The organism is Pseudoalteromonas sp. 19-MNA-CIBAN-0066, from assembly GCF_040308705.1.
Lineage (GTDB): Bacteria > Pseudomonadota > Gammaproteobacteria > Enterobacterales > Alteromonadaceae > Pseudoalteromonas > Pseudoalteromonas nigrifaciens.
In genome coordinates this window covers 1-115,343 of the sequence record NZ_JBEONZ010000007.1, presented here as the reverse complement: position 1 = coordinate 115,343, position 115,343 = coordinate 1, and the positions used below count along the sequence as shown (strand labels likewise).

The 115,343-nt window shown below is 40.7% G+C and carries 104 protein-coding genes, 4 tRNA genes and 2 pseudogenes (1 of these 110 running past the window's edge); 62 read left to right on the top strand and 48 right to left on the bottom strand.

The genetic code is table 11. The features are described 5' to 3' along the window. Window positions 1-113, top strand: partial view of a hypothetical protein gene (locus AAEZ18_RS06745; protein WP_011329578.1) — the 3' portion only. Its footprint begins 97 nt before the window's first position; only the last 113 of its 210 coding nucleotides appear in the window; its start codon lies off the left edge, out of view; it ends in the stop codon at window positions 111-113. Here the strand turns inward: AAEZ18_RS06745 and AAEZ18_RS06740 are convergent. Further along, window positions 110-715, bottom strand: coding sequence for a PGAP1-like alpha/beta domain-containing protein (locus AAEZ18_RS06740; RefSeq protein ID WP_086993140.1), 606 nt, complete (start codon window positions 713-715; stop codon window positions 110-112). The genes AAEZ18_RS06745 and AAEZ18_RS06740 overlap by 4 nt on opposite strands. A 21-nt stretch (window positions 716-736) precedes the next feature. Continuing rightward, entirely contained in the window at window positions 737-1,273 is a 537-nt protein-coding gene (locus AAEZ18_RS06735; RefSeq protein ID WP_058374423.1) for a YaeQ family protein, read from the bottom strand. Window positions 1,274-1,764: 491 nt separating this feature from the next. Here AAEZ18_RS06735 and ylqF point away from each other — a divergent pair, with 491 nt between their 5' ends. After that, window positions 1,765-2,718: a ribosome biogenesis GTPase YlqF gene (gene ylqF, locus AAEZ18_RS06730; protein ID WP_011329575.1), complete on the top strand. Its 954-nt coding sequence runs from the start codon at window positions 1,765-1,767 to the stop codon at window positions 2,716-2,718. A gap of 451 nt (window positions 2,719-3,169) precedes the next feature. Then, entirely contained in the window at window positions 3,170-6,625 is a 3,456-nt protein-coding gene (locus AAEZ18_RS06725) for a PAS domain-containing hybrid sensor histidine kinase/response regulator (protein ID WP_011329574.1), read from the top strand. Window positions 6,626-6,647: 22 nt separating this feature from the next. On the opposite strand, the gene AAEZ18_RS06720 is transcribed toward AAEZ18_RS06725, so the two are convergent. Further along, window positions 6,648-7,310 (bottom strand): response regulator transcription factor, encoded by a 663-nt coding sequence (locus AAEZ18_RS06720; protein ID WP_011329573.1) that lies wholly within the window; start codon window positions 7,308-7,310, stop codon window positions 6,648-6,650. Between the two features lie 101 nt (window positions 7,311-7,411). Further along, a complete protein-coding gene (locus AAEZ18_RS06715; protein ID WP_182678408.1) occupies window positions 7,412-9,703 on the bottom strand; it encodes a TonB-dependent receptor in 2,292 nt (763 codons plus the stop codon). A gap of 354 nt (window positions 9,704-10,057) precedes the next feature. Between AAEZ18_RS06715 and AAEZ18_RS06710 the strand changes: the two genes are divergently transcribed. From AAEZ18_RS06710 to fusA, 12 genes are all read left to right on the top strand, one after another. Beyond that, window positions 10,058-11,359, top strand: coding sequence for a GntP family permease (locus tag AAEZ18_RS06710; RefSeq protein WP_011329571.1), 1,302 nt, complete (start codon window positions 10,058-10,060; stop codon window positions 11,357-11,359). A gap of 9 nt (window positions 11,360-11,368) precedes the next feature. Continuing rightward, on the top strand, window positions 11,369-12,553 hold the full coding sequence (locus AAEZ18_RS06705; RefSeq protein WP_309216620.1) for an E22 family MetX-like putative esterase: 1,185 nt from the start codon (window positions 11,369-11,371) through the stop codon (window positions 12,551-12,553). Window positions 12,554-12,562: 9 nt separating this feature from the next. Continuing rightward, window positions 12,563-13,324, top strand: coding sequence for a 3-hydroxybutyrate dehydrogenase (locus AAEZ18_RS06700; protein WP_089368891.1), 762 nt, complete (start codon window positions 12,563-12,565; stop codon window positions 13,322-13,324). A gap of 9 nt (window positions 13,325-13,333) precedes the next feature. Next, the gene (locus tag AAEZ18_RS06695) at window positions 13,334-14,041 is read left to right on the top strand and encodes a CoA transferase subunit A (protein WP_011329568.1); all 708 of its coding nucleotides are present in this window, start codon (window positions 13,334-13,336) and stop codon (window positions 14,039-14,041) included. 11 nt (window positions 14,042-14,052) lie between these two features. Next, entirely contained in the window at window positions 14,053-14,709 is a 657-nt protein-coding gene (locus tag AAEZ18_RS06690) for a 3-oxoacid CoA-transferase subunit B (protein WP_024594936.1), read from the top strand. Between the two features lie 303 nt (window positions 14,710-15,012). After that, complete coding sequence (locus AAEZ18_RS06685) at window positions 15,013-16,254, top strand: OprO/OprP family phosphate-selective porin (RefSeq protein WP_089368890.1); 1,242 nt, start codon at window positions 15,013-15,015, stop codon at window positions 16,252-16,254. Window positions 16,255-16,265: 11 nt separating this feature from the next. Beyond that, window positions 16,266-17,246, top strand: coding sequence for a Bug family tripartite tricarboxylate transporter substrate binding protein (locus tag AAEZ18_RS06680; protein ID WP_089368889.1), 981 nt, complete (start codon window positions 16,266-16,268; stop codon window positions 17,244-17,246). A gap of 12 nt (window positions 17,247-17,258) precedes the next feature. Then, window positions 17,259-17,726 carry a tripartite tricarboxylate transporter TctB family protein gene (locus AAEZ18_RS06675; protein WP_089368888.1) on the top strand — a complete coding sequence of 156 codons (468 nt, stop codon included), beginning with the start codon at window positions 17,259-17,261 and terminating at the stop codon, window positions 17,724-17,726. A gap of 3 nt (window positions 17,727-17,729) precedes the next feature. Then, window positions 17,730-19,262 carry a tripartite tricarboxylate transporter permease gene (locus AAEZ18_RS06670; RefSeq protein ID WP_089368887.1) on the top strand — a complete coding sequence of 511 codons (1,533 nt, stop codon included), beginning with the start codon at window positions 17,730-17,732 and terminating at the stop codon, window positions 19,260-19,262. A gap of 12 nt (window positions 19,263-19,274) precedes the next feature. After that, a complete protein-coding gene (locus AAEZ18_RS06665) occupies window positions 19,275-20,897 on the top strand; it encodes an ATP-binding protein (RefSeq protein WP_089368886.1) in 1,623 nt (540 codons plus the stop codon). A gap of 15 nt (window positions 20,898-20,912) precedes the next feature. Then, window positions 20,913-21,638 (top strand): response regulator, encoded by a 726-nt coding sequence (locus AAEZ18_RS06660; RefSeq protein ID WP_182684150.1) that lies wholly within the window; start codon window positions 20,913-20,915, stop codon window positions 21,636-21,638. Window positions 21,639-21,837: 199 nt separating this feature from the next. After that, on the top strand, window positions 21,838-23,922 hold the full coding sequence (gene fusA / locus AAEZ18_RS06655; RefSeq protein ID WP_011329565.1) for an elongation factor G: 2,085 nt from the start codon (window positions 21,838-21,840) through the stop codon (window positions 23,920-23,922). 815 nt (window positions 23,923-24,737) lie between these two features. On the opposite strand, the gene mdoH is transcribed toward fusA, so the two are convergent. The 14 genes from mdoH to AAEZ18_RS06585 all read right to left on the bottom strand — a co-directional run bounded on the left by mdoH (window position 24,738) and on the right by AAEZ18_RS06585 (window position 41,122). Next, complete coding sequence (mdoH, locus tag AAEZ18_RS06650) at window positions 24,738-26,699, bottom strand: glucans biosynthesis glucosyltransferase MdoH (protein WP_350550452.1); 1,962 nt, start codon at window positions 26,697-26,699, stop codon at window positions 24,738-24,740. After that, entirely contained in the window at window positions 26,671-28,278 is a 1,608-nt protein-coding gene (locus AAEZ18_RS06645) for a glucan biosynthesis protein G (RefSeq protein ID WP_089368882.1), read from the bottom strand. Before AAEZ18_RS06645 ends, mdoH begins: the two co-directional genes overlap by 29 nt. Before the next feature lie 255 nt (window positions 28,279-28,533). Further along, window positions 28,534-31,254 carry an ExeM/NucH family extracellular endonuclease gene (locus AAEZ18_RS06640; protein ID WP_089368881.1) on the bottom strand — a complete coding sequence of 907 codons (2,721 nt, stop codon included), beginning with the start codon at window positions 31,252-31,254 and terminating at the stop codon, window positions 28,534-28,536. Window positions 31,255-31,382: 128 nt separating this feature from the next. Then, a complete protein-coding gene (gene hemB, locus AAEZ18_RS06635; protein ID WP_011329560.1) occupies window positions 31,383-32,393 on the bottom strand; it encodes a porphobilinogen synthase in 1,011 nt (336 codons plus the stop codon). Between the two features lie 2 nt (window positions 32,394-32,395). Then, the gene (locus AAEZ18_RS06630; RefSeq protein ID WP_089368880.1) at window positions 32,396-34,261 is read right to left on the bottom strand and encodes a sensor domain-containing diguanylate cyclase; all 1,866 of its coding nucleotides are present in this window, start codon (window positions 34,259-34,261) and stop codon (window positions 32,396-32,398) included. After that, complete coding sequence (locus AAEZ18_RS06625) at window positions 34,261-35,046, bottom strand: TatD family hydrolase (RefSeq protein ID WP_089368879.1); 786 nt, start codon at window positions 35,044-35,046, stop codon at window positions 34,261-34,263. The genes AAEZ18_RS06630 and AAEZ18_RS06625 overlap by 1 nt, the downstream gene beginning before the upstream one ends. Further along, the gene (locus AAEZ18_RS06620) at window positions 35,046-35,543 is read right to left on the bottom strand and encodes a hypothetical protein (RefSeq protein WP_011329557.1); all 498 of its coding nucleotides are present in this window, start codon (window positions 35,541-35,543) and stop codon (window positions 35,046-35,048) included. Before AAEZ18_RS06620 ends, AAEZ18_RS06625 begins: the two co-directional genes overlap by 1 nt. Before the next feature lies 1 nt (window position 35,544). Then, window positions 35,545-36,285, bottom strand: coding sequence for a twin-arginine translocase subunit TatC (gene tatC, locus AAEZ18_RS06615; RefSeq protein ID WP_011329556.1), 741 nt, complete (start codon window positions 36,283-36,285; stop codon window positions 35,545-35,547). A gap of 48 nt (window positions 36,286-36,333) precedes the next feature. Next, window positions 36,334-36,666 (bottom strand): Sec-independent protein translocase protein TatB, encoded by a 333-nt coding sequence (tatB, locus tag AAEZ18_RS06610; protein WP_008467380.1) that lies wholly within the window; start codon window positions 36,664-36,666, stop codon window positions 36,334-36,336. A gap of 5 nt (window positions 36,667-36,671) precedes the next feature. Continuing rightward, window positions 36,672-36,920: a Sec-independent protein translocase subunit TatA gene (tatA, locus tag AAEZ18_RS06605; protein WP_008467382.1), complete on the bottom strand. Its 249-nt coding sequence runs from the start codon at window positions 36,918-36,920 to the stop codon at window positions 36,672-36,674. Window positions 36,921-37,000: 80 nt separating this feature from the next. After that, window positions 37,001-38,602, bottom strand: a complete 1,602-nt coding sequence (gene ubiB, locus AAEZ18_RS06600; RefSeq protein ID WP_011329555.1) for a ubiquinone biosynthesis regulatory protein kinase UbiB — start codon at window positions 38,600-38,602, stop codon at window positions 37,001-37,003. Window positions 38,603-38,611: 9 nt separating this feature from the next. Continuing rightward, the gene (locus tag AAEZ18_RS06595) at window positions 38,612-39,289 is read right to left on the bottom strand and encodes a ubiquinone biosynthesis accessory factor UbiJ (RefSeq protein WP_350594069.1); all 678 of its coding nucleotides are present in this window, start codon (window positions 39,287-39,289) and stop codon (window positions 38,612-38,614) included. A gap of 11 nt (window positions 39,290-39,300) precedes the next feature. Then, window positions 39,301-40,056: a bifunctional demethylmenaquinone methyltransferase/2-methoxy-6-polyprenyl-1,4-benzoquinol methylase UbiE gene (gene ubiE, locus AAEZ18_RS06590; RefSeq protein WP_011329553.1), complete on the bottom strand. Its 756-nt coding sequence runs from the start codon at window positions 40,054-40,056 to the stop codon at window positions 39,301-39,303. Between the two features lie 82 nt (window positions 40,057-40,138). Beyond that, window positions 40,139-41,122, bottom strand: a complete 984-nt coding sequence (locus AAEZ18_RS06585) for a GGDEF domain-containing protein (protein WP_041454617.1) — start codon at window positions 41,120-41,122, stop codon at window positions 40,139-40,141. A gap of 354 nt (window positions 41,123-41,476) precedes the next feature. On the opposite strand from AAEZ18_RS06585, the gene AAEZ18_RS06580 reads away from it, so the two are divergent. Continuing rightward, entirely contained in the window at window positions 41,477-43,255 is a 1,779-nt protein-coding gene (locus tag AAEZ18_RS06580; protein ID WP_350594068.1) for a DUF885 domain-containing protein, read from the top strand. Window positions 43,256-43,710: 455 nt separating this feature from the next. After that, window positions 43,711-45,192, top strand: a complete 1,482-nt coding sequence (locus AAEZ18_RS06575; RefSeq protein ID WP_011329550.1) for an FMN-binding glutamate synthase family protein — start codon at window positions 43,711-43,713, stop codon at window positions 45,190-45,192. 129 nt (window positions 45,193-45,321) lie between these two features. Here the strand turns inward: AAEZ18_RS06575 and AAEZ18_RS06570 are convergent, their stop codons facing one another. Then, a complete protein-coding gene (locus AAEZ18_RS06570) occupies window positions 45,322-45,951 on the bottom strand; it encodes a methylthioribulose 1-phosphate dehydratase (RefSeq protein ID WP_086994421.1) in 630 nt (209 codons plus the stop codon). 216 nt (window positions 45,952-46,167) lie between these two features. Between AAEZ18_RS06570 and AAEZ18_RS06565 the strand changes: the two genes are divergently transcribed. Next, on the top strand, window positions 46,168-46,941 hold the full coding sequence (locus AAEZ18_RS06565) for an amidohydrolase (protein WP_197182256.1): 774 nt from the start codon (window positions 46,168-46,170) through the stop codon (window positions 46,939-46,941). Window positions 46,942-47,010: 69 nt separating this feature from the next. Next, window positions 47,011-48,438 (top strand): mannose-1-phosphate guanylyltransferase/mannose-6-phosphate isomerase, encoded by a 1,428-nt coding sequence (locus tag AAEZ18_RS06560; protein WP_350594066.1) that lies wholly within the window; start codon window positions 47,011-47,013, stop codon window positions 48,436-48,438. Between the two features lie 7 nt (window positions 48,439-48,445). Here the strand turns inward: AAEZ18_RS06560 and AAEZ18_RS06555 are convergent, their stop codons facing one another. The 3 genes from AAEZ18_RS06555 to AAEZ18_RS06545 all read right to left on the bottom strand — a co-directional run bounded on the left by AAEZ18_RS06555 (window position 48,446) and on the right by AAEZ18_RS06545 (window position 52,069). Continuing rightward, a complete protein-coding gene (locus AAEZ18_RS06555; RefSeq protein ID WP_086994430.1) occupies window positions 48,446-50,602 on the bottom strand; it encodes an ATP-binding protein in 2,157 nt (718 codons plus the stop codon). A gap of 225 nt (window positions 50,603-50,827) precedes the next feature. Then, window positions 50,828-51,484 (bottom strand): helix-turn-helix transcriptional regulator, encoded by a 657-nt coding sequence (locus AAEZ18_RS06550; protein ID WP_086994433.1) that lies wholly within the window; start codon window positions 51,482-51,484, stop codon window positions 50,828-50,830. Between the two features lie 213 nt (window positions 51,485-51,697). After that, window positions 51,698-52,069: a histidine triad nucleotide-binding protein gene (locus AAEZ18_RS06545; RefSeq protein WP_011329544.1), complete on the bottom strand. Its 372-nt coding sequence runs from the start codon at window positions 52,067-52,069 to the stop codon at window positions 51,698-51,700. Window positions 52,070-52,162: 93 nt separating this feature from the next. Between AAEZ18_RS06545 and AAEZ18_RS06540 the strand changes: the two genes are divergently transcribed. Continuing rightward, window positions 52,163-52,765, top strand: coding sequence for a DUF2057 domain-containing protein (locus tag AAEZ18_RS06540; protein ID WP_011329543.1), 603 nt, complete (start codon window positions 52,163-52,165; stop codon window positions 52,763-52,765). Between the two features lie 87 nt (window positions 52,766-52,852). On the opposite strand, the gene AAEZ18_RS06535 is transcribed toward AAEZ18_RS06540, so the two are convergent. Beyond that, window positions 52,853-54,694 (bottom strand): M1 family metallopeptidase, encoded by a 1,842-nt coding sequence (locus tag AAEZ18_RS06535; protein WP_011329542.1) that lies wholly within the window; start codon window positions 54,692-54,694, stop codon window positions 52,853-52,855. A 143-nt stretch (window positions 54,695-54,837) separates the two neighbouring features. On the opposite strand from AAEZ18_RS06535, the gene murB reads away from it, so the two are divergent. From murB to tuf, 8 genes are all read left to right on the top strand, one after another. Further along, window positions 54,838-55,848: a UDP-N-acetylmuramate dehydrogenase gene (gene murB / locus AAEZ18_RS06530; protein WP_089368877.1), complete on the top strand. Its 1,011-nt coding sequence runs from the start codon at window positions 54,838-54,840 to the stop codon at window positions 55,846-55,848. Then, a complete protein-coding gene (birA, locus tag AAEZ18_RS06525) occupies window positions 55,845-56,837 on the top strand; it encodes a bifunctional biotin--[acetyl-CoA-carboxylase] ligase/biotin operon repressor BirA (RefSeq protein ID WP_089368876.1) in 993 nt (330 codons plus the stop codon). The genes murB and birA overlap by 4 nt, the downstream gene beginning before the upstream one ends. Continuing rightward, window positions 56,834-57,541, top strand: a complete 708-nt coding sequence (locus tag AAEZ18_RS06520) for a pantothenate kinase (RefSeq protein ID WP_089368875.1) — start codon at window positions 56,834-56,836, stop codon at window positions 57,539-57,541. Before birA ends, AAEZ18_RS06520 begins: the two co-directional genes overlap by 4 nt. Window positions 57,542-57,658: 117 nt before the next feature. Then, window positions 57,659-57,734: transfer RNA gene (locus tag AAEZ18_RS06515), tRNA-Thr, on the top strand. A 41-nt stretch (window positions 57,735-57,775) separates the two neighbouring features. Beyond that, window positions 57,776-57,860: transfer RNA gene (locus AAEZ18_RS06510), tRNA-Tyr, on the top strand. A 45-nt stretch (window positions 57,861-57,905) separates the two neighbouring features. Beyond that, window positions 57,906-57,980, top strand: a tRNA-Gly gene (locus tag AAEZ18_RS06505). Window positions 57,981-57,992: 12 nt separating this feature from the next. Then, window positions 57,993-58,068: transfer RNA gene (locus AAEZ18_RS06500), tRNA-Thr, on the top strand. Window positions 58,069-58,203: 135 nt separating this feature from the next. Then, the gene (gene tuf / locus AAEZ18_RS06495) at window positions 58,204-59,388 is read left to right on the top strand and encodes an elongation factor Tu (RefSeq protein ID WP_011329538.1); all 1,185 of its coding nucleotides are present in this window, start codon (window positions 58,204-58,206) and stop codon (window positions 59,386-59,388) included. A gap of 389 nt (window positions 59,389-59,777) precedes the next feature. Here the strand turns inward: tuf and AAEZ18_RS06490 are convergent, their stop codons facing one another. The 5 genes from AAEZ18_RS06490 to AAEZ18_RS06470 all read right to left on the bottom strand — a co-directional run bounded on the left by AAEZ18_RS06490 (window position 59,778) and on the right by AAEZ18_RS06470 (window position 65,246). After that, window positions 59,778-60,971: a dipeptidase gene (locus AAEZ18_RS06490; RefSeq protein ID WP_089368874.1), complete on the bottom strand. Its 1,194-nt coding sequence runs from the start codon at window positions 60,969-60,971 to the stop codon at window positions 59,778-59,780. 75 nt (window positions 60,972-61,046) lie between these two features. Further along, window positions 61,047-61,301 carry a YheU family protein gene (locus AAEZ18_RS06485; RefSeq protein WP_011329536.1) on the bottom strand — a complete coding sequence of 85 codons (255 nt, stop codon included), beginning with the start codon at window positions 61,299-61,301 and terminating at the stop codon, window positions 61,047-61,049. After that, window positions 61,298-62,290: a hydrolase gene (locus AAEZ18_RS06480; RefSeq protein ID WP_011329535.1), complete on the bottom strand. Its 993-nt coding sequence runs from the start codon at window positions 62,288-62,290 to the stop codon at window positions 61,298-61,300. Before AAEZ18_RS06480 ends, AAEZ18_RS06485 begins: the two co-directional genes overlap by 4 nt. A 624-nt stretch (window positions 62,291-62,914) precedes the next feature. Continuing rightward, window positions 62,915-63,340, bottom strand: coding sequence for a TIGR02444 family protein (locus AAEZ18_RS06475; RefSeq protein ID WP_089368873.1), 426 nt, complete (start codon window positions 63,338-63,340; stop codon window positions 62,915-62,917). Beyond that, window positions 63,324-65,246, bottom strand: coding sequence for an ATP-binding cassette domain-containing protein (locus tag AAEZ18_RS06470; protein WP_350594062.1), 1,923 nt, complete (start codon window positions 65,244-65,246; stop codon window positions 63,324-63,326). Before AAEZ18_RS06470 ends, AAEZ18_RS06475 begins: the two co-directional genes overlap by 17 nt. Before the next feature lie 132 nt (window positions 65,247-65,378). On the opposite strand from AAEZ18_RS06470, the gene AAEZ18_RS06465 reads away from it, so the two are divergent. Then, the gene (locus AAEZ18_RS06465) at window positions 65,379-65,582 is read left to right on the top strand and encodes a YheV family putative zinc ribbon protein (protein ID WP_041454614.1); all 204 of its coding nucleotides are present in this window, start codon (window positions 65,379-65,381) and stop codon (window positions 65,580-65,582) included. Window positions 65,583-65,605: 23 nt separating this feature from the next. On the opposite strand, the gene AAEZ18_RS06460 is transcribed toward AAEZ18_RS06465, so the two are convergent. Next, window positions 65,606-65,821: a SlyX family protein gene (locus AAEZ18_RS06460; protein ID WP_011329530.1), complete on the bottom strand. Its 216-nt coding sequence runs from the start codon at window positions 65,819-65,821 to the stop codon at window positions 65,606-65,608. After that, complete coding sequence (locus AAEZ18_RS06455) at window positions 65,808-66,806, bottom strand: WD40 repeat domain-containing protein (protein WP_011329529.1); 999 nt, start codon at window positions 66,804-66,806, stop codon at window positions 65,808-65,810. Before AAEZ18_RS06455 ends, AAEZ18_RS06460 begins: the two co-directional genes overlap by 14 nt. Before the next feature lie 214 nt (window positions 66,807-67,020). Here AAEZ18_RS06455 and fkpA point away from each other — a divergent pair, with 214 nt between their 5' ends. Then, complete coding sequence (gene fkpA / locus AAEZ18_RS06450) at window positions 67,021-67,773, top strand: FKBP-type peptidyl-prolyl cis-trans isomerase (RefSeq protein ID WP_011329528.1); 753 nt, start codon at window positions 67,021-67,023, stop codon at window positions 67,771-67,773. Between the two features lie 90 nt (window positions 67,774-67,863). Here fkpA and AAEZ18_RS06445 read toward each other — a convergent pair whose 3' ends face one another. Beyond that, window positions 67,864-68,334 (bottom strand): Rsd/AlgQ family anti-sigma factor, encoded by a 471-nt coding sequence (locus tag AAEZ18_RS06445; RefSeq protein ID WP_011329527.1) that lies wholly within the window; start codon window positions 68,332-68,334, stop codon window positions 67,864-67,866. A 526-nt stretch (window positions 68,335-68,860) separates the two neighbouring features. Between AAEZ18_RS06445 and hemE the strand changes: the two genes are divergently transcribed. Beyond that, the gene (gene hemE, locus AAEZ18_RS06440; RefSeq protein WP_058374381.1) at window positions 68,861-69,925 is read left to right on the top strand and encodes a uroporphyrinogen decarboxylase; all 1,065 of its coding nucleotides are present in this window, start codon (window positions 68,861-68,863) and stop codon (window positions 69,923-69,925) included. A 170-nt stretch (window positions 69,926-70,095) separates the two neighbouring features. On the opposite strand, the gene sthA is transcribed toward hemE, so the two are convergent. After that, window positions 70,096-71,526, bottom strand: a complete 1,431-nt coding sequence (gene sthA / locus AAEZ18_RS06435; protein WP_172459241.1) for a Si-specific NAD(P)(+) transhydrogenase — start codon at window positions 71,524-71,526, stop codon at window positions 70,096-70,098. Between the two features lie 13 nt (window positions 71,527-71,539). Then, window positions 71,540-72,673 carry an acyl-CoA desaturase gene (locus AAEZ18_RS06430; protein ID WP_011329524.1) on the bottom strand — a complete coding sequence of 378 codons (1,134 nt, stop codon included), beginning with the start codon at window positions 72,671-72,673 and terminating at the stop codon, window positions 71,540-71,542. A 126-nt stretch (window positions 72,674-72,799) separates the two neighbouring features. Here AAEZ18_RS06430 and fabR point away from each other — a divergent pair, with 126 nt between their 5' ends. The 6 genes from fabR (at window position 72,800) to AAEZ18_RS06400 (ending at window position 79,697) form a co-directional block, all read left to right on the top strand. Beyond that, entirely contained in the window at window positions 72,800-73,420 is a 621-nt protein-coding gene (gene fabR / locus AAEZ18_RS06425; RefSeq protein ID WP_011329523.1) for an HTH-type transcriptional repressor FabR, read from the top strand. Window positions 73,421-73,815: 395 nt separating this feature from the next. After that, window positions 73,816-75,369, top strand: a complete 1,554-nt coding sequence (gene leuA / locus AAEZ18_RS06420; protein WP_011329522.1) for a 2-isopropylmalate synthase — start codon at window positions 73,816-73,818, stop codon at window positions 75,367-75,369. Next, a complete protein-coding gene (leuB, locus tag AAEZ18_RS06415; protein WP_011329521.1) occupies window positions 75,366-76,442 on the top strand; it encodes a 3-isopropylmalate dehydrogenase in 1,077 nt (358 codons plus the stop codon). The genes leuA and leuB overlap by 4 nt, the downstream gene beginning before the upstream one ends. A gap of 67 nt (window positions 76,443-76,509) precedes the next feature. Continuing rightward, window positions 76,510-77,910: a 3-isopropylmalate dehydratase large subunit gene (gene leuC, locus AAEZ18_RS06410; RefSeq protein WP_011329520.1), complete on the top strand. Its 1,401-nt coding sequence runs from the start codon at window positions 76,510-76,512 to the stop codon at window positions 77,908-77,910. After that, window positions 77,910-78,509, top strand: coding sequence for a 3-isopropylmalate dehydratase small subunit (gene leuD / locus AAEZ18_RS06405; RefSeq protein WP_350594060.1), 600 nt, complete (start codon window positions 77,910-77,912; stop codon window positions 78,507-78,509). Before leuC ends, leuD begins: the two co-directional genes overlap by 1 nt. Before the next feature lie 594 nt (window positions 78,510-79,103). Further along, window positions 79,104-79,697, top strand: coding sequence for a hypothetical protein (locus AAEZ18_RS06400; RefSeq protein WP_011329517.1), 594 nt, complete (start codon window positions 79,104-79,106; stop codon window positions 79,695-79,697). Window positions 79,698-79,699: 2 nt separating this feature from the next. Here the strand turns inward: AAEZ18_RS06400 and AAEZ18_RS06395 are convergent, their stop codons facing one another. Further along, window positions 79,700-80,056, bottom strand: coding sequence for a hypothetical protein (locus tag AAEZ18_RS06395; RefSeq protein WP_011329516.1), 357 nt, complete (start codon window positions 80,054-80,056; stop codon window positions 79,700-79,702). Between the two features lie 100 nt (window positions 80,057-80,156). On the opposite strand from AAEZ18_RS06395, the gene AAEZ18_RS06390 reads away from it, so the two are divergent. Next, window positions 80,157-80,597, top strand: a complete 441-nt coding sequence (locus AAEZ18_RS06390) for a tellurite resistance TerB family protein (RefSeq protein ID WP_089368870.1) — start codon at window positions 80,157-80,159, stop codon at window positions 80,595-80,597. A 12-nt stretch (window positions 80,598-80,609) separates the two neighbouring features. Here AAEZ18_RS06390 and AAEZ18_RS06385 read toward each other — a convergent pair whose 3' ends face one another. Then, entirely contained in the window at window positions 80,610-81,176 is a 567-nt protein-coding gene (locus AAEZ18_RS06385) for an NADPH-dependent FMN reductase (protein WP_089368869.1), read from the bottom strand. Window positions 81,177-81,530: 354 nt separating this feature from the next. On the opposite strand from AAEZ18_RS06385, the pseudogene AAEZ18_RS06380 reads away from it, so the two are divergent. After that, window positions 81,531-82,426: pseudogene (locus tag AAEZ18_RS06380) on the top strand (LysR family transcriptional regulator). Then, window positions 82,426-82,656 carry a hypothetical protein gene (locus AAEZ18_RS06375; protein ID WP_089368867.1) on the top strand — a complete coding sequence of 77 codons (231 nt, stop codon included), beginning with the start codon at window positions 82,426-82,428 and terminating at the stop codon, window positions 82,654-82,656. Before AAEZ18_RS06380 ends, AAEZ18_RS06375 begins: the two are co-directional and overlap by 1 nt. A gap of 5 nt (window positions 82,657-82,661) precedes the next feature. On the opposite strand, the gene norR is transcribed toward AAEZ18_RS06375, so the two are convergent. Next, on the bottom strand, window positions 82,662-84,248 hold the full coding sequence (gene norR / locus AAEZ18_RS06370; RefSeq protein WP_089368866.1) for a nitric oxide reductase transcriptional regulator NorR: 1,587 nt from the start codon (window positions 84,246-84,248) through the stop codon (window positions 82,662-82,664). A 159-nt stretch (window positions 84,249-84,407) separates the two neighbouring features. Here norR and AAEZ18_RS06365 point away from each other — a divergent pair, with 159 nt between their 5' ends. From AAEZ18_RS06365 to hmpA, 3 genes are read left to right on the top strand one after another with little or no spacing between them, the layout of a single operon-like run. Continuing rightward, a complete protein-coding gene (locus tag AAEZ18_RS06365) occupies window positions 84,408-84,677 on the top strand; it encodes a hypothetical protein (protein ID WP_089368865.1) in 270 nt (89 codons plus the stop codon). Further along, complete coding sequence (locus AAEZ18_RS06360) at window positions 84,677-85,909, top strand: NnrS family protein (RefSeq protein WP_089368864.1); 1,233 nt, start codon at window positions 84,677-84,679, stop codon at window positions 85,907-85,909. The genes AAEZ18_RS06365 and AAEZ18_RS06360 overlap by 1 nt, the downstream gene beginning before the upstream one ends. Window positions 85,910-85,959: 50 nt before the next feature. Further along, window positions 85,960-87,141: an NO-inducible flavohemoprotein gene (hmpA, locus tag AAEZ18_RS06355; RefSeq protein WP_089368863.1), complete on the top strand. Its 1,182-nt coding sequence runs from the start codon at window positions 85,960-85,962 to the stop codon at window positions 87,139-87,141. Window positions 87,142-87,446: 305 nt separating this feature from the next. Here the strand turns inward: hmpA and AAEZ18_RS06350 are convergent, their stop codons facing one another. Beyond that, window positions 87,447-88,100, bottom strand: a complete 654-nt coding sequence (locus AAEZ18_RS06350) for an endonuclease (protein WP_011329507.1) — start codon at window positions 88,098-88,100, stop codon at window positions 87,447-87,449. A 262-nt stretch (window positions 88,101-88,362) separates the two neighbouring features. Between AAEZ18_RS06350 and AAEZ18_RS06345 the strand changes: the two genes are divergently transcribed. From AAEZ18_RS06345 to AAEZ18_RS06335, 3 genes are all read left to right on the top strand, one after another. After that, entirely contained in the window at window positions 88,363-89,328 is a 966-nt protein-coding gene (locus AAEZ18_RS06345) for a DnaJ C-terminal domain-containing protein (RefSeq protein WP_089368862.1), read from the top strand. Next, on the top strand, window positions 89,328-89,648 hold the full coding sequence (locus AAEZ18_RS06340; protein WP_011329505.1) for a chaperone modulator CbpM: 321 nt from the start codon (window positions 89,328-89,330) through the stop codon (window positions 89,646-89,648). Before AAEZ18_RS06345 ends, AAEZ18_RS06340 begins: the two co-directional genes overlap by 1 nt. 252 nt (window positions 89,649-89,900) lie before the next feature. Further along, window positions 89,901-90,281, top strand: coding sequence for a hypothetical protein (locus tag AAEZ18_RS06335; RefSeq protein ID WP_011329504.1), 381 nt, complete (start codon window positions 89,901-89,903; stop codon window positions 90,279-90,281). A 2-nt stretch (window positions 90,282-90,283) separates the two neighbouring features. On the opposite strand, the gene AAEZ18_RS06330 is transcribed toward AAEZ18_RS06335, so the two are convergent. Then, on the bottom strand, window positions 90,284-90,727 hold the full coding sequence (locus AAEZ18_RS06330) for a PaaI family thioesterase (RefSeq protein ID WP_011329503.1): 444 nt from the start codon (window positions 90,725-90,727) through the stop codon (window positions 90,284-90,286). Between the two features lie 98 nt (window positions 90,728-90,825). Beyond that, the gene (locus AAEZ18_RS06325; RefSeq protein WP_011329502.1) at window positions 90,826-91,278 is read right to left on the bottom strand and encodes an SRPBCC family protein; all 453 of its coding nucleotides are present in this window, start codon (window positions 91,276-91,278) and stop codon (window positions 90,826-90,828) included. Between the two features lie 279 nt (window positions 91,279-91,557). Between AAEZ18_RS06325 and lexA the strand changes: the two genes are divergently transcribed. From lexA to AAEZ18_RS06300, 5 genes are all read left to right on the top strand, one after another. Next, window positions 91,558-92,175 (top strand): transcriptional repressor LexA, encoded by a 618-nt coding sequence (gene lexA, locus AAEZ18_RS06320; protein WP_041454613.1) that lies wholly within the window; start codon window positions 91,558-91,560, stop codon window positions 92,173-92,175. Window positions 92,176-92,648: 473 nt separating this feature from the next. Then, window positions 92,649-93,791: a cytochrome c oxidase subunit II gene (gene coxB, locus AAEZ18_RS06315; RefSeq protein WP_011329500.1), complete on the top strand. Its 1,143-nt coding sequence runs from the start codon at window positions 92,649-92,651 to the stop codon at window positions 93,789-93,791. Further along, window positions 93,791-95,383 carry a cytochrome c oxidase subunit I gene (ctaD, locus tag AAEZ18_RS06310; protein WP_011329499.1) on the top strand — a complete coding sequence of 531 codons (1,593 nt, stop codon included), beginning with the start codon at window positions 93,791-93,793 and terminating at the stop codon, window positions 95,381-95,383. The genes coxB and ctaD overlap by 1 nt, the downstream gene beginning before the upstream one ends. Next, window positions 95,383-95,913, top strand: coding sequence for a cytochrome c oxidase assembly protein (locus tag AAEZ18_RS06305; RefSeq protein ID WP_086997121.1), 531 nt, complete (start codon window positions 95,383-95,385; stop codon window positions 95,911-95,913). Before ctaD ends, AAEZ18_RS06305 begins: the two co-directional genes overlap by 1 nt. A gap of 30 nt (window positions 95,914-95,943) precedes the next feature. Next, complete coding sequence (locus AAEZ18_RS06300) at window positions 95,944-96,819, top strand: cytochrome c oxidase subunit 3 (RefSeq protein ID WP_011329497.1); 876 nt, start codon at window positions 95,944-95,946, stop codon at window positions 96,817-96,819. Here the strand turns inward: AAEZ18_RS06300 and AAEZ18_RS06295 are convergent. Beyond that, entirely contained in the window at window positions 96,797-97,027 is a 231-nt protein-coding gene (locus AAEZ18_RS06295) for a DUF2909 family protein (RefSeq protein WP_050754475.1), read from the bottom strand. The genes AAEZ18_RS06300 and AAEZ18_RS06295 overlap by 23 nt on opposite strands. Window positions 97,028-97,044: 17 nt before the next feature. On the opposite strand from AAEZ18_RS06295, the gene AAEZ18_RS06290 reads away from it, so the two are divergent. The 5 genes from AAEZ18_RS06290 to AAEZ18_RS06270 are packed head-to-tail and all read left to right on the top strand — an operon-like array spanning window position 97,045 to window position 100,856. Beyond that, window positions 97,045-97,785: an SURF1 family protein gene (locus tag AAEZ18_RS06290; protein WP_089368860.1), complete on the top strand. Its 741-nt coding sequence runs from the start codon at window positions 97,045-97,047 to the stop codon at window positions 97,783-97,785. Continuing rightward, a complete protein-coding gene (locus AAEZ18_RS06285) occupies window positions 97,775-98,269 on the top strand; it encodes a transmembrane cytochrome oxidase associated protein (RefSeq protein ID WP_086997112.1) in 495 nt (164 codons plus the stop codon). Before AAEZ18_RS06290 ends, AAEZ18_RS06285 begins: the two co-directional genes overlap by 11 nt. Before the next feature lie 13 nt (window positions 98,270-98,282). Continuing rightward, complete coding sequence (locus tag AAEZ18_RS06280) at window positions 98,283-99,272, top strand: COX15/CtaA family protein (protein WP_089368859.1); 990 nt, start codon at window positions 98,283-98,285, stop codon at window positions 99,270-99,272. Between the two features lie 40 nt (window positions 99,273-99,312). Beyond that, window positions 99,313-100,242: a heme o synthase gene (cyoE, locus tag AAEZ18_RS06275; protein ID WP_011329493.1), complete on the top strand. Its 930-nt coding sequence runs from the start codon at window positions 99,313-99,315 to the stop codon at window positions 100,240-100,242. Further along, window positions 100,239-100,856 (top strand): SCO family protein, encoded by a 618-nt coding sequence (locus tag AAEZ18_RS06270; protein ID WP_089368858.1) that lies wholly within the window; start codon window positions 100,239-100,241, stop codon window positions 100,854-100,856. Before cyoE ends, AAEZ18_RS06270 begins: the two co-directional genes overlap by 4 nt. Window positions 100,857-100,916: 60 nt before the next feature. Here the strand turns inward: AAEZ18_RS06270 and AAEZ18_RS06265 are convergent, their stop codons facing one another. Further along, window positions 100,917-101,942 carry a polysaccharide deacetylase family protein gene (locus AAEZ18_RS06265; RefSeq protein ID WP_011329491.1) on the bottom strand — a complete coding sequence of 342 codons (1,026 nt, stop codon included), beginning with the start codon at window positions 101,940-101,942 and terminating at the stop codon, window positions 100,917-100,919. Window positions 101,943-101,984: 42 nt separating this feature from the next. Here AAEZ18_RS06265 and AAEZ18_RS06260 point away from each other — a divergent pair, with 42 nt between their 5' ends. Further along, window positions 101,985-103,256: an MATE family efflux transporter gene (locus tag AAEZ18_RS06260; RefSeq protein ID WP_089368991.1), complete on the top strand. Its 1,272-nt coding sequence runs from the start codon at window positions 101,985-101,987 to the stop codon at window positions 103,254-103,256. A gap of 14 nt (window positions 103,257-103,270) precedes the next feature. On the opposite strand, the gene AAEZ18_RS06255 is transcribed toward AAEZ18_RS06260, so the two are convergent. Both AAEZ18_RS06255 and nfuA read right to left on the bottom strand, forming a co-directional pair. Then, window positions 103,271-103,540, bottom strand: coding sequence for a hypothetical protein (locus AAEZ18_RS06255; RefSeq protein ID WP_011329489.1), 270 nt, complete (start codon window positions 103,538-103,540; stop codon window positions 103,271-103,273). A gap of 12 nt (window positions 103,541-103,552) precedes the next feature. Continuing rightward, window positions 103,553-104,128 carry a Fe-S biogenesis protein NfuA gene (gene nfuA, locus AAEZ18_RS06250; RefSeq protein ID WP_011329488.1) on the bottom strand — a complete coding sequence of 192 codons (576 nt, stop codon included), beginning with the start codon at window positions 104,126-104,128 and terminating at the stop codon, window positions 103,553-103,555. Between the two features lie 179 nt (window positions 104,129-104,307). On the opposite strand from nfuA, the gene AAEZ18_RS06245 reads away from it, so the two are divergent. Further along, window positions 104,308-106,839 (top strand): M14 metallopeptidase family protein, encoded by a 2,532-nt coding sequence (locus AAEZ18_RS06245; protein WP_350594092.1) that lies wholly within the window; start codon window positions 104,308-104,310, stop codon window positions 106,837-106,839. Window positions 106,840-106,850: 11 nt separating this feature from the next. Here AAEZ18_RS06245 and AAEZ18_RS06240 read toward each other — a convergent pair whose 3' ends face one another. Further along, window positions 106,851-107,528, bottom strand: coding sequence for a ComF family protein (locus tag AAEZ18_RS06240; protein ID WP_011329486.1), 678 nt, complete (start codon window positions 107,526-107,528; stop codon window positions 106,851-106,853). A gap of 74 nt (window positions 107,529-107,602) precedes the next feature. Here AAEZ18_RS06240 and bioH point away from each other — a divergent pair, with 74 nt between their 5' ends. From bioH to AAEZ18_RS06225, 3 genes are all read left to right on the top strand, one after another. Then, window positions 107,603-108,340 (top strand): pimeloyl-ACP methyl ester esterase BioH, encoded by a 738-nt coding sequence (gene bioH / locus AAEZ18_RS06235; RefSeq protein WP_011329485.1) that lies wholly within the window; start codon window positions 107,603-107,605, stop codon window positions 108,338-108,340. Window positions 108,341-108,430: 90 nt separating this feature from the next. Continuing rightward, window positions 108,431-108,739, top strand: a complete 309-nt coding sequence (locus tag AAEZ18_RS06230) for a hypothetical protein (RefSeq protein WP_011329484.1) — start codon at window positions 108,431-108,433, stop codon at window positions 108,737-108,739. A 5-nt stretch (window positions 108,740-108,744) separates the two neighbouring features. After that, window positions 108,745-109,611: a putative metalloprotease CJM1_0395 family protein gene (locus tag AAEZ18_RS06225; RefSeq protein ID WP_341255339.1), complete on the top strand. Its 867-nt coding sequence runs from the start codon at window positions 108,745-108,747 to the stop codon at window positions 109,609-109,611. 295 nt (window positions 109,612-109,906) lie between these two features. Here AAEZ18_RS06225 and AAEZ18_RS06220 read toward each other — a convergent pair whose 3' ends face one another. The 4 genes and pseudogenes from AAEZ18_RS06220 to AAEZ18_RS06205 all read right to left on the bottom strand — a co-directional run. Beyond that, window positions 109,907-112,231 carry a Tex family protein gene (locus AAEZ18_RS06220; protein WP_350594056.1) on the bottom strand — a complete coding sequence of 775 codons (2,325 nt, stop codon included), beginning with the start codon at window positions 112,229-112,231 and terminating at the stop codon, window positions 109,907-109,909. A 169-nt stretch (window positions 112,232-112,400) separates the two neighbouring features. Beyond that, entirely contained in the window at window positions 112,401-112,982 is a 582-nt protein-coding gene (locus AAEZ18_RS06215) for a CBS domain-containing protein (protein WP_086998923.1), read from the bottom strand. A 50-nt stretch (window positions 112,983-113,032) separates the two neighbouring features. After that, window positions 113,033-113,344, bottom strand: a complete 312-nt coding sequence (locus AAEZ18_RS06210) for a hypothetical protein (protein WP_011329480.1) — start codon at window positions 113,342-113,344, stop codon at window positions 113,033-113,035. A 118-nt stretch (window positions 113,345-113,462) separates the two neighbouring features. Beyond that, window positions 113,463-113,801 (bottom strand): annotated as a pseudogene (locus AAEZ18_RS06205) (GreA/GreB family elongation factor); the annotation flags it as partial. Window positions 113,802-113,939: 138 nt separating this feature from the next. On the opposite strand from AAEZ18_RS06205, the gene gmtY reads away from it, so the two are divergent. After that, the gene (gene gmtY, locus AAEZ18_RS06200) at window positions 113,940-115,244 is read left to right on the top strand and encodes a gamma-mobile-trio recombinase GmtY (protein ID WP_016900090.1); all 1,305 of its coding nucleotides are present in this window, start codon (window positions 113,940-113,942) and stop codon (window positions 115,242-115,244) included. Window positions 115,245-115,343: the final 99 nt, after the last annotated feature.

The window sequence follows — 115,343 nt, the reverse complement described above, 5'->3', positions numbered from 1 at the left end:
GTGCCAGCTTTGCTAACTTTGATACTTTTGGTTATATAGCCGCACCTATACCACTAGTATTAGGTATTATATTTTTAATTAGTTATAAAATTGCAGCAGCGGCAGAAGATTAATCGTCTTCGTTTAAGCGCTCTAAAATATAATCGAGTACTTGGCGAGAGTAAATCATACTGGTATGGCTTAAATGAAACACTTTATGTTCGGCCATACCTTTGAGCTTGGTTTCATCAAGTAATACAGTGCCATCAGAGCAACTGCCTTTAACAATAAGCGGCATAAGCCCTATGGGTAAATCACCAGCAATACTGTAAAGTTTGGCTTTAAAAGGCCAATTACCGTTTTTAGAAAGTAAAAACTCTACGCTATTTTTTAAAAAAGATTCAAACCCTTTTTGCTGCATTTTTTGCGCAATATGGCTGCCTTTATGTGGGGTGCCTAAAGTAATTACTTTTTCAACATGTTGGCTTGCAGGCGAGTTCGCCTCAAGATACGCACGAGCAACAAGCCCGCCCATAGAATGGCAAACAAAAGCCGAAGGCTGATCGCCTATAAACTCATCTATTTGCGCAAAAATAGCATCGCGATTAGGAGTGAGCGTATTGTAAGTTAGGTTTAACACTTTTACGCCAGAACTTTTTAAGCGAGAGCACAACGGGCGCATCACAAAGCCAGACATATATAAGCCGTGTAAAACAATAACCTGCTTAACCTTCATACGCCCCTCACCTTGGTGTTATCACATTAACTGCTGTGGTTTTATTTCAATATTGGTCGTGTCGGTATTAACCCACATCTCGCCATCTTGAATAGTAATAGCAAGCTTTATATTACGATCAACCAAATTGGCCAAAGCTTGGGTAACACCATAATCTAAACTAAATATACTAAGGTTTTTAAAATCACGTAATTTAGGCTGCTGTTTTTGCCACCAAATAGCTTGGTTGTTTTCGCCATAAGTGTAAAGCACCACTTTTTTAGCTTTATTACAGGCTTTTTTAAGGCGCTTTTCGTCAGGTAAACCCAGCTCTATCCACAGCTCTATTTCTTCACTGTAGTTTTTATGCCACAGCTCGGGCTCATCGTCAGAACTTAACCCTTTGGTAAATTCTAAACCATCACAGCTATTGAGTGCAAAAGCGAGTAAGCGGATCATCAAACGTTGTTCGGTTTCTGAAGGATGCTGGGCCAAGGTTAAATTAAAATCTTGGTAAACGTGACGGTCCATATCGCTAAGCGACAACTGCACTTTCATAATGGTGGATTTAAGAGCCATAACTACTTATTTGAAAAAATTTGCGCCAGTATAGCGCAATTAAATGAATTGCCTGTGAAAATAGCAAGAAATTTACAATAGTGTTTAACTGCTGCCATATCAATTTACTGAGTAAGATTAATAATTGTTAGTTATGTTTTATAGAGGTTGATTGGGTTTTATTCATGGGATTGAATTTTTTGTTTTTAGTTTGTATTGGGCATGAGGTTATTTTATTAGTTGTATACCTTATAGGCTGAAAAATAAAGAAAATTTACTCAATGTAGCCACATACTTTTTATCCGAGCGTAAATAAGATATTTTTCTATCAAAGCTTAAGTGCGATAGCATGATTAAAATTTCAACGGCTAGTTTATTTTAAGAAGAATTAAATCCTCTTTGTGTAGTAAACTGACACTATTAGCCAAGTACAAAAAGTGTAATTGTACTCTTTAGTACCCCACACAGTACCCCATGGCGTTATGGGTTAGAATAAAAGGTTTGCAAATCAAATGAGTAGAGCAGGAATACAGTGGTTCCCTGGGCACATGAATAAAGCCCGTAACGAAATTAAAGAAATAATGCCGCAAATGGATGTGATTATTGAGGTGCTTGATGCGCGCATTCCTTATAGTAGCGAAAACCCTATGGTGGCGACGCTGCGTGAAGGTAAACCGGTAATTAAAATTTTGAATAAAGCCGATTTAGCTGATCCCAAAATGACTCAAATATGGAAAGATTACTTTGAGCAAGAAAACGGCGTAAAAGCAATTGCTTTTGGTAATGATAAAGCGGCTGAAGTACACCGTATTAATGAGCTGTGTAAAAAGTTAGTGCCTCACAAGGTGGGTGCCGATAAGCAAATTAAAGCCATGATTATGGGTATTCCTAACGTGGGGAAATCTACGTTAATTAATGTGTTAGCTGGGCGTATAGTTGCTAAAACAGGTAACGAACCTGCGGTAACTAAAGCGCAGCAACGTATTAAGCTTGAAGACGGCATTATGCTTTACGATACGCCGGGTATGCTATGGCCAAAAGTTGAAAATGAAAACTCGGGTTACCGCTTAGGCGCAACTGGCGCAATACGCGATACAGCACTTGAGTATGAAGAAGTGGCGAGCTACACAGCTGAGTATTTAATAAAGGCGTACCCTGAGCTACTAAAAACACGCTACAAAATAGATGAACTACCAGAGAGTGACTGGGAGTTTGTTGAATTAGCGGGTAAAAAGCGTGGTTGTATTCGTGGTGGTAACCAAATAGACACTTACAAAATGTCGGAAATTTTAATTAACGAACTACGCGATGGCATTATTGGCCGCATTACTATGGAAACCCCACAAATGCGTGAGGAGGAAGAGATAATGGTTGCTGGTTTACGTGCGGCTGCGGCGGCTAAAAAGCAAGCCAAAGAAGACGAAAAGTTACAACGCCGAGCGCGAGCGCGTAAAAATCGTCGTTAATAATTAACCTGAATTTAGATAACTGAAAGTAATTAAAGTTTGTTAAATTACAGACATAAAAAAAGCCCGTAAGGGCTTTTTTAGTTTCATATCTACCGTCACCGATATGAGCAATGTAGCAAGTAAAATAGTAGGGCGGTTACTCGTTATCAACATCAAGGGGCGTTGTGTTGAATTTACAAGTAACCATAGCAGTTAACGTGCGCTACACGTTGTTCCAGGGTCGAGAAACAAATCAGTTTATTTCGTAACAAGTTAGGATGTACTCCCTTCTTGTTGATATTGATTATCAATTAGATTTAGGTGTGTGTCAACACTCAAATGCAAATAGTTCTTATTTATTTTTATCGAGTATGTTTTGAATTGTTAGCACTAAAGTGGGTGCTGCTTTTTTCTGCAAAAACACATATGCTAGTTAAATAATTATAAAAATAATTAAAAGAATAAAACTATGTTTTCTATTTGGTCGATTAGCTTAATTGCCGTGGTGTATTTAGGCATATTGTTTGCTGTTGCAGGGTGGGCCGATAAGCGTAAGGTTTTACCTTTTAAAGGCTTAACTTATGGTTTGTCGTTAGGGGTTTATTGTACCTCGTGGGCTTTTTTTGGCACTACCGCACAGGCTGCAAGTAATGGCTGGTGGCTCGCCCCTACTTATGCGGGCACTATTATATTATTTATTTTTGGTTGGCAGCTATATTGCCGCATTGCGCATATTTGTCGGCAACAAAAACTTACCTCAATGGCCGACTTTATAGCCACTCGGTATGGACAATCATCGAGTTTGTCGGGTTTGGTGTCGCTTATTTCGGTGATTGCAATTGTGCCGTATATTTCTTTGCAGCTCAGTGCTACGGCGCAAAGTATTAACTTGCTTACCGACCGAGCGCCCACGCAAAGTAATGCGGTGTGGGCCGACAGTACTTTTTATATCACCTTGCTTTTAGCTTTATTTGCTATTTTATTTGGTGCTAGGCGGTTACGCCCAAGCGAGCATAACCCAGGGCTTATCGCCAGTATTGCGTTTGAGTCGGTGGTAAAGTTGCTGGCATTTATTACAGTGGGTTTATATGTTTGCTTTGCACTATTTGATAACCCAGTCGCCTTATACGAAAAAGCCTATGAGCTTAAACTACCCACCCAAGTTACCGCTACGCAAAGCCCTGTTTATGTATATGTTGCGCACACCTTACTAGGGCTTTTAGCTACGTTATGTTTGCCGCGTCAGTTTCATATGAGCTTTATTGAAAACAATAACGACAATGAACTGGCCAAAGCGCGGTGGATATTTCCACTTTATTTACTACTAATAAATTTATTTATTTTGCCTATAGCTTACGCCGGCTTGGTTTACTTTAATGGCAATGATATTGGCCACGATTCTTTTGTATTAGCATTGCCTATGGCGGCAAACAATACGCTGGTAACGTTATTGGCATTTTTAGGTGGGTTTTCGGCAGCAACCAGTATGGTGATTGTATCGTCGATTGTATTATCGGTAATGATCACTAATGATTTTATTAATCAGTTTATTTTACGTCGCTCGCAGCTTACCTCAAGTAGCCGTGGGTTAGATAAAAACAACTTATTACATGCGCGCAAAATTGTTATTGTGCTCATTTTACTACTTAGTTACTTTACTCACCGAGTACTTGGAGAAACCAGCACTTTAGCCACAGTGGGCTTAATGTCGTTTACTTTAGTGGCGCAGTTTGCACCTGCCATGATAATTGGTTTGTGGTGGCGACATGCCTCTTGCAGAGGCGCGCAACTGGGTATTTTAACCGGCTTTGTTATTTGGGGTTATACCTTACTATTACCAAACTTGGCCAGTGGCCTGGGGAGCCAAAGTAGTTGGCTAACAGAAGGGCCATGGCAAATAGCTTGGCTGGCGCCTACCGATTTATTGTCGCTTGGTTTGGAGAGTATTAGCCAAGCGTTATTGCTATCTTTAGGTGCAAATTGCTTAGTGTATTTATTAATGCCCTTTTTTAGCCAAGCCACTCTTGCTGAGCGATTACAAAGTAATAAATTTATTGCACAACCCCATGATTCGCGCCTAGACACTACATTGCATCCGTTGAGTTATCATGACCTGGGGGCTTTATTGCAGCGTTTTGCTGAAAAAGAGGCCAGTCAATCGTTGGTTAATCATTATTTTCCTGATGATAAAAGCCAATGGAAAAGCCCGGCTAAAGCCGAGTTAGAGTTATTGGTAGAGCGTGAAATGTCGGCAGTAATAGGCGGTGCATCGGCACGGCTTATTTTAGACGTAGCTAAAAATGAGCAACGCCAACCATTAGAGCAAGTGGCCGAATTTGTAGATGAGGCCAGCCAAGTACTTAAATTTAACCGCGATCTTTTACAATCTACAATTGAAAACATTCAACAAGGTATAAGTGTGGTAGATAGTGAATTGCGTTTAGTGGCGTGGAATAAAGGCTATAAACGTATGTTTACTTACCCAGACGATGCTTTATATATTGGCCGGCCAGTAGCCGATATTATTCGCTTTAATGCGCTGCGAGGGTTATTTAATAGCGGTAATATTGCCATTGAAATAGATAAGCGCTTAGCGTATTTAAAGCAAGGCAGTGCTTATAAGTTTCAGCGTTCGCACAGCGATGGCCGAGTGTTCGAAATGCAAGGCAACCCACTGCCCGGTGGTGGCTTTGTAACTACTTATACCGATATTACCGAGTTTGTAAAACAACAAAAAGCACTAACGCTAGCCAATGTAAGCCTAGAGGAAAAAGTAGCAACTCGTACCGCAGCATTAACGCAAGCTAACCAAGAGTTATCGCAGGCAAAACAAGTAGCCGAGCAAGCTACTGTGAGCAAAACCCGCTTTTTTGCGGCGGCCAGCCATGACTTATTGCAACCATTTAATGCCGCCAGCTTGTTTTGTTCTTTAATGAACGAAAAAGCACAAAGCTCTGAGCTAAAAGCGCTAGCACTCAATATTAAAAACTCATTAGGCAGTGCAGAAGAACTGCTTAGCAGTATTTTAGAATTAACCAAGTTAGATTCTGGCTCATTTAAAGTGCAGGCCAGCGAGTTTGATGTTAGTAGTTTAATTGAGCCGCTACGCAACGATTATTCGGCATTAGCAGCAGAAAAAGGCCTTAAATTTATTGTAAAGCAATGCGATGTACGCATACATACAGATAAAGCACTGTTGCGGCGGGTATTACGTAATTTACTTAGTAATGCCATACGCTATACCGAGCGCGGCGAGGTACGCTTAAAAGTGTTGCTTGAAGATGACAGCCATGTGTCGTTTGTTATTGAAGATACCGGTGTGGGGATTGCCGCAAGCGATCAGCAAAGTATTTATCAAGAGTTTAAGCAGCTGGGCGAAAAGCCCAATGCCGAAGGCCTAGGGTTAGGACTGTCGATCACTAAGCGTATTTGCGACTTACTGCAAATACCTTTGGTTATGGGTTCTGAGCTAGGTAAAGGAACGCAATTTACGCTCACCATGGCATGCACAGTAAGTAAAGCGGTACAACCTACTCAGCGGGTAATGCTTAACCCCGATACCGAACTAGGTCGCTTGCGTATTTGGCTGCTTGATAACGATAAAAATGTGCTTGATGCACTTAAGCAACTACTGCAAAACTGGGGCTGCGAAATAGCCACGGCAACTAATTTAGCTGAGCTTGAGCAATTAAAAGCAAGCGCTGCATTACCACAACTACTTATTATTGATTATCAGCTCGATGATGGTGTAACCGGGCTTGAGGTGCTTAATAAGGCGCTGCTTACTAACTTGCCGGTAATTGTAAATACAGCAAATCATGATGAAAGCATACGTGAGCAAGTGCTTGATGCAGGTTATCCGCTATTGTATAAACCGCTAAAAGCACCGGCATTAAAGCGTATGATTAAGCGACTAACCAAGTAAGTTAACGTGTAGTGTTTGTGGGCTAGTTTACTTCTAACTTACCGACTTGCGATAGCTGGTTAAATAAAATGCCAGCTTGGGTGCGGTTATAAACGTTGAGTTTGCGTAAAATAGCAGAAACATGCTGCTTAATAGTGGTTTCTTGAATCGACATTTCAAAAGCTATTTGCTTATTCAGTAAACCGTCGGCAATCATGGCAAGTACGCGGTATTGTTGCGGGGTAAGCTTTTCGAGATTTAGGGCAAAGCTGCTTTGCTCGTCATTAACAACTACGTCGGTTAAATCAATATCTGCGGGCAGCCAAGTGTCGCCATTGAGTACATGGCCAATAGCTTCGCCTATTATATCGAGCGATGATGATTTAGGAATATAACCTGCGGCACCTAAGCTCATAGCTTGTTTTATAATGCTGGGAGTTTCGTTGGCAGAAACCATAATTACTAAAATGTCGGGGTAATGATTACGTAGTTGCGATAGCGCTTGTAGGCCATTAGCACCGGGAATGGTTAAATCTAAAAATATAAGTTCTATTTCTGGGTGTATTTTGAGTAAGGCAAACAGTCCGTCTATGTCGCTGGTTTCTTGTATATGTTCTTCAGGAACGCAGGTTGCGGCTGCTTGGCGTAATGCACTTCTAAACAACGGGTGGTCGTCGGCAATTATGGTATTCACAGCAAAAGACATTCCAAATATTCTCCAATACATTTAGTTATAAGTGATTTTGCACAGTGAAACAAGGTTTGTCTGTTGGGGATAACACAGACAAACCTTTCACATAATAAAGACTAGAAGCGGTAGCCAACAGTTAACGACACAGTACGTGGGTCGCCAAAGTAGCCAATTAAGGTATTATCACCGCCTAAACCAGGCTGGTATTTGCTTACATTCGTTGGATCACTCGGATCGGGTGCTACAAACTGGTAACCGCCAATCATGTATTCTTCATTGGTGAGGTTTTTACCATATACACCAGCGGTCCAATGGCCGTCGGCGCTGTACCAAGTAACGCCTAGATTAAGCAGTCCGTACGCGTCTTGAGTTAGTAGGCTGTCTTCTTCAAATAAGGCGTAATCACCACGGTGGTAGTAATTACCATTAACTACAAAGTCGCCCATATCTGTGTACATGCGGTACGTAGCGCCTAAGTTAAAGGTTAAGTCTGGCGTGTTTGATACGCTAAAGCGATCAGATTTATCAAAGGCTGCGCCGGTATTTGGGTCAAAATCAATTACGTTATCAAAGCTACTGTCTATATAACCAATTGAGGCATTAAAGCTTAGTGACTCAGTAGCAACATAGTTAAGCTCTATTTCTACGCCATCTGATGTTGATTCACCAATATTACCTAAACGTTGGTTTAGGTCAGATCCGCTGTCGCCTGGGAGTACCGAAATATACTGGCGGTCTTTATGATCAAGGGTAAACAAGGTTATGTTTGCGCGTAAGTTATTATTCCATTCGCTTTTCATACCAAATTCAAATGAATCAACAACTTCTGGTTTTGCTGCTGGTTCAGGCGTGGTGGCTCTTGGGTTAAATGTACCCGACTTAAAGCCTTGGGCGTAACTGGCAAAAAACATAATATCGTTACTGTATTGGTACTCAACGCCCGCTCTTGGGGTAAAGCGCGACCAATCTTCGCTATCATCTAGTACGGTAGGTACTAGTTGTCCTTCTGGGCGAACATAACCTGGGATCCAGCCCGACTCAGGGTAAACAGTGTCGAATATGAGGCCATTATTTACAATCGCTTCTTTGCTGTCTTTGGTATAACGCGCGCCTAGGGTCATTGACCATTTGTTATCAAAGTCGTAAGAGCCTTGAATATAGGCAGCTTTACTTGTTGAGTTACTACAACCACTTACTTCACGAGTTAAGCCTGGTAAGTTTAAAGATTTACCATACTCTTCTAAAATTGCTTGGAATTGACCACATGACTCGCCATCGTAGTAATACAAGCCCGACACTAATTTATAGTTATCGCCTTGATGATTTAGCTGTATTTCGTGAGTGGTTTGCTCATCTTCATATATAGCGGGTACATCAAAAATACGCTTTGAGGTGTTATCAAAGTCGATATTGGTTGGCGAGTAACCATCTCGGCTGGCGCCAACATATTTAATGCTTGTACTGTCACTCATATCCCAACGTGCGGTAAAACTATAACCTTCAAGCTCTACTTCGTTCCAGGTAGGTAAGCTGGTGTAAGAGTCGTATACGCTGTCGGGTACCGGAGCGTCAGTGAGTATGCTAGGTAGTAAACGATAGCCGCCTTTTGAGTTTGAGGTGTCTTTGGTTTTATCCCAAGCAAGTTTAAAAAATAAGTCATCTGTTGGCGTGTACTCTAGGGTAACGCGGGCTGCGGTTACGTCTTTGTTGTAGTTTTCACGATCTTGATTGGTTAAATCTGAGGTTAAAAACTCACCAAAGCCATCGCGGTTTAAAGTAGCAAAACCAAAGCCAACATAGAGCTTTTCATCAATAAGCGGTAGTTGCCCGGTAACTTTTAGATCTTTTTGACCATAACTACCTACCGTGCCTTTAATGTTAAGGGTTGCATCGCCATCCATTTCTTTGGTGACGTATTTAATTGCGCCGCCAATAGTGTTTTTACCATATAGCGTGCCTTGCGGGCCGCGTAGTACTTCAATTTGTTGCACGTCGAGCAGGTCAAGTACCGCGCCTTGTGGACGCGCTATGTATACATCATCTATATAAATACCTACACCGGCTTCGTATCCCCATAGCGGATCTTGTTGGCCTACACCCCTAATAAATGCAGTAATAGTTGAGTTAGTACCACGGCTAGATTGCAGTGTAGTGTTAGGCGAAAATTGTTGTACTTCGGTCATTACACTAATACCGTTTTCAGCCAGTTCTTGTGCGCCAATAGAGGTTACTGCTACCGGTACTTCTTGTAAGTTTTCTACCGTTTTACGCGCCGTTACTTCAATGCGCTCTAGCTCGCCTTTGTTAACTTGGTTAGTTTGTTGTTCTGCTGCATAACTATTTGCACCGATCAGCGCCAATGACACAGCGAGTGTAACGGGTGCGACTTTTTTATTGAGCTTTATCATGTTGATTACCTTTTATTGTTGTGATTAATGCCAACGGAATAAATACCAGCTATTTATTTGCCTATACCTAAGTGCCGTTGTTTAAGCCTCGCCATCGCTAACTACTAAGATTGCTGCAGACCTTTACTCATTGCTCATGTCACCTGTTAACTACTTTAGAAGATTGTTACAAAAAATGAATTAGTACCATAGTGCTATACCTAGGTTAAACCCATATATAACAATGCCTGCAAGCCTAAATATAACTATGTAGTACCATAGTGCTATGTATTTAGTTACAAATAAGCAACAATATAATTAACATTACTGCGATGTCACCTCATCTTTGTAATAACAATAACTTTAGGAAAGCTTATGCTGAGCATGATAGGGCTAGTAGGTGGTTTAATACTGCTGATTATTTTAACTTTGCGCGGGGTAAATTTATTTATAGCCGCACCGCTATGCGCGTTACTTGTAGCACTGAGTAGCGACATGGCAATTTTTCCTGTCACGGCCGATATTAATTTTATTAATGCTTATATGGATGGTTTTGCTAGTTTTTTAAGTGCATGGTTTTTTATGTTCTTGCTGGGATCACTATTTGGTAAGTTTATGGAAGACACCGGCGCTGCCGATAGTGTGGCCAGTTATATAGTTGGCAAATTAGGTATGAAACATGCTGTTTTAGCAATAGTGATAGCGTGTGCGGTATTAACCTATGGTGGTGTTAGTTTATTTGTGGTGGCTTTTTCGGTGTACCCGATGGCGCTTAGCTTATTTAAAGACGCAAACCTGCCACGGCGCTTTATTCCGGCTACGCTGGCTTTTGGCTCGGTTACTTTTACTATGACCTCGGCAGGATCGCCCGAAATTCAAAATTGGATCCCAATAAAATATTTAGGCACCTCCCCCTATGCCGCATGGGAAGTAAGCCTAGTGGTGGCTATTTTTATGGCGACATTTGGCTATTATTGGCTCAATAAAATGATAAAAAAAGCGCTTGCCAATGGTGAACATTTTGAAGAGCGCGATGACGATCCAAGCGTGGTTGATCGTAAAAGGCCACACCCTATTACTGGGCTTATTCCGCTATTAGTGGTGCTGCTATTGTCATTCACTTTACATGATACATTACAACAAACCGCGCTTATTATTGCCCTACTAGGTGGCGTGCTGAGTATTATGGTAATTAACTTTAAGTACTTTCATGATCTGGCTGGCGCTGTAAATGTAGGAACAACCGGGGCATTAGTGGCAATAGGAAATACAGCCGCGGTGGTTGGGTTTGGTGCAGTTGCCAAAGTGTCACCAGCATTTACTGCCGCGGTTGAAGTAATGACCCATATGCCAGGTAATGAGCTAGTAGGCGCGGCCGTAGCGGTAAGTGTAATAGCGGGGCTAACGGGTTCTGCCTCAGGAGGGCAAGTTATTGCATTACCACTGGTTGCTCCAGGATATATAGATATGGGGGTTAACCCAGAGCAACTACACCGCGTGGTAGCTATTAGTTCAGGTGCGCTAGATACCTTGCCGCACAATGGTTATGTAGTTACTTTGATCCGCGCTATTTGTAAAGAAACACATCAGCGTGCTTATTGGTCTATGGCTGCGTTAACAACCGTAGTACCGCTAATTGGGGTTGCATTAGCAATTGGCTTATTTATTTTCTTTTAAGGGATAACAATGAAAACTAAATTAATAATGAGTGTACTGCTGTTAATAGTAAGCACAGTTGCTTATAGCAATGATAAAATAGCGCCTATGTTGGTTGAAAAACAACATTTTACCACTAAAAATTTTACTACTGTGTCGGGAGTTACGCTTAGCCAAGTAGACGTAGGCTGGGAGAGCTACGGTACTTTAAATAAAGCTAAAGATAATGTGGTACTAATTACGCATTATTTTTCGGGCACGTCGCATGCAGCTGGTAAATATAAAGCCGACGATGCCTTAGCGGGTTATTGGGATGCGTTAATTGGCCCAGGTAAAGCAATCGACACTAATAAATACTTTGTTATTAGCTCAGACACTTTAGTTAATGCCAATTGGCACGATCCTAATGTAATTACGACTGGCCCTGCATCAACTAATCCGGCAACAGGTAAACCGTATGGCCTTGATTTTCCGGTAGTGACCATTACTGATTTTGTTGAAGTGCAAAAACGCTTACTAGATAGTTTAGGTATTAACAAACTGCATGCCGTAATAGGTGCCTCAATGGGATCGTTTCAGGCACTGGAGTGGGCGGTACGTTATCCAGAGCAAGTAGAGCGCTTAGTACATGTAATTGGTGCGGCAACCATGGATGCATGGACTGTGTCGGCACTAGAAAAGTGGGCTATGCCAATTCGTTTAGATAAAAACTGGCAGCAAGGTAATTACTATAATAAAGAGCGCCCGCTTGCAGGGCTTACCGCTACGCTACTAAACATTACCCAAGATGCTATGCATCCGCTTATTTATAACGCTAGTTTCCCAAATTTTGAGGTGCTAGATGACGACGCACTGCAAGATATTCGTACTCTACCAAAAGTAAACCAGGTTTTAGAGGCTAGAGCATTAGCTAAAGCTAAGCTACAAGATGCAAACCATGTGTTGTACTTAGTGCGAGCATCGCAGTTATTTACCGCAGGTAGATCAGCCAATTTAACTGATGCCCTAAAAAAGGTGCAGGCAAAAACCTTATTGCTACCTGCCACTAACGATTTATTACTACGTCCCGAAAATGTCCGCAAAATGCACTCAATAATGGATGAACTAGGTAAGGAGGTTACTATTTCTGAAATTGCGGGAGGCTGGGGTCATTTAGATGGGCTGTTTTCGATTGCGCCTAAAGCGCAGCAAATTAGTGAGTTTTTAGCCAACTAGGAGGCCTGCATGAGCAAAACAATTTTAATAACCGGTGCAGCCAGCGGTATTGGCTTATATATAGCACAGCAATTAGCCGTAGCGGGTCATCATATTATAGTAACCGACCTAAATGCAGCGCACGCAAAAGAAGCGGCAGAAGATATTGTTACTAATGGTGGAAAAGCCCAAGGTTATGCATTAAATGTGGCCGACAGCGAGGCAATTACCGTTTTTTTTAAGCAGTTACCGCAAGCTGTTGATGTACTTATAAATAATGCCGGCATTCAGCACGTAGCAAAGCTTGAAGAATTTCCGGCTGATAAATGGCAATTTTTGCAGCAAGTAATGCTCGTTGGGCCTGCAATGATGACCCAAGCGGTATTGCCTAAAATGCGGGAACAAAATTTTGGCCGAATTATTAATATTGGCTCTATTCATGCCATGGTGGCCTCTAAATATAAGTCGGCCTATGTGGCCGCCAAACATGGCTTAATTGGCTTTAGTAAAACCATAGCGCTTGAAACAGGAGATGCCAATATAACCATTAATACCGTGTGCCCCGCGTATGTGAAAACTCCGCTAGTAGAGCAGCAAATTGCCGCACAAGCCAAAGAGCATGGTTTATCTGAGCAACAAGTTATCGATACTATTATGCTAGCACCCATGCCTAAAAAAGCCTTTATTGGTTTAGATGAAATACACCATACGGTAACCTTTTTAATGGCTGATGCGGCGCGAAACATTACCGCACAAGCTATAGCAATAGATGGCGGCTGGACCGCACAATAGGAGCTAACAATGGCAGGATTCGATAAAGTAGTAAGCAGTTACAGCGAAGCAATGGCAGGGCTTGAGGATGGCATGACAGTGATTGCCGGTGGTTTTGGCTTGTGCGGTATACCGGAGGGACTTATTGGCCAAATTAAACGCCAAGGTATTCGTAACTTAACTGTGGTGTCTAATAACTGTGGCGTAGATGGTTTTGGTTTAGGCGTGTTACTAGAGGATAAACAAATACGCAAAATGGTGGCCTCGTATGTGGGCGAAAATGCCTTATTTGAGCAGCAACTACTTAGTGGTGAGCTAGATGTAGAGCTTACTCCACAAGGTACACTGGCTGAAAAAATGCGCGCTGGTGGTGCAGGTATTCCTGCTTTTTATACCGCCACTGGAGTAGGCACGCCAGTGGCTGAGGGCAAAGAAACGCGCAATATTAATGGTCGAGACTACTTGTTAGAACACAGTATTACCGGTGACTTTGCCATTGTAAAAGCCTGGAAAGCGGATCGCTTTGGTAATTGTATTTATCGCCATACCGCGATGAACTTTAATCCTATGGCCGCCACCGCAGGTAAAATAACTGTACTCGAAGTAGAAGAAATTGTAGAGCCTGGGGAGTTAGAGCCAAGCCAAATACACACTCCCGGTATTTATATCGATCGGGTTATAAAAGGGGTGTTTGAAAAACGCATAGAAAAAGTGACCACCCAAGCAGCAAAGCAATAAGGAGTAAGCTAATGGCATTAACACGTGAACAAATCGCCAAGCGAGTCGCGATGGAATTACAAGATGGCTATTACGTTAATTTAGGCATTGGTATTCCTACCTTAGTAGCTAACTATGTCCCCGATAATATTGCAGTAATGCTGCAATCAGAAAATGGCCTACTGGGTATGGGGCAGTATCCTACTGCCGATGCGCTCGATGCTGATATGATAAACGCCGGTAAAGAAACCGTTACTGCCGCCACTGGCGCAGCAATTTTTAACTCAGCCGAAAGCTTTGCGATGATCCGCGGCGGTCATGTTGACTTAACCGTATTGGGTGCCTTTGAGGTTGACCAAAACGGCAATATTGCTAGCTGGATGATCCCCAATAAGTTAATAAAAGGTATGGGCGGTGCGATGGATTTAGTGGCTGGTGCAAAAAACATTATTTGTACCATGACCCACGCTAATAAGCATGGTGAGTCAAAATTACTCAGTGAGTGCAGCTTACCGCTCACCGGTGTGGGGTGTATTAATAAAGTAATTACCGACTTGGCCTTACTGGAAATTAAAGATGGTGCATTTCATTTGTTAGAGCGCGCCCCCGGAGTGAGCGTAGAAGAAATTCAAGCGAAAACACAGGGGCGTTTAATTATCCCTAAAAACACACCCGAAATGACATTTTAATAATAGCTTATTAATTAAGCCCGCATTGTTGCGGGTTTTTTTATAACTTAAAAAGCTACCAATTTATTTATTATAAAACCACTTTAAATATAAAGGCACTATAAATCAAAGAGTAATGCGCGGCTAGTTTTGTCCTTTTTGCGCATGGTTTTTATGCACAAAAAGCGCGTAAAGATCATCAATGCACCTTACCGTCTAAATATTTAGTTAATTTCACGTTAACAATAAGCTGCGCTTTAGATAGCAGTTTGTAGTCGCTTATCTACCTGACAATAAATACACCAACACAGCGTGGAGACAACAATGAAAGCAAGTAACACACAACTCGCTTTGGCAGTAGCTGCCGCATTAGCGAGCACATCAGTTTTAGCCGATAACGATACCGATAAATTACAACAGCAATTAGATGCATTACAAAAAGAAGTCAGTGCATTAAAAAAATCGAGTGGTTTTAATTTAGAGTTTGGTGGACGCGTACAGCTTGACTACAACTATTTTGATGGCGCTTACAATGCAGATAATGGCGGCTCTGGCGGCAGTGATTTTTTTCCGCGACGTATTCGTACTTACGTTGCTAGCGAGCATGGTAATTGGGATCACAAGTTATTACTCGAATTTGGCGAAGGCACAGCTGAAATTGTTATGGCACGTGTACGTTATGCGTTTGATAACGGGCTTAAAATTAAAGCAGGTAAAATTCGCGAAGATATATCGCTTAATGCATTAACCAGCTCAAAACATATCAACACTATTGAGCGTAGTAGTTTAGCAAATACCTTCTCGCCATTTTTTCGTTGGGGTGCATCGGCTTACCAATACTTTAAAGATTCGGGATTTCGCTACGCAGTGGGTGTTTATAAAAATGATGCCTTTGGCGCAACGGGTAATGATGAAAACGACAGGCTAACTTTGGCTGCAACAGGGCGCGTAACGTGGTCAAGTGCTGCACCGGGTGATGTGATTCATTTAGGGGCGTGGCATTCATATCGTGATATGGGCGGCAATGAATTAGGTGCGCGTTTTGCTCGTGGAGAAGTTCGCGAAGCTAATACTAGGCTTGTTGATTATGCCGCTGGTGGCGTAACCGCAGCACTTGATAGCTTATCGCAAAGCGGACTTGAATTTGCTTACCAAGCAGATTCTTTAACCCTTGAAGCTGAATATGCAAGCCGCTCGTTAAACGCAGTTAATAGCGCAGACTTGCTAGATGGCGAGCGCTTTGATGGTTTTCATGTATCGGCAAGTTACTTTTTAGGTGGCGAGCAGCGCCAATACAAAGCAAGTTCAGCATTATTTGTACAACCTAAAAACATTAAAAATGCATGGGAGTTAGTTGCGCGTGTTTCACAAATGGATGCAACTAGCAGCTTACAAGGGACGCAAGCAACTACTTATACATTAGGCACATCTTATTACATCAGTAGCGATATTAAGTTTATGGGCAACCTTATTTACAGTGATGTGACAGGCCCTGGTACTACAGCTTTGGTAGGCGATGAAGACTCTGGTATGGGCTTTAGTGCGCGTATGCAGTATTTATTTTAAGGAATCATACAATGAAATTATTTAAGTCACTTAAATCACTAAAAACCACAGTACTTGCAGCATCGCTGGTACTTAGCAGCCCATTTGTAATGGCCGACATTCACTTTTTAGTACCTGGCGGCCCTGGTGGCGGTTGGGATACAACAGCACGTGGTGTAGGCGAAGGTTTAGTTAAGTCAGGTATTGAAGATAATGCGTCTTTTCAAAATATGTCGGGTGGCGGCGGCGGTCGTGCTATTGCTTACTTAATTGAGTCGGGCACTAAAAAGGGCGATATTTTAATGGTTAACTCAACACCTATCGTATTGCGTGCATTAACTGGTCGCATTCCTTATAGCTACCGCGATTTAACTCCTGTTGCCAGCATGATTGCCGATTATGGCGCATTTGTGGTGCGTAACGATTCGCCATTTAAAACGTGGCAAGATGTTGTTAAATCAATCAAAGAAGATCCAAGCTCAGTAAAGGTAGCGGGCGGTTCTGCGCGTGGCAGTATGGATCATTTAGTTGCAGCGCAAGCAGTTAAAGCGGCGGGTATTGATGGTCGACGTTTACGTTATATTCCTTACGACGCCGGTGGTAAAGCAAAAGCTGGATTACTATCAGGCGAAGTTAACTTACTTTCTACCGGCTTAAGTGAAGCACTAGAAGTAGCTAATGGTGGTCAAGCACGCATTTTAGCGGTTACCTCAGGTGGGCCGTTACCGGATTACCCAGAAATACCTACCCTTAAATCTCTTGGTTACGATATGGAATTTGTAAACTGGCGTGGTTTTTTTGCAGCGCCGAACTTACCTGCTGAAAAATTGGCAGAGTACACCAAAAAACTGCGCAAATTACAAAGTACTCCTGAGTGGGAAGTTGTCCGTGCACGTAACGGTTGGTTAAATTTATTCCAAGAAAAAGAGCAGTTTATTAAGTCATTAGAAGCGCAAGAAGCGCAGCTTAAAGTAGTGATGGAAGAGCTTGGCTTTATCCGTACATTGCAATAATCGAGGTTTAAAATGATGAATCGCGAATTACTAGGGCCAAGTTTATTCTTGGCGCTATTTACCCTGTACGCCGTTGTTGCATGGCAAATTCCACTTTTACCGTTTGAAGAATACGAAACGGTTACTTCTGCAACTCTACCTAAAGTATATGCCGCGTTTGGTATTGTGGTGTGTTTACTTGCTATTGCTACAACATTACTTAAACCAAGCGAAAAAGAAGCTACCGATGAAAACCTCGAAAAATCACATGTACTGCGTACTATTAGCTTATTAGTGCTAATGGTGATTTATAGCGCCATGTTAGAGCCGGTTGGGTTTTTAATTTCGACCAGTACATTTTTGTTAGCAGGCTTTTTTGTAATGGGTGAAAGGCGCAAAGGTATTTTATTATTTGCATCGATTCCGGTTGCTGTGGTGTTTTGGTTTTTAATGACTCAAGTGCTAGGTATTTACTTAGTTCCGGGCGATTTGTGGAGTTAAATTATGTTTGATGGAATTATGCTTGGTTTGTCGACCGTGCTCGACTTTAATAATTTAATGTATGTGATTGCTGGCTGCCTAGTGGGCACTTTTATTGGTATGTTACCGGGGTTAGGGCCAATTACTGCGATTGCATTAATGATCCCGATTACTTATAGCATAGGTGCCGACTCAGGCATGATTTTAATGGCAGGTGTTTATTATGGTGCCATTTTTGGTGGTTCTACTTCATCTATTTTAATTAACGCACCAGGGGTTGCGGGTACGGTGGCATCCTCCTTTGATGGCTACCCACTGGCAAAACAAGGCCATGCAGGTAAAGCATTGGCAATTGCTGCCTACTCCTCCTTTATAGGGGGCACTATCGGCGCTATATTGTTAATGGTTGCCGCACCTTTATTAGCTAAAGTATCGCTGAGTTTTCAATCACCAGATTATGTAGTGCTGATGTTTTTAGGCTTAACCGCAATTGCAGCGTTTTCTAATAAAGGACAATTTTTAAAAGCGATGATGATGACGGTATTTGGGCTAATGCTTGCTACTGTTGGCATCGATCCTTCATCGGGCACCGACCGATTTACTTTTGGCCAAGCGGACTTACTTGATGGTATTAGCTTTTTATTAGTGGCTATGGCAACCTTTGCATTAGCAGAAGCGTTAGTTAACGTAGTAAAACCAGAGAAAAAAGACGCCAAAAATATTAACGATTCAGATACGCCGCAAATAGGTTCAACTAAGTTAACTAAAAGCGAGATTAAAGAAATAGCGCCAGTGATTGGTCGCTCGTCTATTTTGGGCTTTATTGTCGGTGTGTTACCGGGCGCAGGCGCAACTATTGCAAGTTTTATGGCTTATGCAACCGAGCGCAACTTAGCACCGAAAGGCTTAAAAGAAAAATTTGGTAAAGGCTCATTACGTGGTTTAGCTGCACCCGAATCGGCTAATAATGCGGCATGTACTGGCTCATTTGTACCTTTGTTAACGCTAGGTATTCCGGGCTCAGGTACTACGGCTATTATGCTAGGGGCATTAATTGCCTATGGTATACAACCAGGGCCAATGCTTATGCAAGAAAACCCCAGTGTTTTTTGGTCTGTTATTGTTAGTATGTACTTTGGTAATATAGTGCTGCTTATTTTAAACTTACCGCTTATTCCTTACTTTGCAAAAGTATTAGCTATGCCCAAATCGGTACTCACAGTAATGATTTTGTTCTTTAGCTTAATTGGTGTGTATTTGGTGTCTTTTAATACCTTTGACTTATTTATGATGGTGGGATTTGCCTTAGTGGCGTTGGTATTACGATTATTAGCTTTTCCTATGGCACCTTTATTACTCGGTTTTATTTTGGGTGATATGATAGAACGTAATTTCCGTCGCTCTATGATGATTTCTGATGGTTCATTGAGCTTTTTATGGGATCGCCCACTTACATTGAGTATATTTGTTATTTCAATTTTAGTGCTTTTATTTCCGTTAAAAGATTACTTAATGCAGCGCCGTGCAGATAAAGCTGCGCTTCAAGAGCAGGCTTAACAGAGTCATAAAATGAAAAACACCAACCCGCTAAGCCCATTGCAACATATGGTTAAAAAACCTAAACGCCTAGAAACTCGGCTAATTATTTGGGTAACCGGTTTATGTGTATTACAAGCATTGTTGTTTGGCGCGTTGGTGTATCAGCTTACGGCGCAAAGCTTACATAGTCACATTGGCGACAAAGCATTGGCCGTTGCCAGCAGTATAGCCTCACGCGTTGATGTTATAAAAGCACTGCAAAATCCAAAAGATTTATTGGCTATTAACGAGGAAGTAGAAGAAATAAGGCAACTCACTGGAGCCGACTTTATTGTTATTGGCGATGAAAATGCATTGCGTATTGTGCATCCTGATGAAAAGAAAATTGGCAAGCGTATGGTGGGTGGCGATAGCCAAGCTGCATTAAAGGGTGAGCGCTATATTTCGCTTGCCCGTGGCAGTTTAGGAGAGTCAATTCGCGGTAAGGTGCCTGTTTATTCGAATAATAACCAAATAATAGGCTTGGTATCGGTCGGGTTTTTAGTACAGTCAATTGACCCTCTTATACGTTCTCGCAGTATTGAGATTTTAATTTGGGGCTTAGTGGTGGTGGGCTTAAGTATTGTGGTGGCTATTTATATTGGTCAGCGGGTGCGAAATGCTATTTTTGGTTTACAGCCAGATGAGATTGCGCGGTTGTTTTCAGAACAAAATGCTATTTTAAATACGGTGCGTAACGGTATAATTGCGCTCGACCCCGAGGGGAATGTACGTAAGTTGAATCAACGTGCTTGCGAAATTTTAGATAAACCTCTTGCTTATACTCACCAACCCCTCACGCTTGCTGATTTACTTCCTGAGCATGCTGAATTTTTGCTGCGTAACCAGTCACGTGAAATAGTAGGGTTTGAACTATTTGCCGCCGATAAACGAATAATATTATCGCGCTTTGCTTTGCAGGTACAAGGCCAAGCTGATGGCATTTTACTTAGTATGCGCCCCTCTGATGAACTCGAATATTTAAGCCAACAACTTACTAAAGTGCAAGCGTTTGCGGAGCTGTTAAGAGTGCAAACTCATGACTATTCAAATAAGCTCAATTTAATTGGGGCGTTAGTGCAAATGGGCAAAAATGAGCAAGCGATTGAAATTATAGGTCAAGAAAGCCAAGGATCGCAGGCGCAAATACATAACTTGTTAGAGCGAATACAAGATCCTGTGCTTGCAGGTTTGTTAGTTGGTAAATACCATAAAGCAAGAGAGTTAAATGTGGTGTTAACGCTTAACCCTGATAGCTTGCTTGGTGAAATAACTCGCAAAGATATTTTAGAGCGGGTGGTATCTATTTTAGGTAACCTAATCGACAACGCGATTGATGCGGCCATTCGAGCATCAGATACTCGTGCTGCTAAAGTGCGGGTAACGGTTGATGAAACCAGCAAAACGCTACTTTTTGATGTAGAAGATAGCGGTTTTGGTTTAGGACCTGATCATAATGTGATATTTACCCCACAATACAGCTCTAAGTCGGGGGCGGAACATGGAATTGGTTTGTATTTAGTTAAAACTAATTTAGATTCGTGCGGTGGGAGTTTAGAAATAGGTGAATCAGATCTACTGGGTGCGCGCCTCAGTGTTTATATCCCCAAATAATAAGAGTAATAAAACATGACGTACTCAGTAGTGATAGTGGAAGATGAAGTAGAGGTTGCGCAGTTATTAGCACAATATTTACTGCTACCCAATGGTGTTGCAGGAAACAACACACCCAAGCAAAGTCTCAGGCAAGGGCAGTATCAGGTAGTGGGCATTGCCGGTAACTTAGCTACGGCAAAGGCTTTGTTGCAGGCAGTTAATCCAGATTTAGTGTTACTTGATATTCATTTGCCCGACGGTAACGGCTTAGACTTATTGAGTGATTTGCGCCGCTTAAACATAAAAAGCGAAGTGATGTTGCTCACAGCGGCAAAAGAAGTGGAAATACTCGAAAAAGCAATGCAGTTAGGCGCCAGTGACTTTTTAGTAAAACCACTCATGTTAAGTAGGTTAGATCAAGCTCTGGCACGTTTTGAAGCTCGCCAACAATGCTTTTCGGCTGCTGTTGAGGTGACGCAGTCTATGGTTGATACCCTATTTGGTTCAAAAGAGCGTGTTAGTACCACAACACGCTTACCCAAAGGAGTCGACTCGCTTACCTTAAAAAAAATAATAACTGCATTTAATGAACATAAAGAAACAGCATTTACAGCTCAGCAAATGGGGGATTTAGTGGGTGTAAGCCGATCTACTGCTCGCCGATATCTAGAATACATGCTTGAAGCGGGGCAGGTTAGAGCTGATCAAAGCTATGGTAGTATTGGTCGTCCAGAGCGTTGCTATAAAATATGCCAATAAAATAAAGAGTACTGAGTAAGGTAAGGCCTCATTAGGTAAATAGATCGCTCGCTCGCACTACAAAAAATAGCTATTTCAAAGGATGGATCATTTTTTTTATATAATTGGCTGCATTTTAAGCGACTTCTATGGTGATGTTCGCTTTAAGTGATGTTATACTCTGGCCGAATAATTTTTCGACTTTATTAAGAGTAAACTAATGGCAGATTTATCGAAGTACAGAAACATTGGTATTTTCGCGCACGTTGATGCGGGTAAAACTACCACCACTGAGCGTATACTAAAGCTTACTGGTCAAATCCACAAAAGTGGTGACACGCACGATGGCACATCAGTTACAGATTTCATGGATCAAGAGTCTGAGCGCGGTATTACTATTCAGTCTGCGGCTGTAAGCTGTTTCTGGAAAGATCACCGTTTTAACGTTATCGATACTCCTGGACACGTTGACTTCACTGTTGAAGTTTACCGTTCACTTAAAGTATTAGATGGCGGCATCGGTGTATTCTGTGGCTCTGGTGGTGTTGAACCACAATCAGAAACTAACTGGCGTTATGCGAATGAGTCAGGTGTAGCACGTGTTATTTTCGTAAACAAATTAGACCGTATGGGTGCTGATTTCTTCCGTGTAACTAATCAAGTACAAAAAGTACTTGGTGCAACTCCATTAATCATGACTTTACCAATCGGTAGAGAAGATGAGTTTGTTGGTGTTGTTGACGTTCTAACCAAGCAAGCATATGTTTGGGATGCGACTGGTCTTCCAGAGAACTACACTATTGAAGACGTTCCTGCAGACATGGTTGACCAAGTTGAGGAATACCATGAGTTACTTATCGAAACTGCTGTTGAGCAAGACGATGAGCTACTAGAAACGTACATGGAAGGTGTAATCCCTTCAATTGAAGATGTGAAGCGTTGTATTCGTAAAGGTACTCGTGACCTTGCTTTCTTCCCAACATACTGTGGCTCAGCATACAAAAACAAAGGTATGCAGCTTATTCTTGACGCAGTTGTTGATTACTTACCATCTCCTACAGAAGTTGATCCTCAACCTCTTATGGATGAAGAAGGTAATGAAAACGGCGAATTCGCTATCGTATCTACAGACCTACCATTTAAAGCGTTAGCATTCAAAATAATGGATGACCGTTTTGGTGCGTTAACATTCGTACGTATTTACTCAGGTAAACTAAACAAGGGTGACACTATCCTTAATGCGTTTACTGGTAAAACTGAGCGTGTTGGCCGTATGGTTGAGATGCAAGCAGATGACCGTAATGAATTAGCTAGCGCACAAGCTGGTGACATCATTGCTATCGTAGGCATGAAAAACGTGCAAACTGGTCACACATTATGTGATCCTAAGCACCCAGTAACACTTGAGCCAATGGTATTCCCAACTCCAGTAATCTCGATTGCTGTACAGCCTAAAGATAAAGGCGGTAATGAGAAAATGGGTGTTGCTATCGGTAAAATGGTTGCAGAAGATCCATCTTTCCAAGTTGAGACTGATGAAGATTCAGGCGAAACTATTCTTAAAGGAATGGGCGAGCTTCACTTAGATATCAAAGTAGATATCCTTAAGCGTACTTACGGTGTAGACCTTATTGTTGGTCAACCACAGGTTGCTTACCGTGAAACTATCACTAAAGAAATTGAAGATAGCTACACGCATAAGAAACAGTCTGGTGGTTCTGGTCAGTTCGGTAAAATTGATTACCGTATTAAGCCAGGCGAAGTTGCTTCTGGTTTCACGTTTAAATCATCTGTTGTTGGTGGTAACGTACCTAAAGAATTCTGGCCTGCAGTTGAGAAAGGCTTTAAGTCAATGATGGGCACTGGTGTTCTAGCTGGCTTCCCAGTACTTGACGTTGAAGTTGAGCTTTTTGATGGTGGCTTCCACGCAGTGGATTCATCAGCAATCGCGTTCGAAATCGCTGCTAAAGGTGCTTTCCGTCAATCTATCCCTAAAGCGGGTGCACAACTTCTTGAGCCAATCATGAAAGTTGACGTGTTCACGCCGGAAGATCATGTAGGTGACGTAATCGGTGACCTTAACCGTCGTCGTGGTATGATGAAAGACCAAGAGCCTGGTTTAACTGGCGTTCGCATTAAAGTAGACGTACCGTTATCAGAAATGTTCGGTTACATCGGTTCATTACGTACAATGACATCAGGTCGTGGTCAGTTCTCTATGGAGTTCTCACATTACGCACCATGTCCTAATAACGTTGCTGAAGCTGTAATCGCTGCAGAAAAAGAGAAAAAAGCTGCTAAGTAATTAGCACCTTAACTCTTTAAAAAAACCCGCACATGTTGCGGGTTTTTTATTGCCCATAATTTATTGCATAAAGCGCACTGTTAATTACCTAATGGTATAAAAGTTACAAATAATTAAAATAAAAAATTAGTAAAACATATTTATAAACAACTAGTTGACATTGTTTTTGTCATTACTAAATAAGTAGTAGTAACAATTGAAATAGGCTCAGTGCTGATGTAGGATTCGCGAGAGCAAGCCTCAACTGAGGATAGATTGCATATGTGGAAGTCTCCAAGTGGGATATTGATTATATTTATTTTTATATAAGACGTTTACGAACATGATTAAGTTAGTGCCTAATTGGTCTCTACAACTGTTTAAATATATTACTGTTATAGGCTTATTTCTTTTAATACCTATATTTTCCACCGTTACTTTTAGAGTGGCGATAATCGTGTTGATACCAACACTACTCACATTTTTTATTGTTAGTAAGATGAACTTACAGCTATTACATTGCTACAAGCCTGGCATATGTTATAAACGAATATTTGGTGAGCGTTATATTAGTAGAGAAGAGATAAAATCTATTTCCTTTAAGTCATTTTTTATTAATACTATTTTTAAAGTATCTCTATTAAATGGTAGAAGTATATATTTTTACAATTGGAGATTAGATGAGAAAACTCGTACTGCCATTTATAAATTATACAGTGATAAAGTAATTGGTTAATTATCTATAATTACGAGCTTGCTTTGTTTTGTAAATATAACCTAATCTAGTAATAAAAAAGGAGCTATTTGTAGCTCCTTTTTTATTTTAAAGTGTGGCGCTAGCTAAGCTTTTTAATTAGCTTTTCTTTTAGCGCTTTCATCTTTGGCGAGCGTGACTTATTAAAGCTTTGTATTGGCATGGTAACCAAGTGCTCTTTTGGCAATGCGGGTATAGTTAAAGGGTATTGCCCTGCGGTGGGTACCGAAACCTCTTTAAGGTGCACTTTAAGTGCCTCTAGCATGGTATCGTTATCTACTTCACTAGGGCAGATAAATATACCTAGCTTTCTGAGTTTAACCCCCAGTTTTATACTGCTTGAATAACGCACTATAGGTGCAGCTAGTACTAAACCTAGTAATATAGGTGATAGCCACCAAAAAAATACCGGCGTGAAGTAATACGCTGTGCTACCCCAAGCAATAGCGACCAAAGTAGAAAATAACGTATAACTAAACGCTTCTTTCCATGGCACCATACGGCCTTCTCGTGGTTGAGCATCCCACTTAACTTTTTTTCCTAAAAACACACAAACAACAAAATAAGCATGAAACACCATCATTAATGGAGCCATGACAATAGCAAAAACTGTTTCTATAATTGCGCCTAACGTAAGCTTAATAGCACCACCGAAGCGGTTTTTTCTGTGCACCAAGGTTACGATTATACCCATTAGTTTTGGTAGCAATAAAATAACAATAGTAAGATAGAGCAGAGCATCAATTAAATCGGTTTTAGCTATTTGCCAAGTAGGGAACAATTGATAAGCGCGGTTAAAATAAACGTCGCTATTTAAAGCACGTGTTACGGCATCAACCGTACTTAACGCGAGCATAAGTAACCATATTAATGACGAAATATAAGCGGTAGCGCCAAGTAAAAAGTGAAATTTGCTCATCAGCTTTAACTTTGGTGACGGGAGTAATCCAATGTGTTGAATATTACCCTGTACCCAACGTCTGTCGCGCACGGCATAATCTAAAATATTACTTGGGACTTCTTCATAGCTGCCTTCAATATCTGCAAGTAGTAATACTTCCCAATTTGCACTGTGTAGTAATGATGCTTCTACAAAGTCATGGCTGAGTATTTCACCACCAAAAGGAGCATTGCCTTTAAGTGTGGGTAAACCACAGCAGTCAATAAATGCGCTTACTCTAATTATGGCATTATGGCCCCAGTAGTTTGCTTTATCGGTTTGCCAAAATGCCGATCCTGTTGCCAGCATAGGGCTATAAAGTACCGAAGCAAACTGTAAAAAACGACCAAAAAAGGTATCTTGGCGTACCGGAATAGGAATGGTTTGAATAAGTCCTACTTGCGGGTTGTTAATCATGCTTGCCGTTAGCTCTAGCATGCATTTACCTGTCATAACGCTGTCGGCATCAAGCACAATCATATGATCGTACTGGCTTCCCCAGCGCTCACAAAAGTCGGTTAAATTACCTACTTTACGGTGTTTATTATCTTCGCGGCGACGATAAAACAACTGCTTTGATGTCTCGCCTAGGCGCTCACACAAAGCATGCCAAGCACTTAGTTCATTTTTAGCTATTGTTGGATCTTGTGTATCACTGAGTAAATAAAAATCAAAGTTGGCTAATTCCCCAGTCTCTTTTAATGACTGTAAGCTCACTTCAAAGCCTGCAATAACGCGGTGTGTATCTTCGTTATAAATAGGCATTACTATGGCAGTTTTTTGCTGAGAAAATGCCTGACTATCAAGCTTTATAGGTTTTATGCGCCTAAGGGTAAGCGGATCAATACGCAGTAACTGCAGTACAAACCCTATAGTACCACTACAAAATGCGGTAACAATCCATGCAAAGGTAATTGAAAATAATGCCAGCAAAGCATATTCAAGTGGTGTCATACCATTTGAGTTTAAAATTTCAAACATAATAGAGATGCCATACGCAGATATACCAATTGCGGCAATGGCAAATAACCAAATACGAAGTGCCTTAAAGGGCATAGATATTTTGGTGGTTTGTTTACTTGATGTCATTTGGATACCAAACATAACTCCATACCTCGCTAATTTCTTTATCATGCAGCTTTAACGATAAGCGCATGTCTACAGGTTTACCGTTTTGTGGAGCTATTTTAAAAGCAACTCGCCAGCCTAATGAATCAGGTAATTTTTGCACAGTTACATCTCTAACCTCACCCGTTGTTAATTGGATGTCGGCATTTAAATTTAACTTTTCTGAAAGCTTATTTATATCAGGCCCAGCAAAATCAACCGTAAATTGGCGATGGCTTTTAGGTGGCGGATTATCTTCACCCGGTAATGCCGCGCTACCAATGCGAGTGCGAACTGCGCGTGCCTTATCATGCTGAGTTAAGTAAGCATTAAAGGTGGTCATTTTATAGCTTAGCTTTAACGAATCGCCTGCTTTAAATGGTTTTTCAGGTACCCAGTAGCTCACTATGTTGTCGTTTGTTTCTGTATCTGTCGGTATTTCTACCAGCTCTACTCGACCATTTCCCCAGTCACCTTCAGGCTCTATCCACAGGCTAGGGCGGTTGTGATAATGCGCTTCAATATCAAAGTAATTATTAAATTCACGATCACGTTGCGCTAAGCCAAATCCCTTAGGGTTCTCGTATGAAAAAGAGGTTACGCTAAGTTGCGACGGATTATTAAGCGGACGCCAAATCCAGTTGTTATCCTGAGATTGGGTTAACAGTCCGTCTGAGTCATGCACTTCTGGGCGGTAATCGTCAAAAAACTTAGTGCTGTTTTCGCCGTGATAAAACATGCTTGTTAGTGGTGCTACGCCTAATTTTTTCACGTCTTTACGGGCAAAAATTTGCATATCTACTTTAACGCTGGTGTTGGTGGTAGGGTCAATACTAAACTTATAAGCGCCGGCAACCGATGGGCTATCAAGCAGTGCAAAAATGATAATGTTAGTTTGTTCTGGCTGTGGTTTTACTAGCCAAAACTCTTTAAACACAGGAAACTCCTCACCAGACGCTTCAGCAGTATCAATTGCTAACCCTCGCGCCGATAGGCCATACACTTGATTAGGCCCAACAACTCTAAAATAAGAAGCACCTTGAAACACCATTACTTCATCTTTGTACTCAGTGGTATTAATTGGGTAATGCAGCCTAAATCCAGCATGGCCTAATTGTTTATTGGCAACACTCTTGGCTATTTCATCTTTTAAAGGTGCTGCAGTACCATCGTACTGATAAAAGTCAGTACTAAACGGCAAACGGCTAAGTTTAGAATCGCTATCAACTGTATTAATTGTTACTGGTGTTTTATATAAAAAGCCGGGGTGAAACAACTGTAGCTCGTAAAGACCTTCACCTTTCCACATTGACTTGTCTTGTTTAAAACGAATAGAGCGATAATCTTGATACTCAATATTATTTAGCGCATCTAGCTCGATGTTTTTAGGGGCAATATACTCCTCACTCGCTAATTTTTGAGCGCGGGCGCTGATCACATCAAATAAACTGTCTTGCGGGATGGCAACGTCAAGCGTGGCGGAAAATGCTTGCTGAGCTGAAAAAACAAGAAACAAGCTAAGTAATGGTACTGAGGCTTTTTTCCATGTTGATATTAGGTGAATTGGTGCTTTCATTTTCGTTCCTTTATAAAAACATGACTTATTTTTACAGTTAAGATTAATATCGATTTATTAATTTGTTTCATTGGTACTTTTAATAATAAACGTATAAAAAGGCTCAAGTATGCTTTGTTGTTTACAGGCTAAATACGAGAGTGAGTAGATTTAGTACGGATAGTACACAAAGTTTACTGAAGCTTGTCTGAATTACATTTGTGTAAAAAGAGAAAAGCCGCAACAGCGGCTTTTTAACAATTATAGTGTTGGCTTTTAGCTTTTAAACCTGCGAAATAAAGTAAGAGGTACCAAAAAAATAGTTAACCAAAATAATGAGCCAGAGTCATCGTCATCATTTTGAGCCTCATCACTATTAACATTTATAGTAACTGTTTGCTCTAATGATATATTGTCAGCACTATCCTGGGCTTGCACAACTAAAGTAATAAGACTTTGTTGTTCATAATCAAGTTCAGCAGTCACCACGATCTGACCCTGGTTGTTAATAGTTACGCTATTGCTACCCGACACAATAAATTTAACAACGGGAGAGTCATTAGCATTTGGATCGCTAAACGCTAACTGGCCAATCACAGTACCAACAGGGCTATTTTCATTAACAATAAATGTCTGGTTAGCTGCTATAACTGGGGTTTGCTCCTCAGGTGTTAAAATAACCTCAGATTTTATATCAACAATTATTGGATCGTGATCTGATGCACGATATGGGCCTGCTGCGTATAAGCTTGATTGTTGAGCATCACTTTTAAACTCGACATTGTAATCGAGTAAAGTGGGCTCATCGGCATTAATATGCCAATCATTCGTTGCAACTATTTTGCTTAATAATGATGGGCTTACTAAGGCATAATCTAAGCTACCCGCACGTCCAGAAAAACTATAAGAGTAGCCAAGGGTATTACCATCAAGCTCTGCAACTGCATTTTTATAGCCATTGTCGGCAAATGCACGAATAGGATCTTCCATGGCATAGGCATTTAAATCACCAATAAGAATAATATCCTCATCATCAATACCGGTTGGCTTGCTATTAAGCCAGCTTGCGTATGCATTAGCGCCGGCAACGCGTGTTTCATTCCAACATGCTTGGCCATCACTTTTATCTTGGTTTGCTCCTGTTGCGCTACTGCAACCACCTTTTGATTTAAGGTGCGCTACTGCAGCGGTAAATACCTCATCTGTTGCTAATACTTTAAAGCTTTGTGCAATTGGTGGGCGGTTTCCAAAGTCAAACGGAGGTTGTGTGGTGATTGCTGCACTACCTACTTCTACTACTCTATTTACACGATAGATTAAGGCTGTGGTAATTGCATCACTACCAATTTTATCAAGGCCAAAATTAACAAATGCATACTGGTTAGCTGTGTCAAAGTCGTTAAGCGCATTTACTAAGCTAGCAATTGCACTAAACTCACCAAAGCCATCGTTTTCTATTTCCATTAAGCCAATAACATCGGCTTGTATTGCACTAATAGCACTAACAATTTTAGCTTCTTGACGAATAAACTCAGCTTCACTATCGGCACCACGACTAGTGGGGAATCCGGCCCCCTGACCATCGCCATTAAAATAATTAAGAACGTTAAAGCTAGCTACCCTTAGATCCGCATCTACGTGAAGTTCGGGAGCATTTTTACGTGCATTGGTAGTGATAAACTGCGGTGTTATGGTAGGGTGAATGCGATAAGTATCAAAGCTATATGCAAGCACCCCAGTTACAGTGTTAACGGTATCGCCAGTGCGTAGCGTATTTTCGGCAGATAAACCCGGTATAGGGTAAATTGGCTCAATATTTTGTAAAGTTGAGCCATCGTCTAAAAGAATTCTTTTAGTTAAGTTATTCGCTTCAAGTGTGTTGGCGGCATCACCGGGCAGGGCAACTTGTGTACCTTGATACAAACGCTCGGTTGCCAGCTCTATTTCACCATAGCGTCCTAAACCAAAGTTATTAGTCACTATTAATGGCTGCTCTAGTGTAATAAGCATGCCTTCAAATGCTTCTAAATCTGTTGTATTTGTAACTGGGAGTGAGATTTTAGTTGCTGATACAGTTAAACCCGAATTGCAAACGGCCACTTGGGTAACGCTACCAATTTGAGTGGCATTGAAATACTCTTCAACACTGCCTTGTACACGCACATGGTCGCCTACACTCACATTTGCTGCTGCAAAATAAACAAAGATGCCTTCAGAGGTTAGTGGGTTAGTATCGTCATCAACAGGTAAAGAGCTAATAAAAAAGCCTTTTAACTGATTGTCACCTTGGAAGTTGGCCGTTACAACCCCTTCTAACTCTACTGTAGTATTAACCAATGGGCTGGCAGCACCAGTACCTTGAATGGCGTTAATGGTTGTTTTATCGTTGCCACATATCAGTGGTTCAAGTGGCTCTGGTTCAGGTTCAGGTGTTGTGCCGATACCAAAAAAACCTAGCCCTGAAAAGTCGTTTTTATCAAATTGTAGCCATTCGTCACTTGGGTTAAAAGTGGAGTCAGGGGTTGCCCGACCAATAAGAATATTTTCCTTACGGCGTAGCGTTTTATCTTTTGTAGTTACGCCCCCGGCAGACCAAATTTCTTTTACCCCACGCTGCCCAAAACTGTCAATAACATTAGAGCCTTGCATTAGTACTAATGCGTCGTCACCATTAAAGTTAACTGCACCACTAAATAGCTGAGCTTTTAATTTAAGCTCATCATTTGCTCTAGAGTCTGAAGTGACAATAACATAGGTACTGTTTGCAGCAAGCAACCCCGTAAGCTCTTCAGTTACACTGGCTGATCCAGAGCCATTTGAATACAAGCTAAGTGAGTAGCCATTTAAAGAAACCTCTGCGGATGATGTGTTATAAATCTCAATAGCTTTATTAAAGCCACTTCCCTCAACATATTCAGAAATTATCAGTTCGGCAGAGGCTGATGCACTAATGCTTGCAATAATAAGCGCTAATGGGGTTATTTTTGTTTTAAACATTGGTCATTATTCCCGTTTATAATTCCAGATAGGATATTAGTTTAGAGAATAAATATTACAAAAATAATATTCAGTGTGAATGATTGTAAATGCAAAGTAAGGCGGGCTTGTTGCCCGCCTTGTAAGGCTTACTTTTTAGCTAAGTATTGTGCAGCTTGCTTAGCAAAATAGGTAAGAATGCCGTCGGCGCCAGCACGTTTAAACGCCAGTAACGACTCCATGATAGTGGCCTCTTCAGCTAACCAGCCGTTATCAATAGCAGCTTTGTGCATAGCGTATTCCCCACTTACTTGATAAGCGAAGGTTGGCACGCCAAACTCATCTTTAACTCGGCGTACAACATCCAAATATGGCATGCCAGGTTTAACCATTACCATGTCGGCGCCTTCTTGCAAATCAAGCGCGACCTCGCGAATGGCTTCGTCAGAATTAGCTGGATCCATTTGATAGGTTTTTTTATCAGCACCCTTTAAGTTACCGGCAGAGCCTACCGCGTCTCTAAATGGGCCATAATAGCTTGAGGCGTATTTAGCTGAGTAAGCCATAATGCGAGTGTGAATGTAGCCATCGGCTTCAAGTGCCTCGCGAATAGCGGCAATTCTGCCATCCATCATGTCCGAAGGGGCAATAACGTCAGCACCTGCTCGGGCGTGCGACAGTGCTTGCTTAACTAGTATGTCAGTTGTGATGTCGTTAATTACATAGCCACTTTCATCAATAATGCCGTCTTGTCCGTGGGTGGTAAACGGGTCTAGCGCGGCATCAGTAATTACACCTAACTCAGGGAATGCTTCTTTTAATGCACGTACTGTACGTTGTGCTAAACCATCATCGCTATACGCTTCTTCAGCATGTAATGACTTTTTGTCGGCCGGTGTTACCGGGAAAATAGCAATGGCGGGCACACCGAGCTCAACCAGTTCTTTGGCTTCTATAAGCAGTAAGTCAATTGATAAGCGCTCGATACCGGGCATTGATTCAATTGCTTCACGACGGTTTTTACCTTCGAGTACAAATACCGGATAAATAAGATCATTAACGCTAAGCTGGTTTTCAGCCATAAGACGGCGTGAAAAATCATCGCGGCGCATTCTGCGCATGCGAGTATATGGGAAAAGATCTAGACCAGATTGGGCCATATTTATACGCTCCTACTTTTGGATTGTGGGATTGGAAAATTAATCACTTGGTTACGACCATGCTGCTTGGCAAAATACAGTGCTTTGTCGGCACGTTCGGTAAAAATTTCAGGATTATTTATATCTTCAGCAACGCTAGTATACACTCCCGCGCTGATTGTAAATGAAATAGTAGTGCCAGCCACATGCACATTATTAGTAGCAATAGCGTGGCGAATTTTTTCAGCAATGGCTATCGCGCCATCATTTTGGGTATTGGGTAATAACACCACAAATTCTTCGCCGCCGTAACGTGCTACTTCATCAAGCGGGCGCTGTAATTGCTTTTTAATAGTATCAGCAGCAGTACGAATAACCTGATCGCCAGTTAGGTGGCCATAGGTATCGTTTATTACCTTAAATTTGTCTATATCAAGCATAATAACACTTAATGGTGTTTGTTCGCGACGCGAGCGGCGCAACTCCATCACTAATTTTTTATCAAAAAAGCGCCGGTTTTTAATACCAGTTAAGGGATCTTCCATGTTTAGCTGTTCAAGCTCACGGTTTTTTTCTTCTAGTTCTCTTAGTGTTACTTGTAACTCAAAAGTACGCTCATCTACTTGTGTTTCGAGCTCTTGACGCACGCTTTCTTGTAAAGATAGCCGCTCATGTAATAAGGCATCTTGGGCAGCACTTTTGGCTATTAAGGTTTGTTGAGTAGTTACTTGTTCATCGCGCTGTAAAATAAAGAGTTTCATCACCGCATATCCAAGGGAGAAAGCGCAGCTAAGAGAGCAAATAAACACAAAAGCCACTCTACTGTTTGTAAATATATAAAGCCCTGAAACAGTAATAATAAAATAAACAATTGCGGCTAAAAAGCTGCATAAAGCTAGCAAAAGTGCTTTTTGGGGTTCTGATGGGTTTTGGCGAATACAAAGTAAGGTTGTTACAACATAGTAGCCTAAAACAATGGGAGTGGTAATAAAGCAAAATAAGGTGACAACAAGTGTGGGAAAAAGCCAAACAAACGCAATAAGCAGTGCATATATAGCTATTATAATTTTTTGCACTTTAAACCATGTAACGGTTTTAGGCTGACATACCTGTTGCTGTAGAGGTAAGAAAAGTACCGTTATCAGCATCACCAACATGGGGATCATAAGTTGTACTGTGCCCGCAGAACGTGTGTGGATGAAACTAAAGCCACAAATAAAATATAATAAGATGCTGAGCATTAATGTTATAGCGCCCGTGTAAGCAAAGTATTGCTTACGCGAAAAAGCATACAAAATAAGACAGCTAATCGCTAAAGAAAAAACAAAGCCAATTAATAATCCGTAAAGCAAATTAAGCTTACTTTTATATGTAAAGAGCGCATCTGCCTGCCATAAGGTTAAAGGCACGCGTAACCCTGAGCTATTGCTCACTTTAACAATAACAGTGGTATTACTGTGGGCAGGAAGCGTTAATTTTACCAGCAAAGGTTCGTTTTTTATTTGTTGTTGTGGCAGTAAAGGAGGGGCATTAATATTTATTGAGGAGGATCGTCGCTTATCGAGTAAGTGATATACCTGTACTTCATTTAATAGCGGATTATCGATAGAGAGTATTGGCGTTACACGCGTATTGAGCGTATTTTTAATTGTAAATTGGATCCAAACAGGGCGTTGTTCAATCCCTAAATTAAGTGGTTTGTTGGTTAACGTTTGCCACTGTTTAAGATCGCTCTGCTGGGCGGTTGCTATGGATGTAGGCGCAAAAGAATAATAAACAGAGTTAATTTTTTCAGATGTAAACTGCTCATCGATCTCTATCGTATTAGCGGCTGCTAAACCAGCAAAAAGGATAGTTAATAAGCTTAATAACACCCCAATAACTTTCATTACTTAGCTTTTAAACCAAAAACATTATAAAAGTTTAGAGTAGTTTGCTGCGCTATTGCCTCAGGAGTAAGGTTGTATAATTGGGCAATTGTTTCGCACACATAAGTTAATAATGCAGGTTCATTACGGCGAGATTTAGGCTTTGGGCTAACGGTGCGCGGAATCAAAAAAGGCGCATCAGTTTCTATTAACAGTTTATTAAGAGGGATACTGGGGATTAATTGTTGTAGTTCTTTTCCACGGCGTTCATCGCAAACCCAGCCGGTAATGCCGATATAAAGCCCTAACGCTAAGTAGCTTTTTAATGCCTGAGCGTTACCTGTAAAGCAATGTAATACGCCGCGTACATTAAATTCTTTTAAAATACTGAGCATGTCTTCGCTGGCATCACGTTCATGCAAATATACAGGTAAGTTTAGCTGTTCAGCTAGGGCAAGCTGGCGTCTAAGTACACTTCGTTGTACATCGCGAGGCGAAAAATCACGGTTATAATCAAGGCCGCACTCCCCAATGGCTATAACTTGTTTATGGCTTGCAAGTTGAGTGAGTTGCGTCTCAAGCTCATCAGTAGCCGATTTAGCATCGTGAGGATGTACGCCTGCTGTAGAAAATTGCTGATGCTCTATAGCCAGCTCAAGCGACTGCTCACTGGCTGCTACATCGCAGCCTATAATCAGCATATGCTTTACTCCCGCAGCATTAGCGCGGGCAATAATATCTTGATGCTGTTTATCAAACTGATGGTTAGTTAAATTAACCCCAGCATCAATTAAGCTGTATGGCATTATTGAGTACGTTTAACGCGTATAGAGCGGTTTTGACCTTCTTTTTTTAATAAAAAAGAATTAAATACACCACGACTAATAACCACGTTGTCATCTTCTTTTAGCGTTATGCCGTCAGATCCAATTTGGCGCCATTGTTGGCCGTTTTCTAGAGTAATAATTAACTCACCATAAGCTGCTTCTTTAATGGCTGATACAGTTGAGCTAATAGAGCTGTCATTTTCTTTCGCAATATTTTTATGCTCTAAACCAAACTCTTCTGCTTGTGTTACCGCTACAGCAACAGGTGCGGTGGCTTCTGTATTTGTTGGTGAGAGTGTTTTATTTACAGTAGGCTTGCTCAGCGGTTTACCGGCAACCGTATTATCGTAACAAAGCAGGCGGTTAAAGTCGTTTTCAATAAAGCTACATGCTTGCAGTGCTTGCTCGTTAATAGCTGTGGCTGCAAAAGTCGGTGCGCTTAACAAAACTAATAGTGAGAGTAGTTTTTTGTTCATGTTATTCCTCAGATTCTTGTTGTGGTTTAGCGGTATAAAATTTAGCTAAAATTAGGCCTAGCTCAAACAAAATAAGCATAGGTAGCGCTAATAAAGTTTGTGACAATACATCGGGCGGTGTTAAAAACATCGCTACTACAAAAACACCCACTACAATATAGGGACGTTTTTCTTTTAAGCTTTGCGTTGTTGTAGCGCCGCTCCAGCACAGCAGCATAATGGCTACTGGAATTTCGAAAGCGACACCAAAGGCAAAAAATAGTTTTAGTACAAACCCTAAGTAGCTACTAATATCCGGTGCTAAGGTGAGCATTGCAGGACCCGCACTGGTAAAAAAGCCTAAAATAATTGGCAGTACTACAAAGTAGCAAAAGGCAATACCACCATAAAACAAAAAGATGCTTGAGGCGAGTATTGGCATTAACATGCGTTTTTCGTGCTTATACAATCCCGGAGCTATAAAACCCCAAACCTGGTGTAATATCCACGGAATAGAGGCAAATAATGCGACAAATAACGTTAGTTTAAAAGGGGCAAAAAATGGCGCTGTGACATCAGTTGCTATCATGGTTGCAGTGCTTGGCAAATGTGAAATTAATGGCGCTGCAACAAATGTATAAATGTCGTTTGCAAAATACACTATTGCAATAAAAATAACTAAAATGCTTAATAGTGATTTAATCAGCCGATCGCGTAATTCAATTAAATGCGCGACAAACCCCGATTTTACTTCCTCAGCCATTATTTTTTATACCATTTAGTAAGTTGACCACAAAGTGAGAAATTAATTTCACTTTGTATCATCAATATTTTGCTTATTAGAGGGATCGATTTGATTTTTTTTATAACTGTGGGTCACAGACTGAGCGGCCTGTTGAAGTTCAGTTAGTGAACTTTGTAGTTCAGGACTTAAATCGGTTAAGTTTTGTTGCTCCGCTTTTTTAAGGTTTTCGTGTAATTCGTGCACACGCAACTCTTCGCTCACTTCAGCTTTCACTGAGTTAGCAAGCGACTTTGCAGTTTTTATCCATCGGCTTACCGTTCTAATTGCTACAGGTAAACGCTCTGGACCAAGCACCACTAAACCAACAATTAAAACAACAATTAGCTCCCACATCCCCATGCTAATTAAACCTTGTTATTGTCTTTATTTTTTTCAGTATGGGCAGAATCAAGCGGTGCACTTTCTTCTGATTTTTGAATCTGCTCTGGCTTTTCTTTATCTGTATTTTTTTCGTCAGACATTGCTTTTTTAAAGCCTTTAACTGCTCCACCTAAATCACCACCAATACCGCGTAATTTTTTAGTGCCAAACAAAAGTACAATAATTGCTAATACAATCAATAACTGCCAAAGACTAATACCGCCAAATCCCATGTTTATCTCCCGTTTTCATAATTATAAAGTGTATATTTTAAATACTAATTATACGCCTAAAAACGTAAATAGCACTTAGTTTATGTGCTACGCCATGCTGCTATAAAACCAATAATAGCGCTACTTATAGCGATACTTGCAGCAATTAAATCGTGCTGTAAATAAAATAATGCAGCAATAACCATAGCCGCACTGCTAAACAAACCTAAAACCAAAGGTTTATGAGATCCCTTCGGAGCCTGTACTTGAATTTGTGGTGGGCGTTTTAAGCTTTGATAAATTAGATCGGGCAGCTCTGGCATTTTTTCGGCCCAAAAGGGTAATTGTGCATACATTTGCTTTATAACCGATAACGGACCAACTTGTTGCTTAACCCAGTCTTCTAAAAAGGGCTTAGCGGTTTTCCATAAATCTAATTGTGGATAAAGCTGGCGGCCTAAACCTTCAACATACAGTAAGGTTTTTTGCAGTAATACCAATTGTGGTTGTACCTGCATATTAAAGCGCCTTGCAGTATTAAATAAATTAACCAATACATGACCAAACGAAATTTCAGCTAAAGGCTTATTAAATATAGGCTCGCAGACAGTGCGAATAGCAAATTCAAACTCTTCAATACTGGTGTCGGGCGGTACCCAACCCGAGTCCACATGCAACTGCGCAACTTGGCGATAATCACGATTAAAAAAGGCTATAAAGTTTTCCGCTAAATAGCGTTTATCTTCTTTGTTTAAGGTGCCCACAATACCGCAATCTATACCAATATATTTAGGGTTTTCGGGGTGCTCACGAGAAACAAAAATATTACCTGGGTGCATGTCAGCATGAAAAAAGCTGTCTCTGAACACTTGGGTAAAAAACACTTCAACGCCACGCTCAGCCAGTAGTTTCATATTGGTGTTTTGCGCTAATAAAGCATCAGTATCTGATACCGCAATACCATAAATACGCTCCATTACTAATATATTATGGCGGCTGTAATCGCTATAAACGGTAGGGATGTAAAGCGAATCTGAGTCTTCAAAGTTACGTTTAAGTTGAATGCCGTTTGCACCTTCGCGCATTAAATCAAGTTCATCAAGTAGAGTCTTTTTGTACTCTTTTACTACTTCCACAGGACGCAGACGTTTTGACTCGTGGTGTACTTTTGCTAACACCTTAGCGAGCTTTTCCATTAAGGCTAAGTCGGCGTTAATTTGTTGATTAATGTTAGGGCGGATTACTTTAATAACTACATCTTGCTCTATACCATTTGTGTCAACTAACGTTGCGGTATGTACTTGTGCTATTGATGCCGACGCCAGTGGTGTTTGTGAAAACTCACTAAAACGCTCGCTTATGTCATTAATTTCGAGAGCTTTTTCTATTATTTTTTGTGCAAGTTCGCCGGGAAAAGGTTCAACCTGATCTTGCAAAAATGCCAGCTCTAATGCAATTTCGTGCGGCAGTAAGTCACGACGCGTAGAAAGCATTTGGCCAAACTTAACCCATACTGGGCCAAGCTGTTGTAGGGCTAAACGTAATCGCAGCCCTGCTGGCTTATCTTTATGCTGATTACGCAGCCAAAATAAACTACCTCGGGCTATTTTCGCAAACCAAGGGATTTTATGTTTTGGTACTAACTCATCTAATCCGTAGCTAAGCAGTGTTTTAGTGATGTAATACAGTCGTGCAGTTGACACAAAAAATCCTTAGCGGGTAGTCAAAGTGGTTAGTAAGGCATTAATACGTTGTTCTATAGCAGCAACTTGGCCTTTAAGCTCACGGTTTTGTTGTTTAAATTGTTTAAGCTCTAACGGATGAATGGTAATTGCCAATTCATCTTGGCATAAGCTTGTTAGGGTGCGGCTTAACTGCGCTTTTGCTTTATTGCCGTGTTGCTGGAGCGTTTTGAAGTGTAAATATAATTGTTGTGCGGGAGCATCACCAAGGTGCGATGAAAGCTGCTCAGGCCAATCTATATCTAGTGTTGAAAATGCATTGCTATAGGTTTGAGCTATGTTTAAATCGCCTTGTAAATCAAGTTTGTCTTGGCGAATTAGCTGGGTAAGCATGGCTGGGTTTTTTAGCGCAAGCAGGGTGTTAAGGTCGGCGCTAATCATGCAATCTGCGTCTGTATCACTGGTTGCGCTATATAAATGAAGTTGCTTGTCGCTAAACACTAGCTGCAGCTTTAGCTGAGAGCCCCTAACATCAACGACTAAGCGCTGATGCTTAACTGCTGCCAACTTTCCCGATAGGCTTGTATCGAGTTTAAGTGCTTGATTAAGTATTCGCTCCACGAGCGAAAGTACTAAGTTGGGTAACATAAAAAAATCATTTGAGGGAGCCTCAGTAGAATTTTTTTCGGTTGCTTGCTCAAGCGCCATAATTATTTACCTTAGTATTTAAAGCCACGATGCAGCGCAACAATACCACCGGTTAAGTTTTGATAAGTGGTTTGCTCAAAGCCTGCATCAGACATCATGCTTTTAAGCGTGTCTTGATCTGGATGCATACGAATCGACTCAGCTAAATACTTGTACGATTCGCTGTCGTTTGCCACTAACTTACCCATAGTTGGTAATAAGTTAAATGAATAAAAGTCGTATGCTTTACTGAGTATTTCATGCTCTGGCTTTGAAAACTCTAATACCAGTAAGCGCCCGCCTGGTTTTAAAATGCGGTACATTGAACGTAATGCTTTGTCTTTGTCGGTTACATTACGTAAACCAAATGCAATAGTGATCAGATCAAAGCTATTATCTGGGAATGGTAAGGCTTCAGCGTTCATTTGCACGTAGTCAATATTGCCAACTAAGCCTAAATTATGGAGTTTTTCACGGCCCACTTTTAACATAGACGAGTTAATATCACCGAGTATAACCTGACCGGTTTCTCCGACTAGTTGGCTAAATTTTGCAGTTAAATCGCCCGTACCACCGGCTAAATCTAAAACATGGTGGCCTTTACGAACGCCAGAGCTAGCTATTGTTTGACGTTTCCATAAACGATGTACCCCAAAAGACATTAAGTCATTCATTACGTCATATTTTGCCGCAACTGAATGAAATACGTCTGCAACCATTGAGGCTTTATCGTTTTCGGCTACCGTTTTATAGCCAAAATGCGTGGTCTTTTGTGGTGTTTCGCTCATCATTAATCTCTATCGTGGTAATAAAGACTAGTGTACTTGATTGTGCCCTGAAGGTGCAATTTGAATATGATTTATCAGCTAATTAATGCTCCGCAGTAAAGCTATTTTGCCCTAAAGAGCGTGCTTTAAATGCCGCATTAGAAGCACTTTTAGTTAATTGCTCAAAGTCAGCTTGTTGTTGCTGCGCAATCCCCAAAGAGAGCTTAATTGCAGGTAATGCCAGCGCGTTTTTTGAGCTGATAAAGCGCAGCTTTGCAACACCAGCGCGTACTTTTTCTGCAATTAAATTGGTTGTTTCACAATCTACGTCGGTAAGTAGTACAGTAAATTGATCTTTTGCAGTACGCCCCGCTAGGCCGCTTTGAAACACATATTTTTGTACTTGTTTAGCCACTTTGCTTAAAATTGCTTCTGCGATTACATCGCCAAAGTTATCAATAAAGTGATCTAAATTGTCTATTTGAATAGCAATAGCACAAACCGGTTTATGTTGATTTGCCCATATTTGCACTTGCTTGGTTAAATAATGGCGTTTATACAAGCCAGTTTGACTATCAATAATATGTTGTTTACGCAGGGTGTTAAGCTGCTTTTTAGTTTTTTCGTGGAGTTGTTTAGCATTACTTAATTGTTGTTTAAACTGTTTGTGTTGCGTTAACAGTGTTGCTGTTTGCTGATCTAGCCTTGTAAGTGCGATCCGGCTATTTTTAATGTTATTTTCATCAAGCGAATGCATACACTCGCTAATATGGCCGGCAAAATTAATAAATTGTTTTTCAGTGTGTTGTGCGCTTTTAGACAGCGAGTTAATTACCCCATTAACATTCTCTATCATCGACACTTCAGTGGCATGGCCTTGATTTAAATGCTCAAAATAGAGTTGCTCGGTAAATAAACTGTCAATAAGAGTGTTACTTGCAATAGCGCGCTCAATGGCGCTATTAAGGTCGTTGTTTACTTGGCTAATATAAGTATAAACAACCTGATAATTAAGTGGTGTAGGTGGCAAAACATGGCGCTCTAAAAATACACACACTTTTGTCATTTTATCTTGTGCTACAGCCATAGAGTCATGGAACATCATTTGCAAATACCAACTAAATACATATGCGTATTAATTTATAAACTCATCCAATGAAGCGTTTCGCATCCAAGCACTTGTACCATAATCATTATATCGGTTATTTAAAAGTAAAAACGACAGTTAGTTATCTAAATTGTAACTTTAGCAACATAATGGCTGCTTTTATCATCAATTACTTTTTGTTTCATTCAAAAGCATGTTTTATTACTGGTTATTAAATACCAACCTGCTTATATCAGTCGTATTAGTTTTTGCGTGCTTGGTCGTATTTATCTTGCTATTTATTTAGCCTGCGATAGGTTTACAAAATCTATTTAATTGTGAAGCTATATAATAATGAATCAACTTTTATCTCGACCATTACGCCACTCGCTACTGGGAATTACTTTTTTATGCACCTTAAGTGCATGCCAAACAACCTCACTTAATGCCGATAAGCAATTTACTCAAGTTGCCGAAAACATTGTGCAAAATAGACAAGATGCTAGCCCTTATAATAATCCTCAGGGTGTAGATGGCTACTTACTACCTAACTTAACTGCCGAGTATTTAGCGCAAGAATATAAAAAAAATACCCAGCTACTTGCCGATTTAGATACGGTAAACATTGATAAGTTAAGTGATGAAAATCGGATTAACTTTAGTATTTTGCGTGCTCAAGTGCAAAATAGCGTGGATGAGTATGTATTTAATGCCCACTATATGCCGCTTACATCTGAATATGGGTTTCATTCAAGCTTGTCGTTTATGGTTAAAAGTTCACAATATAAAACGTTACAAGATTATAAAAATTATTTAGCGCGATTAGCTCAGGTACCACGCTTTTTTGAGCAAAATGTTTATTGGATGAAACAAGGTTTAGCAATAGGGTTAACGCAGCCTAAAGCTGTACTTAAAGGTTATGAAGATTCAATTAGTGTTTATATTGTTGATGATGTAACACAATCTGAATTTTATCAGCCATTTTTAACGAATACTGCAGGCTTAAGTAGCAGCGAATTTTATGAGCTGCAACTCCAAGCTAAAACAATAATTAAAGAACAAGTAATAGCAGCATATAAAGATTACCTCACCTTTTTTACTGAAGAGTATCAAGCAGGTGCTCGAGACAGTATTGGTATTTCGGCAACGCCTAATGGGGCTGCTTTTTATGCTAATCGCGCCAAGCATTACACCACTACAGATATGACCCCAAAAGAAATTCATGAGTTGGGCCTAAAAGAAGTGGCACGTATTCGTAGCGAAATGGAAGAGGTAATAAAAGAAGTTGGTTTTAAAGGCACGTTCGCTGAATTTATCCACTTTTTACGTACTGATCCGCAGTTCTACGCAACTACTCCAGAGCAGTTACTAAAAGAAGCTGCTTATATTGCTAAAAAAATGGATGCGCAACTGCCTAGATTATTTCATACCTTGCCGCGCAAACCTTATGGCGTAGTGGCTGTTCCCGCCAATATTGCTCCTAAATATACTACAGGGCGTTACTCGGGTTCGAACCGCGACGATCAAGCTGGTTATTACTGGGTAAACACTTATGCGCTAGATAAGCGACCTCTTTACGCGCTAGAGGCGTTAACGCTGCATGAAGCTGTACCAGGGCACCATTTACAAATATCACTTAATGCTGAGCTAGAAAATTTGCCGAGTTATCGTCGTGATGCTTATTTATCAGCATTTGGCGAGGGGTGGGGGCTTTATTCTGAGTACTTAGGAATAGAAGCTGGGTTTTATCAAGATCCATATAGCCGTTTCGGACGTTTAACCTATGAAATGTGGCGCGCTGCACGTTTAGTTGTTGATACGGGAATGCATATGTATGGCTGGAGCCGTGAACGCGCGATGAACTTTATGGGCGATAACACTGCTTTGTCGTTGCACAACGTTAAAACTGAAACAGATCGTTATATTTCATGGCCTGCGCAGGCGTTATCGTATAAAATTGGAGAATTAACTATTAAGCGCTTACGTAAAGAAGCGGAGCAGGCCCTTGGCCAAAAATTTGATGTGCGAGAGTTCCATCATCAAGTGCTACGCCATGGTTCAGTACCGTTATCTGTACTTGAGCAGCAAATTCGTTTGTATATTAAAAACGAACTAGCTAAACAGGATATTTAATTAATCCGCATCAATCGTAATGGCTTATATTAGGGTCTGTTTATCTTTCAAGGTTAAATTTGCAGCAGTGTGTTTGGTATTTAGGCAAGGCAGAGCCTATGTGGTGTGGTTACTCCCCATAAATAGGCGATAACGTAGCATCAATGCCAAACATGCGCTGCCCGAAGGGTTCTGCCTAGGGGCGATTGACTCTTTGTTGCCTACATGGATGTAGGTAAGGGGCGTGAGCAGGACGCGGAAGCTTTGCTCGGTTTTTACTTAGCCCACTAGGTTACAAACCTCGCGCCGTGATTAAATCGCCCCTAGTTTGAACAAATTTCAATCCGCAAAGGTCAACAGACCCTAGGGTTATAAATTAATAAAATGCGCATATCATCTATAATAAGTGATATGCGCATTTGTCTATTGAAGCCATTTTCATTTATTGGCGAAAAAGTACTGCAGAGGGGTTTTGAGTGAACAATTTTATAGTTCTAAGTATTAATGTATTTGCGAGCCTTTTTATTGTTGTATTAGGGTTTATAGTTTTATCGGTTATTATTTTTTATTTTAGAGATATAACCCAAACAAAGCATGCAATTAGGCGCAACTATCCGGTAATTGGTCGGTTTCGATATTTTTTTGAGCGCCAAGGCGAATTTTTCCGCCAGTACTTTTTCGCACTTGATAGAGAAGAAATGCCGTTTAATCGTGCTGAACGTAGTTGGGTATATCGCGCTGCAAAAGATGTTGATCATACTGCTGCGTTTGGCTCGACTCAAAGCCTTGAAGTAACCGGTACAGTGATGTTTATGAACTGTGCATTTCCTACTTTAGATGAAGAAGCGCTCGATCCTAGTAATGTGACTTTAGGCCCTTACTGTAAAACACCTTACACCACTAATTCAATATTTAATATTTCAGGTATGAGTTTTGGTGCTTTGTCAAAACCTGCAGTACGTGCTTTATCTAAAGGAGCTAAGCTTGCTGGCTGTTGGTATAATACCGGTGAAGGCGGTTTAAGCCCGTATCATTTAGAAGGCGGGGGAGATATTGTATTTCAAATTGGTACTGCTAAATACGGTGTGCGCGACGATAATGGCAATTTAAGCACTGCTAAATTAAAAGAAATAGCAGCTCACGAACAAGTAAAAATGTTTGAAATAAAGCTAAGCCAAGGCGCTAAACCAGGTAAAGGCGGTATGTTACCAGGGCGAAAAGTTAACGCTGAAATTGCAAAAATACGCGGTATTCCCGAAGGGCAAGATTCAATTAGCCCTAATGGCCACCTTGAAATTAAAAAGCCGTCAGATATTCTTGATATGTTGGCAACCGTACGTAACGCAACCGGTAAACCAACCGGCTTTAAAGCGGTAATTGGTGAGTATACTTGGTTAGAAACTCTTTTCGCTGAAATAAATCATCGCGGTATTGAGTCAGCGCCCGACTTTATTACTATTGATAGTGCAGACGGTGGCACAGGCGCCGCACCACAGTCATTATTAGATTCAGTGGGCTTACCACTGCGAGAAAGCTTGCCATTAGTAATTAATTTGTTAGAAAAACATGGGCTCAGAGAGCGAGTAAAGGTTATTGCCTCAGGTAAGTTAATCGTACCCTCTAAAGTTGCATGGGCATTAGCACTGGGGGCTGATTTTGTTGTATCTGCTCGCGGCCATATGTTTGCACTAGGGTGTATTCAAGCAATGCAATGTAATAAAGACACTTGCCCTACAGGGATCACCACGCACGACAAGCGCCTGCAACGTGGCTTAAATGTGGCAGACAAAGCACAGCGTGTGGCAAACTATAATAAGTATGTGCACTATGGAGCGGGCTTAATCGCGCACTCGTGCGGCGTATCTAGTGCGCGAGAGTTAAAACGTGAACATGTGCGTATAGTTCAAGAAAGTGGTCTTTCAGAGCCATTAGATAAAATTTACGAAAATTATAAATAACACAGTGAGCATTAAATATATGAGTGCTTAAGCGCACTAAACTAAGCTGCTTTTTTATGCACTCAATATTTATTAGGTCATTAATTAAGGCCCATTGTTACGTAATATAACAATGGGCCTTAATTTTATTTATTTATTATTTGCTTGAATGCCGGTAATTTTTAAACGCTCTAATTCACAGCTAAATAAAAATTCCAGCACTTCTAAATGACGACGAACTTCATCAATATTTCGCCCTACAGCATATAAACCATGGCCACGTATAAGCACTCCGTGTTCAATAGGTGTGTGTAAATGATGGTCGCTTACCAATAAACTTAAATGGTCTATGTCTTGGTCGTTATTAAAAATAGGAATGCTTAGGGTTTCTAAATGCGAGGTAAAACCGGTTAAAGCTTTTTGCATTTCGTAGCCAGTTAAATCGAGTTTATGACTTTTTGTTATTTGCGAAAGCACGGTAGCCGCAACAGAATGCGTGTGCAGTACACATTGCGCTTCGGGAATTAGCTGATACAAGCTCAAGTGCAGTTGTGTTTCGGCTGAGCGTTTTTTTGTTCCTGCCAAAGGCTTGCCTTGTAGATCTAGCTGTAAAAAGTGCTCATTGGTCAACTTGCCTTTATCTTGGCCACTAGCTGTTATTACAAAGCCCGACTCAGTTCTTGCTGAAAAATTCCCACCGGTTGCGGGTATCCACTCTTTTTGGCTAACCCACTTCCCAGCTTCAATAAGTTGCGAAATAGCGGTATTGTTGTTTTGCATATATTCCTCACAAACGAGCATCAGTTAATTGTATTTAGACGGCTAAACTTCTATCTTAAGTGATGGTAGCACCGCTTTGCGTGCAAAACCACAATTAAGGATATAGAGTGTTAATAACTAAGCTACCAGCATAAGGTATGTTTTATCAAACTCTAATAACAATTAAGTTGGTTTAGCTAAAAACACTAAAAACTTAAAAGAGGGCGGCACAAAGCTATGTCAACTTTAACACTTACATTATTGCAAAGCTCACTACACTGGCTCGATAAAGACGCTAATTTAGCTATGTTTAATAAGCAGTTAGATGCAGTGACTCAGCAGTCAGACTTGATTTTACTGCCCGAAACCTTTGCCACAGGCTTTGCAATAAACTTAGATTGCGCTGAGCCTGAAAACGGCAAAGTACTTACCTGGTTAAAGGCGCAAGCGCATAAACATAATGCAGTAATTGCAGGCTCAGTATTTGTTACGCAAGGCAGTAAAAAGGCCAATCGGTTTTATTGGGTGCAGCCCAATGGAGAAGTAGACTTTTACGATAAGCGTCATTTGTTTTGTTTAGGCAACGAAGGCGACTTTGTAGTAGCAGGACAAGCGCGCAAAGTGTTTACTATTAATGGCTTTAAGCTATTACCACAAGTGTGCTACGACCTACGCTTTCCGGTATTTCAGCGCAATAACAACGATTACGATGTAATGATTAATATTGCTAATTGGCCCGCAGTGCGACGCCATGTTTGGGATACATTATTAATGGCGCGAGCGATGGAAAATGTATGTTATGTGGTTGGGGTAAATCGCATTGGTGATGATGCCAATGGTGTTGCTCACAATGGTGGCACAGCGGTATATGACTTTAAAGGTGATGCTTTAGTAAAAGCTGCAGATAATAGCCAAGCGCTAATAACCACTACTTTGCACAAAGCACCATTAAATGACTTTAAGGCTAAATTTCCGGCGCATTTAGATGCGGATGCTTTTAACTTAGTATAAAGCAGCTTAAATTAGCCAGCGGCTAATTAAGTGTTAAAATAGCCGCTGATATTTATTGGCGGCAGCACTATGAACAACTCTTTAATTACTCCAGTTATTTTAGCGGGCGGCATTGGCTCTCGTTTATGGCCGTTGTCGCGCCAAGCAATGCCAAAACAGTTTTTACCCTTACTCGATGCTGAACCTACTGGGCAGTCGTTATTACAAAATACCCTAACACGGGTAACCGGTAGGGTATTCAATCGAGCTATTTTAGTGTGTAACGAACAGCACCGATTTATTGCCGCTGAGCAAGCTGCTAGTGCAAATCCGCGCGTATTACTTTTAGAACCCACAGGTAAAAATACTGCCCCAGCAATTGCTTTAGCTGCGCATTATGCGCTACAAAATGGCATAACAGGGCCACTGTTAGTTATGCCAGCGGATCATCATATAAATAATTTTAACTTACTCACCGAGCAGTTACACGGCGCGACAATATTAGCTGAGCAAGGTAAATTAGTTACCTTTTCTATTACGCCTACCGAGCCACACACAGGTTACGGATATATAAAACAAGGAAGCGCCATTATCGGTACTGACTGCTTTGAAGTAGCTGAATTTAAAGAAAAACCCAGCTTAACCACCGCAACAAGCTACCTGTTAGATGGAAGTTATAGTTGGAATAGCGGTATGTTTTTATTTACTGCTGCAGCGTATTTACAAGAGTTGGCTCGCTTTGCACCTAAAATTGCCAATTGTGTGGCTAACGCCGCCAATTTTAGTCAGGACTTAGGCTTTACACGCCCCAGTGCAAAAACGCTCGAAGCTTGCCCGAGTGACTCCATAGATTATGCTATTTTAGAGCGCAGTGATAACGTAGTTGTCATGCCTGTTGCCTTAAACTGGAGTGACGTAGGTGGTTTTTCATCACTTGCTAAGTTGCTAAAAAAAGATCCGCAAGGCAACAATGTAAATGCTAATTATGTAGCGCAAAACAGTAAAAACAATCTAATAATAAGCGAAACCGATCATACTATTGCCACCTTAGGGGTAAGTAATTTAGCTGTTATTCATACCCACGATGCCACACTTATTGCGAATCAAAATGAGCTTGATGCACTGCCGTTATTACTCAAAAAAGTAGCGCTTACGCAAACTGACAAGTTAACCCACCACCAAGTTGTTTATCGGCCGTGGGGAAATTATCGTACCTTGGTAGAAAACAGTGGATTTAAGGTTAAAAAAATAACCGTAAACAGCGGCGCTAAGCTCTCTACGCAGCGCCATCAATATCGTGCCGAGCATTGGGTAGTTGTATCTGGGGTTGCCGATGTATGCATTGATAAGCAAGCACTAACACTCAGTGCAGATCAGTCTTGTTATATTGCCGCTAAGCAAATTCATAGTTTGGCTAATAATAAAAATGCGCCGTTAATAGTAATTGAGGTACAAACAGGCACTATTTTAGATGAAAGCGACATTGAACGGTTTGATGATAAATATGGCAGAAACTAACAACGCTTTACTGCAGCCCTTTGCGTACACACCTTAAATACTCTTCTAAACTTTGCTGCCAAAGGTCGAGCGCTTCATTGATGGCGTTTTTTAGCGGCTTTTTATCAAGCATACGACGCTCTATTTTTTTCAGCGCTAAACCATAACGGTTAAAGCCCAGCTGTAGTGCGGTATTGGCTTGGCGATGTAATAATTTAATGCATTGCTCGGGCTGTTGTTCTACGAGCGCTTGGCAGCGATTTAGTTTACTGCGGGTAGAGAGCACAAACTCGTTATAAATAGACGACACTTCATCAATACTAAAAGAGCTGGTAAGCGTTTCGCTAGCGCTTGCGTCATATAAAGTATCAACCAAATCTACAGCTACAGTAGCCGTTTTAGTTGACTGTGAATCGCTTAGTGCTTGGCGCAATTTTTGGTGTTTAATAGGTTTACCTACAATGTCTTTTATACCCAGCGCTAAGTACTCTTTTACCTCACTAGGGCTTAAGCTTGCAGTAAAGGCTAGTACGGGAGTGCGCTGGTTTTTATGCTCAATTTTAGCCAATGTTTTAAGTACTTGTTGGCCGGTCAAATCAGGTAGGTTCATATCGAGCAGCACTACATCAAAATGATGCGCTTGCATTAACTCTATTGCAGTTTTACCGTCTTTTGCTAACTTAATTTTATGTTCGTCGTCGGCCATAAATTCTACGGCTATTTTTTGATTTAAATCTAAATCCTCTACTAACAACACCTTTAAACCGGTTAAATAATCTTTACTTTGATGACGTTGCGCTACTAGGCTGAGTTCGCCCAGCGCACACGTAATATCAAAGCTAAACACGCTGCCACTCCCTAGGCTACTGGCTATTTCTAACTTGCTATGCAGTTTTTCGAGTAAGCGGCTGGTTATTGCTAAACCAAGGCCTGTACCGCCTTTTTCTTTTCCGGCGCTACTTTGCACATAGGGTTCGGTTAGGTAGGCTATTTCGTCATTCTCGATGCCGGGGCCTGAGTCTTTTACGCTTATTTTAATAGTGTGTTCAAGTTGTTTTTCAGTGATTAGATCAATTTGAATTTTAACGCTACCTTGGTCGGTAAATTTAATTGCGTTACCCACAAGGTTAATAATAATTTGTCTGAGTTTTTGCTGATCGCAGTAGTAACAGGCTTGATCGGGTATATTGCAAAGTAGCTCAAACTTAAGTTGCTTTTGCTCTGCCAGAGGGCTTAGTAATAAGCATAAATTTTGTATCCAAGTTTTAAACTCAATATCTTCTTCGTAAAGAGCTTCGTCGCTTTGATCAAGGCTGGCGTAGTCGAGTACTTTATCAACCAGTAAATTAAGGGATTCGGCAGAGTTAATAATTGCCTCGCAATAGGCTTTATTGCGAGCATCACTTGTTTGGTTCATAACTAACTGAGCACTGCCTAAAATGCCGTTTAAAGGGGTGCGAATTTCGTGGCTGATAGTTGATAAAAACAACCCACGTATTTCTAGGTCTTTACGGGCTTTTTTAGTGAGCTTATTAAGATGCTGCTCTCTGCGCTCATTACACAACAGTGCCATGCCAGCGGCATAAAACATAGGTGCTATAACCCCGTTTAAAAAAAGTAACGAGCTAAACCAAGGGCTTAATAGGGTGTCATGTTGCTCAATTTTTTGCATAAATATCGAGCGGGCAATAAAGCTTACGGCAACTAAAGTTAAAATTATAATATAAACAATGCTGCCGTTGGGATAGGGCTTACGTGCATACTTTATAAATATAAACAGTAAAAATGCAGCTTCAGCTATATGCTGTATATCAGATATAAACAGCCTATCTTGAATAGATGGCGACAAAAAGCTGTAATAACCCAGCATTACGCTGCTAAAAGCAGTAAATGCACAAACAAGTTTAAAGCCAATACCGCGATAATCTAAAAACTGGCTAATAGCAAGGCAATGCACAATTGAGGCCGCAAACATCAATATATTGGCAATGCTAATGGCGACAAGTTCAGGGACTCGCCCGATCAGAGTAAAGCCAATAATAACGCCGAGCAATAAAACAGGATAAAAAATATAAAGCAGAGTGCCTGGAGTGTGTTTATTGGTGCGCCAGGTTAAAAAATTTAGCAGGGTCATTACAACCATAACGGCGATACTGGCAAAATATAGGGTAAAAGAGTCGAGCATTGAGGCACCAATAGCGTGTTATTAGATTAAAAGTATAACAATAATTACTTAACCGAAAATAGCTCAATATATTATTTAACACCTTGAGCTGTATTGAAATTAAAACGTATACTTTATTCGCTGGGGAGCGACTTATTATTTAAAATTTGAGCTTGCTGATTAAGCTTGCCCAGATACAAAAACAGACACGTATGTGCCTGTTTTGTGTTTAAACTAAAGTTTAAATTAACGTATTTCGTCTGGAATATGCTGCTGTGCCCACGATAGTAGCTCAATACGGTTACGACATTTTGTTTTTCTAAATGCGCTGTATAAATGAGTTTTAACTGTGTGTGGGCTAATGCTTAGCTCTTCAGCAATTTCTTTATTTTTTGAGCCATTACTCATTAATGAAATTATGGCTTTTTCGCGCTTGGTAAGTTTAACTGGCTCAATATCGCCTTCGGTAAGCTTATGCAGTGCATCTTTATTAAACTGCAACATACGATTTAATGCATTACACATTATATCTCTGCGATACCAAAGTTGATCTTCAAGTAGTAAGCGAATACCTTTCATCAATACATCGGCGTTATCTGTGGTGTAAAATACACCACGAATTCCGCTAAGTAAGGCACGATTAGCAAGCTCTGGGTTTTCATCCAAATTAAATAATACGATATCGCATTTAATCCGTAAATTAACCAGTTGCTCTTTTAATTTTCCCCACGCATCTTTGCTCGATGTTTCGATAAACAAAAGTCGTGTTCCTACAGGCACATCTAAAATATTGGTGCCTGTGGTTACGCTAATACCTTGCGTTTTTAACAAAGGTTCTAAAACGTTAATACCAATAGTGTTAATGGGCTCTTCATCTAATAACAAAAAGGCTGAACTGCTCATATTATTTTTACTCTTTTATAAAGCTTATGATTAAGTTTACCACGACCTCCACACCTTTTGTATTAGAAAGTCGCGTTGTAACGCAAAAAGCAAGTACGATATTATGATTATTTAAACATAAAATGTTGCAAATAAGTAATTATTTATTGATTGCGATTACAAAATAAAACAACCTAAAAAGCTTATAACTAATTGTATAAAATAAATAGCTGTTTATAGCGCCACTTTTTTGGTGTTTTGATAAGGAGGCCAGCCCATCTCTTTACCTGCAAGCATATGTAAATGAATATGATATACGGTTTGGCCACCATGTTCATTGCAATTCATGACCACTCGGTAGCCATCGTCGGCAAAGTTTAGTTGCTTGGCTAATTTAGCCGCTACTACATATAAATTACCTACTAAATGCGAGTTTTCAGGCGTTACATCGTTAATAGTAGCAATTGCCTTTTTGGGGATAATAAGTGCGTGAAATGGCGCCTGAGGGTTTATATCTTTAAAGGCGAGAGTATGCTCATCTTCATAAATAATATCAGCTGGGATCTCACGATTAATTATTTTAGTAAAAATAGTCTCTTGGCTCATTATATGGCCCCTAATTAAGTATGATTAAAGTAAGCTCCACTAATGACAAACTTTACAAGCAGTGTCAAACTGAAATCAAATAAAGGAGAAAATATGCGTAAATCAATATTATTAGGTAGTGCCGCAGCGCTATTGTTTAGTGTGTCGAGCATGGCAGAAAATATTCACTTTCCAGAAGAGTTTGTACCTCTGCAAGTTGGTGAGCGTGTTATTGAAAGCTCGATATTTAGCCGTGTTGATGACATAGAGCTAGCACCGGGTAGTTATAAATTAAAGCTTAAATATACTGACTTGTATGACCTAGGTTACGACGATCACGAAGTGGTAGAGTCTGAACCATTTTGGGTAAATGTAACTATTGAAGCAGGTAAAGATTATACTTTAGAGTTTAATCGTGCCAAAAATGCGGTTGCGGCTAAAGTATTTGCACAGTCGCCACAAGTAAGCTTAAAAGCAAAAGGAAGTGCACTGGCTGCGCCATTAAGTGTAATTTCTAATGCCCAGCTTACAAACACTGTGCCAGTACAGCAAGTTAGTAATACAACGGCAATGGCAACAAGCGCCAGCGAAGTAAGTAAACTCGTTGCACCTATTAATGGTAAGGGCATGCCTAGCGCAGCAGCAATGCTCGACTTTTGGTGGCAACAAGCAACTCCAGCTCAGCAACAAGCCTTTTTAGAAAAAGTAACCAAGTAGCTTTTTTATGCAATTAAAAAGGGCCGAATGTCGGCCCTTTTTGTATTTTAAACACTCGCTTATTAAGCTCGTTTTTATTTAAATAATTTATTCAAATAATGCGTCTATAGTGCCATGTGCTAGTGGGTGATAACCCGGGCGTGCTTTTAAGTACACGCTTTGTGCCCAGTCTTTTTTGCCGTTATCAATAAGTGACTTATAAAGCGGGACAATTAGCTTGCGACGACCAATACTGGTTAAGTGCTTATCAAGCGCCGGATAAATTGGCTGGTAGCCATTACCTACCGCTAGCATAAACCAAGCAAATGCACGCTCAGCGTTAGTTGATTGCGTTAAGTTATACGCAGTATCAAGCTCGCTCATATGTGTTTGGCTTAAATCGCGCGGTAAGTTATTTAAAAAGTGCAACCATTCATGCACCGACCAATTAGCTGTAGGCAATTGCGCTGCTGTGATATCGCCATTTAACCAAGTAGCTGTTGCTGTATCTACTTTATCAAAAGCATCTGATGTTGGATTAGGTGTATCGCTTGGTAAACCTGGCGCAAAAATCCATTCATTTACTTTATCCATGCTCACAATACCAGGGTACTTATCAATTAAGTTAGCTTTTAGGTAAGTAACAAATTGTGCAGTGGTTAAAGATTTAAAGGCAAATTCGTTAAAGTAAGTTTTTACAAAGGCGTCAAACTTATCGCGGCCATATTTTTCTTCTAGGTAAATTAAGAATAACTGCCCTTTGGTATAAGGTACAGAGCTAAACGCATCATCAGGATCGCGGCCATTAAGCTTTAAGTTAAGGCGCGTGTCTGGTGCATCAAGCGTTTTAATTTGGGCGCGAATACCTGCTGCATCAAGGGCTTGTTCCATTACTGCGCGGTCGCGACCAAATACTTCTTCCATAATGCGGTTTTCAACGTACGAGGTAAAACCTTCGTTTAACCATAAATCTTCCCAGGTTGCATTGGTAACTAAGTTACCAGACCAAGAATGAGCAAGCTCATGTGCAATTAGATTTACTAAGCTTTTGTCGCCTGCAACCACGGTTGGGGTAATAAACGAAAGGCGTGGGTTTTCCATGCCACCAAACGGAAAACTTGGCGGTAGCATAAGCAAATCGTAACGACCCCATGCATAATCGCCGTAAAGTGCGTTAGTTTTATCGATCATCGCTTGGGTGTCGTTAAATTCGGCAACTGAAGCATCTAAAATAGTTGGCTCAGCAAAAATACCGGTTTGATGCGACATTGCTTTAAATTCTAAATTACCTGCGCCAATAGCAATTAAGTAAGGCGAAATAGCTTGTGGCATATCAAAAATATAGTCGCCATCTTTATAAAGTGCGTCTTTATTGTCGGCACTCATTACCGCACGTATATCTTTAGGGGTATGAATGCGCGCTGAGTACGTTACTCGCATTGCTGGCGTGTCTTGTACTGGGATCCAGCTACGTGCATGAATTGCTTGCGATTGGCTGTACATAAACGGGTGTGTTTTGCTGGCTGTTTGCTCTGGTGTTAACCATTGTAGGCCAGACGCTTCAGGGCGGCTATTATAGTAAATACGTACTTTTGGCGCTTGGCTTTTAAAAGTAATAGTTAATTTTGAGCCTTTAACATCATCGCGTGTTGCTAAACTAAATTTAGCTTTATGCCATGTGCCGTTTTGCGTTTGATACATTACTTTATCAATATCTAAATCGCGAGTATCGAGCACTAGAGTTTTACTGTTGTTATTTTGCCATTCTAGGGTGTGCTCAACAAAACCTTCTAATTGCTTGTCGGCAAAGTCGACATCTAAATCAAGGTTTAAATGCGTAGTAATAACGTCATTAAGATTAGCATACGAGTTTTGATCAATAGCATTGGCCATTGCTTGTGAGCACATACCAGCCATAGCTAGGCTTAAAAAAAGAGGTGTGATTTTCATAATTACCCTGAACACAAATAAATAAGTGTTGGTTTTATATCATGATTGGCGAGGCGGGTTGAGCAATTTTTACATTCAGATGCGCTATTTGCGACAATGCGTTAAACTAACGCGATTAGTTACCGGTATATTTAGAGAGCTTTGTGGCGCACTCATTACAAACGTTACATACATTTGCATTAACCAGCCAATGCCAACAATTTGTTAAAATTAATAACCTAGAGCAGCTTAAAACGCAAAGCTTTAAGCCTCCATTTTGCCTATTAGGCGAGGGCAGTAATACAGTATTTTTAAATGATTACACCGGTACTGTTATTAAAATGGCAACTCAAGGTGTACAAATAAAAGAGCGCGCAAACGATTACTTAATTAGCGTGGCCGCTGGCGAAAACTGGCATCAACTAGTCAGCGAGCTGTTGGCTAAAAACATTCCCGGGCTTGAAAACCTAGCGCTTATTCCCGGTACTGTGGGTGCTGCGCCGGTGCAAAATATTGGTGCCTACGGAGTTGAATTGGCTAAATTTGTAGAGTCGGTTGAGTATTTTGATATAGCAAACAAAACCTTTAATACCTTAAATAATGCGCAATGTGAATTTGGCTATCGCGATTCTATTTTTAAACACGCGTTAAAAAATAAAGCGGTGATCACTACTGTGCATTTAGCCTTGCCTAAAGGGTGGCAGCCGGTATTGAGTTATGGACCGCTGCAGCAACTTGCAGCCGTTACGCCACAAGCGGTATTTGAGCAAGTAATAGCAACACGTAACAGCAAATTGCCCAATCCTTATACCTTACCTAATGCAGGTAGTTTTTTTAAAAACCCCATTATTACTAATCAATGTTTAGCTGCTTTATTAACTACCTTTGCAGATTTACCGCATTATAAACACGGTGCAAAGCACCATAAAGTGGCTGCGGGTTGGCTAATAGAGCAAGCGGGTTTAAAAGGCTACCGCATTGCAGGTATTGAGGTACATAAACAACAAGCCCTAGTGCTAGTAAATTACGGCCAAAGCCAAGGAAGCGATTTAATTGCGATGATTAAACATATTCAACACAGCGTATTTTCTCGTTACAACATTATGTTAGAGCACGAAGTACGCTTAATTAATAACAGTAGTGAATGCCATATTACAGCGGATCCAACGCCATGAAAGCACCCGATGGGAATAAACTCGCCATTTTAAATGCCCTCAATCAAGGTGGTTTTATTTCAGGGCAGGTATTAGGCGAGCAACTGGGTATTAGCCGCGCAGCTATTAGTAAGCATATTAAAAGCTTACAAGAAATGGGCTTAGATATTTTTAAGGTAACTGGTAAAGGTTACAGCTTAAATAGCCAAGTCGGACTGTTAAACCAAGCGCAAATACAACAACACTATCAAGCGTTAGGTGCAACTACCGCCAAAGTAGAAGTACACCCCATAATAGACTCCACTAATAGTGAGCTAATGCGCCGCATACAAGCAAAAACTGAGCTTGAATCGGGTACTGTTATTGTGGCCGAAATGCAGCAGTTGGGGCGTGGGCGTCGGGGCCGGGTTTGGCAGTCGCCATTTGGAGCCAACTTATATTATAGTTACTTTTGGCGCTTAGATGATGGCATACAAGCCGCTATGGGCGTATCTATAGTGGTTGGCTTAGCTGTATATGATGCTATTAAAGCGCTATACAACATAGAAGTAGAGCTAAAATGGCCTAACGATATTTACCTCAATAAACAAAAGCTCGCTGGCGTATTAGTTGAGCTCGACGCGCAACCGCAAGGTCCTTGTCAGTTAGTTATAGGCATAGGTATTAACTTACAAATGCCAGAGAGCTTTAGTCAGCACATTGATCAAGCATGGACTGATTTAAGTCAACATACGCAGCAGCTTAATAAAAATCAGTTGGTTGCCTCGCTTACTTATCATTTAGAGCAGCGTTTAGAGCAGTATAGTGAAAGCGGTTTACAGAGCATGCATCAGCAATGGAATGCTTTAAATGCATTTGCTGGTGAATGTGTAGAGCTAAATACCGGACATCGTAGTTGGCGCGGAATATGTGAGGGAATAGACTCACAAGGCGGAATTCGTATTCGCCAAGATGGTGAAGTAAAAAGCTATTACGGCGGCGAAATTTCGCTCAGAAAGGCGCAACTATGAAATTACTCATAGATGTAGGCAATACTTCACTTAAAGCTAAGCTGTGGCAAAACGAGCAAGTTCAGGCATGTGATTTAAATAATTTACCTTGGCATGCAATTACACACGTTATTTATGCTTGCGTAGGGCGCAGTGAGCTACTTAATGCTATTTTAGCGCAAGCCGCCTTTAATAGTATTAGCTGCTTTGAAGCTAAAGTAACTAAAACGCTAGGTGGGCTCACCTGTGCTTACGAGCACTTTAATAATTTAGGCATAGATAGATGGCTGGCACTTATTGCAAGTTTTACCTTGTATCCAAATAAGGCCTGCATAGTTGTTGATGCCGGTACGGCTACCACAATTGATGTACTCAATAGTGACGGGCAGCACTTAGGTGGCTGGATTTTACCTGGCCTTGATTTAATGACCCGCTCGTTAACGCAAAATACCCAGCGCGTTTTTGATGATGAAAATACGCCATTTACTAATCAACTGGGAATAAACACCCCAAATGGTTTAAAAAATGGTGCCTTGGTTGCCACCATAGGAGCAATTAACCAAGCTAAACCTTATTTAAATGATAAAAATACGCAAATTATTTTTGCCGGTGGTTATGGTTCGTTATTACAACAGCAATTCAAAGAGAGTATTTTTGATCCTATGCTGGTTATTAAAGGCTTAAATTATTGGTATGAATTAGATGAAAACAGCAATAAATTATAAAAAAGCCGGTTTTTGCCTGAATTGTGAGCATTTAAACAATAAATTCTCATTTATTTTAATTTTATAGTTGCATCCCAATAAAGCTTACTCTAATATCTCGCCCCGTACTAAAGCAGTGCCGACTTAGCTCAGCTGGTAGAGCAACTGACTTGTAATCAGTAGGTCAACCGTTCGACTCGGTTAGTCGGCACCACTTTCCTTTTTACCGAAAGTGCATTAGTAAAGAATTATCGTGGAGGGGTTCCCGAGCGGCCAAAGGGATCAGACTGTAAATCTGACGGCTCAGCCTTCGCTGGTTCGAATCCAGCTCCCTCCACCACTTTATTCTTGACGGTTAGAGGTATTTTAAGAACAGGTTCCTAACGCGGGCATCGTATAATGGCTATTACCTCAGCCTTCCAAGCTGATGATGCGGGTTCGATTCCCGCTGCCCGCTCCAGTTTATGGTGATGCTGATATAGCTCAGTTGGTAGAGCGCACCCTTGGTAAGGGTGAGGTCGGCAGTTCGACTCTGCCTATCAGCACCAGTTTTAAGAACCTCCTTAAGCGCTTCCTTTATCTGTCAGAAAAAACTATTTGAAATTTGAAAAAATCAACTTAATCTACCTATGGTGGATTATTTTCATATGTAATATAGATACACAAAACTGATAGGTTCCGTCATGGCAAAAGCAAAGTTTGAACGCGTAAAACCGCATGTTAACGTAGGTACAATTGGCCACGTTGACCACGGTAAAACTACATTAACTGCAGCAATCACTAACGTACTTGCAAAAGTATACGGCGGTGTTGCTAAAGATTTCGCATCAATCGACAACGCTCCAGAAGAGCGCGAGCGCGGTATCACAATTTCAACGTCTCACGTTGAATACGATACGCCTACTCGTCACTACGCACACGTAGATTGTCCTGGTCACGCCGATTATGTTAAAAACATGATCACTGGTGCTGCTCAAATGGACGGTGCTATTTTAGTAGTAGCTGCGACTGATGGTCCTATGCCACAAACACGTGAGCACATCCTACTTTCTCGCCAAGTTGGCGTTCCTTACATCATCGTGTTCATGAACAAATGTGACATGGTTGATGACGAAGAGCTACTTGAGCTAGTAGAAATGGAAGTTCGTGAACTTCTTTCAGAATACGATTTCCCAGGTGATGACTTACCACTAATTCAAGGTTCAGCACTTAAAGCGCTTGAAGGCGAGAAAGAGTGGGAAGATAAGATTGTTGAGCTTGCAAACGCACTTGACTCTTACATTCCAGAGCCAGAACGTGACATCGATAAAGCATTCATCATGCCTATCGAAGACGTTTTCTCAATCCAAGGCCGTGGTACTGTTGTAACTGGTCGTGTTGAAGCTGGTATTATCCGCATCAACGACGAGATTGAAATTGTTGGTATCCGTGATACAACTAAGTCAATCTGTACTGGTGTTGAAATGTTCCGTAAACTGCTTGACGAAGGTCGTGCTGGTGAGAACATTGGTGCACTTTTACGTGGTACTAAGCGTGAAGACGTTGAACGTGGTCAAGTACTAGCTAAGCCTGGTTCAATCAAGCCACACACTACTTTTGAATCAGAAGTATACGTACTTTCAAAAGATGAAGGTGGTCGTCATACTCCATTCTTCAAAGGTTACCGTCCACAGTTCTACTTCCGTACAACTGACGTAACTGGTGACGTACAGTTACCAGAAGGCGTAGAAATGGTAATGCCTGGTGATAACGTTAAGATGACAGTAACTCTAATCGCGCCAATCGCGATGGACGAAGGTCTTCGTTTCGCTATCCGTGAAGGTGGTCGTACTGTAGGCGCTGGCGTTGTTGCAAACATCGTAGCGTAATAATTAACGTTTAAGTTAATTGTTAGAAAAAGGTCACTTAGGTGGCCTTTTTTAATGCCTGTAATAAAGTGCAGGTTGCAGGTATTAGGTTTTAGATATTAGGTACGAGGCTTCAGGTTTAAGGTAGAGCAGAGCGGTGTTAACTTTATCGTCGTAGCGTGGGTTTGAGGCTTACGAACCTCGAGGATAAAGCATGAGGGTGGCGTTGTTGGCTTAGATTTATGCAAGTTGAGGATAGAAACACGCGGCCATTGGCCGCGTTATATATTGAAGTTAGTGTTAGTTATGTTTTTCTAACCTGATACCTGATACCTGATACCTGATACCTGATACCTGATACCTGATACCTGATACCTGATACCTGATACCTGATACCTGATACCTAGAGCCTAATGCTTTTTCGCATACGCTTCGGCTTGTTTCCAAACGCGTAGTGTATTGCCGCTTAAAATCTTTTTAATGTCGGTATCACTGTAGCCCCTGTCCATTAAACCTTGTACTAGGTTAGGATAGCTAGATACGTCTTTTAAGCCAATTGGCAGCGAATCGCCAACACCATCATAATCAGAACCAATACCTACATAATCAATACCAATTAGCGCAACTACGTGATCAATATGATCAAGCACCTGCTCGAGACTGGCAAATGGGTAGGGGTTTTTAGCGCGATATGCAGCATCAAAATCATTACTTAATTTGGTGCCTTCTTTTTTTGCAGACTCTTTTGTACTTTTTAGCTGCTTGCCCCAACTACCTGCTTTAGCGGTAACAAAGCTTGAGCCAAAGTTAATTTGAATAACCCCGCCATTTTTTTTCAGCGCCAGTAGCATGTCGTCATTCATATTACGCTCAAAACCGGGTGTGTATTTGCGTAGCGATGAATGCGAGGCTATAACGGGTGTTTTAGAGAGTTCTATTACCTGATAAAACGCATCATCAGAAATGTGCGAAACGTCGATTAACATGCCAATGTTGTTCATTTCAGTAACTAGCTTTTTACCAAAAGGGCTTAAGCCTTTCCATTTACGGCGAATGTCGTATGACGAGTCAGAAATATGGTTGCTTTGCGAATGAGCAAGGGTAATATAACGCACACCACGGTCGAAAAAGTGTTGTAGATTTTTCATATCACCTTCAATAGGTGAGCCATTTTCCATGCCCATAGCAATCGAAAGCTTACCTTGCTTAAACTGCTCTTCTATATCGACAGTTGAGCTGGCAATTGCAAATTTGTCGGGTGCACGTTGTGCGATTGCTTCCATACTATCAATAAGTAAATTAGCAAGTTGATAGCTTTTACCTTTGCCTTCAAATTCTAAGTGAGCAGGAATGTAAATCGACATAAATGGGGCATTTAAACCGCCTTGTATAGCGCGAGGGTAGTCAAAGTCACCATCGTCGGTGGCTTTGGTAACGTCGGCCCATTTGTCGTGTAGACGGTAAGGTACATCAATATGGGTATCAATTAAAATTGTGTCTTTTGCCAGCTTAATTGCTTTATCTGATGCGGTTATTGTTGTTGCATTAGCTTGGCTACTTAATGCTAGTGATATGGCTACCACTAGAGTGCTGAGTTTTATCATTTTATGGCTCTTTGGGTAAAAAGCCATTGTGTACTTTCAATACAAAAGTTACAAGTGCTACAAAGTTAACTGTATCTAATCAAACGATTGTGCCTGATGCTCTTCACTTTGCAGCGCTTTAAATTCGCCTTTGGAAATGATAGTTACCGACTCATGTAGTTCTGAAAAAAACACCATAGCTTCACCACTTTTAAGCTGCAGCTTTACTTGGTTTACTTTCGATTCAATACTGGCTTCTACTTCGCCATAATCAGTGCCTTCGCGCAGTACATAGCTTTCTATTAGGTTGTATAAGGTGTCTTTATCAAGTTGCTCGTAAGGAATGATCATACTGACTCTTTGTTGGTTTTATTTAATACATATTGGCCAAAATAACTTGGCACCGCTTGCTCTAACCAAAATACCGGCTTAAATGGATTTTTACCGCTAATAAAGCCCACATGCCCGCCTTTTTCAGAGATGCGCAGCGTAACATGCTCACTCACATCTTGCCTACTTGGTACGGCCTTTATAGAGAGCATAGGATCGTCTTTGGCATGAATAATTAATGTTGGCACCGCTATATGTTTTAAATACGGCATAGCACTGGCTTGGCGGTAATAATCATGTGCATTTTCAAAGCCGTGTAAAGGCGCGGTAAGTTGATTATCAAACTCTAACAAGTCGTCAATTTCCATTAATTGATCGGTAGTTATCGATATTTGCTGCTTAATTTGTGGCAATTTACGCTGCATTGATTTTTTCATGCGATCGAGTAAATACTTTTGATAAATTTTACCTAAACTTTTTCGAATAACATCCGATGATGCCGATAAATCATAAGGTGCAGATACCAGTGCTGCTGCACTTAGCGGGCATTGTTGCTGTTGCTCGCCTAAATACTTAGCTAATACATTACCACCTAGCGAAAAGCCTACCGCAACTAAAGGTCGGTTTGGATATAGCTGCTTTAAGTGGTTTATAAAAAAGCTTAAGTCGGCGGTATCACCACTGTGATAAGCACGTGGTAAGCGATTTACTTCGGTGGAGCAGTTTCTAAAATGCATAAGCACCACTGCAAAACCTTGCTTTTTTAAGGCTTTCATCATGCCTTTGGCATAAAAGCTATTTATATTGCCTTCAAGTCCATGTAGTACCACAGCAAGAGGAGCCGTTTCGTTATGCGGTAGCGACCAAGCAAGCTCGATAAAGTCACCATCGGGAGTATCAAGTTGCTCCAATTGGTAGCGAGTATGATGAAATGGGCGGAAAAAACGCGGCATTATGGTCTGAACGTGACGATTGGTCATCCACCATGCGGGTTTGAACTTATGGATCATGTTTGTACTACACACTTTGCAATAAACGAGGCGCTAGTGTAGCAAATTTTTCGGCTAGGAAAATAAAAAGCGCCTAATCAGTAAACTGATAGGCGCTTTGTGCGTCGTGCTTAATTTTGGTCAGGAATTTCTGCTTCTTGTACTTTCTTAATAAAGTAGTATACAAAGAAAAGGCACAAGCTAATAACGATCCCCAGAAAACCAAACGATAAGAACAGTACTGGGTCGGTAAAAAAATCTCTGAAGAATACGTCCATAACTTGCCTCCTAATGTCTATGGGTTAATCATAAGCTGGGTTTAGGGATACAGTTATGATCAAGATCAAGTTATTTACCTAAGTGAAATAATGAGCGATATGAAGTTGATTTGGATCATGTTTTGAGAAGAAGGTATTAGGTTTAACAGATGGGTAAAGGGAGCAGGTGAAAACAGCTTTGACCACTGAGAATATAAGGATTAAAGAGGTTTTAATTTTTCCCTCTAAAAGCGCAGCGCCTTTTAACCTGTTTGTGAATAAGTCACTTAAAGATCTTTTGCACAAAGAGAAAAGAATGAGCAGTAAAAGAGGGTAGGACTCATAAGTATTGAAATATGCGCGAGCTGTTTTTTCTGGCGCTTTGTACCTAAAAGCTGGCCTTTAAATATAATTCAATATTATTTGGCTCGGTACACTCTACCAATTCACATTCATTTACTGCATTTATTAGCATTTGCTGTTGCTGCTTTTCAAGCTTGAGCTCAGCGCTAAGCAGCTCTTTGCGTATGTTTGCATAGTCAGTAATAGCTTGTTGGTGTACTTTTAAATAACTGCGTGCTGCGCGTAGTTGCTGCATCACGTTATTATCGAGCTCATTAACAACTTGTGTTAATACTCCAAGCTGCTGACTATTTACAACTAAGTTTAGTGAATCTAAATACAAGAGTAATAAACACAAATTAACGTTTTTACCTTGCTGGTTTTGTAACTCCAGCAAGGTTTGTTGTTGCACTGGCTTTGCGTACAAAGTGCAGGAAAATTGCCAAAAATGGTCGCTATTGAGCAAGTTCATCGGCGAACGCCTGCTCTTTTTGTTCCATTTCGTCTAGCGCCATAAGGAGCGCTTCTTCAATGTCGTTAAGCTTAGGTGTAAGTGTGGCTTGTTTGGCTAGTAACTCTTTTAGCTTGGCTTTATTGTCATCAGAATATAGCTCGTTATCACCTAATGCTACTTCAACCTCATTGAGCTCTGCAGCGTATTTGTCGAGTTGCTTTTCGAGCTTTTCAATTTGTTTTTTAAGCGGTTGCGTGGCTTTTCTAAATTCGGCCTCAAGGCGTTTTTGCTCTTTACGGTTAATACCTGAATTAGCTTTTACTTCGTCACTTTGATCTGTTTTAGTCGCTTCTTTATTGGCGTTAAGCAGCCATTGGTAATACGCATCTAAGTCGTAACCAAATTGAGTTACTTTGCCGTCATCTACTAAGTAAAATTCATCGGCGGTGTTTTTAAGCATATGGCGGTCGTGCGATACAGTAACCATAGCGCCCTCAAAGCCTTGCAGTGCCATAACAAGTGCATGGCGCATTTCTAAATCAAGGTGGTTGGTTGGCTCATCGAGTAGTAATAAATTTGGCTTTTGATATACCAGCATGGCAAGTACTAAACGTGCTTTCTCGCCCCCCGAAAAGGGTGCTACTGGCTCAAGCGCTTTATCACCAATAAAGGCAAATCCGCCTAAAAAATCACGCAGTGATTGCTCAGTAGCCTTTGGGTTTAGTCGTTGTATATGTGTTATTGCATTGGCTTTTAAATCAAGAGATTCAAGTTGATGCTGCGCAAAATAACCAATATTTAGCCCATGGTGCTGAATAACTTCGCCAGCTTGAGGCTCTAAATCACCCGAAAGCAGTTTAATTAGCGTTGATTTACCCGCGCCATTTCGGCCAAGTAAAGCAATGCGGCTGCCTGGTACTAAGTTTAATTCTATATTATTTAAAATGGTGACATCACCATATCCCGCTTTGGCTTTATCTATTGTCATTAGTGGGTTTGGTAATGCTTTTGGCTCGGCAAACTCAAAGTTAAATGGTGAGTCGGCATGTGCTGGAGCTAATTTTTCCATACGCTCAAGTGCTTTCACGCGGCTTTGTGCTTGCTTAGCTTTACTGGCTTTTGCTTTAAAGCGAGTTATAAACTGTTCTAGGTGAGCAATTTGCTCTTGTTGCTTATCAAACATGGCTTGCTGCTGTAGCATGCGCTCGGCTTTTTGACGCTCAAACTGCGAGTAGTTGCCTTTGTACACGTTGATAAGTTGTTTATCTATATGCCAAATTTGATCAACTACGGCATCTAAAAACTCACGGTCATGCGATATCAGCACTAAAGTTCCAGTATAAGCACGTAAAAAACGTTCAAGCCAATATACTGCGTCTAAATCAAGGTGGTTAGTGGGCTCATCAAGTAATAACAGGTCGGCATCGCGAATAAGCGCTTGGGCTAAATTTAAGCGCATACGCCAGCCACCCGAAAATGAACTTACCGGGTTTTCTATTAAGTTATTAGCAAAGCCTAAACCATGTAATAGCTCACCAGCGGTTGATTCAATGCTGTAGCCTTTAATGTTTTCAAGCTGAATATGTATTTTAGCTTGTGCGTCGCCATCGTTAGCTTGCTCGGCTTCACGCAGTGCAATACGCATGGCGTAATACTGCGGATGACCTTGTAGTACATAGTCTATTGCGCTTATTTCCAGTGCGGGAGTTTCTTGTTTTACTGACGCTATAGACCAGTCTTTAGGTATAGTAAAGTTACCGCCATCGAGCTGTAGCTCTGCTTTGAGGAGGCTAAATAGGGTTGATTTACCACAACCATTAGCGCCTACTAGGCCTACTTTATGCTCTGGAAATAACGTAGCAGATGCATTTTTTAATAAAGCTTTACCGCCACGAAGAAGTTCTATTTCTGAGATTTGGATCATAAATGCGTTACTTTACTGTGCCCTAATTGAATTGCCAATATGATAACACGGATCGTATTGGGCATATCAACCGTATCAACGCATCACGTAATACGATAAAATAACATTAGGTCAAACTGTGGGAAAAATCTCGTGAAACAAAAGAAGCGATTTATAGCTGGGGCAACATGTCCTGAATGTAAAGCCATGGATAGGTTAATGCTTTACAAAGAGCATGATGTAGAAAAAGTAGAATGTGTAGAGTGCGGCCATAAAATGGCACAGCCAGAACAGGCTGTGCAGGCGTCAACACGCCAGTTTGAACAAGTTATAGGCGTGTTTAAACCAGGAGATTAAATCCTTTGCTGCATAGCTGCATATTAATAATGCGGCGGCGGTGGCTCAGGTTCGTTTGACATCATCGATGATGATGACTGCGATTCTTTAATTTTTTCAGCCAGTAGCTCTGTTTGGCGTTTCATTTTTGCCAACAGCTGCTGGTGAACTTTTATTTCGTCATTTAAAATATCAATTGTTTCGTCTTGAAAAGCCACTTTGGCCTCAAGTTCCATTAAGCGATGTTCAATTGTGTTCATTATTCTCTCGTATAATAAATCGCTCTGCGATACCGCTGGAGCTTTCGGTTAATAACGACCTGCCGTTATCTGTAAATGTTACATCGAGCACCACGGCCGATTTAGGCTTACTGCCTTCGCGTGGTGTCACTTGCCAAGTTTGAATTTTTTCACCGCTCGATATTTGCCATAAATCAATGCGTTTATTAGGCGACCCAGTTGCTAGCAAATCACCTTGATCGTTAAAGCGTACCGCCGTAAAAATTTTCTGACGCGCAATATACTTCAGTTTACTTACAAGATCACCTGTAGTCAGCTTCCATACATTTGCTTGTGCCATACTGTCGGCCGTAAATGCATAGCGACCTTGTGGGTCAAGCGTAACTTGAGTAACACGAGTAGGGTGGTTAAAGCGATGAATCACTTGCCCTGTACGCGTATCCCAAAAGTAAGCAACGTAATCGTTTGAACCACTTAAAGCATAGCGCCCGTTAGGGGCAAGATCGACCGTGTTTACTTTTTCTTGGTGGCCTAAAAACTCAATACGGCGGCCAGTTTCAAGGTTAATAAACACCACTACGCCATCGCTGCGCCCGTATAGTACGCTACGGCCTTGGTTGCTTATAGCAATATCGCGAATACTGGATTTTTGTATTTTGTAGTAACCTTTATTTTCGCCGGTGGCAATATCCCATACCGCAAAGGTGGTTTTTTCGGCGGTAACAGCCACACTGTTGTCAAAAGCGATAGCAACGGCATAAACCAGGCTATCTTGGGCTTGTTGCTGAAACCATTGGTATTTAAGTGCTTGCTGTTGATTATCCCACAGCGCGACCCCATGGTTAATGGAGGAGACTAAGCTGTATTTACCATCATGCGATAGCGCCGATGAAAACGCGCCTTGTGCAGCATGTTCATAACTGGCAACAGCTTGTTGTTTTTCATCACTACAGGCGATGGCCGATAAACAGCAAAACACGATAAAAAAAGTACGAAATAACGGCATATTACAAGCATTTCCTCTTAACTCTTAGTGATTGAGAGGTTAGACTAGGTCTCGTTGAAGGCCTAGGTTGTTTGTCTAATCACTGGATATGTTTTTAGTTTAGCTAACAACGTAAATTTTAGTTATTAAACAAGCAGCCTATCATGTAGGTCGTTAATCTTTAACTAGTAATAATACAATAAATGGCAACTGCAAAGTGTGTCGGAGATTTAAAATGAAAAAGACGATTAAATTGTCATTGATTGCAGCGTCAGTTTTAGCGCTTACAGCATGTAATCAAGAAGCAAAAAAAGAGCAAGCTGAAGTTAAACTAGACACTGTAGCGCAGCAACAAGCATACGGTATTGGCGCATCGGTAGGTAACTTTTTAAATAAAGACTTAGCCGATAAAAAAGAAATTGGTATTGAACTAGACCAAGCGCTGTTAATTCGTGGTTTTGAAGATGCACTTGCTGGTAATGCAAAAATTGACGAAGAAAAAATTCGCGAAGTATTAACTGAGTTAGATACATCAGTGCGTACTAAGCAAGAAGCACAAGCAAAAGTAGAGTCTGAAAAAAGCAAAGAAGCGGGTGTAAAATACCTAGCTGATAACGCTAAAAAAGAAGGCGTTACTGTTACTGAGTCTGGCTTACAGTACGAAGTGATTACTCAAGGTGATGGCGAAAAACCAGCTGCAACTGATGTAGTTAAAGTACATTATAAAGGCACACTTTTAGATGGCACTGAATTTGATAGCTCATATTCACGTAACGAGCCAACAACTTTCCCTCTTAACCGTGTAATTACTGGTTGGACTGAAGGTTTACAACTTATGCCTGTTGGTTCTAAATATAAATTTACAATTCCTTCTGAGCTAGCTTATGGCGACCGTGATTTAGGTAAAATTCCTGCTAATTCAACACTTGTATTTGAAGTGGAATTATTAGAAATTCAAAGCGATGCAGATGCTGCAGCAGCAGAGTAAATAAGATATAAGCTAAAAATAATTTAGCCTACATATACAAAAAGGGACTTTAAGTCCCTTTTTTAATGCGTATAAATAACGGTGCGCTTGTTAATCCGTATGATTAGCAAATAAGTTATCAATAAGCTCATCTTCTAGCGCAAAGCGCGCTTCAAGTGCTTCACCAAGAACAGATAAGTCATTGTCAAAGCCTACTAATAAATCTTCTTTATCAACTTCAGCGTATTTATCGTTAAAATCTAGCGCAATGTCGGTGGTATCTGTTATTTTTGGGTAAATAGCATTTGCTAGCAATTGGCTTTCTGGGCCTTTACTTTCACAAGCCTTAGCAATGTCATCGTATATTTCAAAGTGACCGGCAGATAAGTAATCCATTAAAATTTGGCAAAACGTTTCAATTTGTTGTGGTTCAGGCAGGGCATGATCTTTTTTATCAGAAGGTGAAAACCCAGCTAGCTTACAATAAAGCACAATGAGGCGTTGTCGCTCGTTTAGCCATTTATCAATTACAGTATGGCTACCCCCCCACTTTTGTTGAGCATTTTCTACACGCGTCAGCATAATCGTTCTCCTAAGCTGGGTTGGTTTTTTAGTTAAAAGTAAAAATTGTTTATACCTCAAGATATAGTTAATTGATGTGTATATCAACTAGTAAAATAGATGATCTAGAAGCAGTTTATTTTATTTGTAGGGAATTGATAATTTATTGCAGGCAAGAAAAAACCACCTGTTACGGTGGCTTAATTTTTTTCTATGGCTTGTTGTAACAAGCTTTCTTATTTTTATTAGAAGATTTTTGTTATTGTTATTTTAAAACTTTTATTTTTATTGTTTTAAGATTTTTATTATTGTTTTTGTTAACGCGGGATAAACAATACCAAGGATTTAAGTATGTTGCAAACATATTAATGAAAAGTTTTAAATGTTGCTACTGTTTGCTTGTTTAATAGTCAAAAACAGTTAAAAACTCAAAACATCTTGATCTACCTCCTGTTGCTGTCAATTTAATCGCTTAGCGATAGAGAGGTAATGAATATGGTGGTACAATCTTGCTCAATTTCTATAAGCATTAGGATTATTTTACGCTATGAGCGAATTAAAAAACGACCGTTATTTACGTGCACTTGCAAAACAACCTGTTGATGTAACTCCAGTATGGATGATGCGCCAAGCAGGACGCTATTTACCAGAATACCGTGCTACACGTGCACAAGCGGGCGATTTTATGAGCCTGTGTAGAAATGCTGAGCTTGCTTGCGAAGTAACACTACAACCATTACGCCGCTACCCGTTAGATGCCGCTATTTTATTTAGTGATATTTTAACCATTCCAGATGCTATGGGCTTAGGTCTGTACTTTGAAACGGGTGAAGGTCCAAAGTTCGAGCGTCCAATTTCATCGCTTGCCGATGTTAAAAAAATTCCTAAGCTAGATCCAAACGACGATCTTGGTTATGTAATGAATGCGGTTAGTACTATTCGTCGTGAACTAAAAGGCGAAGTACCATTAATTGGTTTTTCGGGTTCACCGTGGACGTTAGCGACTTATATGGTTGAAGGCGGCAGCAGCAAAGTATTTGGCAAAATTAAAAAAATGGCATTTGCAGAGCCGCAAACGCTACATTTATTACTCGATAAACTAGCTGATTCGGTTATCGATTACTTAAATGCGCAAATTAAAGCCGGTGCACAATCGTTAATGGTGTTTGACTCATGGGGCGGTGTATTAAGCCCGCGCGACTACAATGAGTTTTCATTGCAGTACATGCACAAAATTGTTGATGGTTTAATTCGTGAATACGATGGCCGTAGAGTACCAGTTACTTTGTTTACTAAAAATGGTGGCCAATGGATTGAAGCAATTGCAGCAACTGGTTGTGATGCTATCGGCCTTGATTGGACCATTAATATTAGCGATGCTAAGCGCCGTGTAGGCGACAAAGTAGCATTACAAGGTAATATGGACCCATCAATGCTGCACGGTACGCCAGAGCGTATTCGTCAAGAAGTAGCGACTATTTTAGAAGACTTTGGCACAGGTAATGGCCATGTATTTAACCTTGGCCATGGTATTACACCAGATGTAGACCCTGAAAATGCGGGTGTGTTTATTAATGCCGTGCATGAGTTCAGTGCTAAATACCATAAGTAATTAATACCAAATAAAGTACTGAGTGTTTAGTGTGTTACTTTACTGCATGCTAAACAACAAAAAGCCCGCTTACTATTTTTAGTAAGCGGGCTTTTTAATAAGGCGTGTTTGGCACTTATGCGTATTTATCAAATAACCGCATTACATAGGTTATTCCTAGCTTAAAAGCTTTATTTAAATAAGCGATTTAATCCATTTAACGCTGCAACTCGGTAGGCTTCAGCCATAGTTGGGTAGTTAAAAGTGGTATTTACAAAGTATTCAATATTATTGCCGCCATTTTTTTGCTCCATTATGGCTTGGCCAATGTGGACAATTTCTGAGGCGCGCTCACCAAAGCAATGTACACCCAGTACTTCTTTGGTTTCTGTATGAAATAATATTTTTAAAGTACCCACTTCAGTACCCGCAATTTGCGCACGCGCAAGGTGTTTAAATTGCGCACGACCTACTTCATACGGAACTTTAGCAGCAGTAAGTTGCTGCTCGGTTTTACCTACTGAGCTCATTTCAGGAATAGTATAAATACCCGCTGGAATATCAATAATCAGTTTTTCATCACAGTTGCCACAGGAAATTGCATCAGCTGCAATACGGCCTTGGTCAAATGCGGCACTCGCTAGGCTTGGGTAACCAATCACATCGCCTACAGCGTATACGTTGTCAATTTCGGTTTGATAGGTTTCGTTTACTTTTAACTGACCACGGCTATCAGGTTTTAAGCCAATTGCTTCAAGGTTAAGCTTGTCGGTATTACCGGTGCGGCCATTAGCAAACAAAATACAGTCAGCTTTTACGCGTTTACCCGATTTTAAATGCATAATTACACAGTCATCACGGGTTTCAATATGATCAAACTCTTCGTTATGACGAATTACAATACCGCTATTCCAAAAGTGATAACTCAGCGCGTCAGATATTTCTGTGTCCATAAAGGCAAGTAGGCGGTCGCGAGTGTTAACTAAATCAACTTTGGCACCTAAGCCTTTAAAAATAGAGGCATACTCACAACCAATTACACCCGCACCATAAATAAGTACGCGATGTGGATCGTGGGTTAACCCTAAAATAGTATCGCTGTCGTAAATACGAGAATGGGTAAAGTCTACTTCTGGCGGACGGTATGGGCGCGAACCTGTAGCAATAACAATAGTCTTGGCCGTTAAACGCTCAGTTGAACCATCTTGGCGAGTTACTTCAACTGTATGTTTATCAATAAAACGCGCGTCACCTTGAAACATTTGAATACGGTTACGGTCGTAAAAACTGCTACGTAAATTAGACTGCTTAGAAATAACTGAGCTGGCATGGCGTAAAATGTCAGGAAAAGTGAGTCGAGCAAGTCGATCACCGGTATTAAATAAAGGGTTTGTTTTATATTCTATATAACGGCTAACCGAGTGACGTAGGGCTTTAGAGGGAATGGTTCCCCAATGTACACAGCCCCCACCTACGGCTTCGTGGCGTTCAATAACAGCCACTTTTTTGTTATTTTTTGAAAGGTTCATAGCGGTACCTTCACCGCCAGGACCCGTGCCAATAATTACTGCATCATATTGGTATGTCACGGGTGTTTTTTTCTTTTCTGGTTGTTTGGCCACAGCCACTCCTATATTAACTAAAAGAGGCTTTTAATAACCTCGCATTAAGTGCTAGCCATGCCTGCTTTTGGTTTTCCCAGGCGGCTTCCAGCTCATGGTATTGTGCCATTAATGCTGAACGTTCACACTGCTTTGCCATGTTATTTTTTTTAACTTCTAACACTTGTTTTTGTAGTGAACAATAATTTTGCAGTTTTTTCAGCAGTAAATCATATTCTTGTTGTAATAATGTAAGCTTATCTTGTGCTAAAGGCAATTTTGCAAGACGAACTTGTGTTTTGCTCATTAAAGTTTCGGCCTTGGCTTTTTCAATGCGTTCAACCGGTGTGCGCTTTAGTTTACTGGCTAAACCAAGGGCAGCTAACGAGCGAATAACCCATTTAGTGGGGTCATAATGAAACCACCTAATGCCGTTACGGTAATCACTGGCAAAAATATGGTGAAAGTTATGATACCCCTCGCCATATGTAAATAGGGCTAAAAAGCCGTTGTCGCGGGCGGTATTTTTTTCGGTGTACGGACGAGAGCCCCAAATATGGGCTACCGAATTAATAAAAAAGGTAAAGTGCTGACTAAGTACTAAGCGCAGTAAACCGGCAAGTAATAACATGCCCCATACATCGCCAACTAGTAATCCTAGCGTAAGAGGTAGGCCTACATTCATTAAAAGAGCTAACTTTAAATAATGTTTGTGTTGCCACATTACAATTTTATTGCGTTGTAAATCGCGACAGTTACTGTAATCGCCGTAGCTATCAGCTTGATAGTCACGTAACATCCAGCCAATATGGCTATACCAAAAACCATTGGTTGCGGCATAAGGGTCTTTTATTGGGTCGTCAACTTGGCCGTGATGCACACGGTGGTCGCTGCTCCAATGTAGTGCACTGTTTTGCAGTGCAAATGCACCGCCTAAGGCAAACACAAACTCAACCGCCGGATGGGCGTTATAGGTTTTATGTGCCCACAATCTGTGGTAACCGGCAGTAATTGATAAGCCTGCATAAAACATACAGCCGACAAAGGCAATCCAGTGGGCACTAGAAAATCCGTAGTTAATACCATACCAAGGCACAAGCGTTATCGCGGCCAAAAAAGTAAGGCTAAAAAATAGGACGTTGGTCCAAATAAGTGGTGGTTTGTTCATAATTCTCTATCTCAGCGTACAACTGTAAGCTAAAATAATGTTTCAAACTCTTGGCGTCAAGTATTAGACTGAGTAATTAAACTATTTTAATCAAAATTTGCTATAAATTCATTCAGGGAGCTGTTGATGTCGGGTGTTAGAGCGCAACAGAAACAAAAAACACGACAAGCGTTAATTGAGGCGGCATTCAATCAGTTGAGTGCCGATCATAGCTTTTCAAACTTAAGTTTACGCGAAGTTGCGCGTGAAGCCGGTATTGCACCAACTTCTTTCTATCGACATTTTAAAGATATGAACGAATTGGGTTTAACCATGGTTGATGAAGCGGGTTTAACCCTGCGTCAACTTATGCGCCAAGCGCGCCGACGCATTGCCAGCGGTGGTAGCGTAATAAATACCTCGGTGGTGACCTTTATGGAGTTTATTGACAACTCGAGTAATCAATTTAGGTTATTACTGCGCGAACGATCTGGTACTTCAAAAGCGTTTAGAGCGGCGGTAGCACGCGAAGTTAAGCACTTTATTTTAGAGTTGGCGCACTACCTAGAAAGCGAAACAAAATGCGATGCCACCCATGCGTATATTCAATCTGAAGCCATGGTAACACTGGTATTTAATGCTGGAGCAGAAGCGCTTGATTTAGAGGGCTTACAACGCGATGAGTTAGTAGAGCGTGTTATTTGGCAATTGCGCTACATTACTCGTGGTGCAACGCATTATGTGCGAGAAACAAATAAAGAGATTTAAACAGAGTAAAAAGTTAATCTAAGCACTGTGCTTTACAGTGCTTAGTAATTTAAGCACTTTGCGGTGCTTTATTGTTAAAAAACCTCACCAAACCTTTCTTTAGTGCATAATTATTTCTGTTTAAAGCGATGTTAAATACAAAAATTAGAATTTTTATGCTTGCACCTTGTGCATGGTAATGTTAAAAATAAGCCTCACTCGACACAAATAAGAAAGCAAGATGCATATTATTCGTTTAATTACACTAAAACTGAACCTCTTACTGCTATGGCAAGTGAGCGGGGATTAGTGTGTTTGCATTGAGCTAAACATAAAAAAACCCCGCACTTGCGGGGTTTTTTTTATCTCGCGGTAGGATAAGTTAACAATAAATAGCATTGGAATGAGAGGCTGTTATGCAAGACCAAGATAAAGTATGGATTTTTGATACCACATTACGTGATGGTGAGCAGGCGCTTAAAGCAAGCCTTACCGAAGATGATAAAATTCAGCTAGCGCACACCATTAGTCGCTTAAATGTAGATGTAATGGAAGTGGGTTTTCCGGTATCGAGCCCAGCAGATTTTCGCTCCGTGCAGCGTATTGCTACCGAGGTTAAAGGGCCAATTATTTGTGGCCTAGCGCGCTCAGTTGCTAAAGACATTGAAGCATGTGGCGAAGCACTTCGTAACGCGCAGCAAAGTCGAATTCATACTTTTATTGCTACCAGTCCTTTGCACCTTGAGCACAAGTTACGCATGAGCTTGGACGATGCCACTGCTATGGCAGTTAAATCAATTAAATTAGCACGTAACTATACCGATGATGTGGAGTTTTCGTGTGAGGACGCCGGACGTACACCGCATTGGGATTTATGCCGCATTGTAGAGCAGGCCATTAAAGCCGGTGCTTCTACTATTAATTTACCCGATACAGTTGGCTTTGTAACGCCGGACGAATACGCAGGCATGATCCGTCATTTAATGAACAATGTGCCAAATATTGATAAAGCACGCTTAAGTGTGCATTGCCATAACGATTTAGGCTTAGCTGTTGCCAACTCTATTGCTGCTGTGCAAGCGGGTGCTCGCCAAATTGAGTGTACCATTAACGGCATTGGTGAACGTGCGGGTAACTGCTCACTTGAAGAAGTGGCAATGATCATGAAAATGCGCAAAGACCACTTAAACGTGTATACCGATATTAAAAGTGAAGAAATTTATCGCGCATCTCGCCAAGTGGCTAAAATTTGTAATATGCCAGTACAGCCTAATAAAGCCATTGTGGGCGAGAACGCCTTTGCACACAGCTCAGGTATACATCAAGACGGCGTATTAAAAGCGCAAAACACCTACGAAATCATGTCGCCAGAAAGTGTAGGAGTACCGAGCAACCAATTAAATATGACTTCACGCTCTGGACGCCATGTTATTGAACATCGCTTAGAAGAATTAGGCTATCAAAAGTCTGATTACGATATGGATAGTCTATACGAAAGTTTTATAGCCTTGGCTGATCAAAAAGGTACTGTATACGATTACGACCTTGAAGCGATGATTTACTTTAATCAAATTAACGACAAAGACGAAAAGTACCAATTAGAGTTTGTTAACTCGGTATCTAACTCACAATCGGTAGCCAGCTCTACTATTGGCATGTTGATAGATGGCGAAGCTAAACAAGAAGCAGCAACGGGGAATGGCCCAGTTGAAGCCTCTTTTGCTGCTATTGAGCGCTTAACCGGAATGAGCGTAGAAATGATTGAGTATAACTTAGAAGCCACAGGCCAAGGTGCAAGTTCACTTGGGCAGGTAAACATTATTGCTAAATTTAACGGCCGCCCTTATCACGGTGCCGGCATAGCAGCAGATGTGGTGGAAGCGTCGGTACGCGCTATGGTTCGTGTTTATAATTTAATTTATCGCGCACAAAAAGTGTCTGATTTAAAACAACAAAGGAAAGCAGGATGAGTAAAACAAACTACAGTGTAGCCGTATTAGCGGGTGATGGTATTGGCCCAGAAATAATGGCAGCAGCAGAGCAAGTACTGGATGCAGTGAGCAATAAGTTTGGTTTTACTCTAAACCGCGAACACCATGCAATTGGTGGGGCAGCCATCGATAAGCATGGAAAAGCCTTACCACAAAGTACAGTTACAGCCTGTGAAAATGCCGATGCTATTTTATTTGGTGCTGTTGGTGGTCCAAAGTGGGAACATTTACCGCCCGATGAGCAACCTGAGCGTGGATCACTGTTACCACTGCGCAAACACTTTGGTTTGTTTTGTAATTTACGCCCAGCACAATTATTACCAGCACTAAGCACCGCATCGCCACTACGCGCTGATATTAGCGAGCAAGGCTTTGACATTTTGTGTGTACGTGAGCTAACCGGTGGCATTTATTTTGGTGAAAAAGGGCGCAGCGGCGAAGGCGAAAATGAATCAGCATTCGATACGCAAAGATACTCACGTAAAGAAATAGAACGTATTGCACGTTTTGCCTTTGAAGCCGCAAAACTGCGTAGTAGCCATGTTACTTCGGTTGATAAAGCCAACGTTTTAGCATCAAGCGTACTATGGCGCGAAGTTGTTACCGAAGTAAGTAAAGACTACCCAGAAGTAAAACTTGATTATATTTACGTAGATAACGCAGCAATGCAGCTTGTAAAACAACCAAGCCAGTTTGATGTATTACTGTGCGATAACTTATTTGGCGATATTTTGTCTGATGAGTGCGCGATGATCACCGGCTCTATGGGGTTATTACCATCGGCTAGTTTGAACCAGTCGGGCTTTGGTTTATACGAGCCTGCCGGTGGCTCAGCCCCCGATATTGCAGGTAAAGGCGTGGCAAATCCGATTGCACAAATTTTAAGTGCCGCACTAATGCTGCGTTACTCATTGGGCCAAGACGAAGCTGCACGCACCATTGAAAAAGCAGTAGCTGAAGCCGTTGCAGCGGGCGTAGGTACGCCAGATATATTTCCAAACGCTGGCTACACTACCAATGATGTTGCTGCAGCGATTGTTGCACGCATTTAACTAAAAACACATTTTAATGCCGCAGCTCCGTTAGGCTGCGGCTCAAAACAGATTAGGGGATTAGCAAGTGGCCCAAACGTTATACGACAAAATTTGGCAAGCACATACAATTGCCAGTATCAACGAGCAAACCGATTTACTTTATATTGACCGTCATTTAGTACACGAAGTTACGTCACCACAAGCCTTTGCTGGTTTGCGTGAAAAAAACCGCACTGTACGCTGCCCAGAAAAAACCTTTGCTACTATGGATCATAATGTATCGACCAAAAGTCGCTCATTGGATGCTGCTAGCGAAGTGTCGAAAAATCAATTAATGGCACTAGATGCAAACTGTAAAGAGTTTGGCATTGTGCTTTACGATTTAAACTCAATTAACCAAGGCATAGTGCATGTTATGGGGCCAGAGCAGGGTATAACTTTGCCTGGCACTACCATAGTATGTGGTGACAGCCATACGTCGACTCATGGTGCATTTGGTGCGCTTGCTCACGGTATTGGCACCTCAGAGGTTGAACACGTATTAGCAACGCAAACATTGCAACAAAAAAAGGCTAAGTCGTTAAAAATTCAAATAAATGGCCGTTTGCGCCCCACCGTTACTGCAAAAGACTTAATTATGGCGGTTATTGGTAAATTAGGTACAGCGGGTGGCACGGGCTACGTTGCAGAATTTTGCGGTGAAGGAATTGAAGCGTTGTCGATGGAAGCACGTATGACGTTGTGTAATATGAGTATAGAAATGGGTGCCAAAGCAGGTTTAATTGCTTCTGACCAAATCACTTATGATTACCTAAAAGGTCGCCCATTTGCTCCTAAAGGCGCTGATTTTGACGCAGCTGTTAAGTATTGGGAAACATTAAAAACAGATGACGGTGCGCAGTTTGATCATGTTGTTGAGCTGGAGGCCAGCAGCATTCAGCCACAAATTACTTGGGGCACTAGCCCAGAGCAAGTGATTGGCGTAGACGAGTGTATTCCTGATCCTGATAAAGAACCTGACCTAATTAAAGCTGACGCGATCCGCAGTGCATTAAAGTACATGGGCCTAAAAGCGGGCGAAAAGTTATCAAGTGCAAAAGTAGATACCGTGTTTATTGGCTCGTGCACCAATAGTCGTATTGAAGATTTACGTGCAGCAGCAAAAATAGTCGAAGGCAAAAAAGTAGTTGCCGGTATTGAAGCGTTAATTGTACCGGGTTCTGGTTTAGTTAAAAAACAAGCCGAAGACGAAGGCTTAGCAGATATTTTTAAAGCAGCTGGCTTTGAGTGGCGTGAACCGGGTTGTTCAATGTGTTTAGCAATGAACGACGACCGCTTAGGTGCAGGTAAACGCTGTGCATCCACCTCAAATCGTAACTTTGAAGGACGTCAAGGCCGTGGCGGGCGCACCCATTTGGTTAGCCCTGCAATGGCCGCTGCGGCAGCTATACATGGTCACTTTGTTGATATTAGAGGAGAAGCCTAATGAGCATTTATTTTAGTGGCTTAATGGCCCCATTGGATAAAAACAACGTGGACACGGATCAAATTATTCCAAAGCAGTTTTTAACCTCAACCAGCCGCGAAGGCTTTGATGCCGCATTATTTTATGATTGGCGCTATTTAGAAAATGACGAGCCAAACCCTGATTTTATTTTAAATCGTCCTTGCTACCAAGGCGCGCAAATATTACTAACGCGCGACAACTTTGGTTGTGGGTCATCACGCGAACACGCGCCATGGGCACTAAAGCAATATGGTTTTGAAGTGATTTTGGCTGAAAGCTTTGCCGATATTTTCTTCAATAACTGTGGCAATAATCAAATGCTCGCTATTGCACTGCCAGCCGATACGCTAGAGCAATTATTTGTGTTAAGTGAGCAACATGACGATATTCATATCGACATCGATCTTGAAAATCAAACACTGACTAGCACTAAATTTGCCCCCATTAGTTTTGATATTCGCAAAGATGTAAAAGAGCGCCTATTAAGCGGCCTAGACTTTATTGGCGTAACCGAAACGCTTAACCCACAAATAGACGCGTTTGAGCAGCAACTTGCTGCAGAGCGTCCTTGGCAGTAAGTTGTTAAAATAAATAAAAAGACGTATTTAGCGCAGCATAAGCTGCGCTTTTTTATTTTAGCGGCAACACATTAATTGTTTTATCAATTTGTTCAAAATAAAAATGCAGTAGCTAAACTAGCGGCGGAAATGGCTGCTATTATTAATAAGTTTATCCTTTTAAAGGTTTGAAAACGGGTTACTTTCGAGTCATCTATGGTCGCAAAAAAGCCATTTTTAAATGATTCAGCAAGGTTGGCATGTGCTGTTCCATCTAAAGAGTTTTGGGTAAGCTTTTGCCATTAATTTGGGTGTTGCTGAACAAGGTATTTACATAGGGAAAGGTAATAACGATTTTGTAAAATCAATAATAATATGACTATTATTAAGCCTATATAATTTGTCATTTGGTTCTGCGCTCCATGCTAGTTATTAATTTTACAGTTGACAGTATTTAATTATTATATTTTATTGCAACAATTTATATTTTAAAATTATCAGCGAGTTGCAAGTATCATTTGTTGGTTACTCCTGCACTTTGGTGGTTCATCGTGATTACTTCCTTTAAGTGAGTTAAAGGGCTATGGTACTAAAAACTATTATAAGGAATATGTGATGAAATTATTAACTGCAGCCACTTTATTATTGGCTTCATCAACTGTTGTAGCAAGCCCTGCGCCTTTGGTGTCTATTGCTAGCCACGATGCGTTTTTTAGTAATATTGCTGCACATTGCGGTAAAGCTTATGAAGGCAAGGTAAGTGTTGATAACGCCGCGGGACCAAGCTCGTTTGCGGGCAAAAAATTAGTAATGCATGTACGTAAATGTACCGACAGTGAGCTGCAAGTGCCATTTCATGTGGGTGATGATGCATCGCGCACTTGGATTATTACTAAAACGGGCAGTGGCTTAAGCTTAAAGCACGACCATCGCCATAAAAATGGTTCTAACGACATCTCAACTATGTATGGCGGGCATACAAATGATGCTGGCTTTGCACAAATGCAGTCGTTTCCTGCCGATCAATATTCAAAAGAATTATTTGTTGCACAAGGAATAGCACAGTCGGTAGGTAATACTTGGCAAATGTATATTTATCCTGAGGTATTTACTTATCGTTTAATTCGTCAAGGCCGCGAATTTAAAGTGGATTTTGATTTAACTAAACCCATCACTCCGCCAGCAGCCCCTTGGGGATACACAGACTAAAATTATTCATCTTCGCACTGTAGTAAAACACTTAATGCTGGTTGGTAAGCTCTAGGGTTAGTAGGCATACTTTCGTACTCTTGCACGCCATCCAGCACTTTAAGCATAAATGTTTTATTAAGGCATAAGCGATTAGCATGGCGTAGTAAAAATACACTCTGATTTGCAAAGTGTTTGTAATCGTCTGACTGGATCTCTATTTTATAGTTATCATCGTCGAGTTTTGTTTGGTAATAATGTACTTTATTATCAAAGTCGTAGAGTTTTTCTGTTTTTGCTTGTTCGGCAAAAGCTGTGCCTACGCTTGAACAAGCTAGCAAAGCACTGCCAATAACTAAGCTAATGTTTAATCCTTGCATAAATAATTCCTTTAATTTTCGAACTTTATACCCATTAATACTATCAGTATTAAGCGCTATTTATTTATATTAAGTTTAACACCCAATAAGGAAAAGTGTGATGTTCAAACAAATAAAACAACTTTTTTCTGTATTCGATGAGCAACAGCCAAGTATGCAAGAGCATGATTTAAAAACAGCGGTTGCTGCATTATTAATTGAGGTAATGCGCGCCGATGCTAAGTTAGATGATGATGAACAACATACTTTAACGACTACCTTAAAACGCTATTTTGCATTAAACGATGCAGACGTAAACGAGCTGCTAAATAATGCAAACAGTAGCGTGGATAGCGCGACAGATTATTTTCAGTTTTCAAAACAAATTAACCAACATTGTAGTGCTGTGCAGCGCATTGAAATAATAGAGTTATTATGGCGCTTAGCCTATGCCGATGGTGAGATTGATCCGCAAGAAGAGTACGTAATACGTAAAGTGGCAGGCTTGTTATATGTAACTCATGTAGATTTTATCGCCGCTAAAATTGCGGCGACAAAATAGAGCTTTAGCAGGTTAGCTAAGCTTGCTGGCAACAGTTACTAATTGTTGTGCTAATGCAGACACTTTTTCTGCTGTATTTGGGTTATTAATTTGGCCATTTTCATCGAGTATAGTATGCACAGCCGGTACTGCTAGCTGATCGGCAAGTACTAATGAGCCAACACCACTTAAAATATCACGCACGTGGTTTAAGCCACGTAGACCACCTAATCCACCGGGCGATGCTGCAAATAACGCCACTACTTTATTGCGAAAAGCAGGTACTGCACCTTGCTCTGTGCGAGAAGCCCAGTCGATTGCATTTTTAAGCGCTGCAGTAATAGAGCCATTGTATTCAGGGCTGGCTAATAAAATACCATCTGCAGCACGTAACTTCTCTTTTAACAGCTGCACATCGGCAGGAGTACCTTGCGCTTCAATATCTTGATTAAAAAGTGGGATATTTAAATCGGCAAGTTTAATTATTTCTACTTCTGCACCACTTTCTAATGCAAAGCGTGCTGCTTCATTGATCAGTTGTTGATTAAAGCTGTCTTTACGTAAACTACCTGCTAAAGCAATAATTTTTGGTGCTGTCATGGTTTATCCTGCTAATGTGTTAGTAAATCACTTAACCAAAGTTCGGGCTAATGTAACCTGATCTCCGGATAATAAACTTATCTCAAGCAGCTGTCTTCAGCGCTAACTGCGTTGAATTTACTTGCAATAGGCCAGCTATTGACGCGTAAATTCGCCTTGTTTTCACTGAAAACCTCTGGCTAGAGAAAATAAAATTAAATATAACGATGATTCAATATGTTAGTAAATCTCTTAACCAGAGTTCAGGTTAATGTAGATAATATGGGGCTACTTTACCAAAAAATGACTTGAAGAAAACCCGAATAAACGCAACACTTATGTGCGTATATGCACATAAGTTTAAGGTGGCACAGTATGGCGGTTAAGTTTGAAGATTGGCAAGATGTTAAAGTGGCTTTTGAGGTTGCACGTTTAGGTACCTTAACTGCGGCGGCAGAGGCGCTTAATGTGCACCATAGTACAGTGCTTAGGCGAATTAATAATCTTGAAAAAACTTAAACACACGTTTGTTTCATCGCCATGCTCGTGGCTATAAAGCAACAGAAACAGGCGCTAAGCTGTTTAGTACCGCACAAGTGATCGACAGCTCGCTTGAGCAGTTACATAATGATATTGCTGCGGCTGATAGCACACTGCGCGGCAGTTTACTGTTAACCACGGTTAGTGGCTTTATGGATGTGCTTGGCGATGTGTGCGAGCAATTTCAGGCGCTACATCCACAAGTGCAGCTTGAGATGATTTTAGAGCAAAAGCGTTTACGGCTCGATCACGGTCAGGCGCACATTGCCGTACGGGCAGGGCCAAGGCCCGATGAAGGCGACTATATTGCACAGCATTTGGCTCAGCTTAACTCGGGTTTATATGCTAATCAGCGATATATTAATAAATATGGTATGCCTAAATCGCTGAGTGATTTACAGCAACATAACTTTATTTCTGGCGTGGCGGGCTTTAATGCGCGGGTGCCGTATTTTGAATGGGTAGATCAGCATATTGCAGCGCCGCAAATAAAACTGCGTGTGTCAGAAACCTCAGAAGCTACGCGTGCTGTAATTAAAGGCTTAGGAATTGGTGGGTTACAGCACAATGTTGCGGCTCAATACGCTAATTTAGTACCCATTTTATCTCATGAATTAATCTGGTGTACTGATATATGGCTAGTAACGCATCATTTGGTGCATCGTACCGCAAAGGTACAGGCGTTTAGCCAATTGTTAAAAACCTATTTTCAAACCAATAAAGCAAGCTAATGTGGCATTATAAAAACTTAGGTGATGCTATGTTTGCAGATGCAGAGCTGGCTAAAATAAAACAGCTAGCAAAGGCTACCAACGCACCACTTTACGTTAAATATTACGCAAAAAGTGGACTGCATTGTGAAGTGTTACTGTATTTTTCGCCGCACTATCAATCGCTTGCTGCTCTGCTGGGGGCTACTTGCTGTAAAGCCCCTAACTTAGATGAACTGACGGTTTTATAGCTATTTTATAGCGACTTTTTGACTGAAATACCTAAGCGTTTAGCCAAGCGAACTAAGTTTGCACGGTCTACTTTTAAGGTGCGTGCTGCACTTGCCCAGTTATAATTATGTTGCTCAAGCTGCTGACTAATTAAATGATGGGTAAAGGTATCGGTTGCTTGCTTAAGTGATAAATTTTGCTCTGCTATGTTAGTGCTACTGCCAGTGGTGGTGTTTGTGGTACTAGCAGGTAATGATAACTGTGTTGTATTACTCGCACTAAGGTTTAGCTCACAATGCTCGGGCTTTATGGTAATAATGGCTTGTTGCCATTGGCTTTGTTTGGCCTTTAGTGCTGCGCGGCTAATTACATGCTCTAGCTCCCGTACGTTACCCGGCCACTGATATTGGGTTAACAATAATTGTGCATCGACACTTAACTTAAGTTGTTTTATTGCTAATTTTCGTGCGGTTTGCTCAACAAAAAAACCAGCTAATAAAACCACATCGTTTTCACGCTGGCGTAACGGCGCTACCGTTAGCGGGTAGACACTTAATCTATGGTATAAATCGGCTCTAAAGCGTCCTTCGGCTACTTCTTTTTTTAAATTACGATTAGTAGCAGCAATAACCCGCACATCAACATATTTCACTTCGTCTTCGCCTACTGTTTGTATTTCGCCACTTTGTAATACCCGTAGCAATTTACTTTGTAGTACCAGTGGTAGCTCGCCTATTTCGTCTAAAAATAAAGTACCACCGTGCGCTAGCTGAAACTTACCTTGGCGCGCATGATCCGCCCCAGTAAAAGCGCCTTTAGCATGACCAAAAAACTCACTTTCGGCGAGATTTTCAGCAAGCGAAGCACAGTTTAAATGAATAAGTGGCTGCTCACTGCGTTTCGAGTGTAAATGAATATTACGTGCAACCAGCTCTTTGCCTACGCCGGTTTCGCCTAAAATTAACACACTAAAATTAGAGGCGGCGACAAGTTTTATATCATTTTTAAGTGCTTGTATTGCTGAGCTTTGACCAATAATTTCGCCGCCATCACGGGTGAGTGCTTCGCGGTTAAGCTCTTGCACTAAGGCGCTAGAATGCTGTGCATGTAATTTGTAATGAGCCAGCTGTAATGCCGTTTTAAAATGTGCGCTGCATAGCGTTTGTAAGGTGCTAAGCGTTTGCGCACTAATAGCGTTAAAGGCATTGGCATTTAGGCTGTCAAACGTAATCACACCTAATAACTGTTGTTGATAAAATAGGGGTAAACCTAAGCAAGCATGTACCGGAATGTCGCCAGTTTTTGCTAGTAGTAAGCCGTCGTACGGATCGGGCAATGGACAGTCATGGGCAAATTGCAGTGGTTGCTGAGTATTACAAATAGCTTCTAAGCGCGGATGCTCACTAAGCTTAAAACGCCGCCCCAGGCTATCTGGCATTAAGCCTTTAATTGCAAGTGGCTTGAGCTGCTCACCTTGTAGCTCAAGCAGTGCGCTGGCATCACTGGCAATCACTGTTTCAAGGACAGTAAGTAATTGCTCAAAACAGTTTTTATCTAATGTGCTTTGAGCCAGCTTTACCGCTACGGCAGTGAAGTTAATTGCGCTGCTCATGTCAAAATGACTCTTATGTGTTTTTTAGTTTGATTTATGGTAGGTCATAAAGACATAAAAAGCAAAGGTGGATAAGTTAGTTCATTGAAATATATATGTTTATTTTATTGGCACGATAAGTGTAATAGGTAGTTAAGTGCATTAGTTGTTGAGGCCGTTATGAACACCTTGGTTATACATAATCCAAGCTACAAAATTGAGACAGCTTGTTTACTGAAAAAACTACTGCTAGTGGCAAACTCATTATTAGCAGCTAGTTGTGCATTACTAATAACCAGTATTTTAATTAGCTACCCTTTTGCCGGTTACTTTTCTATACCGGTGCAAATTTCGGCACATATTAGCACTATTGTTATTGCTGCTATTTTAAAAATTAGCTATGTGCTGCGTTGTATCGCACTGCATGGCATGGGGAAGGAAGTTCGTTAATGCGACCTATTAATTTATCTCAGCCGGTACCGGCTAATATTCGCTTTTACCAAATAACGCAGTGGCCAGTATGGATGCTGCCATTTAGACCCTATTTTTTAGCCGCAGGCTTGTTGGCTTTTAGTTCAATAGGCTACTGGTTATTAATTTTAACGGGTAGTGCAACTTGGCAGTTAACAATCCCCGCTACATTATGGCATGCCCATGAAATGTTATTTGGTTTTGCAGGTGTTGTTGCAGTGGGTTTTTTACTTACCGCCGCGCAAACTTGGACTGGAGTACCTAGCATTAGTGGCAAAAAGTTAATGCTATTAACGCTGCTATGGCTTGGGGCGCGAGGCGCATTTTTTGTGTCTTTGCCTGCTTTTGCACAATTTAATTTATATGCGGTGTTAGTGTTACAGCTTGCATGGTGGCTAGGTGTTATTGCAGCATTAGCTAATATGTTATTAACCGCTAAAAGCAAAAATAACTATCAATTTTTAGTGCTATTAGCGGCGCTGTGTACGTTAAATATTGTTTACTTGGCCATGCTGATTGAACAAAACATGCAGTTTGCGCTCGCCATTGTTGATACAGCAGTATTACTGATGACCTTATTAATTGGCATAGTAGCAGGGCGTGTATTGCCATTTTTTACCAGTAAAGGCCTTGGTTTAACAGCGCAGGTACGTACAGCTAACGTTGACTCAGTATTACTGTATATGAGCGTTTTTAGTATTGCGGTGTTTTTTCTTAGTCAGTTATTTTTTAATCAGCTAAACCCAGGCTGGGCACTTGCTGTTGTTGCTGTGCTGCATTTAATCCGTAGTTTTTATTGGTGGGATAAAAACGTACTTAAAGTTCCTTTGTTATGGTCTTTGCATTTTTCGTACTTGGCACTAGGTGTAGGTTTAATGCTGGTAGCCATGAGTTTTTACAGCAGTGTTATTTTATTTAAAGATGCATTACACCTCATTACCATAAGTACCATAGGGATGATGATTTTAGCCATGATGACACGCGTATCTCATGGGCATACCGGGCGCTCTTTGACTATTCCACATTATATGGCGGTTGCTTTTGCTTTAGTGTTAGTGGCTGGGATTACTCGTTCTTTACTGCCTTTTGTTATTGGGCCACACCTAGCTTGGCAGCTAAGTGCTGGGCTGTGGCTAATTGCCTTTTTATTATTTTTAATTCACTGCACACCTATTTTAACACAGCGTCGTGTTGATGGGCGTCGTGGTTAACCTATACCTATTTTATTAATTGGGTATTATTCACACGTAGGAAAACCTAGATGTTATCGGATAAAACTATTGAAATTGTTAAAAGTACTGTTCCTTTATTAGCAGAGGCAGGTACGGTTGTTACTGATCATTTTTACAAGCGTTTATTTAGTCATAATCCTGAGCTTAAAAATATTTTTAATATGAGCAACCAAGATACCGGCCGTCAACAATTTGCATTATTTAACGCATTGGCTGCTTATGCACAAAACATTGATAATTTAGAGGTGTTAAAAGCGGCACTTGGGCGTATTAACCATAAACATACTAGTTTAAATATTTTGCCGGAGCACTACCCAATTGTTGGTGCACATTTAATTGGCACGCTGAAAGAGCTTATTCCTGAGCAGTTCACGCCAGATGTTGAATATGCTTGGCGTGAAGCGTATGGCGTACTTGCTGATATTTGTATAACTGAGGAAGCTGCTTTATACGAGCACAGCAAAAATAACTTAGGCGGTTGGGCAGGCACACGTCAGTTTGCAATAACTAATAAGCAGGCTGAGTCAGAGCTGGTAACTAGCTTTACGCTTACGCCAGTTGATGGCGAGGCAGTAATTGCCCATAAACCGGGTCAATATTTAGGTATTAAAGTTAAGCCAGAGGCTAGTGAATATGAAGAGATCCGCCAGTATTCTATTTCGCAAAAAAGTAATGGTAAAAACTACCGTATTAGCGTTAAAAAAGAGTTATTACCAAACCCTGGCATGGTGTCTAACCATTTACACTCACTAGAGCAAGGCGCAATAGTAGAGCTATATCCGCCAGCAGGGGATTTCTTTTTACGAAATAACACCAGCCCTGCTGTGCTTATTTCAGCGGGTGTTGGGCAAACGCCAATGGTAGCAATGTTAGAGACGCTATTAAGCGATACTGCTAATCAAAATATTATGTATTTGCATGCTTGCGAAAATGCTCAGCAGCACTCATTTGCTAATTATTTAAATGAACTAAGCACTGTTTACCCGCGCTTACAAACCATGACTTGGTTTAATCAAGGCGATGCAGGAGCTGATTTTACCGGTTTTATGGATTTACACGCAGTACAAGCGCAATTGCCACTGAGCAACGGCGACTTTTACTTGTGTGGACCCGCTAATTTTATGGCCTTTGTGAAAAAACAACTGCTAGAATTAGGCGTTAATAACGGACACATTCATTACGAAATTTTTGGCCCGCATCAAGATCTATAATATTTATAGAATAAAACTCAATTAAAAAAGCGCGCTATTGGGCATTACTTCAATAGCGCGCTTTTTTGTGCCGTTAAATAACCTGAACTCCGGATAATAAACCTATCTCAAGCAGCTATTTTCAGCGCTAACTGCGTTGAATTCACTTGCAATAGGCCAGCTATTGACGCGTAAATTCGCCTTGTTTTCACTGGAAATCTCTGGCTAGAGAAAATAAAGCTAAATATAACTATGATTCAATACGTTAGTAAATCTCTTAACCAGAGTTCAGGTTAAATATTAAACTGGCTCCTAATACCTTTAAATTAAAGCTTTTTGGTATTGGTTTGCGCGGCATACGCTTGTTGTTGCCAAGCATTAAATAACTGCTGTTGTTTATTTGATATTTTTAAGCCGTAAGTTTTTTGCATATAGGCATAGGCGTCGGCTATTTGTTTACGGGCATAAAAAGGAGGCTCTATTACTCGTTGTTTAAAGTTAACTTTAACTTCACAGCGACCGTATTGGGTGGCGCTTTCACTAAGCATTCCAAATCGATAATTAGAACGATCTGCGTTAATTTCACCAATAGCAGGAGCTAAGTTGTTTATATCGGCTTCCATCTTTCTAAACTTAGCACTTACTTTACGGCAGTTTTTACGCCCGCCATCTTGCCAGCATTGTAATTGGTGGCCAAACTCCCAGGCAGGCACAATATGCTCCCATTCTATGCGTAAAGCGCGTGCATTTACGTTACCTGAGCGGGTATGTGTATTGCGTGGCACATAGCCACAGTTAGTGGGGTCGGGAACTAGTTTTTTACCCTGTTTTTTTATATCGCAGCCACAGTAAATACTTTTAGCATTACTAGGGAGGGTTTTAATTAGGTGTCTTTTAGCGGTTGAAAACCGAGTGAATTCTTCAGCCGATAGCGAAAAGCATACAAAAAAAGCCAACAAGGCTAAAATAAATCGAGTCATATCCATCACATACGTGAACTACAGGAGCGGCTAGTTTAATGACTTGAAGCTAAAAGATAAAGTTTACTTAAGCCATATTTACCGTTCTTTAGTATTTAACCTTAGCTCTGGTTAAGAGATTTACTAACGTATTGAATCATAGTTATATTTAGTTTTATTATCCGGAGCTCAGGTTATCTACTTTAAATTGTTGTTTAAATAAACAAAAGTTGTTACTTAAAGAGTATGATGAAAGCTCATAAGTTTGTGATTTGGATTGCGAATGAAATTTATAGATTATTATGCCGTGCTTGGAGTATCGCCCGATGCAGACGATAAAGCGGTTAAAGTAGCTTATAAAAAGCTAGCTAGAAAATATCATCCAGATGTAAGTAAAGAACCTCAAGCCGAGGAAAAGTTTAAAGAGATAGGTGAAGCTTACGAAGTTATTCACAACAAAGAAGAGCGCGCTAAATACGATGTGTTACGTCGTAATCAACAAAACCGTGCTCAGCAGCAAGCAAATTATGGCGGTAGCTATGGCTCGTCACAAAACCATTATCAGCAAGGTGATCCCCAAGCCGATCAGGAGTTTTCTGATTTTGTAAATTCAATGTTTGGCGGCGCAGGTGGGTTTAACCATGGCGGGCAGGGCAGAACTGGTGGCGCTCGTGCGCAAAAAGGACAAGATGTGGAAATTGAATTCCCGGTATTTCTTGAAGAAACGTTAGTCGATACCGTTAAACCAATTGAGTTTATGCTGCCGCAGCGAGACAGTAGTGGCCGTGTATCTGAAGTTAAAAAATCGCTTAAAGTTAAAATTCCTGCCGGCTCGGTTAATGGCGAACGCATTCGCTTAAAAGGCCAAGGTGGATTAGGTTCGGCAAATGGCCCTAATGGCGATTTGTATTTGCAAATTCGCTTAGTGCCTCATCCATTATTTGACGTTGAGGGGCATGACCTAAATATAGTGGTACCTCTTGCACCATGGGAAGCTGCTTTGGGCACTAAAATAAATTTACCTACATTAGCCGGAAAAATCCAACTAACTATTCCAGCTAATAGTCAATCGGGTCAACGTTTACGCATTAAAGGTAAAGGGTTAATTAGTAAAAAAGCCAAAGGTGACTTATTTGCTGTGATTAAAATTGTTAATCCAGCATTGAGTGATGATGTTAGCAAAAAGCTTTGGCAAGAGCTGGCCGAAAAAGCCCATTTTGACCCCCGTAGCAATTGGAGCAAGTCATAATGAAAATTATCGAGGCACCACAAGGCAATTTACTCACTAGCCAAGAATTGTGTGTGAGTAGTGATATTAGCGAAGCCATATTATATGAATTGGTTGAGCACAGCATTGCTATTCCTATTGAGGGCGAGCGCGTTACAGAATGGCAATTTACGGTATCAACAGTGATCTTAGTTAAAAAGGCTGCGCGTATTCAGCATGACTTATCGTTAGATTGGTCTGCTATTGCTTTGGTTTTACAATTATTGGATGAACGGGATGAGTTGATTGCTGAAAACCAAATGTTAAAGCAGCACTTAAGTCGATTTAAACATTTAGAATAAAAAATAGTGGTTAAATTTTAAATGCGAGTAGCTAGCTATTTTTATGGAGCTAGCTCAGCACTTTTATAATAGTGAGCTTTTGGTGCTTAAATATTTTTTATTCGTGAAATAAGAGTAAGTAAAGCGTCAATAAATGCGTAAAAATAGCCGACTATTCAGATAAAAAAGGTGAATATTGCAGAGTTGATTTGGTATAAGCGTAAAACTGCGTTAAAGTTTACAGCGAACTAATTAGAGGATAAACAGCAGACAATGTCGGAAATTCAATTTTTAAATGTAGACCTAGAGCTTGAGTCAAAGCAAGATATTAGCGTGCTTGTAGCTGACCTAAAAAAAATCGCCACTATTTTACATTATGATAAAGACGAATACCGTCAGTTAGCGCGTATAGAAGTAACAGGCGAAATATCTTCACCGGATAAAGCAATTAACCACTTATGTGAGTTAGTAGAGTCATGCTCGCGGGCTGCACTTAAGCAATGGTTGAGTTGTTCGCGCCGTACCTTTGATATTGGTTTTGAATCGGGCACTTCGCCAAAGTGTTTTAACCAAGCGCTGCACGCCGATACATTATTACGTATATCGGCAATTGGTGCAGGCATGGAAATTACTATTTACCCGCTAGAAAAATAGCGTTAGCCTTTGCGCTCTACAACAGCTGCGGTCATTTTTGATACGCAGCAAAGCTCGCCGCGACTATTCGTTATTTTTATTTCCCATACTGAGCTACGTTTGCCAATATGAAACGCTTTTGCGGTGGCGGTTAAGGTGCCATTACGCGAGGCTTTTAAATGGCTGGCACTGATCTCTTGCCCTACACAATAAAATTTAGTGAAGTCGACCACAAAATTAGCCGCGTAGCTGGCAACACTTTCGGCTAAAACCACGTTTGCTCCGCCATGCACCATGCCTATAGGGTTATGGTGCGCAGGAATTGCTGGCATAGTGGCAACTAAGTAATCATCACCAATTTCAGTTATTTCAATCCCCATGGTTTTCATCAGTGTACCTTGGCCATTTATGCCTTGGTCTAACTGCTTACAAAACGCTAAAGTAATAGGTTGATGCCAAATACTCATTGTTACTCCTTTAAAGGTTGAAAACGATAACCGATAATACGATTTTTCATGGCGATATGATAGCCAAATTAGTGCAGCTACTGCATGGTAATACAGTGCTACTTTTTGCTTTCTACATAGTGCTTAATTTCATCGAGATCTTTTTTTAGCATTTTACGCATCGAACTTTTAAGAAAAAACCCTATCACTGCAGAGATCATTTTTACCCAAATAGACTCAGAGCTATCAGAAAAAGTCATGGTTAAACAGGTGCTAGGTTCGGCGGCGGTAAGTGACAGCTTAGTGGTATAAACTGCCCCGCCATTTTCTGCGCGAGTGCAATAGTATTCATTAGTAACAGCTTCGGTGATCCACATGGTTTCTGAGGCTGCTTTGCCAAAAATTTTTCGTGTTTCTAACCATTTTAGGCCCACTAGCCCTTGTGGTGGCTTCTCGATTATTTTTACATCAATAATGCCAGACAGCATATTGGCACTGTTTTCGATGTCAGTTATTGCCGCCCATACTTTACGTTTAGGACCGTTAATTATTACCGCTACAGTGATATTCATAACACTCTCCGTTAATTCACATTGATGAAGTTAAGGCCCATTACAAAAACGATAGTTAACTAATTTTTAATAACAGCAACAACTTAGTAGTTATGTAATTAATGTAACGTAAAACTAACACTATCGTGATCTGCGTAATTTTATCTGTAATTTACTTGGTAATTTTAAGCTTAGACCAATGCCACCTTTGGCAGCAAAGGCGAGGAGTAATTTAAATTTGCGATTTTCAGATAACTGTATATACTCACAGTTAAATGTACTGTATGGAAAACCAGTTGTATGCGACCATTAACTAACCGCCAAGCGCAAATACTCGAACTTATTAAAGTGTTTATTAAAGACACTGGTATGCCTCCTACACGCGCAGAAATTGCACAAACATTAGGCTTTAAAAGTGCTAATGCAGCAGAAGAGCATTTAAAAGCGCTGGCTAAAAAAGGCGCTATTAAAATGAAACCAGGCGCTAGCCGTGGTATTCAACTTATTGAAGAAGATGAACCAGAACAACTTGGTTTACCGTTAATAGGCCGTGTAGCTGCCGGCGAACCTATTTTGGCGCAACAACATGTTGAGAGCCATTGTAAAATTGACCCGTTAATGTTTAAACCCGCTGCCGATTTTTTATTGCGTGTAAATGGTATGAGCATGCGAGATATTGGTATTATGGATGGTGATTTACTGGCTGTTCATCGCACTCAAGTTGCCGAAAATGGCCAAGTTATTGTTGCCCGCGTTGATGACGATGTAACGGTAAAACGCTTAGAAAAAGCAGGCAAAAAAGTATTATTGCATGCTGAAAATAAAGAATTTTCGTCGATAGAAGTGGATCTTGAAAACGAATCTTTTAATATTGAAGGCTTAGCTGTTGGGGTTATTCGTAATGCTGACTGGATGTGACAATTAAGCTGTTATAGCTATGTAAAATATCGGCATAATTTAATAGCTCAGATAATTAATGCGCACTTTTTTTTGCGCTTTTTTTTGCCTTTTTTTTGTGAAAATTCCGCTGCAATGAAAAAATTATATTAAGTTTATGTTTTTTATCATTTAAGTATTTAATACTCGTTATCGCTGTCTTTTTATTTGTAACCCTTGCTGTTGCTCACTTCCTGCTTAGAACAAAATTAAATAAATCCCATATTTACGCTAATCCCCTAATATTATTTGATTATTTTTCAAACTAAAACTTGCTAGTTGTTCAATTATTAACTAATTGTTAATGGGCTGGACTAACAATAACTCACAGCTTTAGTTTTGAGAAAATATATTTATATATCCGGCAGCAATACAAAAATAAAAAATAACAAATTGGCATTTAAAGCTTATGTCTTTTTGTTTTGCACTCGCAACAGTATTAAAGGAGCTGTCACATGGGTAAATTGAGCTCTACCTTGTGGCTTATATTGTTTGTTTTTCCGCAGTTAGCATTGGCAAATAGCCAATATAATATGCGCAAAGGCGTAACCGATATAAGTAATAATGTTTATCAACTACACATGACCATATTTTTAATATGCTGTGTAATAGGCGTGATTGTATTTGCCGTTATGTTTTGGGCACTTATTCATCATCGTAAATCTAAAGGAGCAGTTGCTGCTCAATTTCACGAAAGTACCAAAGTAGAAATACTCTGGACAGCAATTCCATTTGTTATTTTAATAGCAATGGCAGTCCCCGCAACTAAAACATTAATAGCGATGGAAGATGCCAGTAAAGCGGATATCACTATTAAAGTAACTGGTTCACAATGGAAATGGCATTACGAATATATGGGGGAAGATGTTGAGTTTTACTCAATACTTGCCACACCGCAAAATGAAATTGCTAACCTAGCCGATAAAAACCCCAACTATTTACTTGAGGTAGATAAGCCTCTGGTATTACCGATCAATAAAAAAGTACGCTTTTTAATGACCTCCGACGATGTTATTCATTCTTGGTGGGTGCCCGATTTTGCTATTAAAAAAGATGCAAACCCGGGGTTTATTAACGAAACGTGGACCAACATAAACGAAGTCGGTATTTATCGCGGTCAGTGTGCTGAGCTATGCGGTAAAGATCATGGCTTTATGCCAGTGGTAGTAGAGGCTAAGTCAGAGGCCGATTTTAAAGTTTGGCTAGCAGATGCTAAACAAGCAAAGCAAAAAGCAGCAGCAGCAGATGCTGCATTACTTGACCAAACACTCCCTAAAGAAGAATTAATGACTTTGGGTGAGCAAGTGTATATGGCCAATTGTGCTGCATGTCATCAGCCCACAGGGTTAGGTTTGCCAGGCGTTTTTCCTGCACTTAAAGGCAGCCCGATAGTGCTTGGCGATATAAAAGACCACATTGATATTGTTATTCACGGAAGCCCCGGCACAGCCATGCAAGCCTTTGCTAAACAGCTCTCTATAAAGCAATTAGCAGCGGTAATTACTTATAAGCGTAATGCATGGGGTAATGATACCGGTGATGTAATTCAACCAAGTGAAATACAGGCAGCACTTGATGCCGATGGGGAGGCGAACTAATGAGTAGCATAGTAGAACAACCTGACATTAATGAAGCTCACCACGCTCATCATCCTGCTAAAGGCTTTAAGCGCTGGTTATATACCACAAATCATAAAGATATAGGTAGCTTGTACTTAATTTTTTCGCTAACTATGTTTTTTATTGGTGGTGCTATGGCTATGGTGATCCGCGCTGAGTTATTTCAGCCAGGATTGCAATTAGTCGATCCTCACTTTTTTAATCAAATGACCACGGTTCATGGGTTGATTATGGTATTTGGTGCCGTTATGCCGGCCTTTACTGGCTTAGCTAACTGGATGGTGCCATTAATGATTGGCGCGCCTGATATGGCCTTACCCCGAATGAATAACTGGAGTTTTTGGATTTTACCATTCGCGTTTTTAATTTTATTATCATCGCTATTAATGCCCGGTGGCGGTCCTGCGTTTGGTTGGACTTTTTATGCGCCGCTGTCCACAACCTACAGTAATGACAATACCGCCATGTTTGTATTTGCTGTGCATATTATGGGTATTAGCTCCATTATGGGGGCAATTAATGTAATTGTAACCATAGTTAACTTGCGTGCCCCAGGCATGACTTGGATGAAGGTCCCTATGTTTGTATGGACTTGGCTGATAACGGCATTTTTATTAATTGCGGTTATGCCGGTACTCGCAGGTGCAGTGACCATGGTGCTCACCGATAAATACTTTGCAACCAGCTTTTTTGATGCAGCTGGTGGCGGTGATCCGGTGATGTTTCAGCACATATTTTGGTTTTTTGGCCACCCCGAAGTATACATAATGATTTTGCCGGCTTTTGGCATTATTTCTACTATAGTTCCTACCTTTTCGCGTAAAAAACTTTTTGGTTATTCCTCCATGGTATATGCCACGGCGTCAATTGCGTTGTTGAGTTTTACAGTGTGGGCGCATCATATGTTTACTACCGGTATGCCGGTGGCTGGCGAGCTATTTTTTATGTACGCGACTATGCTGATATCGGTGCCCACTGGAGTAAAAATATTTAATTGGGTAGCCACTATGTGGCGCGGTTCAATTACGTTTGAAGTCCCCATGCTGTTTAGTATTGCTTTTATTGTGTTGTTTACCTTAGGTGGTTTTTCGGGATTGATGCTGGCCATTACACCGGCTGATTTTCAGTACCATGATACCTACTTTGTAGTGGCACATTTTCATTATGTACTGGTAACGGGAGCGGTGTTTTCTATTATGGCAGGCGCGTATTATTGGCTGCCTAAATGGACTGGCAATATGTATAACATAGCGCTGGCTAAATGGCATTTTTGGTTATCGCTGGTAAGCGTAAATGTATTGTTTTTTCCTATGCACTTTGTAGGGCTTGCAGGCATGCCACGCCGTATACCCGACTATGCGCTACAGTTTGCTGACTTTAACGCCATTATTAGTATTGGCGGCTTTGCCTTTGGATTATCGCAGTTGTTGTTTGTAGCTGTAGTGATTAAATGCGCACGCGGCGGCGACAAGGTTCCTGCAAAAGTGTGGGAAGGCGCAGAAGGACTGGAGTGGGAGGTAGATTCACCTGCTCCGTACCATACATTTTCAACACCACCGGAAATTAAATAATGATACACGCACCGCTACTTAAGCGCTTAGTTGTTATTTGCTTAGCCATGTTCGCATTTGCATTTGCGTTAGTGCCTTTGTATGACGTGTTTTGTGATATTACCGGCATTAACGGTAAGCCATCATTAGAGCAAGCAAAGCAAAGCACGCAAGTAATACAAAATCGCGAAATAAGTGTGAGCTTTACCACGCATGCACAAAGCGGTGCACCCTTTGCTGTGAAGTCTAAAGAGTACAGTGTTGCGGTAAAGCCCGGTGCTATGCGTGAGGTAATGTTTAGCGCCAAAAATAATAGTGACCAAGATAAAGTAATGCAGGCAGTGCCTTCGGTATCACCCGGTAGAGCAGCAAAATACTTACATAAAATAGCGTGTTTTTGTTTTGATCAACAGCCATTAAAAGCAGGTGAAGAACTAGAGTTTACGTTGCTTTTTTATGTTGATACCGCACTACCAAGTGACATTGAAGAGTTAACTTTATCTTATACGGTATTTGATATTAGTGAGCGGCTAGCAGCCAATAACAACTAGCCTAACTAGTGACAACCAGGAGCAAATAAAATGAAGCAAGAATATGAGCATTATTATGTACCAGATCAAAGCCCATGGCCGATTGTTGGCGCAGTAGCATTATTTTTTATTGCAGTAGGTGCAGCTCTAACCGTAATGAGTGCCGGTAAAGAAGGTGACAGTGGCATTTATATTTTGTACGCAGGTATAGCAGTACTGCTGTATATGTTGTTTAGCTGGTTTAAAAACGTGATTGATGAGGCCGGGAAAGGCTTATATTCAGCGCAAATGGACCGCTCTTTTCGACAAGGAATGAGTTGGTTTATTTTTTCTGAAGTAATGTTTTTTATGGCATTTTTTGGCGCACTTTTTTACGCCCGTATGCTTTCTGTGCCTTGGCTTGGTGGTGCCGATAACAATGCCATGACTAACGAAGTGCTTTGGCCTACATTTGAAGCTGTGTGGCCATTAATTACCACGCCAGGGGGCGACACTACCCAAGCTATGGGATGGCAAGGTCTACCGCTGATTAACACCTTAATTTTATTGACCTCATCAGTTACTTTGCATTTTGCCCATGTGGCAATAGAAAGTGATAAACGCGGCCAGTTAAAAGTGTTTTTAGGACTGACTATTTTATTGGGTGCAGTTTTTTTAGGCCTACAAGTAGAAGAATATATTCATGCGTATAACGATTTAAACTTAACATTAGATGCCGGTATTTATGGCAGCACGTTCTTTTTACTTACGGGTTTTCATGGCATGCATGTGACCTTAGGAACTATTATTTTATTGGTAGTATTTTTACGAATTTTAAAAGGACACTTTACTAAAGATAAGCACTTTGCTTTTCAAGCGGCGGCTTGGTACTGGCATTTTGTTGATGTAGTTTGGTTATGCTTATTTATATTTGTGTATGTGCTGTAGTTATTAAAGGGGCGTTATTGCCGCTAATAAAGCCAAGTTTTAGTGCGGCAATAACAACTATTAATACCACCACAGAAAATAATACGCGACGACCTAAAAAGTGAGACATAGGTCGTCCTTGGGTTTTTCCAGAGACCATAATAAATAAAGCGCGAAACAAGTTAAAAAGTATAAATAATAACAACAATACAATAAAAATTTTAATCATCACTAGGTTGACCCTTTATGCAGTTAATTAGATGGCGTGAACAAAAGTTTAGCTCAATAATCACCATTTGTATGGTGGTGATTGTAGTTTTGGTGTGTGTGCGTTTAGGTTTTTGGCAGTTAGAACGTGCGACACACAAACAACAGCAGTTAGCTTCTATTGCAACGCTGCAAACGCGCGGTGTAATGAGCTGGCAGCAAATGCTTAAACTACCTAGTAACTGGAATAAAACAGGATTGTTAGTTGAGTTAACAGGGCATTTTATTAACGATGAATATTGGCTTTTAGACAACCAAGTTTATAACGGGCAGGTGGGTTATGACTTACTGGCACTGTTAAAGCCAAATAACGAAACACATGCCATTTTGGTTAATTTAGGCTGGATAAAAGCTCCCCTATCGCGCGATACATTACCTAAAGTAACCCTACCTAAACACGCTTTTACGCTTACTGCTCAAATAAAAGAAAATAACCTCACTGCTTTTAGCCTCGAGAGTAAAACCAATAACATTGATTTACCAAAGCGAGTGCAAACAATTGAATTAAATAAGTTGAGCGAACAAAGCCAGCAATTATTAGTTAATTTTATGGCGTATCGCCAAGGTAGCGGCGATGCAATAGGTATACCTCACTATACCGCGGTTGTTATGAGCCCACAAAAACACCACGCTTATGCGGTGCAATGGTTTTTAATTGCGCTGGCGTGCGTTTTAGTGGCTATTTTTGCAAGTAAAAAAAGGACACATAATGAAAAATAACCCCCTTTTACTGTTTGTCATTTGCTGCGCTATTCCGCTAATTTTAGCGTACAGCGCGCTTAAATTAGATTGGTTACCTACCGCCATTACTAACAATGGTGAGTTTTTACAGCAACAGGTTAAATATGAAAATTGGCCGCAAAACAATCATAAGCAATGGACTATTGCCCTAAATTACTCCAATGGATGTACTACGCCTTGTAGTGAGCAATTAGCCGCACTAAATAATTTATACATAGCGCTAGGCAAAAACCAGAATAAAGTAGATGTCGCCGTGATAGGCGAAGTAAAAGCTGCCAACTCCCCGTGGAAAAGTATAGATGCGCAACCAAACTTACAACCGGCTAGTTTGTATTTAATCGACCATATGGGGCTTGTAGTGCTTGAGTATCCATTTAAAACACAGCCACAGGAAAATAGATTAGTACAAAAAGGACTATTAAAAGATCTAAAAAAATTACTGAGTTATTCTCGTTCGAGCTAAGTAGGAAGATGCCATGTATAAAAATTATAAAAACTGGGTATTAATAACGGGCTTATTGGCTTTGATAGTAGTGGCGTTGGGTGCTTATACTCGCTTAAGTGATGCCGGGTTGGGTTGCCCAGATTGGCCAGGATGTTATGGTTTTTTAACTGTACCCAAACATGAAGCCGATATAGCGCAAGCAGCACAAAGTTATCCCGATATGATGTTTGAAACCGCTAAAGCATGGAAAGAAATGATTCATCGCTACTTTGCCGGTACGCTAGGCTTGCTCATATTAGCCTTATTTGTATATGCTTTTTTAAAACGTCAATCGCCAACAACGCCAGTTAAATTACCATTACTACTGTTATTGTTAGTGATATTTCAGGCTGCATTAGGTATGTGGACGGTTACGATGAATTTACAGCCGTTAATAGTGATGGGCCACTTACTTGGTGGCTTTAGTATTTTAGCGCTGCTCACTTTATTATATTTACGATTAAACGCCAAGCCAATAATGGGGGGAGATGCAGGTGCAAGACGCTACTTTGGTTTAAGCCTAGTGGCGCTTAGCGTACTAATTATACAAATAGCATTAGGAGGTTGGTTGGCTGCAAATTACGCTGCTCCGCATTGTAATGGCTTGCCTTTATGTAGTAATGCCCAGCCATTTTCGCTTAGTAGTGTGTTTCAGCTCCCGCTTGAGCATGGTAACTACGAGTTTGGCGTCCTGTCGCAGCAAGCACGTATGTCGATTCATTTATTACACCGTATTTGGGCATTAGTTACTTGCATAGTATTGGCATTAATTATGTGGCGAATATACAGCCGTGCCTACTCGCAAAAAATAAAAAGCTGCGCCGTTAGCGTGTTAGTTGTCTTATTTTGCCAAATTGCTTTAGGCCTCGCAGTGGTGCATTGGCATATTCCGTTAAGTATGGCACTGGCACATAACTTAATGGCTGCCATACTGTTATTAACTTTAATTAGATTATGCTATTACCTCAAAGCACGAACTTAAAAGCACGAACCTAAAATTACAAATAGAAAGGAGCGTTGTTATGGCACTTACAATAGATAAAAAAGCAATACAACCTATAAATACACTACCGCTAATTACACGTAGTTATAATTTACTACAGGATTATTTAGCCATTAGTAAATTTAAAGTAGTCGCTATGTTGGTACTGACCGCGTGGGTTGGTTTGGCGCTAGCACCCGATGTAGGCAGAGGCATGGGTGTACAGTTTATAAGCTTACTTGGCATAGGATTGCTTTCAGCAGCAGCAGCGGTAATTAACCATGTTGTTGATAGCGAAATAGACAGCAAAATGGCGCGTACTCGTCATCGCCCTGTAGCTAAAGGCCGCTTAAGTAAGGCACATGCACTGAGTTTTGCAGCAATAATAGGTGTGGCAGGTTTTATTATGCTAATGCTATGGGCAAATACCCTTACCGCCATATTAACCTTATTTGCGCTGGTGGGTTATGCCTTTGTATACACCTCTTTTTTAAAGCGCGCTACACCACAAAATATTGTTATTGGTGGCCTTGCTGGCGCTATGCCACCCTTATTGGGTTGGGTGTCTGAAACAGGGCAAATGGCAGCTGCACCTTGGCTACTAGTGATGATTATTTTTACGTGGACCCCTCCACACTTTTGGGCCTTAGCTATAGCTCGTAAGAGCGATTACGCACGGGCTAAAATTCCTATGTTACCGGTTACGCATGGTATCGATTTTTCTAAAACCTGTGTGGTTGCTTACTCTGTGTTACTGGCAATTGTGTGTATATTTCCTTATTTGATAGGAATGTCGGGGTTAATTTATTTAATCGGCGCATCTGGATTAAATGCAGTCTTTATTTATAAAGCGATTAAATTAAAACTAGCCGCTAACGACGACACTGCTATGGATTTATTTCGCTTTTCAATTATTCATTTAATGGTACTCTTTATCATATTATTTATAGATAAATGGCTACTATTATGAAGCAATTATGGCTAGGGTTAGTTATTGTTTTAACACTGTTTTTATCGGCGTGCTCAGATGATAATGCACCGCCAGACGTTAATGCTTTAGTGTACGAGAATGCTAAACCTTTAGCCGACTTTAGTTTAGATGATCAACATGGCGAATTGGTTACTAAGCAGCAATTTTTAGGGCAATGGAATTTAGTGTTTTTAGGCTACACCAGCTGCCCCGATATTTGCCCGTTAACACTGGCTAAACTAAATGCGGTGTATAAAAATTTACGTAGTGATTACCCAGTGCAAATTTGGTTTGTATCGGTAGATCCCAAACGAGATACCCCAGCAAAACGCAAAGACTATATTGATTACTTTAATCCCGATTTTTTAGCGGTTTCGGGGGAGCACAAACACCTTTTTCCTATGGTGAGAGGGTTAGGCTTAATTTACGCTATTAGTGATAGTAGCGAGTCAGAGTATGCAGTTGATCATAGTGCTTCAGTGGCTATGGTCGATGGCAATGGGGCGGTAAGAGCAATATTTAAACCTGAATTTAAACAAGGTAGCGTGCCGTTAATAAACTCCAAAGAGTTAACTCAAGAATTTAAAAAAATAGCTGATTATTATAAAAACTAGTTATTTAAACAGTAAATTAAAAAGGAGCCCTAGGCTCCTTTTTTACTACTGTAATTAAAACTATTCAATAACCCAAGGCTGCGAAAACCAAAAATAGCTACCAGCATTGTTAATTGCAGGGGCGGTACAATTAAAGCGCGAACGACCTTTATTGAGCGCTTTAGGTGAGGTGACTTCTACTGTGTTTTTATTTATCCAGGTTAAATTAGCCTGGCCAACACTCGATACATAACAAGCAAACTGACTTTTATGAAAATCCCCCATAGTAAACTCAATAGTGAGTTTGGGTGGGTTTTGCGCCGTTACACTGTCTTCATAAGTGAGCGCGGTTATATTAAATGCGCGAGAATTCAATTTAGTGATCAGCGTATCTAATTTACTATAAAAGCCCGAAGCCGGAAAACGCGGTAAGCGACTAAAGTTAGAATCTTTATTTACAGCGCCAGAATGCTGACCTATACCAATAAAACCAAGCTCGGTTACTAGGGCTTGTAACTTATTGTTAAACTCGCCATACGGATAAGCTAAATATTTATAATCATGGCCAATTTCTGTTTTTATACGCTGCTGTGAATGTAGGATGTCTTGTTTAATGCGGGCTTGCCATTGTGCATCGCTTTCGTTTGCAAGCATATGGTGTAAGTAATCGTGTTGGCCACTATGATTGGCAATAAGTGCGCCTTTTTTTGCTAGCTCTTGGAGTTTATCCCAGCCCATTACATAGCCTTTACCTTCGTCTATTAGCTTAGGATTGACAAAAATTGTGTACGGATAGCCAAACTTTTCTAAAATTGGCGCTGCTTGCTCGTAATTATTGTTGTAACCATCATCGAAAGTAATAGCGACGGTTTTATCTGGTAAAGTGTGTTTTTGCTGCAACGCAGTTATCAGCTCATCTAAAGGAATAACATTAAAGTTATGCTCTTTTAAATAACTTAAGTGCTCAGTAAAAGTGCTCGCGCTAACACTGGTTACCGCCGGAAGGGTTTCACTAACGTGATGATACTGTAAAATAACGGCTGCTTGAGCGCGCAGTGAAATACTAATAAGGATAAATAATACTAAATGAAACAATTTCTTATACATAATAAAGCACACCATAAAAGCTTGTTGTTGTTAGCGGGTCCGATGATATTATCAAATATTACCGTCCCACTGTTAGGAATTGTTGATACTGCAGTAATTGGCCACTTAGGGAGCGCTCATTATTTAGCCGGTATTGCGCTGGGATCTGCGGTTATATCAATATTATTTTGGCTCGCAGGCTTTTTAAGAATGAGCACCACAGGGTTAGTGGCACAAGCTTATGGGCAAAACGATTTAACCCAATTGGCGGCGTTATTAAAACGCAGCTTAGTGCTTTCTTGCTTTGTTGCCGTATTGCTTATCGCCTTATCGCCTTTAATAAAACACGCCATTGCATTTTTATCGGCGGCCAATAGCGACGTGCTTACGCAAGCGTATCAGTATTTTAGTATTCGTATTTTTAGTGCGCCTGCGGCCTTATGTAATTTAGTACTATTAGGTTGGATGCTAGGTATGCATTATGGCCGTGGGCCGTTTTATTTATTATTAGTGACTAATATTACCAATATAGTGCTCGACATATATTTTGTTGTATACCTAGATTGGGCAGTAGCAGGCGCTGCATGGGCGTCACTTATTGCCGATTACACCGCGTTAGTTTTTGCCGTGGTGTTAGTTATTAAATTAGCTAAAAAACGCGGCATAAAACTAAGCGTACCAGGTTGGTTTAGCATTACAAAAATGACAAACCTACTAAGCTTAAACCGTGATATTTTTATTCGCTCATTTATTTTACAGCTCTGCTTTAGCTTTATGACCTTTTACGGCGCACGAATTGGCGAAACCACGCTAGCAGCAAATGCAGTATTACTTAACTTTTTAATGTTGGTAAGCTTTGCACTCGACGGTATTGCTTATGCCAGTGAGGCAAAAGTAGGGCATGCTAAAGGTCAACAAAGTGTAAAAAATATTGAGCTTTGGGTAAGAATAAGTGTGTTTTGGGGCGCGCTATTTGCCTTAGCATACAGTTTGTTTTTTGCTATATTTGGCCGCTATATTATTACGCTATTAACTAATGTGCCGGAAGTGATCACCACGGCTACGCTGTACTTGCCTTGGATTATAGCCTTGCCATTATTGGCAATGAGTTGCTTTTTATTTGATGGTGTATTTGTTGGACTTACCCGGGCAAAGGCAATGCGAAATAGTATGTTGCTCTCAGCAAGTGTTGGTTTTTTTGGTGTATTTGCAGTGTTTCATCAGTGGGAGAATAATGGTTTATGGTTAGCAATGAGCTGCTTTATGCTAATGCGAGGAGTAACATTAATAGTGAAATACCAAAAGTTAAAGGCAAATAATCAGTTATTAGATTAAGGTAATTTGGTGGCTTATTTCCATAGGTCGGGGTCGTGGTTTTTAGGCTCAATATTTTTAAGTACTTGTGAAAAGCGATTAGCAAAAATACCGCTGTAGCCCCAAGCAGCAAAAAACAAAGCTGGCACTAAAATAACAACGCCAATAATTTGCAAGCTGTAGTGACTGTAATAGCCTAAAAAAATAAATATCACGGCTAGCACAAACAGTGCTACGCCGCGAAAAAAACGCTTTAAGCTAAGCTTAGGGTTGCTCCCTAAGCTATATATAAGCGACTTTAGCATTAAAAATGCTTATTAATAGTAAGAATGATCGCCCGCTTGGTGCTCAGTAATATCGGCAACACCAGTGATCTCTTCAAACTTTTCGATCATCTCTTTTTCAATGCCTTCTTTTAACGTGACATCGATCATAGAACAACCATTACAACCACCGCCAAACTGTAATACAGCAATACCTGCAGCGGTAATTTCCACTAAGCTTACTTGGCCACCGTGGTTAGCAAGTTGTGGATTTACTTCGGTTTCTAGCATGTGTTGTACGCGTTCGTTTAACGATGCATCACCGCTAATTTTACGCGCTTTAGCATTAGGTGCTTTTAGTGTTAACTGAGTACCCATTTTGTCGGTAACAAAATCAATTTCAGCGTCTTCTAAAAAGGGTGCACTTTCTGCATCTACAACGCCGTCAAAACCATTAAAGTTTAGGCGAATATCGCTGTCTTCTACAGCGTCTTCTGGACAATAAGAAACACCACATTCCGCTTGTGATGTACCAGGGTTTACAACAAAAACACGAATGTTGGTTTGTTGTGCTTGATCTGCTAATAGTTTAGCAAAATGCGCTTGTGCTGTTTCGGAAATTGAAATCATAAGACCGTCTATACTTGACTAAATTACTCGGATACTGCATATCATACCCCGCTCATCGTGTTGCGGCTAGTGTTGAGCGTAAAAAGTTGGCATCTATTTTAAGCAATGCTAGCGTGCAAACAACAAACATTTTATGAGTAAATTATATGCGTATAATAATAAAAATAACATTAATGATAATGGTGGCAATACTGAGTTTTTCAACTCAAGCTAAACCATTGTCTTACTACTTTGCAGAGGATGTTGAGTTTGATCCAAGTATACCCACTCCAGAGCAAGTGCTTGGTTATCAAGTAGGTGAGTGGCATGTAAGGCACGATCAGTTGGTGCGTTATATGGAAATACTAGCACAAAAAAGTGATCGAATTAATTTTGAAGTAATAGGGCGCACGCACGAACAGCGACCATTAGTGATGCTGACTATTACCGCCGCCAATAAATTAAAAAATATAGAGCAAATTCGCCAAGCCCATTTAGCGCGTTTAACGCCTAGCAACACGCAATCACCAGAGCAGCCTGGTGTTGTATGGATGGGTTACAGCGTACATGGTAATGAGTCGTCGGGCAGTAATTCTGCATTGCTGGTGGCGTATTACTTAGCCGCAGCGCAAGGTAATGAAATAAATGAGTTATTAAATAATACCGTTATTTTACTCGACCCTTCACTTAATCCCGATGGTTTAGCTCGTTTTGCTAATTGGGCTAATAGTAATCGTGGTATGAACTTATCGTCAGACCCCGTTACCCGAGAACACGTGGAAAGCTGGCCAAGTAGCCGTACTAATCATTACTGGTTTGACTTAAACCGCGACTGGTTATTACTACAACACCCAGAATCGCGTGCGCGTATTGCAAAGTTTCATCAGTGGAAACCAAATATTTTAACCGACTTTCATGAAATGGGGCCAAACAGCAGTTACTTTTTTCAGCCCGGTATTCCATCGCGTAAACACCCGATTACGCCTGATGAAAATGTCAGCTTAACTAAAGCAATTGCAAATTATCATGCTAAAACATTAGACGAAAATAATGCGCTATACTTCACCGAAGAAAGCTTTGATGACTTTTATTACGGTAAAGGCTCAACTTATCCAGACGTAAATGGTGGCGTAGGTATTTTATTTGAACAAGCCAGTTCGCGCGGGCATATTCAAGAAACCGTAAATGGGCCTCTCAGCTTTGCTTTTACTATTAAAAACCAGCTGCTTACTAGTTTATCAACATTTAAAGCCGCGATAGACAACCGCCAAGCCTTACTCGATTACCAAGCTAAGTTTTATAACCAGGCGATAGATTTAGCAGCCGATGAAAGCTTTCAAGGTTATGTAGTTGCAGGTGCAGCCGATAACACCCGAGTTAACGACTTTTTAAGCATACTGCAACAGCACCAAATTAACGCTTACCCTTTAACAAAAGAGCTAAAAGCAGGTGGTGAAACTTATTCTAGCAATAGCTATTTTGTGCCTTTAGCACAGCCACAATACCGTTTAGTTAAAGCTATTTTTAGCGAACAAAAAAACTTTGCCGATAACACTTTTTACGATGTATCTGGCTGGACACTAGCGCATGCATTTAATTTACCCTTTGCTAAAGTAACCAGTAGTTGGGGATTAAAAGTTGCTGATAACGCATGGCAACAAGCCGCTACACCGCGCTTTGCACAACTTAATGAAGGGTATGCATTTGGCTTTTCGTGGGATGATACCTTGGCGCCAAAAATGCTCAATAGTTTACTGCAGCAAGGGGTAAAAGCCCGTGTTGCATTAAATTCATTAACGGCTAAGTCAGTAAACAGCGAAGAAGTAAATTTTGCAGCGGGGAGTATTATTATTCCTGCAGGGTTACAAACAAATAGTGATTGGATAGCACAGCTTAATCAGGCGCAAAATGAGTTTGGCATTGCTATTAAGCCAATAACGTCAGGATTAACCAGTAAAGGTGCCGATTTAGGGTCACGCTCAATGGCGGTGCTTAGCGCTCCCAAAGTGCTGCTGTTAGGCGGTAAAGAGGTAAGCCAATATGAAGCTGGAGAAGTGTGGTACTACCTAGACCGTTTTGTAGGTGTTGCTCCAACCATTGTTGAGCTAGAGCGTTTGGGCTCAATTGAGCTAAGTAATTACAGCCATATTGTGCTGGCTCATGGTAACTACAGTGGTTTATCTGACGCTGATAAAGTGGCCATAAAAGGTTGGGTTAGAAAAGGCGGTGTTATTTGGGGTCACAAAGGCGGTGCTAAATTTTTAGCGGATCAGCAACTATTAAAAGCCAGCTACTTGTCTCGCAAAGAAGTAGCCAGTGCGTTTAAAACCGACGGTTTAAACTATGCTGATAAAGAGCATTTAGCTGGGCGTCAGCGTATTGCAGGCGCTATTTTTAATACCCATGTAGATTTAACTCACCCACTTACCTTTTCATTACCACGTAATACGCTACCTGTATTTAAAAATAGCACTTGGTTGCTGGAGACCTCAGAGGCACCGTTTGTTAATGTGCTTACCTATACTGAGCAGCCATTACTTGCGGGCTTTACCGATGCTGTAAATGTTACTCAAGTTGCCGGCGCAGCAGGCTTAATTGCGCACTCTTACGGGCGTGGAGCAGTAATTGGTATGACCGACGATCCGGTGTTTAGAGGTTATTGGTACGGTACGAGTAGGTTACTTAGTAACGCATTGTTTTTTGGCCACACGTTTCGGGTAAGTGGCGACTAACTATTAAAATTTTAAATAGGCGTTAAGCAAGTGGTAAAAGCCCACACTTGTTTAGCGCCTGCCTGTTTTAAAGCCTGGGTGGCTGCATTAAGTGTAGCGCCTGTGGTCATAATATCATCAACAATTGCCACCGTTTTACCACTCATATCTGCAGTACATATAAATGCGTCTTTTAAATTTTTAACCCGCTTAGCTTTAGTTAGCTTAGATTGTGCGTGCGTTTTTTTATTACGTAACAGCGAATCACTAAGTAAATTAAAAGATGATAAACACGGTTGCCATACTTGTGTTACTTGATTAAAACCGCGCTGAAAAAATCGACTTTTATGCAGTGGTAATATAATAAAGGTATCGGGCAGCGGGTAATCAGGAGTAAAAAAAGTACTCAATTGTTTAGTAATAACTTGTTGTAATGCATTTTTATAATGTATTTGATTATTAAACTTAAGTTGCTTCAGCCATTGCTCAAAAGGGGGCTGGTAAAACGCACAGGAAAATAACTTATCAAATTCGCAGTTAGGAAACATTTCAATAATATCAGGGCGATATAGCAAGTTTTTTTGCTCGCTTAAATCAAATAATGGTAAATCTTCTAAGCAATACTCACACAAGCCCAGCGCGGCTGGGACTGGGCCTTGGCAAAGTACGCAATGCGACTCAAACAGCCAATTTATAAATGCGTGCTTCATCGGGTAAATATACTCATTACAATCGCCTAGTTAAACGCTATTATAAACTTCAGTTTGGTTAAGGTTTGGCAAATATGCAAAATGAATTAGTGTTACTACATGGTTGGGGTATGAACAAAGGTGTATGGCAATTAGTGCAGCCAGAGCTAGCATTTATTCATAATAACAACGTACGCAGTATTGATTTACCTGGCTACGGTAGTAGTAAAACATGCCCAAACCCTTATACCTTACACAGCGCTGCAGCACTTTTAAGTGAGCAGTTAAAACCACACTCTATTTTAATGGGTTGGTCTTTAGGTGGGTTATTTGCACTATACATTGCTAAACATTGGCCCGAAAAAGTAGCTAAAGTGATACTTGTTGCTGCTAGCCCCTTTTTTGCAGAACAAGCGCCGTGGCCGGGTATAAAAGCACAGGTTTTAACGCAATTTAAAGAGCAGCTTGTTAATCATGGTGAAAAAACCATAGAGCGATTTTTAGCTATTCAGGCAATGGGCAGCGAATCGGCTCGTGATGACGTAAAACAACTTAAACAATTGCTAAATCAATATAAAGCCCCTGAAAATGAGGCTTTGACTGCGGGTTTAGATATTTTACAAAATGAAGATTTACGAGCGCTATTTACTCATTGCCCTGTGCCTATAAGCGCTATATTTGGTCGTTTAGATGCACTTGTTCCTTATAGAGCAATTGCCCAAATGGCAGCACTTAATACTGAGTTTGAGTATGAAGTATTAGATAAAGCGTCACATGCTCCTTTTATTTCTCATAAAAATGAATTTATATCTGCCGTTAAATCAATGCTTTAAAATAGAGCGACGAATAGCGCTGGTTAAAGCTTTATTTTGCGCATTAGTTGAGCGATAATTAAACAATATTTATTTTAATGGAGATTTAATATGCCAATAGGATCTGCATTTAATAGTGGCCTAGAAGGGTTTAACCGAGCTAGCCAAGGAATTGAAAGAGCCAGCGCAGAAATTAACCGTGCCAGTATTGAACAACAAGACGATGCGCAACTAGCACAGCAGCGCCAACTTACGGCTGCTCGCTCAGAAGAAGCGGTTACTGCGCCAGTAGCAAAACCTGCCCGTATTGATGAAGCTTTGGTAAACTTAAAAGTTGAAGAGTTTAACGCTAAAGCGAATACGCAATCGATTCAAACTGCCGATGATGTGCTCGGCACATTAATTGATATAAACGTTTAAATATTATGAATATTGTCACGCCATTCCCGTCTATTAATATAAACACCGCAAATGTTTATACCGAAACTGCACGGCGTGATAATCAGTTGCGAGAAGTTATTCCCCCGCCAGCATCAAGTACGGCTAGTAGCACCGAAAATAAAGCCCAAAGTGATGCCGAAAAAGCTAAATTACCGGGTAACAGTGACCCAGCTACTTACGACGCGAAAGGAAAACTGGCCGGTGAAAAGTCTGTTGAGGCACGTGACGAAAGTTCAGGCAATTCAGATAATGCTGAGCAAGAAAACGAGCAAGAAAAAAACCAAACAACAGAACAAGAAGCAGCAAAAGAAGAGCAGCAGTTAGCGCAACAAGCACTACAAATTAAAGAGCTTAAAGCGCGTGATACCGAAGTACGTGTGCACGAACAAGCGCATGCAGCAGTGGGTGGGCAACATGCGGGCTCGCCTAGTTATGAGTATCAGCGTGGCCCAGATGGCACTAATTACGCTGTGGGTGGCGAAGTGCAAATAGATGTGGGGGCTATAAGTGGCGATCCACAAGCAACCATAGAAAAAATGCAAACAGTACGTGCAGCAGCACTTGCCCCTGCTCAACCATCGGGTGCAGATAGAGCAATTGCTGCCGATGCCACGCAAAAAATAGCCACCGCACAGGCTGAACTTGCAAGCCCAAAAAGTAATGAAGACGAAAAAACAACAAGTAAAGCAGCCGCTTCACTTTCAAGTAATGATAGCAGTGAAGAAAAAACAGCAAAAAGTGCAGAGCAAACGCGCGATACACAAGTTGAAGCACGCGCTGGGCGCATTGCTAATTTTTATCAAATGGCGACATCGCCCGCAAGCAACAGCGGTTTTTCAGCGCAAATATAGTTAACCTGAACTCTGGTTAAGAGATTTACTAACGTATTGAATTATAATTATATTTAACTTTATTTTCTCTAGCCAGAGATTTTCAGTGAAAATAAGGCGAGTTTACGCGTCAATAGCTGGCCTATTGCAAGTAAATTCAACGCAGTTAGCGCTGAAAATAACTGCTTGAGATAGGTTTATTATCCGGAGATCAGGTTAGTTATGTAGCTTAAGCAATACTGAGCTTAAAGCTTTTATCAAAATACCCAAATAAAAAAACCGCTAACGCGGTTTTTTATTTTTAGCTATATAAGTATTACTTTTTCAGTTTAGCGTTAGCAAATGCATCAGCAAACGCATTGCCCATTAGCGCATTACCATTATCACGCTTTGGCTTAGCAGCTCTTGGCTGTGAGTTGTTGTTAGCGCGTGGCTTTTGCGCAGCAGGAGCTGCTGGCTTATTACTGGTATCAATGTCGTCATCTAGGCGCATGGTAAAGCTAATGCGTTTACGTGCGGCATCAACTTCAACTACTTTAACTTTTACAATGTCACCAGCTTTAACAACTTCACGCGGATCAGAGATAAACTTATTAGTAATTGATGAAATATGTACTAAACCATCTTGATGTACACCTACATCAACAAAAGCACCAAAATTAGCAACGTTAGATACAACACCTTCTAAAATCATTCCTGGTTTTAGATCGCTTATTTTTTCTACGCCGGCTTTAAATTCAGCAGTTTTAAACTCAGGGCGAGGATCGCGCCCTGGCTTATCAAGCTCGCTAATAATATCGGTAACGGTAGGTAAACCAAATTTATCGTCAATGTAGTCGTTAGCGGCTAACTTATTTAAAAAGTTGCTGTTACCCATTAAGCTATTTACATCAATGCTATTGTGCTCACAAATACGCTTAACAACAGGGTAAGCCTCAGGGTGAACAGATGAGTTATCTAGCGGATCGCTGCCGTTGTTAATACGTAAAAACCCTGCGGCTTGTTCAAACGCTTTTGGCCCTAAACGCTCTACTTTTTTAAGCTCACTGCGTTTTGCAAACGAACCATTAGCATCGCGATAGTTAACAATATTTTGCGCTAAGGTTTTGTTTAAACCAGAAACGCGGGTTAGTAATGGCACCGAGGCCATATTTAAATCTACGCCTACAGAGTTTACACAGTCTTCTACTACTGAGATCAGGCTTTGCCCTAATTGGCTTTGCGATACATCGTGCTGATATTGACCTACACCTATGGCTTTAGGCTCAATTTTAACCAGCTCAGCTAGAGGGTCTTGTAAACGACGGGCAATAGAAACCGCGCCTCTTAGAGAAACGTCTAAATTAGGAAATTCATTAGCAGCAAGTTCTGAGGCAGAATAGACCGATGCACCCGCTTCGCTAACCATAATTTTATTAAGTTTAAGCTCGGCATTAGCTTTCATTAGTTCAGCAATTAACTTATCAGACTCGCGAGACGCGGTGCCATTACCAATCGCAATAAGCTCAACCTTATGTTGACGACAAAGCAGCTCTAAGGTGCGTACAGATTTTTCCCAGTGATTTTGTGGCGCATGTGGGAAAATAGTTTGTGTGGTTAAAAGTTTGCCAGTGCTATCTACAATCGCAATTTTACAACCGGTACGTAGACCAGGATCGAGCCCTAGAGTAGTACGCGGGCCAGCTGGTGCGGCCATGAGTAGGTCTTTTAAGTTTTTAGCAAATACATCAATTGCACCGGTTTCGGCTTTTTCGCGCATAGCCGCTAAAAATTCATTTTCTAAGTGTAAGCCTAGTTTAATTTTCCACGCCCACTGCACCACAGTTAATAACCAGCTGCTAGCTGCTTGGTTTTTAATATCTAAGCGATAATGATCAGCTATCATTTGAGCACAAAGTTGCGCTGAATTTTCTGAGCTTGGTTCAGGATTAATATTAAGCTGTAAAATGCCTTCATTACGGGCTCTAAGCATAGCAAGCGCACGGTGCGAAGGTACTTTTTTAAGAGCCTCTTGATGCTCAAAGTAGTCACGATATTTAGCGCCAGCTTGTTCTTGGCCTTTAATTAAGCTGCTTTCAATAACCCCATTTTGACTAATGTAGCTTCTGAACTTCGCGAGTAACTTGGCGTCTTCGGCAAAACGCTCCATTAAAATAAACTTAGCACCTTCAAGGGCTGATTTTGTATCAGCTATGCCTTTATCGGCACTTACAAACTGCTCAGCTTGCTGCTCTGGATCTAGGTTGGCATCATTAAATAGTGCATTGGCAAGCGGCTCTAATCCCGCCTCTATTGCTATTTGCCCTTTGGTACGACGCTTTGCTTTATAAGGCAGGTATAAATCTTCAAGCTCAGTTTTACTTTGTGCAGCATTAATATCGGCGCTTAGCGCTGCAGTTAGTTTTTTTTGTGACTCTATAGTTGATAAAATAAAGCTACGGCGCTCTTCAAGCTCTCGTAAATACGACAACCTTTGCTCTAACAACCGCAGTTGCGTGTCGTCTAGTCCGCCGGTTACTTCTTTTCTGTAACGGGCAATAAAAGGAACCGTTGCGCCTTCATCAAGTAACTTTGTTGCTGCAACAACTTGTTGCTGTTGTGCGTTTAACTCACTGGCTAAACGTGCAGAGATATCGCTCATGCAAAAACCTTATAAAACAAAAATAAGACCAGTTAAATTAACTTAACTGGCGGGTCAATTGCTTGAATAATATCACAGGGGAGGGTAATAAAAAGGTCTTAAAGCAAGCTATTTTGCTTGCTTTAAGATGTAACAATCAAAGCGATAACTTTAATTGTTGTAAAGCGCTTTAATGGGGGTGATCTACGCTCTCTAGTACTTCACTAAATGAGTTAGCAATAGGGGTTATGTGCACAGGTATTTGCAGTGTTTTGGCAATTTCGCGAGCTGAAATTAAGCCACATATTTCATTATTAGCAGTAGTCACTAATAAAAACATAGCGCCACGGTGCTCCATTGTTTGTAGTGCATCGCCAATACATGCGTAGCTTAAGCTTTGCATGCTTACACCGAGTAAATTAGTTAACGGGGTCATTAAGTGGTGTAAGTTAACTTCGCTGCGCGGCAAGCCTATACGCTGGGCTATTATCATTGTTTTTGAGCTTTGTAAGTCTGCACTCGAAACAATGCCTATTAGCTTATGCTGCTCGTCGGTGACTAAAATAAAGTTTGAAGGTTGCACACTAAGTTGTTTTAGCGCTTGCTCAATGGTTGTATCGAATGATGCACGCACTGGTATTTTATTCGTAAAGTTATTAATCATTTTAATAGCAGGAGAGGTTAAATCAATAAGCGGTTGTTCAACAGCAAACGTGTTAGCAATAACGCCATGAGAAATATCTTGAATACGAAGTTCTTTAAAGTTAGACATATTAGTCACCTTATTTAGTTATAAAATTTAATAGTTTGAAAAGTAAGTTATTAAATTAAATAGCTAGGTGGGCCTCGCTGATGCGCGCAGCTAAAAGGTTTGTCTAAAATAGTACTCTGGTAATAAGAGTAGGGTGCTTTAGGGAGTGGTTGCAGTACCCTAAGGCTAATAACATAGGCATGAGAATCAAAGTCTATGTCGGGATTTGTTTGATCAGGAGTGTCACAAGCAATAAAGTGGGGAGTAACTATACTTGAGTCTAGTTGGGTGTTTTTAGGGCTAGCATGCAAAGTCAAACTTACACTCATGAAGAGTGCAAACAATACGGCATTACTTAATATGCGCGATACTATGTTTGACATAAATACGACCTTAATTAACGAGTCTCAAATTAAAATTGTGTAACTTGAGTTAAATCAGTTATAGCTCATTGCATTAAGTTACACAATAAAAAGTTAATATGATCTGAATCAAAGCAGCTTAACTATTTTTTTGATAGCTAATGCTATTTACGTACCACTGTTTTTTGCCTTGAGGGGTGATAACGTCAAACTCGTCATCTACTTGTTTTTTTAACAACGCTCGCGCCATTGGTGAATCAATCGAAATATAGTCTTTACGCTCGTAAATTTCATCGGGACCGACAATTTTAAACTTTTTAGTCTCGCCTTGCTCATTTTCAATTTCAACCCAAGCACCAAAAAACACTTTGCCATCTTGCACAGGCGAATAATCAATAATTTTTAAGTCGGGTATGCGCTTACGTAAGTAGCGCACACGGCGGTCTATTTGCCGTAGAAGCCGTTTATTATATTGATATTAGTACTACTGTGTTTCGCATACTAATTATCATTAAGTAAGTAATATAATTTGCTAAATCAATATAAATACTCTAAACCTAGTTATCTTAGTGTCACTAACTATATACTTAATAGTACAACTTATTGGATTAGTATTTTGGCTTATATTCTAAAACGGCGTGTCGATTATAAAGCAAATCAATCTGTCTTGGCTGTTAGCTTGCCAGTACTCATAACAGATAAAGGTATATTAGTTTCACATCTTAGATTTCTTTATACAAAACGTAATAAATCTCAGTCTTGGCTTGAACGAAATGTGTTTGCGGTTGAGCAACTGCTTAAGTTTATGAATGCTCATTCAAGTACATTCACATCAGCAACTGAGCTATTACGTTCGTTTGTTGACGTTCTTTGCTTTGGCTCAATAGATGATTCTCAGAATGATCCCTCGAATTTGTATTGGTCCCCGCGAAAGGTTGAAGATGTTAATGTGTTATTGAGTCATATTAATTGTTATTGTGACTATCTTGATGAAATCTATGGATATGATCTTCCTAACCTAAACCCATTAAGAAAAGCTACTAGAGCTGAAGAACGAATGCGCTGGTGTGCTTATTATAAACGTGAATCGAATTGCTTTTTAAATCATCTGAGTAACCCATCTAAAAATAGATTCGAAATGATACGAAGCATTCAAGGGCCAATGAATCATTTACTATCTATTGAGTCTGTAAATCGATTTCCAGAAGAGCACTTTCAGCGCTTCTTGAAGTATGGGTTTCTTAATCATCGAACACGAGAAGTTGATTTTGGCTGCGTCTTAATAGTTATGTTAATGCATTATGGTGGACTAAGATTATCTGAATGCTTTCACATATATATTCGAGATATTACTATTGATGTTAAAAATAGTACGGCAATTTTTTCTGTTTTTCACCCAAGCGATGGAGCTAGTCCAGAGCTAGGTTTCTCCAATCGACGCGAGTATCTAAATACTCGCTTTCGACAAAAACCACGCAATGAATATCAACGCTCTCATAGGCTTTATTCAGGATGGAAGCAGCCTCTATTAACGAATAAAAATCTTTCTTTCGATGTCATGATATTTCCAAATAACAAGGCTAAAGAACTGGCTTGGTTACTGGAACAATATCTAGCAGTAAGAATTACTGGAAATCATCCATACCTTTTCACTAACTCAAATGGAGACCCTGAATCTAAAAAGAACTTTATCCAAAAGTACAAACGTGGAGTCGAGCGAATTGGACTTGATGCTGGAAAGTGCTTCGGTACTAGCCCACATTCTCATCGGCATTCTTATGGATATAGTTTAAACCAAGCAGGCTTCAATCAGCTAGAGATACAAAAAGCTATGCACCATAAAAGTAATTTCAGTTGTTTGGTTTATTTGAAACCTAATGATACCGATATTCGTAATATAATGAGAAAGAATGATATATGAAAAAGTACTTTTATCCAGAATATGTAGTGGTCAATAAAATTTGGCCACAGTTTTAGAATCTTTGTATCTGATCTCAGACTCATTTGGCGCTAAACCAGC

Coding starts and splice junctions, on each gene's coding strand:
- AAEZ18_RS06545 (WP_011329544.1), bottom strand. CDS start 52,069: ATGAGCCAAGAGACTATTTTTACTAAAATAATTAATCGTGAGATCCCA.
- AAEZ18_RS06295 (WP_050754475.1), bottom strand. CDS start 97,027: ATGATTAAAATTTTTATTGTATTGTTGTTATTATTTATACTTTTTAAC.
- AAEZ18_RS06455 (WP_011329529.1), bottom strand. CDS start 66,806: ATGCCGTTATTTCGTACTTTTTTTATCGTGTTTTGCTGTTTATCGGCC.
- AAEZ18_RS06620 (WP_011329557.1), bottom strand. CDS start 35,543: ATGAACAAAAAACTACTCTCACTATTAGTTTTGTTAAGCGCACCGACT.
- AAEZ18_RS06215 (WP_086998923.1), bottom strand. CDS start 112,982: ATGTCTAACTTTAAAGAACTTCGTATTCAAGATATTTCTCATGGCGTT.
- AAEZ18_RS06445 (WP_011329527.1), bottom strand. CDS start 68,334: ATGCTGACGCGTGTAGAAAATGCTCAACAAAAGTGGGGGGGTAGCCAT.
- norR (WP_089368866.1), bottom strand. CDS start 84,248: ATGAGCAGCGCAATTAACTTCACTGCCGTAGCGGTAAAGCTGGCTCAA.
- AAEZ18_RS06390 (WP_089368870.1), top strand. CDS start 80,157: ATGTTCAAACAAATAAAACAACTTTTTTCTGTATTCGATGAGCAACAG.
- AAEZ18_RS06375 (WP_089368867.1), top strand. CDS start 82,426: ATGTGGCATTATAAAAACTTAGGTGATGCTATGTTTGCAGATGCAGAG.
- AAEZ18_RS06240 (WP_011329486.1), bottom strand. CDS start 107,528: ATGAAGCACGCATTTATAAATTGGCTGTTTGAGTCGCATTGCGTACTT.
- leuB (WP_011329521.1), top strand. CDS start 75,366: ATGAGTAAAACAAACTACAGTGTAGCCGTATTAGCGGGTGATGGTATT.
- AAEZ18_RS06630 (WP_089368880.1), bottom strand. CDS start 34,261: ATGAAAGTTATTGGGGTGTTATTAAGCTTATTAACTATCCTTTTTGCT.
- AAEZ18_RS06220 (WP_350594056.1), bottom strand. CDS start 112,231: ATGAGCGATATCTCTGCACGTTTAGCCAGTGAGTTAAACGCACAACAG.
- fabR (WP_011329523.1), top strand. CDS start 72,800: ATGTCGGGTGTTAGAGCGCAACAGAAACAAAAAACACGACAAGCGTTA.
- AAEZ18_RS06225 (WP_341255339.1), top strand. CDS start 108,745: ATGAATATTGTCACGCCATTCCCGTCTATTAATATAAACACCGCAAAT.
- AAEZ18_RS06490 (WP_089368874.1), bottom strand. CDS start 60,971: ATGATAAAACTCAGCACTCTAGTGGTAGCCATATCACTAGCATTAAGT.
- AAEZ18_RS06740 (WP_086993140.1), bottom strand. CDS start 715: ATGAAGGTTAAGCAGGTTATTGTTTTACACGGCTTATATATGTCTGGC.
- nfuA (WP_011329488.1), bottom strand. CDS start 104,128: ATGATTTCAATTTCCGAAACAGCACAAGCGCATTTTGCTAAACTATTA.
- AAEZ18_RS06265 (WP_011329491.1), bottom strand. CDS start 101,942: ATGTATAAGAAATTGTTTCATTTAGTATTATTTATCCTTATTAGTATT.
- AAEZ18_RS06585 (WP_041454617.1), bottom strand. CDS start 41,122: ATGGCTGTAGCACAAGATAAAATGACAAAAGTGTGTGTATTTTTAGAG.
- cyoE (WP_011329493.1), top strand. CDS start 99,313: ATGGCACTTACAATAGATAAAAAAGCAATACAACCTATAAATACACTA.
- tuf (WP_011329538.1), top strand. CDS start 58,204: ATGGCAAAAGCAAAGTTTGAACGCGTAAAACCGCATGTTAACGTAGGT.
- AAEZ18_RS06335 (WP_011329504.1), top strand. CDS start 89,901: ATGTCGGAAATTCAATTTTTAAATGTAGACCTAGAGCTTGAGTCAAAG.
- AAEZ18_RS06625 (WP_089368879.1), bottom strand. CDS start 35,046: ATGCCATACAGCTTAATTGATGCTGGGGTTAATTTAACTAACCATCAG.
- AAEZ18_RS06695 (WP_011329568.1), top strand. CDS start 13,334: ATGGCAGGATTCGATAAAGTAGTAAGCAGTTACAGCGAAGCAATGGCA.
- AAEZ18_RS06365 (WP_089368865.1), top strand. CDS start 84,408: ATGAACACCTTGGTTATACATAATCCAAGCTACAAAATTGAGACAGCT.
- AAEZ18_RS06565 (WP_197182256.1), top strand. CDS start 46,168: ATGTCAACTTTAACACTTACATTATTGCAAAGCTCACTACACTGGCTC.
- AAEZ18_RS06325 (WP_011329502.1), bottom strand. CDS start 91,278: ATGAATATCACTGTAGCGGTAATAATTAACGGTCCTAAACGTAAAGTA.
- AAEZ18_RS06400 (WP_011329517.1), top strand. CDS start 79,104: ATGAAATTATTAACTGCAGCCACTTTATTATTGGCTTCATCAACTGTT.
- fusA (WP_011329565.1), top strand. CDS start 21,838: ATGGCAGATTTATCGAAGTACAGAAACATTGGTATTTTCGCGCACGTT.
- AAEZ18_RS06330 (WP_011329503.1), bottom strand. CDS start 90,727: ATGAGTATTTGGCATCAACCTATTACTTTAGCGTTTTGTAAGCAGTTA.
- AAEZ18_RS06700 (WP_089368891.1), top strand. CDS start 12,563: ATGAGCAAAACAATTTTAATAACCGGTGCAGCCAGCGGTATTGGCTTA.
- AAEZ18_RS06540 (WP_011329543.1), top strand. CDS start 52,163: ATGCGTAAATCAATATTATTAGGTAGTGCCGCAGCGCTATTGTTTAGT.
- coxB (WP_011329500.1), top strand. CDS start 92,649: ATGGGTAAATTGAGCTCTACCTTGTGGCTTATATTGTTTGTTTTTCCG.
- ctaD (WP_011329499.1), top strand. CDS start 93,791: ATGAGTAGCATAGTAGAACAACCTGACATTAATGAAGCTCACCACGCT.
- AAEZ18_RS06470 (WP_350594062.1), bottom strand. CDS start 65,246: ATGATCCAAATCTCAGAAATAGAACTTCTTCGTGGCGGTAAAGCTTTA.
- birA (WP_089368876.1), top strand. CDS start 55,845: ATGAAAGCACCCGATGGGAATAAACTCGCCATTTTAAATGCCCTCAAT.
- AAEZ18_RS06685 (WP_089368890.1), top strand. CDS start 15,013: ATGAAAGCAAGTAACACACAACTCGCTTTGGCAGTAGCTGCCGCATTA.
- AAEZ18_RS06430 (WP_011329524.1), bottom strand. CDS start 72,673: ATGAACAAACCACCACTTATTTGGACCAACGTCCTATTTTTTAGCCTT.
- AAEZ18_RS06640 (WP_089368881.1), bottom strand. CDS start 31,254: ATGTTTAAAACAAAAATAACCCCATTAGCGCTTATTATTGCAAGCATT.
- AAEZ18_RS06725 (WP_011329574.1), top strand. CDS start 3,170: ATGTTTTCTATTTGGTCGATTAGCTTAATTGCCGTGGTGTATTTAGGC.
- AAEZ18_RS06735 (WP_058374423.1), bottom strand. CDS start 1,273: ATGGCTCTTAAATCCACCATTATGAAAGTGCAGTTGTCGCTTAGCGAT.
- ubiE (WP_011329553.1), bottom strand. CDS start 40,056: ATGAGCGAAACACCACAAAAGACCACGCATTTTGGCTATAAAACGGTA.
- AAEZ18_RS06675 (WP_089368888.1), top strand. CDS start 17,259: ATGATGAATCGCGAATTACTAGGGCCAAGTTTATTCTTGGCGCTATTT.
- ylqF (WP_011329575.1), top strand. CDS start 1,765: ATGAGTAGAGCAGGAATACAGTGGTTCCCTGGGCACATGAATAAAGCC.
- AAEZ18_RS06255 (WP_011329489.1), bottom strand. CDS start 103,540: ATGCTAAAGTCGCTTATATATAGCTTAGGGAGCAACCCTAAGCTTAGC.
- AAEZ18_RS06715 (WP_182678408.1), bottom strand. CDS start 9,703: ATGATAAAGCTCAATAAAAAAGTCGCACCCGTTACACTCGCTGTGTCA.
- AAEZ18_RS06345 (WP_089368862.1), top strand. CDS start 88,363: ATGAAATTTATAGATTATTATGCCGTGCTTGGAGTATCGCCCGATGCA.
- AAEZ18_RS06570 (WP_086994421.1), bottom strand. CDS start 45,951: ATGCAAAACAACAATACCGCTATTTCGCAACTTATTGAAGCTGGGAAG.
- AAEZ18_RS06305 (WP_086997121.1), top strand. CDS start 95,383: ATGATACACGCACCGCTACTTAAGCGCTTAGTTGTTATTTGCTTAGCC.
- AAEZ18_RS06210 (WP_011329480.1), bottom strand. CDS start 113,344: ATGTCAAACATAGTATCGCGCATATTAAGTAATGCCGTATTGTTTGCA.
- AAEZ18_RS06285 (WP_086997112.1), top strand. CDS start 97,775: ATGAAAAATAACCCCCTTTTACTGTTTGTCATTTGCTGCGCTATTCCG.
- hmpA (WP_089368863.1), top strand. CDS start 85,960: ATGTTATCGGATAAAACTATTGAAATTGTTAAAAGTACTGTTCCTTTA.
- bioH (WP_011329485.1), top strand. CDS start 107,603: ATGCAAAATGAATTAGTGTTACTACATGGTTGGGGTATGAACAAAGGT.
- AAEZ18_RS06720 (WP_011329573.1), bottom strand. CDS start 7,310: ATGTCTTTTGCTGTGAATACCATAATTGCCGACGACCACCCGTTGTTT.
- tatA (WP_008467382.1), bottom strand. CDS start 36,920: ATGGGATTTGGCGGTATTAGTCTTTGGCAGTTATTGATTGTATTAGCA.
- leuA (WP_011329522.1), top strand. CDS start 73,816: ATGCAAGACCAAGATAAAGTATGGATTTTTGATACCACATTACGTGAT.
- AAEZ18_RS06680 (WP_089368889.1), top strand. CDS start 16,266: ATGAAATTATTTAAGTCACTTAAATCACTAAAAACCACAGTACTTGCA.
- AAEZ18_RS06480 (WP_011329535.1), bottom strand. CDS start 62,290: ATGATCCATAAGTTCAAACCCGCATGGTGGATGACCAATCGTCACGTT.
- AAEZ18_RS06645 (WP_089368882.1), bottom strand. CDS start 28,278: ATGAAAGCACCAATTCACCTAATATCAACATGGAAAAAAGCCTCAGTA.
- fkpA (WP_011329528.1), top strand. CDS start 67,021: ATGAAAAAGACGATTAAATTGTCATTGATTGCAGCGTCAGTTTTAGCG.
- AAEZ18_RS06580 (WP_350594068.1), top strand. CDS start 41,477: ATGAATCAACTTTTATCTCGACCATTACGCCACTCGCTACTGGGAATT.
- AAEZ18_RS06535 (WP_011329542.1), bottom strand. CDS start 54,694: ATGAAAATCACACCTCTTTTTTTAAGCCTAGCTATGGCTGGTATGTGC.
- mdoH (WP_350550452.1), bottom strand. CDS start 26,699: ATGTTTGGTATCCAAATGACATCAAGTAAACAAACCACCAAAATATCT.
- AAEZ18_RS06300 (WP_011329497.1), top strand. CDS start 95,944: ATGAAGCAAGAATATGAGCATTATTATGTACCAGATCAAAGCCCATGG.
- AAEZ18_RS06690 (WP_024594936.1), top strand. CDS start 14,053: ATGGCATTAACACGTGAACAAATCGCCAAGCGAGTCGCGATGGAATTA.
- AAEZ18_RS06595 (WP_350594069.1), bottom strand. CDS start 39,289: ATGGCGCTTGAGCAAGCAACCGAAAAAAATTCTACTGAGGCTCCCTCA.
- AAEZ18_RS06280 (WP_089368859.1), top strand. CDS start 98,283: ATGTATAAAAATTATAAAAACTGGGTATTAATAACGGGCTTATTGGCT.
- hemB (WP_011329560.1), bottom strand. CDS start 32,393: ATGGCCCAATCTGGTCTAGATCTTTTCCCATATACTCGCATGCGCAGA.
- AAEZ18_RS06290 (WP_089368860.1), top strand. CDS start 97,045: ATGCAGTTAATTAGATGGCGTGAACAAAAGTTTAGCTCAATAATCACC.
- AAEZ18_RS06395 (WP_011329516.1), bottom strand. CDS start 80,056: ATGCAAGGATTAAACATTAGCTTAGTTATTGGCAGTGCTTTGCTAGCT.
- AAEZ18_RS06340 (WP_011329505.1), top strand. CDS start 89,328: ATGAAAATTATCGAGGCACCACAAGGCAATTTACTCACTAGCCAAGAA.
- AAEZ18_RS06475 (WP_089368873.1), bottom strand. CDS start 63,340: ATGAACTTGCTCAATAGCGACCATTTTTGGCAATTTTCCTGCACTTTG.
- AAEZ18_RS06520 (WP_089368875.1), top strand. CDS start 56,834: ATGAAATTACTCATAGATGTAGGCAATACTTCACTTAAAGCTAAGCTG.
- hemE (WP_058374381.1), top strand. CDS start 68,861: ATGAGCGAATTAAAAAACGACCGTTATTTACGTGCACTTGCAAAACAA.
- AAEZ18_RS06460 (WP_011329530.1), bottom strand. CDS start 65,821: ATGAACACAATTGAACATCGCTTAATGGAACTTGAGGCCAAAGTGGCT.
- AAEZ18_RS06705 (WP_309216620.1), top strand. CDS start 11,369: ATGAAAACTAAATTAATAATGAGTGTACTGCTGTTAATAGTAAGCACA.
- AAEZ18_RS06260 (WP_089368991.1), top strand. CDS start 101,985: ATGATATTATCAAATATTACCGTCCCACTGTTAGGAATTGTTGATACT.
- AAEZ18_RS06665 (WP_089368886.1), top strand. CDS start 19,275: ATGAAAAACACCAACCCGCTAAGCCCATTGCAACATATGGTTAAAAAA.
- AAEZ18_RS06360 (WP_089368864.1), top strand. CDS start 84,677: ATGCGACCTATTAATTTATCTCAGCCGGTACCGGCTAATATTCGCTTT.
- AAEZ18_RS06385 (WP_089368869.1), bottom strand. CDS start 81,176: ATGACAGCACCAAAAATTATTGCTTTAGCAGGTAGTTTACGTAAAGAC.
- AAEZ18_RS06270 (WP_089368858.1), top strand. CDS start 100,239: ATGAAGCAATTATGGCTAGGGTTAGTTATTGTTTTAACACTGTTTTTA.
- lexA (WP_041454613.1), top strand. CDS start 91,558: ATGCGACCATTAACTAACCGCCAAGCGCAAATACTCGAACTTATTAAA.
- AAEZ18_RS06670 (WP_089368887.1), top strand. CDS start 17,730: ATGTTTGATGGAATTATGCTTGGTTTGTCGACCGTGCTCGACTTTAAT.
- AAEZ18_RS06230 (WP_011329484.1), top strand. CDS start 108,431: ATGCCAATAGGATCTGCATTTAATAGTGGCCTAGAAGGGTTTAACCGA.
- AAEZ18_RS06485 (WP_011329536.1), bottom strand. CDS start 61,301: ATGATCATTCCTTACGAGCAACTTGATAAAGACACCTTATACAACCTA.
- tatC (WP_011329556.1), bottom strand. CDS start 36,285: ATGGCTGAGGAAGTAAAATCGGGGTTTGTCGCGCATTTAATTGAATTA.
- leuD (WP_350594060.1), top strand. CDS start 77,910: ATGAGCATTTATTTTAGTGGCTTAATGGCCCCATTGGATAAAAACAAC.
- AAEZ18_RS06550 (WP_086994433.1), bottom strand. CDS start 51,484: ATGAGCAGTTCAGCCTTTTTGTTATTAGATGAAGAGCCCATTAACACT.
- AAEZ18_RS06660 (WP_182684150.1), top strand. CDS start 20,913: ATGACGTACTCAGTAGTGATAGTGGAAGATGAAGTAGAGGTTGCGCAG.
- AAEZ18_RS06245 (WP_350594092.1), top strand. CDS start 104,308: ATGGTGGCAATACTGAGTTTTTCAACTCAAGCTAAACCATTGTCTTAC.
- AAEZ18_RS06560 (WP_350594066.1), top strand. CDS start 47,011: ATGAACAACTCTTTAATTACTCCAGTTATTTTAGCGGGCGGCATTGGC.
- AAEZ18_RS06350 (WP_011329507.1), bottom strand. CDS start 88,100: ATGACTCGATTTATTTTAGCCTTGTTGGCTTTTTTTGTATGCTTTTCG.
- tatB (WP_008467380.1), bottom strand. CDS start 36,666: ATGGGGATGTGGGAGCTAATTGTTGTTTTAATTGTTGGTTTAGTGGTG.
- AAEZ18_RS06555 (WP_086994430.1), bottom strand. CDS start 50,602: ATGCTCGACTCTTTTACCCTATATTTTGCCAGTATCGCCGTTATGGTT.
- AAEZ18_RS06710 (WP_011329571.1), top strand. CDS start 10,058: ATGCTGAGCATGATAGGGCTAGTAGGTGGTTTAATACTGCTGATTATT.